The organism is Aeribacillus sp. SP014 (genome assembly GCF_054055575.1).
Window position 1 is genome coordinate 1,969,456 of sequence record NZ_JBSRXI010000001.1, and the last position, 115,343, is coordinate 2,084,798.

99 protein-coding genes and 6 pseudogenes (1 of these 105 running past the window's edge) are annotated in these 115,343 nt (G+C 38.1%); 78 read left to right on the forward strand and 27 right to left on the reverse strand.

Going from position 1 to position 115,343, the window contains the following annotated elements:
• The first annotated feature begins 43 nt into the window (after positions 1-43).
• Genes cstA through ACVIJU_RS09635 form a run of 3 tightly spaced genes read left to right on the forward strand, consistent with a single transcriptional unit; the run spans position 44 to position 2,609 of the window.
• Positions 44-1,837 (forward strand): carbon starvation protein CstA, encoded by a 1,794-nt coding sequence (gene cstA, locus ACVIJU_RS09625; RefSeq protein WP_063389551.1) that lies wholly within the window; start codon positions 44-46, stop codon positions 1,835-1,837.
• 11 nt (positions 1,838-1,848) lie between these two features.
• A complete protein-coding gene (locus tag ACVIJU_RS09630; RefSeq protein ID WP_162877018.1) occupies positions 1,849-1,998 on the forward strand; it encodes a hypothetical protein in 150 nt (49 codons plus the stop codon).
• 35 nt (positions 1,999-2,033) lie between these two features.
• A complete protein-coding gene (locus tag ACVIJU_RS09635; RefSeq protein ID WP_063389550.1) occupies positions 2,034-2,609 on the forward strand; it encodes a TetR/AcrR family transcriptional regulator in 576 nt (191 codons plus the stop codon).
• A 129-nt stretch (positions 2,610-2,738) separates the two neighbouring features.
• On the opposite strand, the gene ACVIJU_RS09640 is transcribed toward ACVIJU_RS09635, so the two are convergent.
• The gene (locus ACVIJU_RS09640) at positions 2,739-3,953 is read right to left on the reverse strand and encodes a Gfo/Idh/MocA family protein (protein WP_066246674.1); all 1,215 of its coding nucleotides are present in this window, start codon (positions 3,951-3,953) and stop codon (positions 2,739-2,741) included.
• Positions 3,954-4,526: 573 nt separating this feature from the next.
• On the opposite strand from ACVIJU_RS09640, the gene ACVIJU_RS09645 reads away from it, so the two are divergent.
• From ACVIJU_RS09645 to ACVIJU_RS09655, 3 genes are read left to right on the forward strand one after another with little or no spacing between them, the layout of a single operon-like run.
• Entirely contained in the window at positions 4,527-5,282 is a 756-nt protein-coding gene (locus ACVIJU_RS09645; RefSeq protein ID WP_063389548.1) for a prolipoprotein diacylglyceryl transferase, read from the forward strand.
• Positions 5,272-6,684 (forward strand): radical SAM protein, encoded by a 1,413-nt coding sequence (locus ACVIJU_RS09650; protein WP_063389547.1) that lies wholly within the window; start codon positions 5,272-5,274, stop codon positions 6,682-6,684. Before ACVIJU_RS09645 ends, ACVIJU_RS09650 begins: the two co-directional genes overlap by 11 nt.
• A complete protein-coding gene (locus ACVIJU_RS09655) occupies positions 6,677-6,925 on the forward strand; it encodes a hypothetical protein (protein ID WP_063389546.1) in 249 nt (82 codons plus the stop codon). The genes ACVIJU_RS09650 and ACVIJU_RS09655 overlap by 8 nt, the downstream gene beginning before the upstream one ends.
• Before the next feature lie 126 nt (positions 6,926-7,051).
• Here the strand turns inward: ACVIJU_RS09655 and ACVIJU_RS09660 are convergent, their stop codons facing one another.
• The gene (locus ACVIJU_RS09660) at positions 7,052-7,603 is read right to left on the reverse strand and encodes a hypothetical protein (protein WP_063389545.1); all 552 of its coding nucleotides are present in this window, start codon (positions 7,601-7,603) and stop codon (positions 7,052-7,054) included.
• A gap of 84 nt (positions 7,604-7,687) precedes the next feature.
• On the opposite strand from ACVIJU_RS09660, the gene ACVIJU_RS09665 reads away from it, so the two are divergent.
• Positions 7,688-8,290, forward strand: a complete 603-nt coding sequence (locus ACVIJU_RS09665; RefSeq protein ID WP_340806422.1) for a TetR/AcrR family transcriptional regulator — start codon at positions 7,688-7,690, stop codon at positions 8,288-8,290.
• A 105-nt stretch (positions 8,291-8,395) separates the two neighbouring features.
• A complete protein-coding gene (locus tag ACVIJU_RS09670) occupies positions 8,396-9,718 on the forward strand; it encodes a hypothetical protein (protein ID WP_456687511.1) in 1,323 nt (440 codons plus the stop codon).
• Positions 9,719-10,280: 562 nt separating this feature from the next.
• Here ACVIJU_RS09670 and ACVIJU_RS09675 read toward each other — a convergent pair.
• Positions 10,281-10,988 (reverse strand): DsbA family oxidoreductase, encoded by a 708-nt coding sequence (locus tag ACVIJU_RS09675; RefSeq protein ID WP_130156572.1) that lies wholly within the window; start codon positions 10,986-10,988, stop codon positions 10,281-10,283.
• Positions 10,989-11,375: 387 nt separating this feature from the next.
• On the opposite strand from ACVIJU_RS09675, the gene ACVIJU_RS09680 reads away from it, so the two are divergent.
• The 5 genes from ACVIJU_RS09680 to ACVIJU_RS09700 all read left to right on the forward strand — a co-directional run bounded on the left by ACVIJU_RS09680 (position 11,376) and on the right by ACVIJU_RS09700 (position 16,456).
• On the forward strand, positions 11,376-11,753 hold the full coding sequence (locus tag ACVIJU_RS09680; RefSeq protein ID WP_063389541.1) for a hypothetical protein: 378 nt from the start codon (positions 11,376-11,378) through the stop codon (positions 11,751-11,753).
• Positions 11,737-12,273 carry an RNA polymerase sigma factor gene (locus tag ACVIJU_RS09685; protein WP_082830412.1) on the forward strand — a complete coding sequence of 179 codons (537 nt, stop codon included), beginning with the start codon at positions 11,737-11,739 and terminating at the stop codon, positions 12,271-12,273. The genes ACVIJU_RS09680 and ACVIJU_RS09685 overlap by 17 nt, the downstream gene beginning before the upstream one ends.
• The gene (locus ACVIJU_RS09690; protein WP_063389540.1) at positions 12,257-12,478 is read left to right on the forward strand and encodes a hypothetical protein; all 222 of its coding nucleotides are present in this window, start codon (positions 12,257-12,259) and stop codon (positions 12,476-12,478) included. The genes ACVIJU_RS09685 and ACVIJU_RS09690 overlap by 17 nt, the downstream gene beginning before the upstream one ends.
• Before the next feature lie 403 nt (positions 12,479-12,881).
• The gene (locus tag ACVIJU_RS09695) at positions 12,882-13,334 is read left to right on the forward strand and encodes a MarR family winged helix-turn-helix transcriptional regulator (RefSeq protein WP_144597992.1); all 453 of its coding nucleotides are present in this window, start codon (positions 12,882-12,884) and stop codon (positions 13,332-13,334) included.
• Positions 13,331-16,456, forward strand: coding sequence for an MMPL family transporter (locus ACVIJU_RS09700; protein ID WP_456687512.1), 3,126 nt, complete (start codon positions 13,331-13,333; stop codon positions 16,454-16,456). Before ACVIJU_RS09695 ends, ACVIJU_RS09700 begins: the two co-directional genes overlap by 4 nt.
• Positions 16,457-16,526: 70 nt before the next feature.
• Here the strand turns inward: ACVIJU_RS09700 and ACVIJU_RS09705 are convergent, their stop codons facing one another.
• Positions 16,527-17,948 carry a LysM peptidoglycan-binding domain-containing protein gene (locus ACVIJU_RS09705; protein WP_311067269.1) on the reverse strand — a complete coding sequence of 474 codons (1,422 nt, stop codon included), beginning with the start codon at positions 17,946-17,948 and terminating at the stop codon, positions 16,527-16,529.
• A 497-nt stretch (positions 17,949-18,445) separates the two neighbouring features.
• Between ACVIJU_RS09705 and ACVIJU_RS09710 the strand changes: the two genes are divergently transcribed.
• Both ACVIJU_RS09710 and cspD read left to right on the forward strand, forming a co-directional pair.
• Positions 18,446-18,886, forward strand: a complete 441-nt coding sequence (locus tag ACVIJU_RS09710) for a DMT family transporter (protein WP_063389536.1) — start codon at positions 18,446-18,448, stop codon at positions 18,884-18,886.
• 268 nt (positions 18,887-19,154) lie between these two features.
• Positions 19,155-19,355, forward strand: a complete 201-nt coding sequence (gene cspD, locus ACVIJU_RS09715; protein WP_063389535.1) for a cold-shock protein CspD — start codon at positions 19,155-19,157, stop codon at positions 19,353-19,355.
• A 459-nt stretch (positions 19,356-19,814) separates the two neighbouring features.
• Here the strand turns inward: cspD and ACVIJU_RS09720 are convergent, their stop codons facing one another.
• Positions 19,815-21,908 carry a DNA topoisomerase III gene (locus ACVIJU_RS09720; RefSeq protein WP_456687513.1) on the reverse strand — a complete coding sequence of 698 codons (2,094 nt, stop codon included), beginning with the start codon at positions 21,906-21,908 and terminating at the stop codon, positions 19,815-19,817.
• Positions 21,909-22,562: 654 nt separating this feature from the next.
• Between ACVIJU_RS09720 and ACVIJU_RS09725 the strand changes: the two genes are divergently transcribed.
• The 4 genes from ACVIJU_RS09725 to ACVIJU_RS09740 all read left to right on the forward strand — a co-directional run bounded on the left by ACVIJU_RS09725 (position 22,563) and on the right by ACVIJU_RS09740 (position 25,710).
• The gene (locus ACVIJU_RS09725) at positions 22,563-23,603 is read left to right on the forward strand and encodes a zinc-dependent alcohol dehydrogenase family protein (RefSeq protein ID WP_130156581.1); all 1,041 of its coding nucleotides are present in this window, start codon (positions 22,563-22,565) and stop codon (positions 23,601-23,603) included.
• 677 nt (positions 23,604-24,280) lie between these two features.
• Complete coding sequence (locus ACVIJU_RS09730; RefSeq protein WP_456687514.1) at positions 24,281-25,132, forward strand: ketopantoate reductase family protein; 852 nt, start codon at positions 24,281-24,283, stop codon at positions 25,130-25,132.
• On the forward strand, positions 25,104-25,190 hold the full coding sequence (locus tag ACVIJU_RS09735) for a hypothetical protein (protein WP_456687934.1): 87 nt from the start codon (positions 25,104-25,106) through the stop codon (positions 25,188-25,190). The genes ACVIJU_RS09730 and ACVIJU_RS09735 overlap by 29 nt, the downstream gene beginning before the upstream one ends.
• Positions 25,191-25,299: 109 nt before the next feature.
• Entirely contained in the window at positions 25,300-25,710 is a 411-nt protein-coding gene (locus tag ACVIJU_RS09740) for an acyl-CoA thioesterase (protein ID WP_311067274.1), read from the forward strand.
• A 109-nt stretch (positions 25,711-25,819) separates the two neighbouring features.
• Here the strand turns inward: ACVIJU_RS09740 and ACVIJU_RS09745 are convergent, their stop codons facing one another.
• Positions 25,820-26,707: a hypothetical protein gene (locus ACVIJU_RS09745; protein ID WP_456687515.1), complete on the reverse strand. Its 888-nt coding sequence runs from the start codon at positions 26,705-26,707 to the stop codon at positions 25,820-25,822.
• Positions 26,708-26,868: 161 nt separating this feature from the next.
• Here ACVIJU_RS09745 and ACVIJU_RS09750 point away from each other — a divergent pair, with 161 nt between their 5' ends.
• Together ACVIJU_RS09750 and ACVIJU_RS09755 are read left to right on the forward strand one after the other, a co-directional pair.
• Positions 26,869-27,474 (forward strand): nitroreductase family protein, encoded by a 606-nt coding sequence (locus tag ACVIJU_RS09750; RefSeq protein WP_456687516.1) that lies wholly within the window; start codon positions 26,869-26,871, stop codon positions 27,472-27,474.
• Positions 27,475-27,896: 422 nt separating this feature from the next.
• Positions 27,897-29,342 carry a DHA2 family efflux MFS transporter permease subunit gene (locus ACVIJU_RS09755; RefSeq protein WP_456687517.1) on the forward strand — a complete coding sequence of 482 codons (1,446 nt, stop codon included), beginning with the start codon at positions 27,897-27,899 and terminating at the stop codon, positions 29,340-29,342.
• Positions 29,343-29,406: 64 nt separating this feature from the next.
• Here ACVIJU_RS09755 and ACVIJU_RS09760 read toward each other — a convergent pair whose 3' ends face one another.
• Together ACVIJU_RS09760 and ACVIJU_RS09765 are read right to left on the reverse strand one after the other, a co-directional pair.
• Positions 29,407-29,973 (reverse strand): spore coat protein, encoded by a 567-nt coding sequence (locus ACVIJU_RS09760; protein ID WP_063389527.1) that lies wholly within the window; start codon positions 29,971-29,973, stop codon positions 29,407-29,409.
• A 103-nt stretch (positions 29,974-30,076) separates the two neighbouring features.
• Positions 30,077-30,370 carry a hypothetical protein gene (locus ACVIJU_RS09765; protein WP_066246704.1) on the reverse strand — a complete coding sequence of 98 codons (294 nt, stop codon included), beginning with the start codon at positions 30,368-30,370 and terminating at the stop codon, positions 30,077-30,079.
• Positions 30,371-30,805: 435 nt separating this feature from the next.
• Here ACVIJU_RS09765 and ACVIJU_RS09770 point away from each other — a divergent pair, with 435 nt between their 5' ends.
• The 5 genes from ACVIJU_RS09770 to ACVIJU_RS09790 all read left to right on the forward strand — a co-directional run bounded on the left by ACVIJU_RS09770 (position 30,806) and on the right by ACVIJU_RS09790 (position 36,718).
• A complete protein-coding gene (locus ACVIJU_RS09770) occupies positions 30,806-31,612 on the forward strand; it encodes a Cof-type HAD-IIB family hydrolase (protein WP_063389525.1) in 807 nt (268 codons plus the stop codon).
• Positions 31,613-32,036: 424 nt separating this feature from the next.
• A complete protein-coding gene (locus tag ACVIJU_RS09775; protein WP_063389524.1) occupies positions 32,037-33,203 on the forward strand; it encodes a KamA family radical SAM protein in 1,167 nt (388 codons plus the stop codon).
• A 653-nt stretch (positions 33,204-33,856) separates the two neighbouring features.
• A complete protein-coding gene (gene desA, locus ACVIJU_RS09780) occupies positions 33,857-34,888 on the forward strand; it encodes a Delta(5) desaturase DesA (RefSeq protein ID WP_456687518.1) in 1,032 nt (343 codons plus the stop codon).
• Positions 34,889-34,979: 91 nt separating this feature from the next.
• On the forward strand, positions 34,980-36,122 hold the full coding sequence (locus ACVIJU_RS09785; protein WP_063389522.1) for a sensor histidine kinase: 1,143 nt from the start codon (positions 34,980-34,982) through the stop codon (positions 36,120-36,122).
• Positions 36,119-36,718: a response regulator gene (locus tag ACVIJU_RS09790; protein ID WP_456687519.1), complete on the forward strand. Its 600-nt coding sequence runs from the start codon at positions 36,119-36,121 to the stop codon at positions 36,716-36,718. The genes ACVIJU_RS09785 and ACVIJU_RS09790 overlap by 4 nt, the downstream gene beginning before the upstream one ends.
• Before the next feature lie 407 nt (positions 36,719-37,125).
• Here the strand turns inward: ACVIJU_RS09790 and ACVIJU_RS09795 are convergent, their stop codons facing one another.
• A complete protein-coding gene (locus tag ACVIJU_RS09795; RefSeq protein WP_456687520.1) occupies positions 37,126-37,368 on the reverse strand; it encodes a hypothetical protein in 243 nt (80 codons plus the stop codon).
• An 86-nt stretch (positions 37,369-37,454) separates the two neighbouring features.
• Entirely contained in the window at positions 37,455-37,736 is a 282-nt protein-coding gene (locus ACVIJU_RS09800; protein ID WP_456687521.1) for a hypothetical protein, read from the reverse strand.
• A gap of 343 nt (positions 37,737-38,079) precedes the next feature.
• Between ACVIJU_RS09800 and ACVIJU_RS09805 the strand changes: the two genes are divergently transcribed.
• The 10 genes from ACVIJU_RS09805 (at position 38,080) to ACVIJU_RS09850 (ending at position 46,254) form a co-directional block, all read left to right on the forward strand.
• The gene (locus ACVIJU_RS09805) at positions 38,080-39,210 is read left to right on the forward strand and encodes an MBL fold metallo-hydrolase (RefSeq protein WP_327873935.1); all 1,131 of its coding nucleotides are present in this window, start codon (positions 38,080-38,082) and stop codon (positions 39,208-39,210) included.
• Positions 39,211-39,433: 223 nt separating this feature from the next.
• Positions 39,434-39,829: a rhodanese-like domain-containing protein gene (locus tag ACVIJU_RS09810; RefSeq protein WP_240326745.1), complete on the forward strand. Its 396-nt coding sequence runs from the start codon at positions 39,434-39,436 to the stop codon at positions 39,827-39,829.
• Positions 39,796-40,056: a metal-sensitive transcriptional regulator gene (locus tag ACVIJU_RS09815; RefSeq protein ID WP_063389517.1), complete on the forward strand. Its 261-nt coding sequence runs from the start codon at positions 39,796-39,798 to the stop codon at positions 40,054-40,056. Before ACVIJU_RS09810 ends, ACVIJU_RS09815 begins: the two co-directional genes overlap by 34 nt.
• A 96-nt stretch (positions 40,057-40,152) precedes the next feature.
• Positions 40,153-40,380: a sulfurtransferase TusA family protein gene (locus ACVIJU_RS09820; RefSeq protein ID WP_066246718.1), complete on the forward strand. Its 228-nt coding sequence runs from the start codon at positions 40,153-40,155 to the stop codon at positions 40,378-40,380.
• A 53-nt stretch (positions 40,381-40,433) separates the two neighbouring features.
• Positions 40,434-40,916: a DsrE/DsrF/DrsH-like family protein gene (locus ACVIJU_RS09825; RefSeq protein ID WP_456687522.1), complete on the forward strand. Its 483-nt coding sequence runs from the start codon at positions 40,434-40,436 to the stop codon at positions 40,914-40,916.
• Positions 40,917-40,926: 10 nt separating this feature from the next.
• Entirely contained in the window at positions 40,927-41,292 is a 366-nt protein-coding gene (locus tag ACVIJU_RS09830; protein ID WP_456687523.1) for a rhodanese-like domain-containing protein, read from the forward strand.
• A gap of 305 nt (positions 41,293-41,597) precedes the next feature.
• Positions 41,598-42,158: a sulfurtransferase TusA family protein gene (locus ACVIJU_RS09835; protein ID WP_130156591.1), complete on the forward strand. Its 561-nt coding sequence runs from the start codon at positions 41,598-41,600 to the stop codon at positions 42,156-42,158.
• A gap of 339 nt (positions 42,159-42,497) precedes the next feature.
• Positions 42,498-43,280: a sulfite exporter TauE/SafE family protein gene (locus tag ACVIJU_RS09840; protein WP_066246726.1), complete on the forward strand. Its 783-nt coding sequence runs from the start codon at positions 42,498-42,500 to the stop codon at positions 43,278-43,280.
• A gap of 793 nt (positions 43,281-44,073) precedes the next feature.
• The gene (locus ACVIJU_RS09845; RefSeq protein WP_063389511.1) at positions 44,074-44,376 is read left to right on the forward strand and encodes an ArsR/SmtB family transcription factor; all 303 of its coding nucleotides are present in this window, start codon (positions 44,074-44,076) and stop codon (positions 44,374-44,376) included.
• Positions 44,377-44,856: 480 nt separating this feature from the next.
• Positions 44,857-46,254 (forward strand): acetaldehyde dehydrogenase (acetylating), encoded by a 1,398-nt coding sequence (locus tag ACVIJU_RS09850; protein WP_456687524.1) that lies wholly within the window; start codon positions 44,857-44,859, stop codon positions 46,252-46,254.
• A gap of 313 nt (positions 46,255-46,567) precedes the next feature.
• On the opposite strand, the gene ACVIJU_RS09855 is transcribed toward ACVIJU_RS09850, so the two are convergent.
• From ACVIJU_RS09855 to ACVIJU_RS09885, 7 genes are all read right to left on the reverse strand, one after another.
• Entirely contained in the window at positions 46,568-47,377 is an 810-nt protein-coding gene (locus tag ACVIJU_RS09855) for a hypothetical protein (RefSeq protein ID WP_063389509.1), read from the reverse strand.
• Positions 47,378-47,755: 378 nt separating this feature from the next.
• A complete protein-coding gene (locus ACVIJU_RS09860) occupies positions 47,756-48,112 on the reverse strand; it encodes a coiled-coil domain-containing protein (RefSeq protein WP_063389508.1) in 357 nt (118 codons plus the stop codon).
• A 591-nt stretch (positions 48,113-48,703) separates the two neighbouring features.
• Positions 48,704-48,847: an AmiS/UreI family transporter gene (locus tag ACVIJU_RS09865; protein ID WP_268753493.1), complete on the reverse strand. Its 144-nt coding sequence runs from the start codon at positions 48,845-48,847 to the stop codon at positions 48,704-48,706.
• Between the two features lie 46 nt (positions 48,848-48,893).
• A complete protein-coding gene (locus ACVIJU_RS09870) occupies positions 48,894-49,205 on the reverse strand; it encodes an AmiS/UreI family transporter (protein WP_456687525.1) in 312 nt (103 codons plus the stop codon).
• A 28-nt stretch (positions 49,206-49,233) separates the two neighbouring features.
• A complete protein-coding gene (locus ACVIJU_RS09875; RefSeq protein WP_456687935.1) occupies positions 49,234-49,575 on the reverse strand; it encodes a hypothetical protein in 342 nt (113 codons plus the stop codon).
• Positions 49,550-50,353: an ATP-dependent Clp protease ATP-binding subunit gene (locus ACVIJU_RS09880; protein ID WP_456687526.1), complete on the reverse strand. Its 804-nt coding sequence runs from the start codon at positions 50,351-50,353 to the stop codon at positions 49,550-49,552. The genes ACVIJU_RS09875 and ACVIJU_RS09880 overlap by 26 nt, the downstream gene beginning before the upstream one ends.
• 67 nt (positions 50,354-50,420) lie before the next feature.
• Complete coding sequence (locus ACVIJU_RS09885; protein WP_063389505.1) at positions 50,421-51,467, reverse strand: aliphatic amidase; 1,047 nt, start codon at positions 51,465-51,467, stop codon at positions 50,421-50,423.
• A gap of 272 nt (positions 51,468-51,739) precedes the next feature.
• Between ACVIJU_RS09885 and ACVIJU_RS09890 the strand changes: the two genes are divergently transcribed.
• The 4 genes from ACVIJU_RS09890 to ACVIJU_RS09905 all read left to right on the forward strand — a co-directional run bounded on the left by ACVIJU_RS09890 (position 51,740) and on the right by ACVIJU_RS09905 (position 58,942).
• On the forward strand, positions 51,740-54,073 hold the full coding sequence (locus tag ACVIJU_RS09890) for a transporter substrate-binding protein (RefSeq protein ID WP_456687527.1): 2,334 nt from the start codon (positions 51,740-51,742) through the stop codon (positions 54,071-54,073).
• A gap of 678 nt (positions 54,074-54,751) precedes the next feature.
• The gene (locus ACVIJU_RS09895) at positions 54,752-56,200 is read left to right on the forward strand and encodes a sensor histidine kinase (RefSeq protein WP_456687528.1); all 1,449 of its coding nucleotides are present in this window, start codon (positions 54,752-54,754) and stop codon (positions 56,198-56,200) included.
• A 1-nt stretch (position 56,201) separates the two neighbouring features.
• Positions 56,202-57,614: a response regulator transcription factor gene (locus tag ACVIJU_RS09900; RefSeq protein WP_456687529.1), complete on the forward strand. Its 1,413-nt coding sequence runs from the start codon at positions 56,202-56,204 to the stop codon at positions 57,612-57,614.
• Between the two features lie 35 nt (positions 57,615-57,649).
• Positions 57,650-58,942: an MFS transporter gene (locus ACVIJU_RS09905; protein ID WP_456687530.1), complete on the forward strand. Its 1,293-nt coding sequence runs from the start codon at positions 57,650-57,652 to the stop codon at positions 58,940-58,942.
• 225 nt (positions 58,943-59,167) lie between these two features.
• Here the strand turns inward: ACVIJU_RS09905 and ACVIJU_RS09910 are convergent, their stop codons facing one another.
• Together ACVIJU_RS09910 and ACVIJU_RS09915 are read right to left on the reverse strand one after the other, a co-directional pair.
• The gene (locus ACVIJU_RS09910) at positions 59,168-60,055 is read right to left on the reverse strand and encodes a carbon-nitrogen hydrolase family protein (RefSeq protein WP_130156611.1); all 888 of its coding nucleotides are present in this window, start codon (positions 60,053-60,055) and stop codon (positions 59,168-59,170) included.
• A 109-nt stretch (positions 60,056-60,164) separates the two neighbouring features.
• Entirely contained in the window at positions 60,165-61,028 is an 864-nt protein-coding gene (locus ACVIJU_RS09915; RefSeq protein WP_130156613.1) for a polysaccharide deacetylase family protein, read from the reverse strand.
• An 856-nt stretch (positions 61,029-61,884) separates the two neighbouring features.
• Between ACVIJU_RS09915 and ACVIJU_RS09920 the strand changes: the two genes are divergently transcribed.
• Entirely contained in the window at positions 61,885-62,346 is a 462-nt protein-coding gene (locus ACVIJU_RS09920) for a DUF523 domain-containing protein (protein ID WP_094245804.1), read from the forward strand.
• Positions 62,347-62,372: 26 nt separating this feature from the next.
• Here the strand turns inward: ACVIJU_RS09920 and ACVIJU_RS09925 are convergent, their stop codons facing one another.
• Entirely contained in the window at positions 62,373-62,537 is a 165-nt protein-coding gene (locus ACVIJU_RS09925; RefSeq protein ID WP_158640189.1) for a hypothetical protein, read from the reverse strand.
• Between the two features lie 638 nt (positions 62,538-63,175).
• Between ACVIJU_RS09925 and bioW the strand changes: the two genes are divergently transcribed.
• Complete coding sequence (gene bioW / locus ACVIJU_RS09930) at positions 63,176-63,916, forward strand: 6-carboxyhexanoate--CoA ligase (protein WP_456687531.1); 741 nt, start codon at positions 63,176-63,178, stop codon at positions 63,914-63,916.
• 130 nt (positions 63,917-64,046) lie between these two features.
• Here the strand turns inward: bioW and istB are convergent, their stop codons facing one another.
• Together istB and istA are read right to left on the reverse strand one after the other, a co-directional pair.
• Positions 64,047-64,805 (reverse strand): IS21-like element helper ATPase IstB, encoded by a 759-nt coding sequence (gene istB, locus ACVIJU_RS09935; protein ID WP_066251710.1) that lies wholly within the window; start codon positions 64,803-64,805, stop codon positions 64,047-64,049.
• Positions 64,802-66,331 (reverse strand): IS21 family transposase, encoded by a 1,530-nt coding sequence (gene istA / locus ACVIJU_RS09940; RefSeq protein WP_066251714.1) that lies wholly within the window; start codon positions 66,329-66,331, stop codon positions 64,802-64,804. Before istA ends, istB begins: the two co-directional genes overlap by 4 nt.
• 239 nt (positions 66,332-66,570) lie before the next feature.
• Between istA and bioA the strand changes: the two are divergent.
• From bioA to bioD, 3 genes and pseudogenes are all read left to right on the forward strand, one after another.
• A pseudogene (gene bioA / locus ACVIJU_RS09945) lies at positions 66,571-67,832 on the forward strand (adenosylmethionine--8-amino-7-oxononanoate transaminase).
• 22 nt (positions 67,833-67,854) lie between these two features.
• A complete protein-coding gene (gene bioF, locus ACVIJU_RS09950) occupies positions 67,855-69,027 on the forward strand; it encodes an 8-amino-7-oxononanoate synthase (protein ID WP_339192805.1) in 1,173 nt (390 codons plus the stop codon).
• Positions 69,024-69,191, forward strand: a pseudogene (gene bioD / locus ACVIJU_RS09955) (ATP-dependent dethiobiotin synthetase BioD); the annotation flags it as partial. The gene bioF and the pseudogene bioD, both read left to right, overlap by 4 nt.
• A gap of 172 nt (positions 69,192-69,363) precedes the next feature.
• Here bioD and ACVIJU_RS09960 read toward each other — a convergent pair.
• Entirely contained in the window at positions 69,364-71,070 is a 1,707-nt protein-coding gene (locus ACVIJU_RS09960) for a sigma 54-interacting transcriptional regulator (RefSeq protein ID WP_456687936.1), read from the reverse strand.
• 443 nt (positions 71,071-71,513) lie between these two features.
• Between ACVIJU_RS09960 and ahlS the strand changes: the two genes are divergently transcribed.
• The 4 genes and pseudogenes from ahlS to ACVIJU_RS09980 all read left to right on the forward strand — a co-directional run bounded on the left by ahlS (position 71,514) and on the right by ACVIJU_RS09980 (position 75,941).
• A complete protein-coding gene (gene ahlS / locus ACVIJU_RS09965) occupies positions 71,514-72,362 on the forward strand; it encodes an AhlS family quorum-quenching N-acyl homoserine lactonase (protein ID WP_063389500.1) in 849 nt (282 codons plus the stop codon).
• A 111-nt stretch (positions 72,363-72,473) separates the two neighbouring features.
• A complete protein-coding gene (locus ACVIJU_RS09970) occupies positions 72,474-73,655 on the forward strand; it encodes an iron-containing alcohol dehydrogenase (RefSeq protein ID WP_063389499.1) in 1,182 nt (393 codons plus the stop codon).
• A 496-nt stretch (positions 73,656-74,151) separates the two neighbouring features.
• Positions 74,152-74,531: pseudogene (locus ACVIJU_RS09975) on the forward strand (transposase); the annotation flags it as partial.
• 576 nt (positions 74,532-75,107) lie between these two features.
• Entirely contained in the window at positions 75,108-75,941 is an 834-nt protein-coding gene (locus ACVIJU_RS09980) for a hypothetical protein (RefSeq protein WP_117017599.1), read from the forward strand.
• Between the two features lie 826 nt (positions 75,942-76,767).
• On the opposite strand, the gene ACVIJU_RS09985 is transcribed toward ACVIJU_RS09980, so the two are convergent.
• A protein-coding gene (locus ACVIJU_RS09985; RefSeq protein ID WP_429652557.1) for an IS3 family transposase occupies positions 76,768-77,914 on the reverse strand; the annotation gives its coding sequence in 2 pieces (ribosomal slippage) (positions 76,768-77,644 and positions 77,643-77,914; 1,149 coding nt in all).
• A gap of 928 nt (positions 77,915-78,842) precedes the next feature.
• Here ACVIJU_RS09985 and ACVIJU_RS09990 point away from each other — a divergent pair.
• The 23 genes and pseudogenes from ACVIJU_RS09990 to ACVIJU_RS10100 all read left to right on the forward strand — a co-directional run bounded on the left by ACVIJU_RS09990 (position 78,843) and on the right by ACVIJU_RS10100 (position 108,008).
• Entirely contained in the window at positions 78,843-79,487 is a 645-nt protein-coding gene (locus ACVIJU_RS09990; protein ID WP_063389494.1) for an ABC transporter ATP-binding protein, read from the forward strand.
• 5 nt (positions 79,488-79,492) lie between these two features.
• A complete protein-coding gene (locus ACVIJU_RS09995; protein WP_063389493.1) occupies positions 79,493-80,188 on the forward strand; it encodes a hypothetical protein in 696 nt (231 codons plus the stop codon).
• Between the two features lie 1,120 nt (positions 80,189-81,308).
• Positions 81,309-83,354, forward strand: a complete 2,046-nt coding sequence (locus ACVIJU_RS10000; protein ID WP_456687532.1) for a methyl-accepting chemotaxis protein — start codon at positions 81,309-81,311, stop codon at positions 83,352-83,354.
• Between the two features lie 324 nt (positions 83,355-83,678).
• A complete protein-coding gene (locus ACVIJU_RS10005; protein WP_144598020.1) occupies positions 83,679-83,954 on the forward strand; it encodes an autorepressor SdpR family transcription factor in 276 nt (91 codons plus the stop codon).
• On the forward strand, positions 83,951-84,601 hold the full coding sequence (locus ACVIJU_RS10010; protein WP_456687533.1) for an SdpI family protein: 651 nt from the start codon (positions 83,951-83,953) through the stop codon (positions 84,599-84,601). The genes ACVIJU_RS10005 and ACVIJU_RS10010 overlap by 4 nt, the downstream gene beginning before the upstream one ends.
• A 454-nt stretch (positions 84,602-85,055) precedes the next feature.
• Positions 85,056-85,799 (forward strand): amidohydrolase family protein, encoded by a 744-nt coding sequence (locus ACVIJU_RS10015; protein ID WP_063389489.1) that lies wholly within the window; start codon positions 85,056-85,058, stop codon positions 85,797-85,799.
• A gap of 317 nt (positions 85,800-86,116) precedes the next feature.
• A complete protein-coding gene (locus tag ACVIJU_RS10020; RefSeq protein ID WP_456687534.1) occupies positions 86,117-86,992 on the forward strand; it encodes an ABC transporter ATP-binding protein in 876 nt (291 codons plus the stop codon).
• A 13-nt stretch (positions 86,993-87,005) separates the two neighbouring features.
• Complete coding sequence (locus tag ACVIJU_RS10025) at positions 87,006-87,803, forward strand: ABC transporter permease subunit (RefSeq protein WP_117017483.1); 798 nt, start codon at positions 87,006-87,008, stop codon at positions 87,801-87,803.
• Positions 87,804-87,823: 20 nt separating this feature from the next.
• Positions 87,824-88,477: a TetR/AcrR family transcriptional regulator gene (locus ACVIJU_RS10030; RefSeq protein ID WP_063389486.1), complete on the forward strand. Its 654-nt coding sequence runs from the start codon at positions 87,824-87,826 to the stop codon at positions 88,475-88,477.
• A gap of 726 nt (positions 88,478-89,203) precedes the next feature.
• A complete protein-coding gene (locus ACVIJU_RS10035; RefSeq protein WP_066250680.1) occupies positions 89,204-90,163 on the forward strand; it encodes a bile acid:sodium symporter family protein in 960 nt (319 codons plus the stop codon).
• Between the two features lie 1,702 nt (positions 90,164-91,865).
• Complete coding sequence (locus ACVIJU_RS10040; RefSeq protein ID WP_456687535.1) at positions 91,866-92,657, forward strand: NERD domain-containing protein; 792 nt, start codon at positions 91,866-91,868, stop codon at positions 92,655-92,657.
• Positions 92,658-93,395: 738 nt separating this feature from the next.
• Positions 93,396-94,970 (forward strand): Vga family ABC-F type ribosomal protection protein, encoded by a 1,575-nt coding sequence (locus tag ACVIJU_RS10045; RefSeq protein WP_339192813.1) that lies wholly within the window; start codon positions 93,396-93,398, stop codon positions 94,968-94,970.
• Between the two features lie 905 nt (positions 94,971-95,875).
• A complete protein-coding gene (locus ACVIJU_RS10050) occupies positions 95,876-96,796 on the forward strand; it encodes a putative RNA methyltransferase (RefSeq protein WP_094245818.1) in 921 nt (306 codons plus the stop codon).
• A pseudogene (locus tag ACVIJU_RS10055) lies at positions 96,777-98,241 on the forward strand (Msr family ABC-F type ribosomal protection protein). Before ACVIJU_RS10050 ends, ACVIJU_RS10055 begins: the two are co-directional and overlap by 20 nt.
• Positions 98,242-98,639: 398 nt before the next feature.
• On the forward strand, positions 98,640-98,813 hold the full coding sequence (locus ACVIJU_RS10060; protein WP_327848327.1) for a DUF4083 family protein: 174 nt from the start codon (positions 98,640-98,642) through the stop codon (positions 98,811-98,813).
• A gap of 656 nt (positions 98,814-99,469) precedes the next feature.
• Positions 99,470-100,117, forward strand: a complete 648-nt coding sequence (locus ACVIJU_RS10065) for a TetR/AcrR family transcriptional regulator (protein ID WP_063389479.1) — start codon at positions 99,470-99,472, stop codon at positions 100,115-100,117.
• Positions 100,118-100,213: 96 nt separating this feature from the next.
• The gene (locus ACVIJU_RS10070; RefSeq protein WP_063389478.1) at positions 100,214-101,356 is read left to right on the forward strand and encodes an acyl-CoA dehydrogenase; all 1,143 of its coding nucleotides are present in this window, start codon (positions 100,214-100,216) and stop codon (positions 101,354-101,356) included.
• A gap of 64 nt (positions 101,357-101,420) precedes the next feature.
• Complete coding sequence (locus ACVIJU_RS10075; RefSeq protein ID WP_117017491.1) at positions 101,421-103,064, forward strand: AMP-binding protein; 1,644 nt, start codon at positions 101,421-101,423, stop codon at positions 103,062-103,064.
• A 10-nt stretch (positions 103,065-103,074) separates the two neighbouring features.
• Positions 103,075-104,431 (forward strand): annotated as a pseudogene (locus ACVIJU_RS10080) (acetyl-CoA carboxylase biotin carboxylase subunit).
• Positions 104,432-104,515: 84 nt separating this feature from the next.
• Complete coding sequence (locus tag ACVIJU_RS10085; RefSeq protein WP_130157294.1) at positions 104,516-104,728, forward strand: acetyl-CoA carboxylase biotin carboxyl carrier protein subunit; 213 nt, start codon at positions 104,516-104,518, stop codon at positions 104,726-104,728.
• 12 nt (positions 104,729-104,740) lie between these two features.
• Complete coding sequence (locus ACVIJU_RS10090; RefSeq protein WP_063389475.1) at positions 104,741-105,649, forward strand: hydroxymethylglutaryl-CoA lyase; 909 nt, start codon at positions 104,741-104,743, stop codon at positions 105,647-105,649.
• Between the two features lie 17 nt (positions 105,650-105,666).
• Positions 105,667-106,446 carry an enoyl-CoA hydratase gene (locus tag ACVIJU_RS10095; RefSeq protein ID WP_327857043.1) on the forward strand — a complete coding sequence of 260 codons (780 nt, stop codon included), beginning with the start codon at positions 105,667-105,669 and terminating at the stop codon, positions 106,444-106,446.
• 14 nt (positions 106,447-106,460) lie between these two features.
• Positions 106,461-108,008 (forward strand): acyl-CoA carboxylase subunit beta, encoded by a 1,548-nt coding sequence (locus ACVIJU_RS10100; protein ID WP_456687536.1) that lies wholly within the window; start codon positions 106,461-106,463, stop codon positions 108,006-108,008.
• Positions 108,009-108,867: 859 nt separating this feature from the next.
• On the opposite strand, the gene ACVIJU_RS10105 is transcribed toward ACVIJU_RS10100, so the two are convergent.
• Both ACVIJU_RS10105 and modB read right to left on the reverse strand, forming a co-directional pair.
• Complete coding sequence (locus ACVIJU_RS10105) at positions 108,868-109,518, reverse strand: ATP-binding cassette domain-containing protein (protein WP_456687537.1); 651 nt, start codon at positions 109,516-109,518, stop codon at positions 108,868-108,870.
• A gap of 39 nt (positions 109,519-109,557) precedes the next feature.
• Positions 109,558-110,232, reverse strand: a complete 675-nt coding sequence (modB, locus tag ACVIJU_RS10110; protein ID WP_063389471.1) for a molybdate ABC transporter permease subunit — start codon at positions 110,230-110,232, stop codon at positions 109,558-109,560.
• A 303-nt stretch (positions 110,233-110,535) separates the two neighbouring features.
• On the opposite strand from modB, the gene ACVIJU_RS10115 reads away from it, so the two are divergent.
• The 6 genes and pseudogenes from ACVIJU_RS10115 to ACVIJU_RS10140 form a co-directional block, all read left to right on the forward strand.
• Entirely contained in the window at positions 110,536-111,483 is a 948-nt protein-coding gene (locus ACVIJU_RS10115) for a helix-turn-helix transcriptional regulator (protein WP_063389470.1), read from the forward strand.
• Between the two features lie 208 nt (positions 111,484-111,691).
• Positions 111,692-112,171 (forward strand): tRNA (N6-threonylcarbamoyladenosine(37)-N6)-methyltransferase TrmO, encoded by a 480-nt coding sequence (tsaA, locus tag ACVIJU_RS10120; protein ID WP_456687538.1) that lies wholly within the window; start codon positions 111,692-111,694, stop codon positions 112,169-112,171.
• 210 nt (positions 112,172-112,381) lie between these two features.
• The gene (gene modA, locus ACVIJU_RS10125) at positions 112,382-113,194 is read left to right on the forward strand and encodes a molybdate ABC transporter substrate-binding protein (RefSeq protein WP_429653293.1); all 813 of its coding nucleotides are present in this window, start codon (positions 112,382-112,384) and stop codon (positions 113,192-113,194) included.
• Between the two features lie 140 nt (positions 113,195-113,334).
• A complete protein-coding gene (locus tag ACVIJU_RS10130) occupies positions 113,335-113,517 on the forward strand; it encodes a MerR family transcriptional regulator (RefSeq protein WP_277874812.1) in 183 nt (60 codons plus the stop codon).
• 365 nt (positions 113,518-113,882) lie between these two features.
• Positions 113,883-114,122, forward strand: coding sequence for a hypothetical protein (locus tag ACVIJU_RS10135; RefSeq protein ID WP_339230674.1), 240 nt, complete (start codon positions 113,883-113,885; stop codon positions 114,120-114,122).
• 269 nt (positions 114,123-114,391) lie between these two features.
• A pseudogene (locus ACVIJU_RS10140) lies at positions 114,392-114,541 on the forward strand (alcohol dehydrogenase); the annotation flags it as partial.
• A 201-nt stretch (positions 114,542-114,742) separates the two neighbouring features.
• Here the strand turns inward: ACVIJU_RS10140 and ACVIJU_RS10145 are convergent.
• Positions 114,743-115,343, reverse strand: partial view of an AraC family transcriptional regulator gene (locus ACVIJU_RS10145; protein ID WP_144598429.1) — the 3' portion only. It continues 317 nt past the right edge of the window; 601 of the gene's 918 nt are visible here — the last part of the coding sequence; its start codon lies off the right edge, out of view; the stop codon is at positions 114,743-114,745.

The window sequence follows — 115,343 nt, forward strand, 5'->3', positions numbered from 1 at the left end:
CAATGAATGTAAAAAGCAAGAACAAAGGGGAGGTTACAAAAAAATGAATGCGATTACAATCGTGATTGCCTCAATGTGTATTTTAATGATCGCCTACCGTCTTTACGGAACATTTATGGCTGTAAAAGTGTTGAAGCTGGATGATTCAAAACCGACACCAGCTCACGAATTAAATGATGGAAAGGATTATGTTCCAACGAATAAATGGGTAAGCTTCGGGCATCACTTTGCCGCTATTGCTGCAGCAGGACCGCTCGTCGGACCGATCCTGGCCGCACAATTTGGATATTTGCCCAGTCTACTGTGGCTTTTGATTGGTGCCGTAATTGGGGGAGCCGTCCATGATGCAGTCGTTTTATTTGCTTCCATGCGGCAAAAAGGGAAATCATTATCGGAAGTAGCAAAAGAAGAATTAGGTCCGGTAGCCGGCTTTTGCACAGGACTTGCCATGCTGTTTATTATTACCATAACAATGGCTGGTCTTTCCATGGTTGTTCTTCATGCATTGGAAAAAAACCCTTGGGGCACGTTTGCAGTCGGAATCACCATTCCTATTGCAATGGGAGTCGGAATTTTCTATAAGAAAACAGGCAATTTAAAATTAGCTTCAACAGTTGGCTTTATTTTATTAATGATAGGTGTTTTCGCAGGACCTTCCATACAAGAAACAGCTCTTGGGGATTGGTTGACATTCGATACTAAAACTTTGGCGCTTATTTTACCAATCTATGCATTTTTTGCTGCGGCTTTGCCGGTTTGGCTGCTGCTTGCTCCTCGTGATTATTTGAGCAGCTTTATGAAAATCGGTGTGTTCATTGCGCTGATCATTGGTGTTTTTATCATTAATCCTTCTATTGAAATGCCGGCCTTTACAGAATTTATCCACGGCGGAGGGCCGATTTTAGCTGGACCTGTTTGGCCGTTTATATCGATTACAATTGCATGCGGTGCGATTTCAGGATTTCACGCTTTTGTCGGATCGGGTACAACGCCGAAAATGCTTAATAAGTGGAGCGATATAAAAGTTGTCGGCTTTGGAGCCATGTTGGTGGAATGTTTGGTCGGCATCATGGCGCTGATCGCTGCAACAGCTCTTCATCCGGCAGATTATTTTGCGATCAATTCCGCACCGGAAGTATTCCGGACACTTGGAATGGATGTTATTAATTTACCAGCTTTAAGCCAGGAAATAGGTTTAAATTTGGAAGGAAGAACAGGTGGAGCGGTTACACTTGCAGTTGGAATGACTTATATTTTTACTGCGATTCCATGGTTTGAGAATTTGGCTTCGTATTTTTTCCAATTTGTTATAATGTTTGAGGCTGTTTTCATTTTAACTGCGATTGATGCAGGAACACGTGTAGCACGTTATTTAATTCAAGATTTCTTCGGTGAAGTGTATAAACCATTGAAAAAGGTAGACTCCGTTCCGGCTTCCGTATTTGCAAGCGCTTTAGCCTGTTTTATGTGGGGGTACCTGCTTTACTCAGGAGATATTGGATCGGTTTGGGCATTGTTTGGCGTATCGAACCAGCTGATGGCGTCCATCGGACTGATTGTCGGTGCGACAGTCATTTTAAAAATTGCCGATAAACGAAGATATATGCTTACTTGCCTCATTCCGTTAGCTTATTTATTTGCTACAGTAAACTATGCAGGCTACTGGATGACCGTAAATGTTTATTTGAATCCGGAAGCTGCAGGCTACAACGTATTAAACGGAATTTTATCCATCATTATGCTCGTTCTTGGTATTGTCATCTTGGCAACGGCATTGAAAAAATGGATTGAAATATGGAATGATCCGGGCTTTCAAATGGAGGCTAAATCAGCCTGACACAAGGGTAATTGGGCGGCTCATTTGTTGATGCCGCTCTTTATTTGTTTAAGCATCACAACAGCGGTGGCGACAGAGGAGGAGAAATGATCAAACGATGGCAAAAAAACTTAATGGAAGTAATGGATCGTAAAAGCAATATCATGTACAATAACAACTAACTAATTAGTTAGTTGTATAAAAAAGGGTGATTTTTATGGCGAGAAATAAAGGAGAAGAGAGCAAAAAGAAAATATTTCAAGCTGCTGCGGAGCTGTTCGCTCATAAAGGTTTTCATGCTACAAAGATCAGCGATATTGTGGCAAAAGCAGGGCTCACGCAGGCAGCTTTTTATCTTTATTTCAACAGCAAGGAAGAAATTTTCGAACAAATGCTTGAAGATTTTGAAAAGCAGTTAATTCATTTTAGTGATGCAGGAAAAAAAGTGGCTGATATACAACCGGAGCATGTGAAAGACCATGTCCGTGAGACAATCGCTGACATTCTGAAGTTTCTCGGAAAAAATCCTCACTTAACGAAAGTTGCACTCAGGGAGAACAAAGATGATCGTTTACGAAGCATCATTGTTGAAAAAATAGCAGCAAATATGAGCAACAATCAAAGACTTGGAATTGTTAAAACGGAAATTGACACTCAATTTGCCGGTGAAGCATTTCTCTCAGTGATCGAGCACATTATTGAACGATATGTAATGACAGGAGAAAAAACAGAAAATGAACTTGCGGACCAAGTGTCCCTTTTGTTCTTAGAGGGGATTTTGAATAAAAATTAAAAGGGGAACATGAAAGGTGCTGGAATGACGTTAACATCATTTCGCATTAGTGTATATGTGAAATAAAAAAACGAGATTAGATCAGTCGTTTTCCATTGGATAAAATGCTATTTAAAGCCGCTAACCAATTTATTCGGTTAGCGGCTGCTCCGTTTTATTAAACGTTACACGATTTGCCAGTTCTAAGTCTTTCACGGCGTCTTCAGCTGTAACAAATCCTTCCCATCCTTCTTCTTCAATGATTCGGCAAAAATCAAGGAAACGGTCTTGGACCATTGCCTCATACCACAATTGCCGCTGCTCCAATTTGATTGTCCGTTCGTATGAAATGCTGGATAGTGCTTCAAGCGGGAACGATTTATTTTTGAAACAATGAAAGGCTGAAGAGCGTACTTTTTCAACAGCGTTTTCTACCGGTTTTTTCGGTATGCTGTCTAGTATTTGATCGATCAGCTCGCCCTGTTCTTTTGAGATTTTGCCCTCTAAAAATAATTTTTGGGGAATCCATCCTTCAAGTACAATCCGTCCATGAGTGCAATGAATTTCCCATTTTGTCGATTCCGGTGCGTCAGGATCCATCGTAAAGCCGTGGTAATATTGAACAGGAACTAAAGAATATATGTTGTTTTCCGAACTTTTTTCGTCTTGTTGATAAACTGGTTTATGAAGAACGCTTGCCCAAACACGCTGTTTTTCACCGTTTTCCTCCGTCAGAGCAAAACCGTTCGCATCGACCGCTTCTCCGAGTATGTGGCGACCGACCTCAAAAAAATGAACTCCATGTTCAATAAAAATGCCTCCGCTTAGTTGATCATTCCAAAACCAATGGCCATTGGCGACGTGATGAGCCGAGTTGGTGAGACTTGCATGATGCACGAATCCAAGCAGCCGATGGCGGACGATCCATTCAACAGCTTCTACTAGCGGATTGTAACGCAATACAAGGTTCACGGCGAATGCACGCTTTTGTTTTTTTGCATAGTTCGCATTTTCCAAAAGTTCCTTGGCATAAAGGGCACCAGGTTTTTCTAACAAGACATGCTTTCCGTGTGTTAAAGCCAGTCGGCTAAGTGAGGAGTGAAGATGGGGCGGTGTTGCTAAAATGACAATATCGATTTCAGGATCGGCTATAAGGTCGGCTGCCTCATAATATTCTTTTGGCGTTATCGCATTATGTCTCTGTTTTTGAAAAGCAGCCATCACGCTCTCCCGTTTTGTATCCGTCCTTCCTGCGACAGCTGTCAATTGAAATTCAGGCAGCCGTGCAAGCGCACCGGACAAAAAAGTGGCAAAAGCGCCCGCACCTGCGATCCCCACTCGGTAAGTCTTCATCTTGCCAGACATGGTGTTTTCCCCCTTTACGTTATGGAATTTGACAACTTCATTATAAACGAAAATATAGTCTCGTAAATTTTGAATTGCACAATTAGTAGGATGTATATTTTTCAAAACCGATTCTGTCAAGTGTAAAAAAAGTTTGAAAGATTTGCGTGAATGAGAGCAAGGAAATGACAGGATGATCGTTGAATCAAATCTAGGAAACCTGCTCAAACAACGATTCCTAACAAATAACTTTTAATTATTTATTTGTATGCAAAAGCGATTGCCATCATGATTCAAAGGAAATTCGGGAGTTGCTTCCGGAAAAATCCAATCTTCCTTGATTATAAACATTAGAAAATATAGCTTTCTGCAAATGGACTGATGCAAACAGTTTGGAATCACTTATTGATGCTAAGCTTATTGAACAAAAATCAGCTTTCGAAAATATTTGCCGGCGCTTCCATTAGTTTAGTTGAGACGGGGAAAAAATATAACTGCTGCAACGAAATTTTTTTGTAATGTTTAAAATATTAAAACAATAAATTCATATTTTTTGATATGATGAAAGTAAGGTTTTGCAAAAAGAGGTGTAAAATGGATTTTCCTGTTTATATACATTTGGGTCCTGTTTCGATTCATCCGCATTTATTTTTTGAGACTTTGGCTTATTTTGTCGGTTTCAGAGTTTACTTGCATACGAGAAATAAAGAAAGAATTCCGCTTGATAAGGCGATGTGGGTCGTGATCGGTGCGATAGCCGGGGCTGCGTTAGGATCAAAGCTCCTGTATTGGCTTGAAAATCCTGTTGAAACGCTGAAAAATGTGACGAATCTCAACTATTTAATGGCCGGGAAAACGATCGTCGGTGGATTGCTGGGAGGATTGATCGGAGTTGAAACCGCAAAAAAGCTAATCGGCTGGAAGCGCTCGACAGGCGATGATTTTGTCTTACCGCTTATTATTGGCATGAGCATTGGCAGGATAGGCTGTTTTTTCACCGGCCTCTCAGACCATACGCACGGCACCCCAACGACTTGGGTGACGGGTGTTGATTTTGGAGACGGCGTACCGAGACATCCAACTCAAATATATGAAATTGTCTATTTATGGCTGATCGGTTTTTTCGTTCTATACATAAGAAAAAAGAAAACATCTCCGTGGGAAGGGTTTCTGTTCCAGTTTTTTATGGTTTCCTATTTGCTGTTTCGCTTTTTTATTGATTTTATCAAGCCGACACCTCACCCGTATTTTGGGTTAAACAACATTCAGTTAGCAGCTTTCGTCGGATTGATGTACTATTTGTTCCTTATAAGGAAAAAGAGAAGGGAGAAATTTCAGTATGCCAAATAGACCATACATTTTCTATGAATTAACGAACAGCATTTGTTCGAAATGTTTGCGGAAAACGGAAGCAAAAGTCATATTTGAGAATGATCAAGTTTTTTTAGTAAAACATTGCCGTCATCATGGAAGAGAAAAAGTATTGATCTCAACCGATATCGAATATTACAAAAAATGCCGTGAATTTTTGAAGCGTGCAGAAATGCCGTATCGCTGGAATACCTCCATTCAATACGGGTGCCCGTATGATTGCGGCTTATGTCCGGATCACGAGCAGCACAGCTGCTTGGCATTGGTGGAAGTTACGGATCAGTGCAATTTGCAATGCCCGATCTGTTATGCGGAGTCTTCCCCGAAAAAACAGAAATGGCGCCCACTAGAGGAAATTGAGAAGATGTTTGATGCGATTGTGAAAAATGAGCGGGAACCAGATATCGTTCAAATCAGCGGCGGTGAACCAACGATCCATCCACAGTTTTTCGAGATATTAGAAATGGCGAAATCGAAGCCAATTAAGCATATAATGGTGAATACAAACGGAATTAAAATTGCCCAGGACAAAAAATTTGCTGAAAAGCTGGCTCGCTACATGCCCGGATTTGAAATTTATTTGCAGTTTGACAGTTTTGAAAAAGAGGCGTTAATCGATCTGCGCGGAGTGGATTTGCGAGCAGTCCGAGAGAAGGCAATAGAACATTTAAATGAATACAACATTTCCACAACATTAGTTGTCACGTTAAAAAAGGGTGTAAACGATCAGGAGGTCGGAAAAATCATTAAATACGGTCTTTCGCAGCAGGCAGTCAGGGGAGTCACCTTTCAGCCGGTGCAAATTGCCGGAAGAACAAAAAATTTTAACCCTGCAACTGACCGATTAACGTTGAGCGAAGTTCGCAGCATGATTATCGAGCAATCGGAGGTTTTTCAAGCAGACGATATTATTCCCGTCCCTTGCCATCCTGACTGTTTGGCAATGGGGTATGCGCTGAAGTTAAACGGGGAAGTAAAGCCTCTGACGGGTATGATCGATCCGCATATTCTCCTTGAAGGAGATCAAAATACGATCGTATTTGAACAGGATGAACAATTGAAACATAAAGTTTTTGAGCTATTCAGTTTAAATCATTCTCCCGGCTCTTCCGCGATGTCACTAAAAGATTTATTATGCTGTCTGCCGAAAGTAGCGATACCGGAAAATATCAGCTATAACAATGTGTTTCGTGTAATTATTATGCAATTTTTAGATGCTTATAACTTTGATGTTCGTTCAGTTAAAAAATCCTGTGTTCATATTGTACATCACGACGGCCGCATCATTCCGTTTGACACGTATAACTTGTTTTATAGGGACAGCCTTGAAAACCGGCTGAAAGAAATTCAAACAGAAATGGCGATGACTGCGCATGAATGAGCATACAAAAGACATTTGGAAAGGCATCGGTATTGTGCTTCTTTTACATGGGCTATTGTTGATTTTTCCGATTACGATCTTTTTTATCGGTTTTGTTCAGGTGATTTATATCATTCCAGCAGTGGTGATCGCCTTAATGAAAAGAAAAACAGCGATTGCTCAAGGAATACTGATCGCAGCTGGGATTACGTTTTTAGTGAATACTGCATGTTTCGGAGTGTTTATGATGGGATGGTACTAACGTAAAGAGTTTACAAACATGGCATAAAAAGCTGTAAATAAAACTTGTAGAGAAAAATATTGTCCTTCTCTACAAGCTCTGTAGCGCTAATCTAGGGGAAAATGGTCAAATTATAGGATTGCATTTTTAACTTTCATAATGCCCTTTCGCCTCTTTTTTCGGCCATATTGTATAGCTGAAGCTCCATAAAAAATCGATAAACAGGATGAACGTCCATTTTGCCGAAAATGATAAAAGTGCTTCTGTTTTCTGGAAATCGTTGACGAAAAGAACCATGAACAGGAGAAGTGCATTCCCAATAATCCATGCTAGAAGGTGGCGGTACCAGCCTTTCCGTTCATAAGCAGCATGCTGTTTTCCGAATTGAGGCCGTTTATTTGGCCGCTTTCCTCCAGCAAATCGGTAAGCAAACTGTTCATCCGCCCACTGAATCATCCGTTTGCCAAATGCAACCGAAACCCCAATATATACAGCAGACAATCCGTGTACAAAATGAGCTGTTGCGCCGTCTTTCAAATCGAAAACCGTTGCGATGATTAAAACAAGATCGATAATAGGCGTACACAATAGAAGGAGCGACCCGATTTTTTTCCAGCCTAGAATATATCTGGCGAATAATCCGGCGCCGACAAATATCCAAAACAAAATTTCGCATATGACAATGAGCCAACCGATCATGATTCCACTCCTTTTTAAAACACACGTATTAAATAAAAATTTAACACAAGTGTATTAAAAAAACAACCATGATATAATAAAAATATGCCGAAAAAAGTGGATCACGTAAAACAAAGAGAAAAAATTGCTGTAGCGACATGGAATGTCATTGCGAAAGGCGGGATGGAAAAAGCAACCGTTCGCAATATTGCGAGAGAAGCAGGAGTTTCCGTTGGTTCATTAAGACATTATTTTTCAACTCAAGCAGAACTGCTGTCATTTGCAATGAAATTGGTGTCGGAAAGGGTGAGTCAACGAATTAACGAAATTGATTATTCTATGCCGCCGCTTGATGCAATGAAAAGGATGATCCGGGAGGTTTTGCCGCTTGAAGATGATACAAAGAAAGAAATGGAGGTATGGTTTGCTTTTACCCAGAAAGCTCTTTCGGAGCCGGAACTTCAGCCTTTAAGCAAAGAAGTATATCTTAAAATGCGTTATGGATTTGAACAGGTCATCAAGACTTTAGTCAAACTTGATCTTGCGCGGCCGAATATCAATGTAGAGCTGGAGGTGGACCGTCTGTATGCGCTGATCGATGGCTTGGCCATTCATGGATTAATGCATCCGGAATATTTATCTAATGAGATGATCGAATCCATTTTGGACAGTCACTTAAAATCTTTGTGCAAACAAGAGGTTTTATAATGGTTTCCGTCGAAACTAAGAATATAAATCAAACAAACTCGCATCCGCAAAAAAATGAAAGTTTAGGAATCCTTTCTAGCTTCTGATATAAAAGGAGGTGGAAAAATGGTTCAGCTTTATTACACAGATCAATTCAGTTTTGCACCTATTGTGGCTCTGCAGCAATCATTGAAAGAACATGAGAAAAAACAGTCTATTGTCGAAAAAATATATGAATCCAATCTTGGGGCCCAATCAGAAAAGGACAACATAAAAGATTTGAGGAAGGAAGCGCTGGCACACGGATCTGTTCTGAAAACAATCACGTTAAAAAGGGGGAAGTCAAACGCTCTAATCGTTCCTTGGAAATCAACTAAGTTCTACGCGAAAGCAAGGGGGCGGGCAGGATTTGGGCGTTTTGACCGCCTAGGTGAAAAAATTGATGATCTAGCTTCAGAATATGTTTATTTAAAAAACTGGATTGAAGAAAATTTTTTTGGTGAACAACGAAAAGAGCGGCTCGACAAACTCGATCATTTTTTTCAACAAAGCATCCAACAGTTAGCTGATTCTTTTTCAAAATCAGTTGGCGGCTTTTTTGTGAAGCATGGTCTCCCAGACGTGAAAGAGGAGATGTATAACGATATTTTAAAAGCTTATGAACAGCGCATCGAACAATATACATCTTTTTTACGCAAGCATGAGGATTATGCCCCAATCGACAGAACGGATGGTGAACAGCTGTTAAGGGGAAACCATACTTTTAAGTTGGAGGCGCTCCGCCAACAATTTTTACAGAAGGAAAGCGCTTTAGAAACCGGCGATCATTATACAATATATGATTTTGAAGCGGCTGGGTCCTTTTATCAAGAAGCGGTCCGAACAGAACATGGCTATACGGCTGCAAAAAGCGAAGAACAAATCGGGATTGAACTCGGATTATTAGGGATGAAGCTGGAAGCATTGCTTCATACACCATTGTCTGAAAAAATGCGTGGCAACCTTGAGCATGTATACCATTCATATATCCAAAAAACGATTGAATCATACAACCGCTTCCAGGAGGAAAAGAGGGAAGAAGCATATGGACGGAGCAAAAGGGCTTATTCCATACTTGATTCGAAAATCATCGATGACATTATTTCAAGTATGAGAAGGCACGCAAAAGAAAAAAATATAGATCATGTCTTTTTGCATATTATACCGTCTGCTTACGTTTCATATGAACAAAAAACAAATGATGCGAATTGGAATGATCTTGTCCGTTATCATTCCTCAAAAAACGACTGGGACATGTTTTTTCAAAATGATTGGTCGGCGCATCATGCGTATTATCCATTTACTTACAATAATCTTATCAACAATTGGAACTCTTTTATAAATAAAACAGAGGGTCTAATGGATATGAAATTTGATCAAGAGGCGGTCATTTTTGAAGCGAGAATTTAATTTATGAAGAAATGGATAATCAAACATTAAATGGAAAAAAGTCCGTTCTTTGAAATCATTTACAATGTTGCGATGGATGAAAAATTCATAAATTTGAAGGGAAAATGGAGATCCACGTCAAAATCCCAGTATTTTACCTCTGGGACTTTGACGTGGATTTTTTTATTTCGGGTGCAAGTGTAATAAAATGGAAAGGTCTTTGCATCATTCAAGAAAAAAGGAATAGCAGATCAACAAGAAAAATAGTTAAACGATTCATCACCGTTATGAAGATATAATGAGCGGCCGCACCGCCTAAATTTCATAGTTTGAGGAGTAAAGTAAGAATTGTTCCTCTTAAGAAAACTTGGGAAGGTTAGTCAATGTAACAAAGGATGTAAACATGGATAACCTGACGATTCGGTTCTTTTATATGTGTTAACAAACGAAATTAAGTAAATAAATTAAACAAACTTTGCGATGTGAGCAATTGACAGATGTCATGAACTGAAAGAAATGCAAAAGGAGGACACGTCGTTATTGATGACCGTTGTTCCTCCTGCCCATTTGCGGTCAAAACGAATTACATTTCACAGCTCTGATCGTTGCATAGTCCTCCGCCATCAGCTGCCAGTGGTTTGAGCGGCGAAGAAGAGTTTTCTTCATCCCATATTTTTTGAAAGCTTTTCAAAAATACTTCTGTTGGCTGCGCCCCAGAAATGGCATATTTGCGGTTGATGACGAAAAACGGCACACCTCTGACACCGAGACGTGAGGCTTCCTGTTCATCCTTTCTAACTTCCTCTTCCAATTGACTGCTTGAAAGCACTTGCTTGACTTCGTCGCCATCCAAGCCGATTTCTTCTGCGAGTTCAACTAAAACTTGATGGTCACTGATTAATTTCGATTCAGTGAAATAAGCATAAAAGAGCCGTTCGTGCATTTCTCTTCCTTTCCCTTTTTTATCTGCATATTTCGCTAATCGATGGGCATCGAACGTATTTGTTGGCTTCATTTCCTCGAAGCGAAATGTCAATCCGACGGACTCTGCCTGTTTGGCAACATCGTTATTTGCCCGCTTCGCTTCCTCAACGGAAATGCCGTATTTTTGAGCAATGATTTCATGGATGGAAAGATCGTATTCCTTTTTGGCAGTTGGATCAAGCTCAAAGCTGCGGAACACGATTTCCGCTTGCTCTTTGTGCGGAAACAGCTCAAGCGCTTTTTCCATCCGCCGCTTTCCGATATAGCAAAATGGGCAAACATAATCAGACCATATTTCAATTTTCATGTTTTCACCTTCTTTTATGAATCAATCGCACATCCATTGTATCGAATGAAAAGAAACAACTTCAACTTTTTCGACTTGACAGAAAGAAACAGGAAAACTTCATTTTTCATAAAACATTTAAATGATTGAATCTGTTTCGGACCTATGACGTTTGCGAAAAAAGCGTGAGATTTATCTGCAAGAAGATGTAAAATGTTGATCAACGGAATGGAATCGGAGCGTTTCATGTAAAACGGCCAGCGAAACATTAAAACTAACAGCGATTTTGTTAATATTACAGATGAAATCAACCTGAAGCCTTTTTATTAAAAAATTACGGAAAAAAATGAACTTTTTCCTTTCACGATTTGTATAAACAGATGAATGATGGGAAAGGAGATGACAATTATGCCTGTAACCGGCTGGGTAATCAGTTCAATTGTAGGCGGAATCATCGGAACGATTTTCGGTGTTTCGATCGCTTCTTTAAATAAAAAGGTCGTTCGGGATCGATGGGGAAACATTGATTTTAAAAAAACCGATCTTTATTTCTATTGGACCCGTTGGGATACGATTACGGTTATATCCGCAATTTATTCATTTTGCTGCCTCACAGGACTCTTTATCTTTCTAATAAGGGGAGATAACATTAACAGTCCTGTCATTCAATTTTTCCTTCATCAATCGTTTATGTTTACTTTAATGACGTTTCTTTGGTTCATCGGAAGAATCCTGTATGTGTTCAAAGGAATTAAAGAGCGGTGGTCAGATGAATTTAACAGATGAAAAGCTCATGGAAAAATTTCAAAACGGTGATACGGAAGCTTTGAACGAGCTTTATGAACGATATCGAGCACCGCTTTTCCGCTTTATTTACCGTTGTACACGGGACGACCAGCTTAGCATGGATGTCGTTCAAGATGCATTTTTGAAGCTGCAGCAAAAAAAGCATTACTTTTCCCCTGAAAAAGGGAGGCTGAAGACATATCTTTTTCAAATTGCTTATCATACGATGATCAGCAAAATAAAAATGAGAGCAAGGTGGCACCGTCTTCTTCCGTTTTTATATAAAGAGCCTGTCAACATATCCCGTTCCGATGAAAAAATGGAGGTCGAGCGGATGCTTCAATCGCTTTCAAACGAACAGCGGGCTGTTATCGTATTGTTTTATTATCATGATCTGTCACAAAAGGATATTGCGCGCATCTTAAACATACCTTTGGGCACGGTGAAATCAAGGCTGCATCAAGCGGTTCAAAAAATGAGGAAAGAATGGGGGATCGAATCTGATGGAAAAGGATCGTGAAATTGATAAATTATTAAAAAAATATACAGTGGAAGTACCGGATTTTCCAATGAAAAAGTCAAAAATGGAGAAGCTTGCTAATTGGCTTTGTGAAAAGGCTTCATTTCCGATTCCTGAAGAACGAATCACCTTTAAAGGAATGGTATGTATTCAGGTTATTCCAATTGTTGCTTCGCTAGCTGTTTCGGTTTGGATGATTTTGTGAACCGATGGATGGGATCATCTTTGCAGGTTGATCCCTTTTTCCATGAATTGCTCGCCGTTTAACTGACACTTGAAACAGGAGCTTCTCAGTTCTATAACGAAAGCATTGAGAGTGCAACGGACAGTCCTGCCTGCTAACTCGGCGAATCTGCTCTTATGTGACGCGGATCTTTTACAGTATGAAAGCTTGGCTCACACAACATTTTTTCTATGCTAAGAACATATTTTAGAGAATGGAAACTAGCGTTCAGCACGTTAGAGAAGCCTTCAAATTATTGGAATGCACCTTTCACGCGCTTGAAGAAGAGGAAGTTTGCCAATTTTCATACAAAATTGATTGACAGGTTGATAGTTAAATAGTTTAATAGTTAAATAGTTGAACTATTTAAAATAGGGGGCAGACAATGGATCGAAAAAAAATAGATGAATTGATCGAACGGTATATTAAGGTTTCGTTCACTGTAACGAAAAGAGCAGAAGAACTTGTGAAATGTGAAATTGATCCAGATATCACAAACGAACAACACTATCTTTTGCGCTATATCCATCAAAAGGAAAGGTGCACTTCAACAGAACTAGCTAATGTTTTTCGAGTGAACAAAAGCGCGATCACAGCGATGATTAATCGGCTTGTTGAGAAAGGATTTGTTCGGCGAATTCGCGATGAAAAAGACAGGAGGGTCATTTATTTGGCTTTGACTGAAAAAGGGAGCAATTTGTTTGCAAGCACAGAAGAGAGAGTTCATAAAGTTGTAGGATCGTTCATAACAAAATTTTCGGAGGACGAGATCGAATCGTTTATTCAAACCTATGAAAAATTGGCAAACGTATTGCTTGAACTGGAGGTTGAGTCATGAGGGCAATCCTGAAAGGAAAATGGTTTGTACTCATTTTATGGCTTGTTGCTGTTATTGGTTTGCTCTTTACATCGCCAAACATGGAGGAGCTTGTGCGCGAAAAAGGGCAAATTACGGTTCCGGAAGGTTATTCCTCTTCGATTGCGAATGACATTTTAAAAGAAATTCAGAGCAAAGAGCATTCAGGAGATCTAATATCAGTCGCCCTTGTGCTGCATAATGAGGACGGGCTGACAAAGGAAGATTGGAAAGAAGCGGAACAAGCTGTAAAACAGCTTGAACAAAACAGCAAGAATTTACGGATTACAGAAATTGTTTCGCCTTTTCATCAAGAGGAGTTAAAGGATCAGCTTGTTTCAAAAGATAAAACCACCATCTTGACGTCAATACAAATGGAAAGAGACGGAAGAACGGCAAAAGAAATGACATCCGCTCTTTATAAAGTGATCGATAATATTTCATTGGAGCATTATTATACCGGCAGCTGGATCATCGATGAAGACGTTATTGTCAGCTCGCAGGAAGGAGTGAAAAAAACAGAAGGCATAACAGTCGTGTTTATTTTGATCGTCTTGCTGATCGTTTTCCGCTCGCTTATAGCGCCATTTGTGCCGCTCTTGACAGTCGGCATTACATATTTGGCATCACAGTCAATTGTCGCCTTTTTAGTTGAAATGGTGAATTTTCCATTGTCCACTTTTACGCAAACATTTTTGGTTGCCATTTTGTTCGGGATCGGTACAGACTATTGCATTTTACTGCTAAGCCGCTTTAAAGAGGAGCTTGGCAAACAAGAAAGCCGAACTGAAGCGATTATAACAACCTATCGCACGGCTGGAAAAACTGTGTTTTTCAGCGGTTTAGCCGTTATGATCGGCTTTGCGGCGATCGGATTGTCATCATTTAAGCTTTATCAATCGGCTGCGGCAGTCGCTGTCGGAGTCGCCATCCTGCTGGTAGCACTTATGACGCTTGTTCCGTTTTTCATGGCTGTGCTTGGCCCGGTGTTGTTTTGGCCAGTTAAAGGAAATCTGGAACATAAACAGAGCAAGCTATGGGACTTTGCAGGACGTTTTTCGTTCACCAGACCGCTTGTTTCTTTAATCATCGTAGGAATTATTACCCTCCCAGTGCTGCTTTCCTATGACGGCAAGCTGTCGTTTAATTCCCTTCAAGAAATCGGGGATGATTACGACTCTGTCAAGGCTTTTAATATTATTTCGAAAAGCTTCAACCCAGGCGAAGCGATGCCGACAAAAATTGTGATCAAAAATGATGACAACATGAATAGGACGGAATATTTTGCTTTAATTGAAAAAATAAGCAGAAGCATCGAAAAAGTTGAAGGTGTCGAGACGGTCTGCTCAGTAACGAGACCGACAGGCGAACAGATCGACCAATTATTTGTGACAGAACAGGCGAAAACGCTGAAAGACGGAATTGGTCAGGGAAATGAAGGGCTTGAACAAATCAGCTCCGGTTTGAATGAAGCGAGCAAAGAGCTTTCTGCATCATCTCCGAAATTAAAACAAGCTACAGACGGTATTGAAGCGCTCGTTTCCGGAACAAATGAATTAAAAGCAGGCGTCGGTGAACTTGAAAAAGGGCTTTCGCAAGTTAAACAGGGGATCGAGAGCGGATCAATGGGGGCCGGTGACATAAAGAAAGGGCTTGAGACCGTTCAAAACAATGCGAAAAAGCTGCAATCCGGCGCAGAACAGCTTTTGAAAGGATACGAAACAGCCGGAAGCAGTCTATATTCATTGCTGAAACAATATCAACAGATGGAATCACATCTCGGTCAATTGTCAACACATTTATCCGGCATGAGTGAATCTTTAAACCGCATCGAACAACGACATCAGCAGCTTCAGCAGGATGCTGAGTATCAACAGGTAAAAATGGCAGCTTCCCAGCTTAGTGAACAAGCAAAACAAATGAGAAGCGGATTTCAGCAAATTAACGGAGCGCTTCAGCGAGTGACAAATGGAATAGAGCAGGCGAACCGTTCATATTCTGAATTACTTTCAGGTCAAAAAGCGCTCGTTAATGGAATGGGAGAGCTCATCAACGGGCTTGATCAGCTGCAAAAAGGGTTGAATAAAGCAGCGGTTGGACAGCAAACCATCATTTCAAAATTGCCGGAGCTGTCTAACGGCTTAAGCCAAGTCAACAATGGACAGGAGGAATTGCTGCAAGGTTTTTCTCAGCTGGATGGACAAATGAATCAGCTGATTTCAGGCCTTGACAAAAGCGTGGATGGTCTAAATCAAGTAGCCGATGGTCTCGGTTCTGCCGAAAATTACTTATCTGGTCTTTCTTCTTCAAATCAGGAAATGGCAGGCTGGTACATGCCGAAGGAAGTGCTTGAAAGCAAAGAATTTGCGGATGCGAAAGAAGCTTACTTATCGAATGACGGCAAAGTGACAACCATTGATGTTGTTTTCGAGAAAAATCCATATTCAACTTCAGCGATGGATCAGCTTACTGAGGTCAAACAAGCGGTGGAGTTTACCGTAAAAGACACGAAGCTTGAAAATGCGAAAATTGCCTATGACGGGGTTACTAGCATTTACTCCGACTTGAACGAGATTTCAGCAAACGACTACTCCCGCACAGTTGTATTGATGCTGATAGGGATTGCTCTTATATTAATTGCATTGCTGCGCTCGTTTGTCATGCCCATTTATTTAATTTTATCGCTTATTCTAACGTATTACACATCAATGGCGGTGTCAGAAGTCATTTTCGTTCGCCTTCTTGGATACGACGGTTTGAACTGGGCAGTTCCATTTTTCTCATTTGTCATTTTAATTGCGCTTGGCATAGATTACAGCATCTTCCTTATGAACCGCTTCAACGAATACAGAGATTTGCCTGTCACAGAAGCGATGCTTTCAGCTATGCGTCATATGGGAACGGTCATTATTTCCGCCGCGGTCATTTTAGGCGGAACATTTGCGGCGATGCTTCCGTCCGGTGTGCTGTCGCTGCTCGAAATTGCCACAATTGTTTTAACAGGATTATTTTTATATGCTCTTGTTGTACTGCCGCTATTTGTACCGGTGATGGTCAAAATGTTTGGTAAAGCGAACTGGTGGCCGTTTATGAAAGAGGAATAAGCGAGAAGGGAACATACGCTTTGTGCGTAGGTTCCCTTATTTTCATTTGTGCTATGAGAGACTTCTGCTATCAATGAATTGAACGGAATTTCCGCACTTGAAAATTGTCTTCAAGTAATACCCAATTTTGCGGGAACGGATAGCCAAGTACCCAATAACTAATTCCCTGTAAACCGTAATCCTTTACCGCATCAAATTTTGCCCGGGTGCTGCGCGCGTCTTCAAACCAGACCTCATGCGTACGGCCTTGTTCATCCACATACCGATAAAACGGAGATTGAGATGTTCGATCATACTGTATCACAGCACCATGTTGAACTGCTCGACGAATCGCTTCTTGCATATCGAATGTTTCTGCTTCCTGACCTTGAACATGGGGAAGGAGCCAGTCACGAGCATATACTTGGAAGCCCATAAAGATTTTATTTCTTGGAATGACGGTTACAGCATAATCTAGCACTTGTTTGATTTGATTAAGCGGAGAGATCGCCTGAGGAGGTCCAAGCCTATAACCCCATTCGTATGTCATTAAAATAACGAAATCTGCAATCCTGCCGTGTGCGGCATAGTCGTGTGCCTCATATAATATTCCTTTTTGTTCTGGGCTCGTTTTAGGGGCGAGCGCGGTCGAAACAAAATATCCTTCTTTGTGCAATCGGTCAACGGCGCGCTGTAAAAATTGATTATATAACTCACGATCGTCAGGAAATACATTTTCAAAATCAATATTTAATCCACGATAACCTTTTTCTTTCATAGTGTTTATAATGGTGGTCAATAATCGATCTTGCAGTTCCGTATTTGAAAGGATGGCATGAGCCAGCCGTGACCCGGGGTCCCTGAACGTAAAATTTGTTATGCTCATCATTGGTATCACTTGTTCTGTTAAAGCAGCTTGAAGAATCGCTGTGTCGTTTATTGCATCGAGTCCGCCGTCTTCCCGGATGATGTAGGCAAATGGAGAAACGTATGTTAAAAAGCTGCCAGCTTCTCGAACTTCTTTGCCTCCTTCTTCACCTGCATGGATCGTATATGCATTTACGTCAATGACTGGTTTTACAAAAGGAATCGTTAATCTTGTCCCCGGATAAAGAAGGTCGGGATTTTGAATTCGATTGGCTTTGGCAATTTCCTGTACGGATATACGGTAAATTTGAGAAATTTGCGATAAATTCTCTCCAGGCTTCACAGTATGGATGCGAGGCGGAATGTTTAAAATTATTCCCGGATTAATTTTTGAAGGATCACTAATATGGTTAGCCTGAACAATAGACCCGACGGCAACTCCATATTTTTGGGCAATTTGCCATAATGTTTCCCCTGCTCGGACGATATGTTGACGAAAAGCAATGGGAATCACAAGTGATTGGCCAATCAGTAATCGATTAGGATCGGGCAGACTGTTTGCAGCAATAATTTCAGAAAGACTGATACCGTAGCGTTCAGCTATGTTCCATAAAGTCTCTCCTCTTTGTATAATATGAATGATCATAAGTGCCTCCTTTTTTTGTTTATATATATGTTGAAAATGGTTGATCTAGAAAATGACATGAGAGAAAATAGTTTGCTGAATATAATTTTTTTAAGGTCTTTACATATAACAAGTGTAGTAAATTGTCGTTAATGGATAATTGAACTAATCATCAGGCCGAATATACTTGTAAACGTTGTGCTCTTCATCAAACAAATAGATCGGTCTTCATCTCCTCCTTTACAGCATCATTTTCTGTGGGGGTGCTAGAAAATTATTTAACGGGTTTGATTCTCATCTGAACGGCAGGTTTGCACTTTCAGACAACAAAAATTTATTGATAAATTCTGTTGTCTTTCATCATTTTAAGAGCTTTTACAAAAGCGCCGTTTTTTTAAGTCTCTTCTTTTTTTACAAAATGAAAATTTTAGAAAATCAACTTTTTTACTTAAGAACGTTTTTACGTAAAGGAGTTCAAGCGGGTAGAAGAGAAATTATATTTCTGGGGAGGGTTCAGGATGAAATGGATTTACATTTTTTTAGCGATACTGGGTGGGATGATGATAGGAATACAGTCGCCGATTAACGGAAGTCTAGGCAAAAAAATCGGTGCTGTTGAAGGAGCATTTGTCTCTTTTTTTGTTGGAACAATGGTTTTAGCGTTCCTTGTTTTATTTTTTGGAAAGGGCCACATTACCGATTTGTTTCAAGTTCCAAAATGGAATTTGCTTGGGGGATTTTTAGGCGCGATGTTCGTCACGTTTACCATTATTTCTGTTCCGAAGGTTGGGGTGGCCGTAACGCTCCTTGCAGGAATCATCGGTCAAATGGCCATCAGCGTCATCATTGATCATTTTGGATTATTTGGAATGCCGAAAAATCGAATAGACATAAACCGCCTGATTGGGATCGGGCTAATGCTGACAGCTCTGTTCTTTCTTTACCGCGGCAGTGAATGAGATTTGTTTTTAGGGGAAAGCAGCGTATAACATAAAGTATCACCCTTAAAGAGTCAAGAACATTCTTACATTTTCTTGACTCTTTATGTTTGATTGGTTATAATGAATTAGCCATTTAGTTCGTTTTATCATGGATCCATTATAAGTCGTACCTCATATTGAAATGCAGGCGATCTTATATGGTCTGCATTTCTCATGAGTGTGCGGCTTTTTTTTCTTATGAAAAACAAACAATGAATGGTAAAATCTTTTTTTTGGAGGAAAAAGCATGAACACAGGTAAGGTAAAATGGTTTAACAGTGAAAAAGGGTTTGGATTTATTGAAGTCGATGGTGGAGATGATGTGTTTGTTCATTTTTCGGCGATTCAAGGCGATGGTTTTAAAACGTTAGAAGAAGGGCAAACTGTTAAATTTGAAATTGTCGAAGGCCAACGCGGACCTCAAGCGGCAAACGTACAAAAAAACTAATCCTTTCAAAGTGGCGCCTTATTTAGGTGCCGCTTTTTTTAGAAATTTATAAACATCTCGACTTGAGGATTACTGTTCGATAAAGACCCTGCAGCATGTGTAAATATTTTGGAGAGGTCGAAAGAGGGGAGACCATTTTCGAATGTATGTGGTTGACTGTTTTGAGCTTTTTAGAAATGCAGGGGGAACAAATAGTACATAACGTTTTAATTCGCGTGTAGTTAATGAATGGTAAGGAGCTGTCCAGAAAGTGGAGTCCATTATAATCATAAGCATCGATATGAACGTTTCTAAATATTAAAGGGGTTTGTCTATAAGCCGAAAAAATGACTTATTTGACAAATCCCTTTTAAAAATTTGAAACAAACTGCATACCATTCCAGCTTCGTCGTGACACCGTTTTTAAATAGAAACAAGCTAACTTTTTGTCGTAAACGCAGCATCCGGAAGCTTTTTTATTTATTGCTGTTCTTCCAACACCTGTTTTAACAAATCACCTAAACTTGTGCCAAAAGAATCGCTTTTCGGGCTGTATTTTTGAATTAAAGCCCGATCTTTGCGGTTATTGACTGCCGTTTTCTTTTCTTCCGCTTTTTCAACCACATTGCAGCGGCGGCATTGGAAGTAAACGCCGGCTTTGCCGTTATGGATTTCCATTCGTTTTTTGCATTGTGGACAGCGCCGGTTGGACAGCTTCGGATCTTTTCGTTTGCTATAGCGGCATTCCATGTTCGAACATGCTAATAAACGTCCTTCTTTTGTAGAACGTATTTTTAAAAAGGAGCCGCATTCCGGGCACATGGAGCCGGTTAAATTGTGTGCTTTGTAGCTTCTATCGCTATTTTTTATTTCATTAACGAGCCGTTTCGTTTGCTTGCGAATGTTGTTTAGGAAAAATTCAGGATTTCCTTTTCCCCGTGCGATCGCTTCAAGCTCTTTTTCCCAGCGCGCTGTCAGTTCAGGTGATTTTAGTTCATCATTGACAAGTTCAATCAGTTGTTTACCTTTTTTCGTTGGGTAGAACCTTCCGTTTTTTCGCTCAACCGCTTCTGTTTCGATAAGTCTTTCAATAATATCCGCCCTAGTTGCAGGAGTGCCGAGTCCGAACTTTTCCATCTGCGTAAGAATGTCCGCCTCTGAATAGCGAAGAGGAGGTTCTTCCAATTTTTCTTCTATTTCTACTTGATGAACAGCAAAAGATTGTCCTTTAACTAAAGCAGGGATGTTTCTGTTTTCCGGCTCATCCTGCTGCTTCCCTAAAACGGCTTTAAATCCATTATTCAATACAATTGTCTCTTTTGCAGTGAGTGTTTCTCCGTTCACATCAAAAACCGCATGGACGGTTTCATATTCGTAAGCAGGATAAAACAGCGCCAAAAACCGGCGGGCAATCAAATCATACAGCTTCCTTTCATCAGTGGAAAGCTGGCTCATATTTAGCGGTTCCTCCGTCGGGATAATGGCATGATGATCGGTCACTTTTTCATTATTGAACACCCGTTTTAATAAAATTTTTCCTTTGTTGGAAAGGAGAGGACGGATTTCGTCTTTATAGCCGGAAGCCATTGCCTGAAGCCTGTCAAACATTGTCGATTCCATATCCGCAGTTAAATAACGGGAGTCTGTCCGCGGGTATGTGACAAGCTTATAATGCTCATAAAGCTTTTGCAGTATCGTTAACGTTTTCTTTGCGGAAAATCCGAAACGCTTGTTGGCATCCCGCTGCAGCTCGGTTAGGTCGTATGGCAGCGGCTGATGTTCTTTCTTTTGCTTGCGCTCCACTTTGATGACTGTACCTTTTTTACCATTCAGGTTTGCCAATAGATGTTCAGCCGTTTCTTTGGAAAAAATTCTTTTTTCGCCGTTTCGCTCCCAGATGGTATGAATGGAACCGATTTTTGCATGAATCGTCCAATACGGCTTCGGTACAAATTTTTGAATTTCTGTTTCCCTTTTCATGATCATGGCAAGGGTTGGGGTCTGCACGCGCCCTGCCGAAAGCGGGTCATTATATTTCGTCGTCAAAGCTCTTGTCACATTTAAGCCGATGAGCCAATCTGCCTCAGCACGGCAAACAGCAGACTGATATAATGCTTCAAATTGTTTCCCAGGTTTTAAATGCTTGAAACCGTCACGAATGGCTTTATCGGTCTGAGATGAAATCCATAGGCGCAAAATCGGCTTTTTCCAGTTCAGCTTTTTTAAAATCCATCTTGCAACGAGTTCGCCTTCACGTCCGGCGTCTGTTGCGATAATGCAATCTTTAATGTCCGTTCGTTTCGCCAACAGTTCTATGCCTTTATAATGCCGGCTCGTTTGTCTAATTACTTTTAACCCCATTTTTTCTGGGATAATTGGCAAATCTTCCAGCCGCCATGTTTTATATTTTGGATCGTAATGTTCCGGCATCTTCAATTCAATTAAATGACCGAGCGCCCACGTTACGATATACTTGCTTCCTTCAAAGTGAAATTTATGCTCTTTTTTGCAGCCAAGCACACGGGCTATCTCACGTGCAACGCTCGGCTTTTCAGCTAAAACGAGAGATTTCATATAATGCTCCTTTCTTTCAATCAACAACGTTTTAAGTATAACGGAAAGGAGGGAGGCTTGCATTAGTTGAATGAAAAAGCATAATATGTTTCAGTTTTATATCTCTTAAGGCAATGAATTCTTGTAAAGGTTGTACTATGGGATGATTGACTGTTCTCATATAGAGGATGCATGTTCAAATTTAGTTCTTTCGTATTACCTCAAGAAATCAATCACACTCAATTTAGGAACATGTTCGTTTCTTAAAATCAGCAGAGACAAGGAGAAAGCTGGCAATTTTGAAAATTAACAAAAATAAAAAACGAAATATTTTAAAATCTGTTACAATATAGGTAAAAAGGGGTGGATTTGTGGAAGCTTGGCAATTTGATAAAAAAAGGTATATATGGTTTCAGCGGCTCACTAACACTTTTTCCTGACCCTGTTGCCCACGCAATCTGTGATAGGGAACTTCCGGCAAGATACTTTATGTTAACTTGAGAGGGGGGATATATATCATACATACCTATTGAGCAGAATAATTTCTTGATCGCAAGGGGAAAAATACCTTTGGGATAACAAACCGCTAGTAACATCTAATTTAGTTAGACCCGCCATGGCCTTTATTTGAAACCGAAGACAGCTTACGAACAAATATATTTAGGAGGTATGATGATGAAAGCACTAATATTCCGTGGACCAGGCAAGCTTGAGTGGGGAGAGAAGGACAAGCCTACGATTCAGGAACCAACAGATGCCATCGTAAGAATCACCAAAACGACAATCTGTGGAACAGATTTACATATTTTGGGCGGAGATGTACCGGCTGTAACTGACGGACGGACATTGGGACACGAAGGTGTTGGTATAGTAGAAGAAGTCGGCTCAAGTGTCAACAATTTCAAACCTGGAGACAGAGTGCTGATTTCTTGTGTGACTTCCTGTGGAAGCTGCGATTATTGTAAAAAAGCGATGTACGCACACTGTGAAAAAGGCGGTTGGATTTTAGGGCATTTGATCGACGGTACCCAAGCAGAGTACGTTCGGATTCCATATGCGGATACAAGCATGTATCATATCCCTGAGGGAGTCGATGAAGAAGCGCTTGTTATGTTGAGTGACATTTTTCCGACAAGTCTCGAAATCGGGGTAATCAACGGCGAAGTTCAACCAGGGGATGTAATCGCAATTGTCGGGGCCGGACCGGTCGGAATGGCAGCACTGTTGACAGCACAGCTTTATTCACCAGCGGAAATCATCATGATCGACCTTGACGATAATCGTCTGGAGCTGTCCAAAAAGTTCGGTGCCACTAAGACAGTGAACAGCTCAAAGACAAATGCGGTTGAGCAAGTGCTTGAACTAACGGACGGAAAAGGTGTTGACGTAGCGATTGAAGCGGTCGGATTCCCGGTGACCTTCGACATCTGCCAGCAAATCCTAAAGCCGGGCGGACGGTTGGCCAACGTTGGTGTTCATGGTAAGCCTGTCGAATTGCACTTAGAACAATTGTGGATTCGCAATGTCAAAATCACAACTGGACTAGTTAGCACGAGTACGACACCGATGCTGCTAAAGACGGTGCAGTCAGGAAAAATTAAACCGGAACAGTTAGTCACTCATCGTTTTTCGCTGGACCAGATTTTGCAGGCATACGAAGTATTTCGCAATGCGGCTAAAGAAAAAGCGATGAAAGTCATTTTATCCAATGATTAACCTTTAAAAAACTTGATGTAAGTGAAGCATTGTTCTTAAAAAGTAAACCATTTTATTGTAACCCCGTCCTAAACTTAGAACGGGGTTATGTGTGTTGGATGGATGCTTAAATTTATTAGAAAAAAGAAAAAGCTTCATTATTTGATTGCGAGAAACATCATTATGGAGCGGAAAAAGATTAACCTATCTGTTCGTTTTTCATATAAAACTGTAAAATGTAAGAAAGCAAAAACGTGCTAGCAGCTGTATGTTTACAAGACTTATAAATTCAGCGTATTTTATTCGAAAGCTAAGTCAACGATTCGGCGGGGGAGAGATGCTATTTCACGGAGTTCGTTCATTTTGGACAGGCTTTTTTCAACTTCTGCTTCTTTTTTTATAGCATTGCCGTCATTTTAAGTTATGAGTGTTAGTGATCTGCGCGCTTTGCGAATCCTCATGGAACATAGAATAAATCATAATAGTCTAGAGTCTGATATTGGTTTCAAGATTATCATCTGTTTGGGAGGCTCGTTTTTACTATTGGTTTTAAACACTCAAGACTTTTCAGTCCCGAATGCTTTCACTTGATTAATGAAAAGATTAGGTTAATAATTGAGGTGCAAAACTTGCATTTCATTATTTTCTGTTTATTCTGTCATTCATAAGCTTTTTGATTCAATTGAAGGGGGAATGTTATGAAAATCGCTGTTGCTGGAGCTGGCGCGGTCGGCGGCTATTTTGGAGCTTTATTAAAGAAAGCCGGACATGATGTTGTTTTCCTTGCAAGGGGCAAGCATTTAGAGGCAATGAAAAAATCAGGTTTAGTGGTTAAAACGAATGATCAACTCCTCACAATAGACGGTGTTTTTACAGATAAAATAGAGGGTTTTGCTGATTGTGAGCTGATACTGTTTTGTGTGAAATCAACCGACACGGAAAGTACAGCAGAACAGATTGCCTCTTTGCGGAATGATCGCGCAGTTGTTTTGACGCTGCAAAATGGAGTCGACAATGAAGAAAAGCTCGCTCAAATTTTAGGTGGAAAAAGGCTCTTGTCAGCTGCAACCTATCTGTCGTCACATGTGGAAGAGCCTGGGGTCATAAAGCATAGCGGAAGAGCAAAACTAGTGATCGGTGCTCTGGATGAATCACTCATTTCGTTCCGCGATAAAGTGGCAGATCTTTTTCGTCAAGCTGAAATTTTTGTAAAAACAACAGATGATATCATGCTGGATAAGTGGAAAAAGCTGTTGTGGAATGCAACCTTCAATCCGCTTGCTGCTTTATCCAAAGCGACTGTCGGTGAAATTATGGAGCATAAAGAATTGAGGAAAACAGCTGAAAATGCTTGCCGAGAAGTGATGCGAGTAGCCAATAAAATCGGGATTCCATTAGATGAAGAAATGTTTCATCGCACTTTTGCCAATTCAGGAGCAGCTCTGAAGCATAAGCCGTCCATGCTGCAAGATCGATTGAAACGGAAAAAGGATGGAAATCGAATCATTGTGCGGGTTTATCGTGAAAAAGGGGCGGCAGATTGGTGTTGAAACGCCTGTTCTTCAAACGTTGTACAGCAATTTGCTTTTTCTTGAAACACATCGATGATCCGATGGACAATTCCTATACACATGAAGGATTCAATTCCATTCATACATAAATATCGATCGATTGATAAAAACAGAAAAATAAGACATAAAAGAAAGGACGATTTAGCATGAAAACCATTCCGGATATAGAAATTTATGTAAGATATTGCGAAACGGATGCGTCAGGCCATGTTAACAATACAAGCTATTATTTGTATATGGAGGAAGCTCGGACTAAATTTTTACAACACATGTCAAAACAAGTAGGGAACCAAGACTGGAAATTTATTTTAGCATCCACAAAATGCGATTACCTTGCTCAAGCGTATGCCCATGATACATTAACGGTAACTTCAAAAATTACGCGGATTGGAACGAAAAGCTTTTCGATGGAGCATGAAATAAAAAATGCAGAAACGGGGAAATTGATCGCAAAAGGGGAAGGAGTTATCGTTCATTACAATTTTAAGTTGCAGCGTTCTGAGCCTTTAACTCCTGAAATGCGTTCGATCCTTGAACAATACTTAGTAGCTGTTTAATGAGCAAGGCAATTTTGTAAGCCTTATCAGTTGATTAATATCATTCTGATTAAATAACTAAAGAAAAAGGATTTTCCGAATGTATCCACCGGAAAATCCTTAAAATTTGTTATTCAAACGCATCACGCACAACTTTTTTGACCGGGTCGACTGCATACCAGCCCCATGTAGAAGTATGTCCCTCTTTTGTCTCCGGATCACTGATCACGATTTCATAAACGTGAATAATATATTCGCCTTTTTCATTATCATGATCATATTCAACGTAAACGTTAGAAGTATTTTCAATTTTTAAATACTCCCGGACTAACTGTTCAGCTTCAGTATGGCTTATAGGACGGCTTTTCTTTGATTCCTCAGCCTTTTTTTGCTCTTCCTTTCTCTTTTTTGCTTCTGCTTCAGCTTTTTGCCGCTCTTCTTGAAGTTTTTTCTCCTGCTCCTGCAAGTATTGATTTTTCGCCGCAGCCGCTTGATTCATGAATTGTTCTGCATTTTTGGTAACGCTGACGATCTTCTCGTTATTTGATGTTGTTTCCGCAATTTTCTTAAATATGGCGAATGCTTCGTCAAACTTGTTTTCTTCCAACAATGCTTTCCCTGACTCAAGTTCAGATTCCATTTCTTTTAAAGCAGCGCTCGTTTTTTCCGCCTCTTCGATTATTTTTTCAGCTTTCGGTTTGAGAATATCAAGAACCTTGGAGGTTTCATTTGAATTTTTGATTTTTTCTGCCAATGATATGGCGGTTTCAAATTCTCCTTTTTCAAGGGCAGCAACGCTGTCTTTAATTTGTTTTGACAAATCCAGCGCCAATTGAGCTTCTTCAGTGTTTTTTTCATGAAGAGCTTTGTTAAAAAACGAGATGGCGTCGCTGTATTGTTCTTTTTTTAGCGCTTCAATACCAGATTCCATGTTGGATTTATATTCTTTTGATGTACATCCGAACAGAAACATCATGGCAAAAATCAAAATGTAGAAAAATAAGTTCCGCTGTTTCAAGTTTTTACCGCCTTTTCTAATATTATTGATTTCATGTAAATTATATCCCTCAAAATACGGCTCTTACAAGAAAAAATTTTATTCAAAACGTTACTAAGAAGTGTAATAGGCAAAGCGTTTAAAAGGAATGATATAAAAAGATTGAAATTCAGAAAGGAGAGATGAACGTGTCAAATGACTTTTATTCAGCAGTCAAACATCGACGCACTTATTACGGAATCAGTAAAGAATCAACTGTTTCTGATGAGCGTATTCAAGAAGTGATCAGCCACGCAGTTCTATATACACCATCCGCTTTTAATTCCCAAAGCGCCCGAGTCGTTCTTTTGCTTGGCGAGCATCATAACAAATTGTGGGATATAACGAAAGAAACGTTGCGAAAAATTGTTCCAGCGGATCAATTTGCTTCAACAGATGAAAAAATAAATTCATTCCGAAATGGATACGGTACTGTATTGTTCTTTGAAGATGACCGCGTTGTTCAAGGGTTGCAGGAACAATTCCCATTATATGCGGACAATTTCCCGATTTGGTCACAACAGTCTTCTGGAATGCTGCAATTTGTGATTTGGACTTCGTTGGAAATTGAAGGATTGGGCGCCTCGCTGCAGCACTATAATCCGCTCATCGATGATGAAGTGAAGCAAGAATGGAATATACCAAATGAATGGAAACTAATTGCTCAAATGCCGTTCGGAAAACCGACAGCTGAGCCCGGTGATAAAGAAATAAAACCAATAGAAGAGCGATTGAAAATATTTAAATAAGATGCTTTTGTTTTCAAATTGTTGTCACCCCTTTTCAAAAAGTAAAGCTGAAAAGGGGTTTTGCATTTGAAACAATTCAAACCGAAAGAGAAATTTTTATATTGGAAGGAGTGATATTTTTTTTTGACACTTATGATGTAAAAATTTTTTCAAACGTTTCCTACTTACTTATTATCAAAAAAGAAAATAAAGGTGAGCGAAACAATTGCTTTTTTCTTCATCTTCCTTCACTATGGTAATGTACGCTAATATAAATATAAAGACAACAATTGCTTCATTTATGGAAAACGCTCTTCAAGTTTCATCCCCATCAAGTGTATATTCTTCCTATTTACAAAGAAAAAATATTACAATAACATGTATTAAGCAGTCTATTTGTATCGCTAAATAATATAGAAAAATTGTTAGAAAGAAGGATTTATATGGGAGAAGAACGAGACCTGGCACAGGAAACCTTTAATAAAGTGCCGCTCATGATTGTGTTAATGTCCGGTGCTTTCGTTGCCATTTTAAACCAAACGTTGCTTGGAACTGCTTTGCCGCATTTAATGATGGATTTCAAAGTTGATGCCAATACAGTTCAATGGCTGCAATCGATTTTTATGCTTGTTAATGGGATTATGATACCGATCACCGCGTTTTTGATTGGTCGTTTTACGACAAGAGGACTGTTTCTTACAGCCATCGGAATTTTTGCTGTTGGAACTGCAATTTGTGCAATTGCTCCCAATTTTTCTGTTTTAATGGCAGGGAGAGTGGCGCAGGCTGCTGGTGCCGGAATTATCATGCCGCTGATGCAGACAATCTTGTTTTTAATTTTTCCCGTTGAAAAAAGAGGAACGGCAATGGGGATGTTTGGACTCGTTATTGCATTTGCGCCGGCAATTGGTCCGACTTTATCCGGTTACCTTGTAGAGCATTTTGCATGGAGAAGCTTGTTTTATGTGCTCTTACCTATTGTAATCATTGATCTTATCTTAGCTTTTTTCATCCTAAAAAACGTTACGCGGCAAACTTACCCAAAAATCGATATTTTATCCATCATCCTTTCAACGTTAGGCTTCGGCGGTTTATTGTATGGATTCAGCGCAGCTGGAAGCAGCGGCTGGGGGAGCGGTCAAGTTATTTTATCGCTCTTCATCGGTTTGACCACTCTTACTTGGTTTATAATTAGACAGCTGCAATTGGATGAGCCGATCCTGGAATTCAAAGTATTTAAAAGCAAGACATTTTCGATCACAACTGTTTTAGGCATGATTGTGTTTATGTCTATGATTGGCGGAGCAGTTATTTTGCCGATGTTTATGCAAAATATGCTGGGATTTTCAGCATTTGAGTCCGGACTGGTGCTCTTGCCAGGCGCACTTGTCCAAGGGGTGGCCAACCCGATAACAGGCAGATTATTTGATAAATTCGGTGCCAAATGGCTTGTGATTATTGGATTTTTTACCTTAACGATCACGACGTTTATGCTGTCACATCTCACCTTACATACAACATTTACATATTTAGCGGCAGTAAATGCTTTCAGGATGGTCGGTGTTGCGATGGTCATGATGCCGGTGACAACCGCTGGTTTAAATCAACTGCCTACATATTTAATTTCACACGGAACTGCGATGAACAACACAATGCGGCAAGTAGCTGGTGCAGTTGGAACAGCTTTGCTTGTGACAGTCATGACAAATACAGCGTTGCCTGAAAAAGGTATTGAAGGAATGATACATGGAGTAAATATATCTTTTGTAGTGGCAGGTATATTCTCTGCGATCGCTCTCATCTTATCGTTTTTTATGAAAAATTCGCAAGCAGCAAAAGACGAAAGTCTAAGGGAAAAAGAAAACAAGCAAATTATGAGCGAAAGCTAATTTTTTTCTTGGCAATAGCTAAAAAATAAAGCAGAAGCAGGGTAAGCCCTGCTGCTTTATCGTTTTATGTCTGCTGATTGTTCATTTGATTGCCAGCCGGTTGATAATGATTGATGATCGCTTGAGCAGTATTTTGCTGAAAGACCGGCACTTGATAATAACCTTTTTGGTTCATATATTGCCAAACTTCATAAGCTTGCTCTGCGCAATTTTTCGCCCCTTGAAGCACGACATTTCTTAATTCCGGATCTGAGCATTCCAATGCAGCATGCATTCTTAATGCTGCTGACGCTTTTAAACATCCTAACATTCCTGACGCAACATCATGGTCGTTCATCTCGTTTATTGAGCTGTTGGGAGCTTCCGGTGTTCCGCCTGAGGTGCCAAAGGAAGGGCTTGCATTTTTCAATGGGCGGTAAGTGCTGAAATTTTGCTGACTGCTCTTGTTTCTTACTATTTGAACGATTGAATTGTATTCATTTGTCATAAAAATGATTTGATTTTGCAAAATGTTTTGCAGCTCTGGATCTTTGCAATGGGGCTGATAAAGTTGAAATTGGTTAATTCCATCAATTGTGTTTGTTAAAACTTCATGTACTTCCATTAATTCATGAGCACCTAATTGATTCATACCTTCAATCCCTCCTAAGTAATTTTTTAACAGTTAGTATTATGTTTGAAATTTTTCATTTTATACAAAAAACCCCTCAGTCTGCGATACTGAGGGAAAACTTTTAAGAAATTATTTTTACACGCTCTTTTCCAGAAAAGCTTTTACATACTAGCATCTGACTAAATCTATTAGAATAATTTGTACGTGCTTGTATCGTTCCTTGTTCATCCATTGTGAGGATCCATCCTGCAGGCAATTCTCCTTCAAAATATTCAATGAAAGATTGAAGCTTTTCAGTCGATTCAGGGATCGTTACATACCCTTCCGTTAGTTGATACCATAAATCTCTGACAGAACGAAGGGCTTCTTTTAGTTTATATTCTTTTTCCAGTTGTTTGACACTTCGATAGATCATTTGATATTCACTCCCTAATAAAAACTTATAACATTGAAGAGTGAATCACTATGAAAAAATTTTTCCAGTTGAAGGTAAAAAAACCAGACAATTTGCATCTATAGCCTAGTTGTGCGTGTATCTATTTGCCATCTTCTTGTCATTTGTTGTATGCCCAGCCGATGCTTCGAATCCAGCTATTTTTGCATAGATGTCACTGTCCATTTTGTACTGAAGCTTTCTTTTTATTTTTCTAAACCTCTTTCATCTTTTGGGCAGCCATCAACCGAGCGGAAATTGACTTTCTGGCAAAGCAGGCTTTTTGGCCATTATGCAGTGATTTTCTTGTAAACAGGAAATCTTTACAGCGATCAGGACGATTTTGATAAAATAGGTAAGAGAAAAATAAGAAGTTTCTTTATTATTTTAAAAAAAGAAAGGAATTGGGATGAGGATATGAAATGTTTTTCAATTGATTTAGATGGTACACTATTAAATTCGCAGCATGAAATTTCACATGAAAATTTATCAGTTTTACATGAATTGAAAAAGCAAGGACATGAAGTCATTTTAAATACGGGGCGTGCATTTCCGGACGTCATCAAGATTAAAGCGGTTGAAGAGCTCCAAGTGCCGATTTTTTGTGTTAATGGGGCTGTATTATATTCCGATAAAAGAGAGCTGATGTATGAAGCAACAATAGATGAAAAAACGTTTAAAGAAATTTTTGCAGCAGTAAAAGCTCTGGATGTCGGAATTCTCGTTTACACCAATCAGGGTGGCTTTCCATCCACTTTACCGCCTTTGCATAAGCTGAGCTGGAATGAGATCGAAGAGATGTTTCGCCAATTTGATTATGACTCTATTTTCAAGCTGGAAAATGTAAAAATCTATAAGCTGATTGGATTAGTGAATCATGATGAAACGGAAAAAATCGATCGAGTGAAGGAAGCATTAAGCGAAAGAAGCGACCTATCCATTGCCTCATCATTTCCTAATAATATTGAAATTACCTCCAGCGAAGCACATAAAGGAAAAGCGATTTTACGCTATCAAAAAATGAAGCAGCTGACATTTGAAGAAATTTATGCGTTTGGCGACGGAGGCAACGACATTGCCCAATTCGAGATCGCGACCACATCGGTTGCAATGGGAAATGCTCCAAAGGAAGTGAAAGAAAAGGCCGATTTTGTCACGAAAACGAACGATGAGAACGGCTTTGCCTATGCGGTAAAAGAACTGTTGAAGGCTGTATCAGTTTAAGCAATGCTTCATGCTGCTCGAAAGAATTTATGTAAAGCAGGAAGCCGCTTATTTTACTTATTTATATAAAATATAGAAAACGATTTTTTTCATTTTTGGCTTAAGTCAATATATATTGTTGCAGCGGGGATGGAGACTCACAAAAAAGGATTCTAAATTTAGTGAAAGCTTATCAAGATATGTTAGATATTTATTCCTTGTTTTAGCAAATGTAGTGGAATCTGCCTTCTATTTGGACTTGGATTAGAGAAAAGTCCGCATTGGAAAACTAGCTTAATAGTTTTCCTTGCTGGAAGGCAAATTTTTTTGAAAAAATATTATCGAATTTTGCAAAAAAATAATGAACGTTTTGGACATATTGCTAAATAATTTGTTACTATATGTTATCATAGAACTGTTAACTAATGATGGGGGAGTGATACATGTGGCGATGCCAAAATATATAACAAACATCGACAAAATTGAACAAATCCCAAAAGAGGAACGGGAAAAGCTGAAGCCGATCACAGAAAAATATGTGTTTCGGGTCAATGATTATTATTTAAGCTTGATCGACTGGAATGATCCAAACGACCCTATCAGAAAATTAGTTATTCCAAATGAAGGAGAAATGCGAGAGTATGGGAGGTGGGACGCATCAGATGAAGATACAAACTATGTCGTTCCTGGCTGCCAGCATAAGTACAAAACAACAGCATTGCTGCTAGTTTCTGAGGTTTGCGGAGCATATTGCCGCTATTGCTTTCGAAAAAGATTATTTAGAAGTGATGTAAAAGAAGCGATGGCAGACGTACAGCCTGGTATTGACTATATTCGCAAAACTCCTGAAATCAACAATGTTCTTCTAACTGGAGGGGATCCTTTAATCCTTGCTACGAAAAAATTGCGCATGATCATTGAAAGCTTACGAGAAATCGAGCATGTAAAAATTATCCGCATCGGCTCCAAAATGCCTGTCTTTAACCCTATGAGAATTTATGAAGATGAATCTTTACTCCAACTCATTAGAGAGTTTTCCTCTCCTGAAAAACGAATCTACATTATGGCTCACGTCAACCATCCGAGAGAAATTACAAAAGAAGCAAAAAAAGCTTTTGAAGCGCTCCATGACGCCGGAGCAATAGTGGTCAACCAAACTCCAGTATTAAAAGGAATTAATGACGATCCTGTTGTTTTAGGCGAATTATTAGATAAGTTATCATGGGCGGGAGTAACACCTTATTATTTCTTTGTGAATCGACCTGTTGCTGGCAACAGTGACTTTGTATTAACATTGAAAGAAGTTTACGATATCGTTGAACAAGCAAAAGCAAGAACATCAGGACTAGGCAAGCGCGTCCGCCTGTCAATGAGCCATACCTCTGGGAAAATCGAGATTTTAGCTATCGAAAACGGAAAAGCGTATTTGAAATATCACCAATCTAGAGATGGCAATTATGGACAATTTATGGTGCTTGATTGCCCTGATGATGCAACATGGTTTGATGATCTGCCTGGCAACGAAAAGTATTGGAAAAAACCGAAAAAGAAAACAGACCAAGTTGTTTCAGTCAATGAATTGCCAGATCATCCTCAAAAAATAGCAAAATAAAAAAATGGACAAGGCTGTCGTTTGTGACAGCCTTTAAAAAAAATCGTTATAAACGAAGCAAAGTTATACAGGGGTTAAATAGACGAAAAGAAACAGGGAAGCAGATGAGAATTTTGTTCGAGGTTGATTGTGCCGTTTGCGTATGGAGAAGTCTAACAAAGAGGCCAAGCTCAAGTTTCAGCTTTTTGCGATTTGAAAAAGTTCTCTTTCTTAATAAAAGGGAAAAAGACACTAAAACTGCAAAGAAATGAATGGATGAGTTTGGTGGTTAGAGCTACGAAAAAATCGCCAGTAAGCTAACAGAGTAATATCGAAAAAATACAAGAAAACTCCACACCTTTATCCAAATTCAATACTAAATGAAAAAATCTCCCCAGAAAATATTTTTTGATGATCCACAAAATTCCGCAAATGCCGTTATCTTTTTCTTTTCATCTTTTGCACGTTGTCTCCCTCACTGCATTAAGCTTTGAGAAAATATGCATTTTGTTAAGAAATATTCATTCCCAAGTGTGCATGTCCGTCAGCAAAAGCGAATATGATAGAAAACGATATATGACATTTATCATATTTTGAATATGACATATATGACTACACAGATCGATTTCCCTCATTTATGATTAGAAATATCAAATAAAGAAGGGAATCGAAACATGATGAAACAAATGCAAAAAAAATTAAGAAAGCAAATGGCTCCTTATGAAAAACCTAACACGATGAATAGTGTTTGGCAGTTGGTCAATACGACTGTGCCGTTTTTTCTGTTATGGTTTTTAGCTTATCAAAGCTTATCCATTTCTTATGTTCTTACTTTCGCTATTTGCATGATCGCAGCTGGATTTTTAGTTCGACTTTTTATCATTTTCCATGATTGCTGTCACTATTCCTTTTTTAAAAACCGCCTTGCCAATAAAATTTTTGGAACAATAGCTGGTATTTTAACGTTGTTTCCGTACAGCAAATGGCAGCACAACCATTCAGTCCACCACGCAACCAGCTCAAATTTAGATAAGCGCGGAACAGGGGATATATGGGTTTTGACAGTTGATGAATATTTGTCAGCACCGCCTTTAACTAAATTCGCCTACAGGATATATCGAAATCCGTTCGTGATGTTTGGGCTAGGACCGATTTACGTTTTCCTTATTAAAAATCGGTTTAACAGAAAAAATGCGAGGTTAAAGGAACGCATCAACACATATATAACAAACATATCAATCGTTGCCTTAGTTGGGCTGCTTGGTTGGACGATCGGATGGGAGCCGTTTCTTATCATTCAAGGCACAATCTTTTTCATTTCAGGCTCTTTAGGCATTTGGCTTTTTTACGTACAGCACACATTTGAAGATTCTTATTTTGAAGAAGATGAAAACTGGGAGTATGTGAAAGCAGCTGTTGAAGGGAGTTCATACTATAAGCTTCCAAAACCTCTGCAATGGCTTACTGGAAATATCGGTTTTCACCACGTCCATCATTTGAGCCCAAGGATACCTAATTATAAGCTGGAAGAGGCACACAATCAAACGTATCTTTTACAGAATGTACCAACCATCACTCTAGCGACAAGCTTAAAATCTCTCCAATTCCGCTTATGGGATGAGCAAGCGAAAAAGTTTGTCGGGTTTAAAGACTTATCGAAAAAGAAGGAAAAAAAGTCGAAAGTCCATATTGAATCTGAATTGTAAAATTTTTAGAAAATTGGGCAAAGTTTTCAAGACGCAGTGTACCTTTTTATGATAAGATAACATGTAAAACAAATTTTTAGAGGATTTGACCATGCAAAAAAAGTATATGATCTTAGAGAAATTCTCGGGAATTACTCCTTATATATGGAGCGTTTTTAGCATATTGCCGTTTTATTTTATTTTTCAATCTTCCTCCACTAAGGAAATCATTGCAGGGATCGTGCTGACACTTATATTTTTCTTTGTATATCGTTTAGCTTTTATTTCAAAGAAGTGGCCTGTCTACTTGTGGACATCAATTTTAATTGGGATTTCTATCACGATGACGATCCTTTTCCAATTTATCTATTTTGCTTTTTATATTGCTTACTATAACGGTCATATCAAAAACCGCATTGCTTTTTTAATATTGTACATCATTCACTTAGCTGCAACGACCATCTCGATCAACTATAACGTGGTTCTACAGGAAAAGTTATTCTTAAAGCAATTGCCATTTGTCATCATCATTTGGATTAGCGTCATCCTTCTTCCATTCAACATTTATAATCGAAAAAAGCAAGGGCAGCTCGAAGAACAGCTCCAAGATGCCAACAAAAGAATTTCCGAGCTCGTGAAACAGGAGGAGCGTCAGCGAATTGCCCGCGATCTTCATGATGCGTTAGGCCAGAAGCTGTCCCTTATCGGTCTAAAAAGCGATTTGGCTAGAAAATTAATTTACAAAGACCCTGAACAAGCCCGCAGCGAATTAAAAGACGTTCAGCAAACGGCCAGAACTGCATTGAATGAAGTAAGGAAAATAGTTTCACAAATGCGCGGGGTTCGATTGAAAGAGGAAATCATACATATAAAACAACTACTCCAAGCTGCTGAAATCAAGTTGGTAAGTAATGAAGAAGAATTCACACTATCAAACGTATCCCCGTTTATTGAGAACATTTTAAGTATGTGTTTGAAGGAAGCAGTAACAAATGTCGTAAAACATAGTAAGGCGTTTACTTGCCGGATTGCCATTCAGCAATCTTGGAACGAAATATGTATTACGGTGCAAGACGACGGAATCGGCATGGAGGAGGAACGGGATCTTGCGAAAGGAAACGGACTGATCGGAATTAAAGAACGTCTGGAGTTTGTGAACGGCAGTCTGGAAATTTGCTCGGAAAAAGGGACTACATTAATCATGAAAATACCTAATGTAGTAAAACAGACCGTTAAGGAGGGACTCAAATCATGATTCGAATCGTCATAGCTGAAGACCAGCGTATGATGCTGGGCGCTTTAGGGACTTTGCTTAATTTGGAAGAGGATATGGAAGTGGTGGGGAAGGCGAGCAACGGAGAAGAAGCTGTTTCACTTGTGAAGCAATATCAGCCTGATGTTTGCATCATGGATATCGAAATGCCCAAAAAAAGTGGCCTCGAGGCAGCTGAAGAGCTGAAAGACCTGGAATGTAAAGTGATCATTTTAACAACGTTTGCCCGTACTGGTTATTTCCAACGGGCTTTAAAAGCTCGTGTCAGCGGCTATTTATTGAAAGACAGCCCCAGCGAGGAGCTGGCAAGCTCGATCCGCAGCATCATGGGAGGCCGGCGAATCTATGCACCCGAGCTGATGGATGATGTTTACAGTGAAGAAAATCCTCTCACGGAAAGGGAGAAGGAAATATTAGAACTCGTTGCCGATGGAAAAAACACAAAAAAAATCGCGGACGAACTGAAACTAAAAACCGGAACGGTCCGAAACTATATTTCAACGATTTTGGATAAGCTTGAGGTAACGAACCGGATCGAAGCGATTAAACAATCTAAAGAAAGGGGATGGTTTAAATAGACATAAGAAAAATTGTTTTTTCGCAACTAAATCAAAACATGATAAGAGACGTAACCGAAATCTTGCAGGCGAACAAAATGAACAGTTATTAATACCTTTCCCAAAAACACGATAAGTTCCTCAATATATTTCGTGGAACGATGAGATTCAGGTTCCGCCTGCCAATAAATTCACGTATCATATTTATTCTGGTTAAGCCGATAGCGGCACCCTGTTTGTTTGAATTTATATTTTTCTAGAGAAAATGATAATTATATGATTCTCGTTATACCATTTATGAGTTTTCAAGCATCGCGAGCCAAACAATCGCTTTGTGAGAGCCTGAGTGCGTCATGCTTCTCGGTATACGAATTATAGAAAGAATTGTTTTTTATAGATAAGTTTATTTCTTAAGTTCTGATATGCGCTTACTTTTTTTTACTGAACATAATCAAACATTGTACTAGTAAAGCCGCCAAAACTAGACAACTGGCAGCAAACGGAAGGGAGGAAGGCGCCAATCCTGCAAGCAATACAATCCCTCCAAGAGAAGAACCTACTGCACTTCCTAAATAATTAGCGGAACTGTTTAAAGCTACAACAGCAGCGTCATGCTCAGGCTGGTAACGAAGCCGTTCATGTTGTTGCGGGGCTTGCGAAGCCCAGCCCATCGCCCCCCATAGAACAAAAGGTAAAAAGGATCGCATCGGGAAAGAGAGTGCAAATGGTATGCAGATCATAGCTAAAGCCATTATGGCTATAATTCCGGCCATAAGCATTTTCGGTCGTGCCGTCCGGTCAATGAAATATCCAACAGAAAAGCTCCCGATAACGCCCCCAATGCCCCATGCCCACCAATAAGATGCAAGCGTGAGGGTGCTTTTAAGTTATCCAAAATGGTTGAAATATAAGTATAGAGTCCTAAGCTGGAAATTCTTGTTAAAAAAGTTGCGTTGATGATTGCAGCAACTCGTCCGTTCGCCATTATGGCAAAACGATGCTGCATCAATGGCGGTGGAAACGAGATAATCCCTATCATAGCGACAAAACCTAATTCTCCTATTTATAAAAAGGGATAAGCTTGAATTCTATTACGAATATGTAAAATCGGTGTCTTCTTCATTGATCGTTTCAATTTTCCGACCTTCCTAATCTCGTTCGAATCATACGTTTATTTTAAGCAAACATCTTCAATCCCTCCATTATCGTTTATAGAACAATACGGCTAACTGACTGAAGGAAGTAATTGCATCTAAAAATAAAAAGCGTTGACTTTTAGAGCAATGTTTTGTAATATTAAGTCCATAAATACCCATACATGTATGTGTAAAATGATTAGTTTAAACCAAATTTACAACATTCGATAGGAGGAAGAAGGGAATATGAGGGTAAAAACTATAACGGTAAAAGAAATTGCAAACAAAATCATCCGCGGGGAAGACTTGTTTATAGTCGATGTACGCAATCAAGAGGAGTATGCTGATTGGAGAATAGAAGGAAAGAACGTACAAGTTGTAAATATTCCTTATTTTGAAGTTCTTGACGGTGTGGATCCATTTCTTGAGCAATTGCCTAAAGAGAAAGAAAACGAAATTTATGTGGTCTGTGCAAAAGGAGGATCATCGCTATTTGTTGCCGAACAGCTTGAACAAGCAGGTTTTTCACATGTCTATTCCATTGAAGGCGGTATGAAAGCGTGGAGCGAGCATTTACAACCGGTCAAAATCGCTGAGCTGAAAAACGGCGGTGCGATTTATCAATTTGTCCGTCTCGGGAAAGGCTGCCTGTCCTATTTGATCGAATCAAACGGAGAAGGTGCGCTTATTGATACAAATCGCATGACAGATGTATACGTTGAGTTTGCGAAGGAACGCGAGATTTCTATTAAATATGTCATTGATACCCATTTGCACGCAGACCATATTTCCGGCGGCCGCAAGTTGGCTGAACAATTGGGAGCGACGTACTATTTGCCTCCAAAAGATGCGACAGAAGTGACCTTTTCCTATGCACCGATTCAAGATGAGGATCGCATTCAGGTCGGTCATGCAGTGATCGAAGCTGTTTACTCACCGGGACATACAATTGGCAGCACTTCGTTTATTATAGATGACCAATATTTACTAACGGGAGATGTTTTATTTATCGATTCGATCGGTCGTCCAGATTTGGCTGGAAAAGCGCAGGATTGGGTGGGGGATTTGCGCAAGACATTATATGAGCGCTATAAACAATTAGCAGATGACCTGTTGGTTTTGCCTGCACATTTTATGGTACCGGGTGAAATGAATGACGATGGTAGTGTTGGCACTACATTAGGTATGTTGTACGCAAAAAATCATGGTCTCAATATCGCGAGCGAAGAAGAGTTTCGAAAAACGGTGACGGAAAACTTGCCTCCGCAACCGAATGCTTATCAGGAAATTCGGCAAACAAATATGGGAAAGCTTCATCCAGATGAAGAGCAACAACGCGAGATGGAAATCGGTCCAAACCGTTGCGCAGTCCGATAATGATTAAAAAGGGAGACTTGAGTCATTCATGCCGAGTCTCCTTTTTCTCCCTCCTCAAATATTTTTTAAATTAAGTAAACGGAAAGCTATATTGATAACTAACAAGTAAAGACAATGCCTCTGTTCCAAAAATTTGTTTAGAAAAATAAATCGGTTGATTATATACTTATACATGTATATAATTGTTCATAAATAAAAACAATGAATGAGGTGGAAAGAAGAATTGGAAGGAATACTGCTTTTGGCTTTATTTATTTTGTTATCAATATCTGTCTATCGGCGGTATTATCCAGTAAGAGGAGTTCCGTGTGTTGACTACCGCGATGAAAGTATAAATTCTTTAACGATTCTAGATCTTCGTGATTACAACGAAAAAACAAATCATTATCCCATTGCGAATTCCTTTCACATACCGTTTGCTTATTTAAAACGGCATGTTTATGAAATTCCTGATAAACCAATCCATGTGATTGCAAGTGATGAAGTAGGAAAAAATTTAGGCATTCGCTTTTTGCGCAGCCGCGGTTTTAAAGTGAAGAGCTATTCAATGGCCGATTGTCCTTGCAAAGAAAGGAGAAATGCCAAATGGAATACAGCAAAGAAATCAAAAACCGCCTAAAACGAATTGAAGGACAAGTAAAAGGGATTATTGGTATGATGGAACAAGAAAAGGACTGCAAAAGCGTGATTTCTCAACTTTCTGCTGCACGAAACGCTATTGATCGCACTATTGCCGTTATTGTAAGTTCCAATTTAGAGCAATGTATCCGTGAAAGCTTAGAAAATGGGGAAAAAACGGAACACCTAGTAAAAGAAGCTGTAGAGCTGTTGGTAAAAAGTCGTTAAAAATTTGTCAACTTTTCTTTGAAAAGTTGACAGATTTTTTTATCCCTATTAATATACATATAGGGGTAATGGTAATATTAAAGGAGGTCATTGACAATGAATGCAGATAAAGTATTAGATGCAAAGGGTTTTGCATGCCCAATGCCAGTCGTAAGAGCAAAAAAAGCAATTGATGAGTTAGAAGCTGGTCAAGTTTTAGAGGTGCATACAACGGATAAAGGTTCCAAAAACGATTTGACCGCTTGGGCAAAGGCAAGTGGACATACGGTTGTTAATATGAAAGAAGAAAATGGCGTTTTTACGTTTTGGATCAAAAAGGGATAATTTTTGCTATCTTTATACCCCTATGAGTATTTTGGGAAGAAGGTGGAAACAAAGTGTCGGAGCAAAAGAAAAAAACAACGATCATCTTGTTTAGCGGTGACTATGATAAGGCGATGGCAGCGTATATTATCGCGAACGGCGCTGCTGCCTATGACCATGAGGTTACAATTTTTCATACGTTCTGGGGGCTTAACGCATTGCGTAAAGATTCAACAGTTCAGGTGAAAAAAGGATTATTAGAAAAAATGTTTGCGAAAATGATGCCGCGTGGTGCTGACCGCATGGGACTGTCGCGGATGAACTTTGGCGGAATAGGAGCGAGGTTAATTAAGCGGGTGATAAAAAAACATAATGCTGTGCCGCTGCCGCAATTAATCGATATGGCAAAGGAACAAGGAATAAAGCTGGTTGCTTGCCAAATGACAGTCGATCTTTTAGGACTCCAACAGGATGAATTAATAGACGGCATCGAATTTGCAGGGGTTGCTGCATATTTAGCAGATGCTTCTGAAGGAAATGTCAATTTGTTTATTTAAGGTGGGGCCTATGGTTCAAACCATTATTAATATTGGTCTAGTTCTATTGGTGATATGGTTCGTTGTCAATCGGCTTCTGCCCATAAAAGGAGTGCGAATCATATCTGTAGTGCAATTAAAGAAGGAATTAAGAAAAAAAGATGTTCATTACATTGACGTACGCACACCTATTGAGTTTCATACGAATCATATTCCTGGTTTTAAAAATATTCCGCTTCACGAGCTTCCAAAACGAGTTCATGAACTATCAAAAGATAAAGAAGTCATTGTGATTTGTCAAAGTGGAATGAGAAGCGCCAAAGCAAGCAAATTATTAAAGAAATTAGGATTTCAGCGTGTAACCAATGTAAAAGGCGGCATGAACTCTTGGTCATAAAGGTTGCTATGAAACAACTATTCTGCTAAAGAAATTTGAGGCGTTGTTCCATAAAAGGAAAACATTCAATGTTATTGATGTTCATGAACTAGAAGAAGTCGATTTAGGAAAATTTCTAGTTCCATAAATATTACGCCCTGACTGTTTAAGTTTCTAAGAATGAACTAGATACAGAAAAAGAAAATACTCTCGCCTGCTGTTTGAAGGAAAAAGCAGACGAGCCGAAAACTATCGGAAAGTTGCGGAAATTGATGCATAAATAAGAAGATCCTGTAGAATAGTTCCCATTTAAGGAGGAGAAAGTCATGATTCAAGTAGATATGACAATAGACGCTAAAGGATTGTCTTGTCCGATGCCGATTGTCAAAGCGAAAAAAGCGATTCATAAGTTGCAGCCTGGACAAGTACTGGAGGTACAAGCAACAGACAAAGGATCGAAAGCGGATATGAAAGCATGGGCAGAAAGCACTGGACATCACTATCTCGGTACAATTGAAGAAGAGGGGATATTAAAGCACTATATTCGTAGAGCAAGTGAGAGCGAGGCAAAGAATGAAGCGAAATTCCCCCATGTTATTCGCAATGAAGAATTAGCAGACAAAATAAATGATCCGTCAATTATCATTTTAGATGTCCGTGAACCGGCAGAGTTTGCATTTGGGCATATTCCTGGTGCCTTGTCAATTCCTCTTGGAGAATTGGAGGAACGGATCAAGGAACTCCCGCAAGATAAGACCATTTATGTCGTCTGCCGCACGGGAACGCGCAGTAGTTTGGCAGCCCAGAAATTAGCAGAAAAAGGGTTTTCAAACGTATGGAATATTGTCCCCGGTATGTCAGAATGGAATGGATCGCTTGAACAATGATTGAACAGTTGGTTATCAATATACAAATATATGATAAAGGTACAAAAAATCTTTAAACAACAAAAAAACATTTTTATAGTATACATGCGAACTATTTTGCAATTGGAAAATGAAAGGCGAAATTTCTCAATATTGAATTGTTCCTTATTGTGAATTAATCGATGGTTCATTGCATTGGGACGAAAATTCATTTATCGCCTTGGGCATCAAGCAATAGGCATACGATGATGAAAAAGAAGAACATGATCGGTCATTTTCGAATTAAAAAGGATAATTCACTTACTAGCGGGGTGCATATACGCACCCCGATTTTAACAACATCAAAGGAGTAGTATATCAATGGAAATAACGTTCAATTTTATTATCGTAATGTTTCTTATTGGCTTTATCGGTTCCTTCCTTTCCGGTATGGTTGGGATTGGCGGTTCCATTATTAAATATCCGATGCTTCTTTACCTGCCCCCGCTTTTTGGGCTTGCCGAGTTCAGCGCCCATGAAGTATCGGGAATTAGTGCCGTCCAAGTATTTTTTACGACGATTGGCGGTGTTTTAGTCTATCGGAAAGGTGGATACTTAAATAAGTCGTTAATTTTTTATATGGGGAGCAGTATTTTAATTGGAAGTTTCATTGGCGGATACGTTTCTAGGATGATGAGTGAAGGAAGCATTAATCTTGTATACGGCATTTTAGCAGCATTTGCTGTTTTGATGATGTTCGTGCCAAATAAAGGGATTGATGATATTCCATTGGGCATGGTGAGCTTCAATAAATGGCTGGCAGCTTCGCTTTCATTTTTGATCGGAATTGGATCAGGAATCGTCGGAGCGGCAGGAGCTTTTCTATTAGTGCCGATTATGCTTTCTGTTCTAAAAATTCCAACGAAAATGACGATTGCCTCCTCATTAGCGATCACGTTTATTTCCTCAATCGGATCGACATTTGCAAAAATCACAACGGGCCAAGTTGAATTCATTCCTGCAATAATTATGGTCATTGCAAGTTTGATTGCATCTCCTTTAGGTGCAAAAGCAGGACAAAAAATGAGCACAAAAGTACTCCGCGTAATTTTAGCTGTCTTAATTTTAGCGACGGCAGCGAAAATTTGGATCGATATTTTTTAAGCCGTCAGTGAAAAAACTTTCATGTGTGATTCGAAAAAACGAATCAAGATGTATAATAATTATGGCGTATCATTTATTGGTTTTAAAGTTAGGAAAAACAAGAGAATATTTGGAGCTCTTACTTGGATGATAAGGATGCTATAGTGATCAAGTGTATGATGAAAACAAACATGAACTATATGCAATGATTCGCCTGATTATGCAATGGTGTTCAGCGCGCTTTCACCACAATCTAAAAACAATTTCGCTCTGCAAGTGTGTCTGAAAAGGATTTTGTCCGCATTCAATATAGCTGTCTTTCGCTTATAGAAGGAACAATGAATTTGTTTTTACGATCATCCGGATCAAAGATTCAACAGTTCATCTTTGATTGGCTGCTCTGAAAACATGTTTATAAGGTTGTGTTTGAACATGAAGCGCTGAGGAGGCTGATTGACTGTTCAAGAATCAAGTTGATTATAATTGCATGTAATTTTATTATCAGGGCTTTACAGAAAATAAAGCAGTTTATTGCTAAAAGACTTGGATTTTGCTTTTATGGCTGGGCTTCGTGTATTATTGAATTAATAAAAAAATTATTACGTTTTAGGGGCTAATGATCACTGCCACGCTGTCAACAATCAGAGCTAGTCGTCAAGGTATTGTAGATTTGTTGGTTATATGCTAATCTATCCATGCAAGAGTGATCAACCTCCGTTTTAGGATTGTCGTTGTTTGTGTTTTTATTGTCTGTTAATGCAAATTTTATTCCGCTGTTGTTTTGAAATATAAGTATTGTCAATTGGAGGTAGCAATGGAACTTTTAGAAGTGTTTAAAGCCTTGTCAAATGAAACGAGGCTGCAAATCGTACAATGGCTCAAGAATCCGGAAGCTCACTTTCCCAAACCGCAGCACGGTGATATACATGAAGATGGAGTATGTGTGAGTGATATCCATAAAAAAGTTGGACTGTCACAATCTACTGTATCCCATTATTTATCGATGCTGCAAAATGCCGGATTGATAAAGGCAAAACGTGTTGGGCAATGGACATATTATAAAAGGGATGAAGAGAACATCAAAAAATTGAATGAATTATTATCAAGGGATTTATAGGCCTATTTTTTTAATTGTTGCTTTTGGCTTGAATCCCTTTTTATTTTGTTTTATTATATTTATAGATTCAGATATCGAGAATTATCGATTTATAATTACTTATATTGATTATTCTAGATATTTAAATAAATAAAAAATAAACTTCAACTAATTTTCAGGTTTTATGAAACCGCTTTTTTGTAATCGTTATCAATTTTTGAGCGGTTGAAATGCTTCTTCTTTGTCAAAAAGCGAAAGTATTGGAAGAAGGAGTTTTGCATATTGGTGACGACATCAGATTAGATCGTCGTTCGATAAAGTGGTATGAGAATTTCATGACAAGGATCAGTGATGTCAAACTGCTAGCATTTGAGGAGGTGAGGGCAGAAACACAAAAAATGATGCTTGTTCAAGCGAACAAAATTGAAATAGTGTCATTTGAGATCATGACAATATGAATCTGCTAGTTAAATGAAAACTATGAAAGGGAGCGAAGCAAAGATGTTGCGAGATATTGATTTACAATCTATCCAAGAAGTAAGAAATTACCTTGAGGAAGCGAAAACAGCTCAAAAAATAATGGCAAAGATGACTCAGAGCGAGATTGATCATATTGTTGAAAGCATGGTTAAAGCGGCAAGGGAAGAAGCTGAGCGATTGGCTGCTATGGCAGTAGAAGAGACTGGCTTCGGGAATGTTCCTGATAAAACAGTAAAAAATCTGTTCGCTGCGAATGATGTTTACAATTCTATCAAGGATGTGAAAACAGTCGGGATTATTCGTCGCGATGAAGAAAACCGCGTATGGGAAGTTGCTCAACCTGTAGGGATCGTTGCAGGAATTGTTCCATCTACAAATCCTACCTCAACAGTCATTTTTAAATCATTGATCGCAGTTAAAGCAGGAAATGCGATTATTTTCAGCCCTCACCCAGCTGCTGCAAAATGTACAACGGAAGCGGCAAGAATTATGCAAGAAGCAGCAGAGCGTGCCGGAGCACCAAAAGGTTTGATTTTTTGCATTACCAAACCAACATTGGCAGCAACAAACGAGCTGATGAAACATAAATTAACTGATGTCATCCTTGCCACAGGCGGTCCTGGATTGGTAAGAGCTGCTTACAGCTCCGGAAAACCAGCATACGGAGTAGGTCCTGGAAACGTACCTGTATACATTCATGAAAGTGCCAATATCGAAAAAGCTGTTGAACTTATTATTGAAAGCAAAACTTTTGACTATGGAACAATTTGTGCTTCTGAACAAGCTCTTTTAGTGGATGAGTCGATTAAAGAGAAAGTTGTTGCAGAGATGACAAAACAAGGCGCTTATTTCTTGAATGAAGAAGAAAAACGAAAAGTAGAATCCATCATTCTCGTAAACGGTGGACTGAATGCAAAAATTGTAGGAAAGTCACCTCAAGTGATTGCTGAAATGGCAGGTATTGAAGTTCCGTCCGAGGCGAAAGTGATCGTTGCAGAAGAAACAGGAGTTGGGAAAGAATATCCATTCTCAATTGAAAAACTATCTCCAACTCTAGCATTTTATACAGTGAAAGATATGCAAGCAGCAAGCGAGCTTGCCCAAAAACTTCTTGATGCAGGCGGTCTTGGTCACACAGTCGGAATTCACGCTGAGGATGAAAAAGTAATCGAAACTTACACAATCGATAAACCAGCAGGACGTATCATTGTAAATGCCGGTACAACATTTGGCGCTATTGGCGCTACAGTGAACGTAAAACCGTCCTTGACTCTTGGCTGCGGTGCTATTGGCAACAACGTTACATCTGACAATGTTACAGTCAATCACTTGTTTAACATTAAACGTGTTGCATTTGGAGTCCGCCAAATGCCAAAAAAAGAGGAAAGTGCACAAAATGAACCTGCATTAACGAAATAACTTGACTGTCCATAAAAACTCTTTTGATAGATTAAAAGACTGTATCAAACATCTGACATGTTCTTTGATACAGCTAAAAAAATAAATTCGACACTCCGGAAGTGATAATGCGTTTACCCCCCTAAAAAAATTTCGTTGTAAGGACGATATTCAGTACAAAAATCCATGCAGGAGCATCTTTTCCTGCATGGATTTATTATTACACACATCAACTAGTAAGCTCGTGCAGTTCACTGGATCTATTTTAAAAAGTTTTTTTGTTAATTTGGAAATCGTAAAGTGGTAGCGGGAAAACTTCCAAAACAACACTAGACTATTGGTTGCGCTGCAAAAATAAAAAGCCAATCATTGCAATTAAAAGCATTTTATGATGTTTCGACAAGTTGTCAGAGAGCTCAACGATATCATTGTACACATCACGAAAAATATTCGTATATTCATGAGGGAAATATCCATTGTAGAAACGGGCCCACTGCCGACCTTCGGAATCTGTTAATGTAAAATCACCAGAAAAGGCCTTAACCTTAACAGGGAGAATCAGCTTATCATCAGCATCTCTCAGCTCACCTTTTATGTTGACTAGACTTTTCCAATCCTCTTGTACATATTCTCCCAGTTTTCGGCCATGTACATTCTTTACAGTTACAATCGACTTTTTCATTCCTTTTCTCTTAAAGGTAAACAGCACATTTCCTTTATTCGAAAAAATACCATAAGTAATCGGAAGCGCCATGATCAGTGAATCACGAAGCAGCAGGCTCATTGGGTAAAAAATAAAAGGAATACGGATTGGCTTAATCGTTCCAACAAAATGGCCGCTTTTTTCAAACAGTAGGAGACGAGGAAAAAAACCAAGATCTTTTTTTAAAACTAGATGATCCAACTCAAGGAGGGAAGCTTTTGACTCATGAATTTGAATATCTTTCACCTTGTTATATTTAATCTGGTTTGAAACTCCGGTAAAAAACAAAAAAAGACCTACAATACCTATTGAAGAAAGATTTAACCAATTTTGTAAAGAATCTGGTCGATCGATGAAAAAAACAGAAATACCAATGAGCATAACTATAGAAGATAGAGCAAATGCTGCTTTCATTCTCCGTTTATACATAGTAGCAATCATCAAATCAACTCCAGTGAAACATAGGGAAGTCTTTCTACCTCATCAACTATCAGTTTAGATTAGTAGTTTATTGTATTCAATATTTTTTACATCCTTTTAGTAAAAAAAATGGAGAAGACATCAAGATGAGGCGGCTTTGAATTGCTCGTGCTCATCAGCCTTAGCAATCCTAAGTTATTCATTAGCACAATATGCCAAATAGAGAACTGTATGATTGGGCATGTTTTTTTATTTATTTTCAAAGGTCAGAATAAAAGTTTAAATACAGGTTCTTTGAATAAAATGGGAAAAAATTTTTGCATTGTGTATGGTATTTCCAGGAAATAGCACAGGGTTAAAAAAAGAAGTGAGGTTATCACTTTTTGAGGTGGTTGTAGGTTACATAATTTTTTTTCGTAACGTACGGATGGAAACGTCATGTTCGCCAATAATTTCGTAAACAGATTTGAAGCTTTCTTGGAGGTTTTTCATTTCTTCGTTTGTTTCCATTACAGCTTGTTTAATTGATTTTTGTTCCTGTTCAATCCGATTCAATCGCTCTTCAACATAATTTAAGCGTGTTTCTACTTGATCTAATCGCTCTCCTACTCGATCCAACCGATTTTCGACCCGATTTAATCGATCATCTACCTGGTCCAATCGCGTCCCGATATAATCCAGTCGATCATGCACATTTTTAAGATCATTGTCAATAGACATCACTTTTTCTAAAATTAAGTCGAGTTTTTGTTCCATTTTTTTACTCCTTTTAAAAATCTCCTTTTCTCAATTTTATTCGAATGAAATGGTTCTGACAAGTACGGATTGGGTGCCTTGAATTGATTAAATGCAGTAAATGCCCGAGCATTAATAAAACATTTACATCTGAAAGACTATGTGACGATAAAGGGATTCATGCTCAAACAAGTTGATGGAATATGTTGAAGATTATGCTTTCGCTTTATCATTCATTGTATGTTCAAAATATTAAAGAATAAGATAATTGAGAATTAAGGTATTTTTATGTAGAAAGGCATAAAATTGCTTTTCAAAATCAGGAATCTAAATTTTTCATTATCATCGAAATAAACCCTTTGTGTGGGTTGATTTTTATTGTTCAAATTGTTCAAGCCAATTAAATATTCGTCTTCATGCTGTTTTACAAGTCTTATTTTAATACAAAAGAAAATAATCAAATGCTAAAGTATAGAAAAAATCAATAGGTGATCCGAGCTCTATAATTAAGATTTTGTTGAAATGCTGTCTATTTTGACAGAAGTAGGTTTTGTGAATATAGATAGCGATAAAAGCTAGAATTGTTAAAATAGTTACTACGAAAGCAGTTTTTTATCCTACGAACTCCCATTGGTTATTGAGAAGAAGAAAGGGGGGAATAGTTGCTGTAATCCATGCTTGAATAAACGCGCCCCACCCAGTAAAGATAGCAATGTTCTTTTTTTGTGCAAGCAGCAAGTAAAATAATGTCCACACAGAAGCCAAATAATACCGAATTTTATATCTTGCAGTTTAATAAAGTTTATATGCTGTATCCTAAAGCAAGAATTGCTACCGATAGAGAGTACCAACCTAAACCTGAAGAGTTAAAGTTTTTTAAATTCGAAATTCCTACATATAAATAAGTTAAACCAAAAAGAAAAATGCCGGATGCGTTTAAGATCATCCATGAATCTCCTGTAGATGTAAAAATGAGATCAAATGGTGTCATAACTTTTATCGATCCAATAAATAAGTTAAACACTATCGCACTTTTTTGATCGACTTTTCCCAATAGCATTAAACCATTGATAAATAATGCTGCACCAACAAACATTAGACCGACTTTATCCATGCTCTTACCCTAAACAGTGAAATAATTATCACTTTTCTTGTGCTGTTTCAAAGAGGATGAGATTGCCGTCCTTAATTTTTGCAATAAATTTGGTTGGGTGATCTTGATGTAATCTCTTGCTGATTTTTGCAGCTAAAGGAACTTCTATATATTTTCGAATAGCGCGTTTTAAAAATCTCGCGCCATATCGCTGATCAAATCCTTTTTTAATCAAAAATTTACGAGCAGATCCTTCGAGCTGAAGTGTGCAGTTGTATTTTTTTATTCTTCGGTTAATAACTTGAATGTTGAGATCAAGAATATGTTCCAGCGCATCTTGTTTTAGCCACTGAAAGACAAAAATATCATCGAATCTGTTTGATAAACTCAGGACTAAATCGTTTTTCTAATTGGGAAAAAACTATAGAGCGGAGAAAATCTTGTTCTGTTTTTCCAAAATTGGAAGGGCTTAAAAACCAAAGCAGTTTACGTAATCTATATTTTAAACTTTTATTTGCATAACTAATAATTTCTTTTGCCCCAATATTGCTTGTCATAAAGATCATGGCATTACGAAAATGAATAACCTTCTCTCCAGATGTCATGACTAGTATGCCGTTATCCATTACATTAAGCAGGGAATAAATCACTTGGTCATTTGCTTTCTCCAGTTCGTCAAAAAGAACAATTCCAGGTTTACTGTAGGATCCTTCAATTTTTTCCTTTTGAAATAAGGAGTTCCCCTCTTTGCTTCCTACATATCCTGGAGGTGCACCAGTTAGTGCCGCAGCATAGTGTTCCTGGGTTAGTGTATTCATGTCAATACGGCAAAAAGCCTCCGCATTTCCGTAAATAGCTTCACTAAGTACGCGAACGATTTCTGTTTTTCCAACCCCTGTAGGCCCAAGAAATAAGGCTACATACAAAGGGCGGTTTTCTTCTGTAATATCCGTCCAAATTATATTTAACATTTCTTCTATACCTTCTAACACTTCATCTTGTCCCCAAATTTTTGAACGTATGTGTTGAATTACTTCGTTGACTTCAAAACGAAATCGGGTCACTAAGGGAGAAGAAGAATTAAAAGTTTCTGAATGGTTATCAGATGATATAGAATTTTGCTGGCGATTCTCATTTAAATCCTTTAATTTAGATGTTATAAATGTCATAGCATCATCTCCTGATTAGCGATCAGGAGGTCAAGTCCTAGAACCTGACCTCTTCTTCTTATCAAGATCATTTTCCAGTTGTTTTCTCAATTTCTTCATGAGGGATTCCTTCTATCGGACATTCCACAGTTCCCACTGTAGAGCGTGTAATCTTTTCTACATTTTCACGAGCCTTCTCTGCATCAAGCACCCAGGTGCGGTAAAAATCAAATGGACACTCTGCTAAACCGCGGCTGTCATCTCCCGATTGAATTAAACCGGTATACCCACGGTGAAGCAGTTTAAATAAGTGGTTTTGTGATTGCGAATTTTTGCGGAAATCACGGATTTGCGAAATCGACAGTTCCGCGTATTGGATTCCGTTTTCTTCTGTTCCGCATTCCCCTAATGTACGGCCATCAAAACCAACAATAGCTGAATGGCCAAAGTAAGAATAGACGCCGTCGAATCCAGATGCATTCGCAACAGCTACATACGTATTATTTGCCCATGCCATAGCCTTTGCCATAATGATTTGCTGTTCTTTTGAAGGATACATATAGCCTTGGCATCTCACAATAAGTTCAGCGCCTTTCATGGCGCAATCACGCCAAATTTCCGGATAGTTCCCATCGTCGCAGACAATTAAGCTTATTTTTATTCCTTTTGGTCCTTCTACTACATATGTTGTGTCTCCTGGATACCACGCTTCAATTGGACACCAAGGAATAATTTTTCGATATTTTTGTACAATTTCTCCTTTATTGTTCATTAAAATCAAGGTGTTATAAGGAGCTTTATTGGGATGATCTTCATGTCTTTCACCTGTTAAAGAAAATACCCCCCAAGTGTTAGCAGCACGACATGCTTGGGCAAATATTGCAGTCTCTTCTCCAGGAATGGAAGAGGCAGTATCGTACATTTCTTGTTCATCATACATAATTCCATGAGTGCTGTACTCTGGAAAAACGATTAAGTCCATACCAGGAAGTCCCTTTTTGATTCCTACAATCATGTCTGCTATTTTGCGACAGTTATCTAATACCTCGTTCTTTGTGTGAAGACGAGGCATTTTGTAATTGACCACTGCTATACCAACTGTGTCATGGCTGCTTGAGATATCCCCATGTCTCATTTTTCATTACTCCTTTCTATAATTGAATGTAAAGCTGGAAACGTAGCCTATTGTTTTGTTTCCAGCTTTCTCGCTTATATTTACTGCAAGAAATATGCCAAATTTATAAATGCTTTATTTTTAGTATAGGAGGGAAAGGGAGGGTTTCACTTTTGCGACATTATTGTTGATGAAATATTTGAAATGTTATGAATTTTATAATAAGATTAAAGTGAAATAGGCATGTTTAATTTTTATACATTGTCGCAAATTGATACAAAAGAGGGATTTATATGAATATTTGCATAGGTTTTTTATTTTCATTAACGGGCATCACTTCCTTGACAGAAATTGGCCAATATCGAGCAGCTGTGTATGCTCTTGAAAAATTCCAAAAAGACAACAGTAAATCAAATATTACCTTTACCTTTGAAGCAAGAGACATTCGTTCCGATCCAATTGAAAGCTATAGACAAGCATTAGATATGGCGCGTTCAGGGATAAAAGTTTTTGTAGGATGCTATACGTCCGCATGCAGGAAAGCTATTTTACCTGTTCTTGAACAATACGATTGCCTTTTAATATATCCGGCGCTTTATGAAGGACAGGAGATTCATCCAAATGTTTTCTATGTTGGAGAAATTCCCAATCAACAAATCACCTCACTGCTTAAATTTACGATTGAACAATTTGGCAAAAAAGTTTACCTAATTGGAAACGATTATGTTTATCCTAGATATACGAATCAACAAATTAGAGAGATGTTATATGAATTGGACGGGAAAGTGATTGGGGAAAAATATGTTCCATTAGGGCATAAAGAGTTCTCGACTTATTTGGAAGAGATTAAACATTATTCTTCCAATGCAATATTGTCTACGCTTGTCGGGGAAAGTATATTACCTTTTTATAAAATGTATTATGAATTAGGATTCAATCCTGAGGAAATGCCTATTATCAGCCCAATTACAACAGAGCTGGAGATACAAGCAATGGAGCCAAAATATGCAGCTGGTCATTACAGTTGTTTTAGTTATTTCCAGTCATTAGATATTCCTGAAAACGATTTACTTGTAAAAGGCATGAAAGAAAAATATGGGTTGGATACTGTTATTTCCTCGGTTATGTGCAGTACTTATATAGGGGTTCAAATAGTATTAGACGCGATATGTCATTTACAATCTACAGAAAGAAAAAAAATCACAAAATATTTATATGAGAAAGAGTTTTCATCACCGAGTGGAAAAATTAAAATAGAATCTAATCATCATGTGTCAAGAGAAATGAGGATTGGAAAAGCAAAGGAAAATGGACAGTTTGAGATTGTTTGGAGCTCGGAAAAACAAATTTTTGCTAGACCGCTTTTAACAAATACGCTTTTTGATTCTGTAGATGAAGAAGATATATGGAAAGGTTTAGTCGAAGAAATAGGGAAAGAGGTATCTGATGGAATTATCGCCGTTGACCAAAATGATAAGATACTATACGTGAATCCCCATGCTTTTGAAATAACGAAAGCTAAATCCGGTGATCTTTTCGATGAAGCGAACCTATTGGATATTGGTTATGAAGTAATGAAAAGGAAAATGAGAATGCCGTACAACGCTTTTTTGATTTTTATAAAGAAAAGATCAGGACAAGCTATTCAGCAGTCAAATGAAAAATACCAATTTGGAAAAATAGCAACTTACAATCCGGCCTTTCAAAAAGAGCTCCGCATTGCTTCGATCTCTTCACAATTTGACGCCAATGTATTGATATTTGGGGAAACAGGAACTGGTAAAGAAGTTTTGGCAAGAACGATTCATGAGCAAAGCCCTCGCCGAAATGGACCGTTTATTGCTTTGAATGCCGGTGCTATTCCAAGAGAACTGATTGCCAGTGAGTTATTTGGATATGTGGAAGGAGCATTTACTGGTTCAAAAAAGGGGGGAAGCGTCGGGAAGTTTGAAGCTGCCAACGGGGGCACATTGTTTCTTGATGAAATCGGAGAGATGCCATTAGAATTGCAAGTAAGCCTTCTTAGAGTATTGGAGGAGCGAAAAGTCGTTCGCATAGGTGACTATAAAGAACGCCCAGTTAATGTAAGGGTCATTGCTGCAACAAACCGCAATCTAAAAGAGGAGATTGCTTACCAAGGTTCTTTCCGTTCGGACCTGTATTATCGATTAAATGTATTTACTATTCAGATTCCTCCGCTTAGACACCGATTAGAAGATATCCCTTATTTATCTGCACAATTTTTGCGCCAGTTTCATCAGTATTATGGAAAAGGACCACTAGAGTTATGCGATTCCGCACTGCAAATGCTTCAGTCCTATTATTGGCCAGGAAACATTCGTGAACTGAAAAACGTGATGGAAAGGGCATTTCTTTTAGCAATTCATGAGACGAAAATCTGTCCTATGCACTTGCCTGAAGACTTCCAAAGCTCCAGTACAATAAAACAATCTCATGTAGTTGGCAATCTAAAGTCTTTGGAAAAACAAATGATCGAGCAAGTTCTCCAAGAAACAAAAAATATGACGGAAGCTGCGAAAATACTTGGTGTAACTCGTAGCACATTATACCGAAAAATGAATAAATGGAACATCCGCAAAAAACATTTTAAAAACAGTAGTAATTGATTTTGTGTCAGATGTTGTCAGAAAATAGAGAGCCTGTAATATATTACACGGCTCTCTTTCAATTTCAATGTAAAAACTCTATTTTAGTTTTTACATTCTCCTTCCATTCCTCTTTAACAACAAGCGATCTCTACATTTTTCATCAAAAATATTACCAAAAGGACGATCAAAAGCCTCAATTTGAAAATGGACTTAATGGTTTAAGTATTATGATAATAAATTGTATACATATGAGTGGGGTGCTATCATTTATTAGTAAATAAGCAGTCTGCAACGCAGCTTGTTTGTTGTAATCTTATAAAGGTACGAATATGACAACCGATAAATTAAAACCGAAAATTCATTGAATTTTGATATATCAATTGTAAAATTAAACGAAAATATATTTTTTTCTAATGGTGGTTCTTATCTTTTTTTAATGAAAGTTTAATAGCTTTTTTACTGTATATCTTATTGAATCTATCTTATATGATGGATGTAGCAACATTTCTTATATTCCCTGTTGATTGCTCATGGACCAAATGTTTAAAGTTAAAAGTAACACTGGTATACGAAGCAACGGGCTGGGAAAAAGATATCTTAAGATTCAAAATCTATATCGATTCACTTCCCATGAATACGGAAATGAAAAACATTCATAAAAAGAGAAATTTGAAATTCTTTAAAGGGGGGCGCTCCGTGTACTTCAGTATCAAATATAAATATATCGTACTTTATTTCATTCTCACCATTTTTCCCCTCGTTATATGTGATCTATTAATATATCAAATTTGGACAACAAAATTTTACAACAATACTGTTGAGTCTCAGACGAAAATAATTAAGCAGCTGAATCGATCTTTAGCACTTTTCAAAAAAAATGTTGAATCCACTAGTCATGGGTTTTCTATTATCGAATCAGGATTGTTGCAGGAATTCCTTCAAGGTGTTGACTTCAATGTGCCTGCCGATCTGATAATCACGGACCACGGGAAAATTGTCTATTCTGCAAACTCGTGGAAAAATGATAATAGTTTGCTTGAAACAGTGAAAAACAAAGAATCTGTCAACGGCAAAGTTAGTGGGAATTTTACGTTCAAAGAAAGTGGCCGAAATATGCTCGTGATTTATAACCATGATCCGGAGACGTATCTCTCTGTAATTAGCGTGACTGAAGTATCTAAAATATTAGAAAAAAATGAAAATAACAAAAAATTAATGGTTTATATCATTATCAGCAGCATTGTGGTCAGCATATTTTCAATTATACTCATTTCATTACATGTGACTTCCCCCATTCGTTCTCTCAGAAAAGAAATCAAGGCGATAGAAAATGGGGATTTTAATCACTCGTTTGATCGAGATGTAATGATCAGAGATGAAATATGGGATATTGAAATAAGCTTTCATAAAATCATGTTAAAATTAAAGGAACAAGCGAGGATTCAGTATCAATTAATCTCATTAACGAATCAAGCAAAATTCAAGGCATTGCAGTCACAAATCAATCCGCATTTTCTTCATAATGCATTGGAAACAATTAATTCGTTGGCCATTATTCATAATGTTCCGCTAATTGCCCAAATTTCTAGGTCGTTATCGAAAATGTTCCGGTACAATATGATGCAGGATACTGAAGAAGTATTAATCAAAGACGAGTTGGATCACATGGACAATTATCTAAATGTTCAATTAATACGATTTGACGGTTTTATAGAATGTGAACGACAAATCGATCCACAAATTCTAGAATACAAAATCATCAAATTTGTTCTCCAACCGATCGTTGAAAACTGTTTCATCCATGGGTTCAAAAATTTAACTGATAAAGGAATGATTCGAATTGAAGGCAAAATCAATGAAAACAAGCACATTGTCATCAGCATTTCCGATAATGGACCAGGTATTCCGGAAGAAAAGTTGCAAAAGCTAAACGAGGAACTGAAAACGTTTACTTTGGATAATAAACACCCTCCAACCAATAAAGAAAGTAACCGAATCGGAATTTTCAATGTAAACAATCGTTTGAAAATTGCTTATGGGGAAGAATACGGCCTTCAGTATCACAATATTTCACCGCATGGACTATGCGCGGTGATCACGATACCTATTCGTAATCGTAAACAGCAGGAAGAGGAGAGTGGTTGATATGCTGCGCATGTTGACTGTGGAAGATGAGCCTTGGATTAGCAAAGGAATAGAGAAGATGCTGCCATGGCAGCAATACAATATTCAAATAGTTGGAAACGCAAGAAATGGGAAAATCGCTTTGGATCTCATCAAACTATATAAACCTGATATCATTATCACGGACATCAGAATGCCTGTCATGGATGGTTTGTCCATGCTGGAACAATTGAACAAGGAAATGACATCGTATCCCAAAATTATTATTATTTCCGGTTATAACGATTTCGATTATGCCAAAAGAGCGATCAAATACGGCGTTTCCAATTATATATTAAAGCCGATCGATCCGGAAGAGCTGAAAACAACCATTGAAAACATCAAGAATCAGATTGAAAGAGAAAGGCAGGAGCGAGAAAACATTAGTATAATCCAGTTGAAAAATTATATTTATGAGCGAATCTCTAATAGAGAAAAACATATGGATGCTGATGTAGTGTTTCCTTGCAAATATTATTTGTTTATTTTCTCCTTAGTCCCTATTTCGCATGAGGAACTGAAAAACATTGGCAGGAATTTTCTTTTACGTATGGGTTCCCAACATATCTACGTAGTCTATGAAGATTCCTCAGAGGCGTTAATAAACATTATAAAAACAAACATAAAACAATTGCAGAAGCGTTATCCTTGTGGCGTGAGTCAAATACATGAAGGCGAGGATCTTTCCGTTGAACATGCATATAAAGAAGCTATTCAGAATCTAAAATATTATCGAGAAGACGAAAAGAATGTGTCAAATCATGTTTTTTTAAACATTGAGGATGAAAGTAAATTGCTCTTGGCATTGAAACAGGGAGAGAAAAGAGTGTTTACTCAGCATTTGAACGAAATTTTGGACAACAATCAAACTTTGGAAGCACATTGGTTTATCCTGTTTCAGCTTTATATAGAGATATCCAAATATTTCAACATTGATAATAGGCTCGATCAGAATAAAGCATGGTTACAGGAATTCAAGTCGATTTCTCAATGGGATGACTTGTATAGGTGGAAAGCAATATTTTTTGATCCATTGATCGACTATATTCTATACAAGTGGGACAAATATTCCAAAGATTATTCCCTTCAAGTAAAAATATTTATTGAGCAAAACTATCACAATTCTTCACTGTCCCTAGATATGGTAGCAGAGTATTTGGAACTTTCGCCATCGTATCTCAGTTGGTTGTTTAAAAAAGAGACCGGAATCAATTTCACCTCCTACATTGCCAAAAAAAGAATTGAGGAGGCAAAGAAGCTTTTAATTCAAACTAAACTGAACTTATATGAGATCAGTAAGGCAGTCGGCTTTAACGATGTAAAATACTTTATCAAAGTATTTAAAAAAGAGGTGTCTTTAACACCGATTCAATTCAGAGAATTGAACACGAATTGAACACATAAGACGAAAATAGTACGGAGGTATTATAAGTGAAGAATGATATTCAAGGTTATAGCATGTTTGTAACATTAATAGCATTTATCGGATGGACAATTTCCGCGATGGATACCTCCATATTTTTCTTCGTGGCTCCACATTTAATGGAGGAGTTTGACTTTTCTTTAACTGAATTTGGCATTATTGTTGCGGCAGGATTCATTGTCGCTATTGTGTTCAATATTGTGGTAGGTCCTTTGATGGATTACTTCGGAAGAAAAGTAGTTTTTCAATGGATTTTATTTTTGGTGTCGATTGGCACCTTTTTGACTGGTTTATCTTGGAATTTTGAATCACTGACTATTTTCAGAATTCTTGCAACCGGAAGTGCTTTTGCAGAATATGCGGTGGGCGCCACTATTTTAATTGAATCAGTTTCTGCCAAGCATCGGGGGTGGATCGTCGGGATTATGGCAGCGGGTTGGCCTGCCGGGACAGCAATTTCTACCCTTTTGTCAATATACGTTGTACCAGAATGGGGGTGGAGAAGTGCTTTTTATCTCGCATCTATTCCTGCATTTCTAGTTATAGTCGTCCGTTTGTATATCAAAGAACCTGTTAGATTCAAGGAATTGGTTAAATTTAGACAAAGTATTAAATCATATACTGCCGAAACAAAGGAAATTGTGAGCCAAAACAGATTTAAAATAAATAAAGAAGAGGTTCTAAAATTTACGTATTTGCAGCTAATGAAAGGGGAGCTACTTAAAAATACCCTATTAATCTGGTTATATATGAATCTTGTTGTGATTGCATATGGTTTGTTAATCTGGTTTGCTCCCTATTGGATGAATTATGCGTTTGAATTAAATTGGAATGAAGCAATATGGACTGTAGGGGCGGGAAGCTTAGTTAGCATGTTAGGTTTTGTTTGTTGTGGATGGCTCAGCGGGATTATTGGCATCAGGTATGCCAATCTGTTATTTATTGTCATTTCCATACCACTGACCATTTGGATGACATTTTTTGCTCAAACATTCAATGCTTTTTTGCCTGCCTATTTGTTATGGAACTTTTTTGGCGCGGGCATATGGGGAACCATTCCAAGAATTTTTACAGAAGCTTTCCCTACAAGAGCCAGGGGCACTGGTTCATCGATCGGTTCCGCTTCTTGCTGGCTTGGCTGGGCTGTCATCAGTTATTTGGCACCTCATATTATTGAAGCAAACGACTATTACACAGCCATTTCGTTTTCTGGTATCATTTTATTACCGTTAGCACTTATTCCTCTATGGATTATTCGAGAAATTCCTTCTTCAAGTGAACTGGAAGATTATATATCTTGAATGGGGTAACTTCGTCCTGATACAAAATTAAAGGAAATATATCGTAACAAAGATTGTGTATCAAGTGCAAGCAACAATTTTTTACACTCGGTTGTTTCAATACATCTATCAAGTAACAACGTATTTAACCGTTCGAAAGGACATTGAGAATTTTAAAAAATATTAATATACTGCATTCGTTCTATAACGAAAAAATGCATACCCCGAAAGGTACGCATTTTTTCGTTATTTTTTTCGGTTATATGATCTGTAAGGTTCATATTTAGTGTAAATATTTTCTCTTCGGGTACGGTCAACGAACGTAGTAGCAGCACCGGTTTTTCTATTTACATACAATTCATCTATATCTACAGTTCCTGTCACGACCATATTTTTGTTGGTTTCTCCTTCAGAAACGATACCGTTTGGAGACCAAGCCGAATCGCAAGGGCTCAAGATCGACGCTCTTCCAAATCCATTCGGTAAAGGTGTACCCGGCTCACCAACAGTTGGACAGTGCACGAAATACACTTGATTCTCGATGCATCGAGCTTGTGCACAATGACGAACACGCCAAAAACCATGCTCCGTAAATGTATAGGAAGGACAGAAGATAATTTCTGCACCATTAATGCTGTAGATTCTTGAAATTTCCGGAATTTCAGCCTCATAACAAACAGCAAGTGCAATTTTGGCAGGGCCAATCTCGAAAACTGCTAATTCATCGCCTTCTGAGGTTTTCCAGTCGCTTTCCGAAGGAAAAATATGAGTTTTTTTGTGTTCAATATAGGTACCGTCTGGCTTAAAAATATAGGCAATGTTGTAATATTTGTCGTCTCTTCGCTCCAAGTGTGATCCACCAATGATTACCTGCTTTTTTTCTACCGCCAACTCGATAAAGAGTTGTTTATAATCATCAGTGTATTTGTCAATCAAAATAAGATCTCTTGCTGTTAATTTTTCGCTGTCTGGAAAGCTGGTCAGCAAACCGACGGTAAATAGTTCGGGAAAGATCACATAGTCGGATTGCTGTGGAACTTGCTCGATCAATTCAACAACTTGATTTTTAAAATCATCAAAACTTTTTGTTCGTTCTACACGAAACTGGCAAGCGGATATGGTTACTTTTCTCATTTTTTTCCTCCAAGAATTAATTTTGTAAATGATCCTCCGTAAGCTAAATTGATTTATTTTACGGAGGATGTAAGTGTGTACGGAATGTATCTTTTATGAGCGAAGTATATTATTCTTCGTAGAAGTTGTCATAGATTTCACCGAGAGTCGCAAACCATGCACCGCGGGATTCCATATATTGAATCAATTTTTCTAACATTTGGATCATATGTGCTCGTCCGATTGTTTGCGGGTGTGTCGTCAACACGAAACAAGCCCCTTCTTCTTGATCACATGCATAATCGAAAATGGATGCCCAACGCTCAAAAATATCTTGGGCAGGTCTTTGCCCTTCTTGTATACCTGTTATATATTCTACTTGTGGAAAATCATCGAGGTACCAAGAAACAGGGATTTCCAATATGGTGCTTTCTTTCAAGAAAACGTTCGCTTTATCAGCGTTTACTTCTACCGGTCTCGGCCAGTAAGGATGAAGATCATTTCCCATCAAACTGCTATCGTATTTAAACCCATATTTTTCTAAAATACTCAATGTATTTGGACTAAAATCCCAATAAGGAGATCTGTAGCCACGCGGTTTCACGCCGATTTTGGCGAGGGATTCCAACCCCATTTGCATGATTTTGTCTTCTTCTTCATAGCTCATTGTGGTAGGATTTTCATGAACATACCCGTGATGGCCAATTTCATGGCCACGAGCCGCTACCTCTTTGCAAATGTCAGTGAATGTATCCACAGTATGACCTGGAATAAACCAAGTTGTTTTGATGCCGTATTTGTCAAACAGTTTTAACAATCTTGGGGCACCAACTTCAGCGCCGAACTCACCACGTGACATGTAGGCAGGAGAAGTGAGGTTAAAAGAACCGATCCAGATGGATTGTGCATCAAAGTCACACCCAATGTTTACTGCTACTCTTTTTCCTTTCGGAAGCTTTACTTTTCCGTTTCGTTGTTTTCCGATTTTTTGCATTATATTTCCTCCCTTATTTGTTAAATTTGATTGCGCTTTCATTATAGTTTTAAGATTAAGGGTTTGAAAATTCCGATTATTTTAGCATGGTGTAAAATTATTTGATTTTTCATTTAACAACATTTTTTTCCGGATTATTCCAAAACAAAGAAGCTGCTTCAAACGTCAATGCTAACAGCAGAAGAAGGCACCGTTTGATTATGTTGTTTATGTTTCGGATATTTTAGGAAATTTCGATCAGCGCTTTGAAAAATTCAAGAATGCGTCAAACTGACAAGTTTTGTTCAAAATAATTAAATCGATACCTGACTCATTACGAATTATGTTCTAGATTGTTAAACAAGAGAGCCCTTAATATTGAACTCTATTTCAAATTTTTGATCAGAAAATTATTAATCTAAACATTGCGGAGGAAGAAACGGGAGATTATTAAAAGAGGTCAGAATGACTAATAAAGCCTTAGCTTTGTGCAAAAAGGAAGCAGTTTTATTTGCCTGAGATCTAGGTTCGTTTAGCAGGGTGTAAAAATTTACACATAAATTTTAACTGGGCTGTATGTCTCGACATTTGAAACTATGTGCAAACTATCGGAAAAAAGAGAAAAGCGGTAAAAATTTACGAAAGTTTTCTATAGTTAGTATGTTAGTAATTAGTAATAGCAATTCCAAAATTAGATACGTATATTGAAGTTACATATCGAAACAACGTCATTTGGTATATAATAGAACTGAAGAAGATATCATAATTGGGTCATTTTCATTAGTGAAGCCGTTAGCCAAAAAATTTGTTCCGATATAGCAATTTATAATTGTAATAGGTATAACATAAGAAAATTAATTGCAAAAGAGGTGATTTGATGATATTAGTAAGCTCCTGTTTAGCGGGGTTAGAAGTGAGGTATAATGGGACGCATTGTTTACATAATAAAATATGGAAATTAGTTCAGGAGAAGAAAGCCGAAATGGTTTGTCCTGAAATATTAGGCGGATTTTCGACTCCTAGAGAACCTGCAGAGATCATCGGTGGAAACGGGGAGGATGTACTGGATGGAAAGGCGAAAGTAGTGGATCGGTCAGGCAACGATGTGACAGAGCTTTACATAAAGGGCGCTTATGCGGCTTTAAAAAAAGCAAAAGAAATAAAAGCAACATTAGTAGTTCTCAAAGAGAATAGTCCGTCCTGCGGCAGTTCAATGATTTATAACGGCGAATTTACTGGAAAGAAAATGGTTGGAAGTGGGGTAACAGCTGCTTTACTAAAGAGAAACGGGTTTCAGGTCATTTCAGAAGAACAATTTGCTGAACTAGATTCTTTTTAACTACGAGTTGAATTGGAATCGATTTTTTAAAAGTCCGCTTTTTCCTGTTCATATAATTTAGATTGATAGAATAACGAACGAATCCTTGAATTGTTCAATTGAATGCCAACAATACCCGTTGTTTGTGCAACAGTTGGTTTGTCATTTTTTAGAGAAAGACCGGATGCTATATCATTGAGTTGTTTGTCCATCTGGGTAATCTTTTTTTCGACTTGGTCCAACCGCTCATTTATTTCGGTCAATTGCTGCTTTGTTAGTTCAAACTGTTGATCAACTTGTTTGATTTAAAACGTTAATCGATTTGTTCAAAGCGCTGCCTTGTTTCCCGTATGATTTTTTAGTTGCTCCGCTAATTCCTTCAACGCTTGTAAAATCATCTTAGCTATAAGATGGGCTCAAATTTCTTCATTTTTATTCTTTCGCATTATAACATGCTCCAGCCATTTCAACGAAGACCACATTATTTTTTTCAAATCGGCATTGAACTGATAATGAATGGGAAAAGCGAGGAATAATCATATCCTTTTAGACGGCATTTTTTAAGATAAAAACATTTTGCAAAGCATTCCTACTCAGCTTAACCGCTTATCTTCAATAAAAGCTCCTTTCACCCGAGACTGGCTGCCATTTTGAGTGCGTATTTTAGTTAACCAATTGACATTAATAGATAACAATTTTATCATTTAATTGTTAACCATTTTATTTTAAAAGTTAACATAAAACAAAAGATTGTAGGTTGAAAAATTAGAAATAGCTTTTTAATTAGTTTAATGAATTTTGAAGGAATTTCTTTGACATAAAATAAATGACGGAGGCTGGAGGCCAACGAATGGAAGAGGAAAGGTATTATAGTGTCAGAATGAGAGCTGCCAAGAATGGACCTCATGAACATGGCGGAAAACATATATCTGGTGGAGAACTGCTTTCAACCTATAGTGATTTAAAAAATTCAGTAAATGCTTTATTAGAAAAGGGACTTCATCACTCAAGAGGTACTCCGGATTTTATGCAAATTCAATTTGAATCTATTCACGAACCGATTAAACGAATTCAACCATTACATATTGACACAAATGAGGCAGATACAGTAGAGAAAGGGCGAAAGTTGTCCAGGCTGCTTTTGGAGAAAGTCGGTATCGAAAGACAGGTTATTGAAAAAGCATTTACAGAATGGACGAAATATTCAGGAATGAGAGGCGCTATATTAATTGATGTTCATTCAGGAAAACGTATTGATGATAGGCAGGAAAAGGGAGTGCGTGTTTCAAGAATCGATTGGATGAAGACGAATTTTGAACATTGGGCAGACTATTTTCATGTGCCCAAGAGTACAAGAATCAGGGAAGCACTTGTGATTGCCACAAAGGTGTGCGCGCATCCGGCTACCATCGCTGAACTATGTTGGTCAGACGATCCTGAATATACTACTGGCTATGTTGCAAGTAAAAAGCTGGGGTATCAACGGATTACAAACCTAAAAGAATATGGAGATGAACGTGGCTGCCGCATCTTTTTTGTTGATTGCAGGAAAGATCTGAATGCCTATATTCACTATTGTTTTTGTCAATAATAAATTGAGCCAGAGCGATCACTTCAAAAGTGAGCCACTTTTAGAATCAGAGTTCCCATAAATGGGAGAAGGTGGGTGTTTGGATGAGTTGCCCCTAGGGGCAACTCATCCAAACGCTTCGCGCACCTGGCTACCACTCCCCATTTTCCCTCTGTTTCATACTTTGACGGAATCGATAAGATTCTCCGTTTAGAAGAAGAATGTGCGAACGGTGAGTGAGCCGATCAAGCAACGCTGCTGTCATCTTTTCATCCCCAAAAATGTTCGTCCATTCTACAAATTCAAGATTTGTTGTAATGATGACACTTGCACGTTCATAGCGATTGGAAAAGAACTGAAATAATAGCTCTGCTCCTGTTTTGGAAAAGGGGATATATCCCAGTTCATCTACGATGATCACATCATATTTGAGCCACTTCTTCTCAAACGCACCAAGTTTGTGCTCTTCTTTAGCAATAAGCAACTCTTCCACTAACTCGGAAGCAGTAATGAATTTGGTTTTGTAGCCATTTTGGATCATGGCGATTCCAAGCCCAATGGCCAAATGGGTTTTCCCTGTGCCACTATTCCCTAGAAAAATAATATTCTCTTTTCTCTCTACAAACTCACCTTTTGCGAGTGTGAGAAATCGATTTCGATTTAAGCTCGGCATGAAAGTAAAATCATAGGTGTCTAAAGTTTTGTGGATGGGAAAGGCAGCTTGTTTGAGCCTTCGCTGTCTTTGATTTTCCTCTCTTGCCTGCACTTCTGCTTCTAATAGTGCCAATAAGTATTCTTCATACCGTAGATTTCTTTCTTCTGCCTCTCTTGCGAGAGAGCGATATTGTTTCGCAATTGTAGGCATTCTCAATTGCTTCGTGATATGGTCTAAAAGGATTTCTGTTGTCATTTCATCTGACCTCCCGTTAATTGTCCGTATTGAGCTACGTTTGCCTTTTGAATTTTATAGTCTAGTAGATTTACAGGCGTTTTCTCCTTAGATAGATCTTGGACCTGCAAGTAGTTATTCGTCAGTCTTTGAATGATTTCATGGACGACTTCATACCGATAGACCTGCGCTTGTTCAGCTTCTCGTAATGCTTGTGTCAATTTTTCCATCCCGATCTCTCGATGAAGGAGAAGGAGTCGGATAAATTTACGGTCGCCCGCGGCTCCTTCTTGTTCCCTCATTTTTCGGTGAAAACGCCTAAATACATCCGGAAGGTCAGATGATTGAAATGCATGGGCATCCCGAATCGCTCGCGGTTTTTTTAATAATGCCTCCAGATAATGATCTAGATTGGTGATCATCTGGTTCCGTTCGTAAGAACGAGGATGTTCAGCGATCACTTGATTTTGAGCCACAACGATCACATGATCGACAAATATTTTTGCCCATACAGCTTGACCTACATAACTACAAGGGACAGAATACTGATTGGTCTCCACTGTAATTAAAGAGGTCTTATTCACCTGACAAGAGACTAATCGGCAAGCTTCAAACTTCTTTTCAGGGAGTGGGTGTAGATACTCCTTTTCTTTCGCCCACATTTGCGCAACCGTTTCTTTAGTGAACGGAACGGTTTTTTCTTCCGCCTCTCTCAAACACCAGTCCAATAGATAAGCGTTTAATTCCTCCAGCGATTGTACGTCCGGAAGCGGAACGAAGACGTTTCTTCTTACGTATCCGACCGTCCCTTCCACTCGTCCTTTTTCATTCCCGGAACGAATATTACAAAACTCTGCCTTAAACAAATAGTGGGATTGTAAGGCTAGAAAAGCATCCTGTTCGAGACGATCTCTCCCTTGGAGTATTTTTACTACGGCTGTTTTTAAATTATCAAATACCCCTTCGGTAGGTACTCCTCCAAAGAATTCAAACGCATGGACAAAGCCATCTAAGAAAGCCTCCTGTTTCTCATGCAGGTATGCTCGTACAAATCGCATTCGACTTGCCGAAAGTTGCATACAAAAGAGGTAAATTCGTTGTGTTCGACCCTGTAGAATAATATCCGCCTCTCCCCAGTCGAATTGGAATTGGTGGCCGAGTTGAAAGTCAAGGGGAATAAAGACTTCCTGTAGCTTCTTCTTACGTTTGGCTACAACCTTACGGATGTTGGACTCAGATCCTTTGAAATCGTACTCATCGACCAATCTTCGATAAATTCTGGCAGCGGTATGACGTTGTTTTCCCCAACGTTTTAGATCGTCTTCGAGCCATTGATCAATAATGGGCAAGACTCGCTTCGTTTCATCGGAATACTCCTTTCCATGATAGTTTTTCTGCCGATGAATGGTGGTTGGAGCCTCATTCTGTTTTAGATATTTGCTTACGGTATTTCTTGAAATCCCTAATTTTTGAGCAATTTGTCGTTGGGATAGCCCTTCTACCTCATGCAAGAATTTGATATGATGAAATTGAGCCATCTTGATCATCCTTTTTCTCTCCCTCTGATGAAAAGTTTAGGCACTTTCAATCATAAGGGAGGTAATGAAAATTGGAAATCAGGTGGCTCATTTTTTATGTGATCGAACCCTTCAAAAGTGGCTCAATTTTAAATTATCAAATACAACTATTTAGAAAAACAGCCAGTCTTTATTCATTGGGAGGTAGAGAAATGAAACAACAATTAATCGAAAAAAGTAAAAAATATCTATGACTGCCTTTTACACAGATGATGATCATCCTTTAATAATTGAAAGCGGCCAAGGAATGAAAGTTAAAGATATTGAAGGAAAAGAATATATGACGGCTTTTCTTCCGTTTGACTAACGTACATGGTCAATCGTAAAAAAGAACTGGACGAAGCAATTAAAAAAAAGCTCGAAAAAATGGCCACTCCACATTGTTAGGCATGACAAATGTTCCAGCAACAGAGCTTGCGGAGAAGCTCATTCAAATAAGTCCTGAAAAGCTGACGCGTGTTTTTTATTCAGATAGCGGAGCTGAAGCGATGGAAATTGCACTTAAGATGGCGTTTCAATATTGGAAAAATATCAATAAGACAGAGAAACAAAAGTTTATTACAATGCAAAACGGCTATCATGAGGATACGGTCGGCGCCATAAGTGTCGGTTCCATCCAGCTTTATCATCAAGTATATGGGTCATTAATGTTTGAAAATTTTAAGGCACCTATTCCTTACGTTTATCGGTCAAAAAGCGGCGATCCGAAACATTGTCGTGATGAATGCTTAAACATACTTGAACAACTGCTTAAGGAAAAGCATCAGGAAATTGCCGCACTAACAATTGAATCAATGGTCCAAGGAGCGGGTGGGATGATTGTGATGCCTGATGGATTTTTAGCAGGTGTCAGAGAATTATGTACAAAATATGATGTCTTAATGATTGTTGATGAAGTGGCAACGGGTTTTGGCCGTACTGGGAAAATGTTTGCCTGCGAATATGAACATGTCCAGCCTGACTTAATGGCAGTTGGGAAAAGAATTACAGGCGGTTATTTACCAATCGCTGCCACATTGACGACAGAGGAGATCTATAGGGCTTTTTATGATGATTATAACAAGTTCAAAACGTTGTTCCACAGCCATTCCTATACAGGCAACCAGTTAGGATGCGCTGTTGCCATTGAAAATTTACGTTTGTTTGAATCGGAAAAAGTGGTAGAGCAAGTTAGTGAAAAAGCAGCGTATCTTCAACAGCTCCTTCGTGAGTTCAAATCACTTTCTCATGTGGGAGATATCAGACAGCTTGGAATTGAACTTGTTTATTCGAAGGAAACAAAGGAGCCTTTCCCTTCAGAAAAAAGAATAGGCTACCACGTTACGTTAAAAATGAGGGAGCTTGGCATGCTGACGAGACCATTGGGTGACGTCATTGTATTTATCCTCCGCTTGCCAGTACAAAAGAAGAACTTAAAGATATGAAAGATGCAATTGTCACGGGTAACAGAAAAAGAGGTTTTGCTTTTTAAAGACATAATGAGGTGACAAGCGTTGAACTTTAATGGGTGGTTAAACGACCGTTTAGCGAAGACAAAGGAATCCGGCTTGTATCGGACGCTTAGAACAATGAATACTGCACCTAGTCCCGAAATGTACGTAGATGGCCAAAAGTACATAGTATTTTCCTCAAACAACTATCTGGGCTTGGCCAATGATTCACGCTTGATTCTTGCAGCAGAAAAGGCATTGCACGAGTTTGGGGTTGGGAGCAGCGGCTCGAGGCTAACGACAGGCAATACGCAGTGGCATCAAAAGCTTGAAAAAAGATTTGCAGATTTCAAACAGACTGAAAGTGCCTTGCTGTTTTCAAGCGGTTATTTGGCGAATATCGGCGTGCTTACTTCATTGCCTGAAAAAGGTGATGTTATTTTTAGCGATCAATTAAACCATGCGAGTATTATCGATGGATGCCGTCTCTCACAAGCAGATACCGTCATTTATAACCATGTAGATATGGAAGATTTGGAAAAAAAATTAAAAGAAACAAATTCATCACGGCGACGCTTTATTGTCACAGATGGTGTCTTTAGTATGGATGGTACCATTGCGCCTTTAGATAAAATCATGTCACTTGCTCAACGTTATCATACATTTGTCATTGTGGATGACGCACACGCAACAGGAGTTTTAGGAGAAAACGGCAGGGGAACAAGTGAATTTTTTCACGTCTTTCCGGATGTAGTGATTAGCACTTTAAGTAAAGCGGTTGGAACGGAAGGCGGGGTCGTTTCTGGATCGAAGGTTTTCATTGACTTTTTGCGAAATCATGCCAGAACCTTTATCTTTCAAACCGCACTATCACCATCTATTTGTGCAGCTTCATATACAGCATTGGAAATCATCGAACATAGTAAAGAAAAACGACAGCAATTGCTTATAAAAGCAAAACGAATAAAAACTAGTTTACAAGAAATGGGGTACACCGTGAAGGGAGATCATACACCAATTATTCCTGTATTGATCGGAGATGCTCATAAGGCTGTCCTATTTGCAAAAAGATTACAAGAAAAAGGAATATATGCCCCGGCGATTCGACCGCCGACTGTACCTATTGGAGAAAGCAGAATTCGGTTAACGGTGACCGCGGACCATAGCTTAAAGGAGATAGATTATTTGTTGCATGCATTTAAATTAATCGGAAAAGAGTTGAATATGATCAAATGAAAGGTCTTTTTGTAACAGGAACTGATACTGGTGTTGGAAAAACGATAATAGCTTGCGGACTAGCAGCTGTATTAAAAGAGAAGGGAATGGATGTCGGCGTCTTTAAACCGTTTTTAAGCGGTATTTCGCGTGATGATCCAACAAACGATACAAGTCTTTTAAAAGGGAACCTCAAAGTCGAAAATTGACTTATGAGACACCCCATGTAAAAATTCTACTCCTTTAATATAGAGCGTCTGAAAAAAATGAGGACGCTTCTTTTGATTAGGCAACTGCAAATTATTTTTCTCCGGCACAACAGAATAAAATCTTTAGATGAGCAGAAATCGAGATTGTTTATATGTTTGCTTTTTTTGGATCTAAACCCCATCTCTTTAACTTTTTGACTAATGTGGAATGGTCGATGCCGAGTTCTTTTGCCGCAATCCGTAGTGATGGATATTTTTTGATCACATCTTTTACAATTCGCTGTTCAAATTTTTCCACGCGCTGTTTCAGCGTCAAAGCTTCTTCACCGTCTTTTTGATCATGAATGTGCAAAGGAAGATGGTGCGGTTCGATCAATTGAGAGGGAACCGATACGATCATGCTTTCTATTAAATTTTTCAATTCTCGGACGTTTCCAGGCCAATGGTAGCTCGTTAAAGCCTTCTTAGTTTCTTTTGACAATGTTTTATCGACATGGTAAAGCTTGCAAAAGTATGAAAAGAAATGATCAATAAGCGGTGATATATCTTCTTGGCGTTCAGATAAGGGCGGAACAGTTATTTCAACAACATGCAGACGGTAATAAAGATCCTCACGAAATTTTCCTTCTGAAACAAGTTGCTTTAAATCTTTGTTCGTTGCAGAAATAAATCGAATATCAAGCTTAATTGGCTCCCTGCCTCCTATTCGCTGAATTTGCTTTTCTTGCAATACTCGTAATAACTTTACCTGCAAAGAGAGAGGCATTTCTCCTACTTCGTCAAGCATAACGGTTCCGCCGTCCGCCAATTCAAGCAGACCAATTTTCCCCTCTTTATTCGCACCAGTAAATGCACCTTTTTCATAGCCGAATAGTTCAGATTCAAGCAGATGTTCAGGAATGGCCCCGCAATTCACTTTAATAAACGGCTTTTGTTTCCGTTGGCTGTGATGATGGATAAAATTGGCGATCACCTCTTTTCCTGTTCCGGAAGGGCCAGTTAAAAGGACGCTTGTTGGAAAAGGCGCCACTTGTTTTACTTTCTCATAAATGTTTTTCATTTTTTTGCTGTTGCATATAAACATTTGTTCTGATCCGTTCACATGAGCCGAAAAACGGTTTTGGTTTATTTCGGAAATACTTTTTGCTTTTTCTAACTCTTTTCTAAGTTTATTTAATTGTGTGATATCCCTTACGCTCGTCACTACGAGCTCAACGTCTCCTTGATCATTAAATACCGGATTTCCGGTGACAATGACATCTTTTTTGCCTCCTATTTTTTGCATAATGGAAATTTGTCTCTTTTTTTCCAAAACTAAGAGAGATACTGACTGGTCAATATAACCATTCGTCATCAGATCCCGCATATGCCTTCCGACCAGTTCTGTGCGTTCAAAACCTGTAATCTCTTCATATGCGGAATTAACATAGATCGTAATCCCTTCTTGGTCAACAACATAAAGGCCGTCAGTTGAAAACTCGATAATCGCCTCAAGCTGTGTTAGTAGGCTGCGATATTGCTCGATTTCAGTAATATCTTGAATAACACTGATCGCACCGATGCGCTTGCCGTTTTGATACAGAGGAGTCCGGTTTACCATACATTGTCTGTCCGCTAGTATCATTTTTTGACCGATTGAACGATCGCCGCTTTCCACAACCTCCAAAATTTTTGTGTGAGGGACGAGTTCTTGAATATGCTTTCCTTCCCAGTTTCCATTTTCCGCTTGCAATAACTTTTTTGCAGCAGCATTCATCACAACAATGTTTCCTTTTCGATCGACGACAACTACTCCGTTATGCATGCATGAAAAAATATTTTCCCAAGTTAAGGAATTAATAGAGTTTGCTTTGATTATAATCACAACCTTTCATCTGATTGGTGAATTTTTTCAACCGTTGGTGAATAATTTCACCATATATTTTCGATAATTTCGATTATTAATCCTTTTTTATGGTGAAATTTTTCAACAGTTTTTAGTAAAGAAGCTTAAAAATCCCTTTGTTTGTAAGAAGCTTTTTTTGGCATGCATTTTGCATTTAAATTGATGAGCAAAAAATAAGGAGGGGGAAAGTAGAACGAATGATGAATGAATAGAAAAAAAGAATATACTGCCTCTATTCTTTCAGCAGTATTTCTTGTACTGTATAAAGAAAGCGCTTACGGAATTTGGAATATGTTGTGGTAGAAATGGCTGAATGTTGAAACAAAAACAAGAACACATTTTTACATGTCGTCATTTAAGAATTATCTCATGTCTTGATTGACATTTTCTATTTCATTATAGGAGGGTTTTTTATGGCAAACATTATTAAAAAACACCCGAAACTGTATGTAATGGACAACGGCCGAATGAAAATGGACAAAAACTGGATGATTGCGATGCACAATCCAGCAACCATTGACAATCCGAACGCGCAGACTGAGTTTGTCGAATTCCCGATTTATACCGTTTTAATTGACCATCCTGAAGGAAAAATTCTTTTTGACACGGCATGTAATCCAAATTCCATGGGTCCAGCAGGCCGCTGGTCTGAAACGACGCAAAAAACGTTCCCATGGACAGCGAGCGAAGAATGTTACTTGCATAACCGACTTGAGCAATTAAAGGTCAGACCAGAGGATATTAAATTTGTTGTGGCATCTCATCTTCATCTCGATCATGCGGGCTGCTTAGAAATGTTTACAAACGCAACCGTTGTCGTACATGAAGACGAATTTAACGGCACATTACAATCTTATGCCCGCAACCAAAAAGAAGGGGCATACATTTGGGCAGATATTGATGCATGGATAAAAAATAATCTTCAATGGAGGACAATCAATCGGGATGAAGATCATGTTGAACTTGCGGAAGGGGTGAAAGTTTTAAACTTTGGCAGCGGTCATGCTTGGGGAATGCTTGGTCTTCATGTACACCTTCCTGAAACTGGCGGCATCATTCTTGCATCTGATGCGATCTATACGGCAGAAAGCTACGGGCCGCCAATCAAGCCACCTGGAATTATTTATGATTCTCTCGGATATGCGAAAACGGTCGAACGAATTCGCCGGATTGCCAAAGAAACAAATTCCCAAGTATGGTTCGGGCATGATGCAGAACAATTTAAAGGATTCAGAAAATCGACGGAAGGATATTATGAATAAAATTTCCCGGAGTTTATATAGAAGAAATGGGTGGAAACGTCCATTTAGATTTTAAAGAACACAAATGTCGATGCTTTAAGAGAACATTCCAGGGTGTGAAGGAGGAGAGTCATGACACATTCAAAGCTAGTTTTTACACCTTTATGTTATACTGGATGGGGTTCGTTAAGCCAGCTTGTTCCGGAAGTTGAAAAATATCAACCTAAGAAAATTCTTGTTGTGACAGATCCGGTGTTGAATGACATAGGGCTCGTTGACCGCGTCACATCTCCATTACAAGAAAAAGGATACAGCATTGATGTATATACTGACATCGAACCAGAGCCTCCGCTTCAAATCGGAGAAAAGCTTGTCGCCTATACGAGAGAAAACAAATTCGATCTCGTCATAGGTTTAGGCGGAGGAAGCGCAATGGATTTGGCAAAGCTTGCAGCAGTCTTGTCTGTTCATAAAGGAACAGTGGAAAGTTATTTAAATTTAACAGGTACAAATCAAGTAGATAAAAAAGGTCTCCCCAAAATTTTGATACCCACAACTTCCGGAACGGGCTCTGAAGTCACTAATATTTCTGTCTTATCTTTAGAAAGTACGAAAGATGTTGTAACACATGATTATTTGCTCGCTGATGTAGCAATTATTGATCCGGAACTAACTGTCACTGTCCCGCCGAAAGTGACCGCTGCAACGGGGATCGATGCATTGACACATGCAGTGGAAGCATATGTCTCAATCAATGCCAATCCGGTAACAGACGGTCTTGCCCTGCAAGCGATGAGACTGATCAGCCGTTCCATCCGTAAAGCTGTGTTAAACGGAAATGATAAACAGGCGCGGATTGATATGAGTTACGGCAGCTATATTGCCGGATTAGCTTTTTTTAATGCCGGCGTGGCAGGCGTACATGCTTTAGCCTATCCGCTTGGAGGACAATTTCATATTGCCCATGGCGATTCCAATGCAGTTTTATTGCCATATGTGATGGGCTACATCCGAAAAAGCTGCCAAAAAAGAATGGTGGACATATTGAATGCTCTAGGCGAGAATTCAAGCTATTTGTCTGAAAAAGAAGCTTCCTATCAATGTGTCGAGGAACTAAAAAGATTAGTGGCAGATGTCGGAATTCCGACAACTTTGGGAGAATTCGGCATTCCGGAAAGTGCGATCGAAAAATTGACGGAAGACGGGGTGAAACAAAAAAGATTGCTCGCAAGAAGTCCAATGAAGCTTAATAAAGAAGATATCCGAACCATATATCAGTCAGCCTTTCAAGGGATAGTAACGGAACCGTCATAATTGTCGATAACTTGAGTTTTATAATTCACAGTTGAAAGGAAGATAAGGGCCAGATTTTTGATATTATCCCCTTATAGTTAGACAGAAAAAAGAAAGGGATGTCACTGTCTACTAGAAGGGGGTATTTTTATAGGTAAAAATTAAAAAAACATACAGTAAAGAATATAAATTAGATGTTGTGAAGAAATATTTTGATGAGGGAAGGGCAAACCGTGAAATCATGGATCACTTTCACAACTCTGTTTTTGCAAAATAAAAGTGCAGAGAATTACAAAATCCTTACGCAGTGATATACAAGGTGCTTTACATGGAGGGGGAGACATGAAAACCTTTTTTGGTTTTGCCAAAACTGTTGAAGCTGGTGCTTGGCTAAAGAATCATGGCTACAGAGGATCCATGCCAAGCTCTTGATGGATAGATCGCATATATGTATATTTATACAAAATTTGGATATAGATATACTGCAAAACTCTGTATTTTTTTCTTTCAGAAAACAACATGTCAATTAGGAACAAAGCAATGCCGTTCGAAGAAACGTTATCGAGTGGCCATCTTTCGTGACATCCATGGACATGAGATTCGCATTGTAGCCAATGTTTTGACTATCGGCGGAAAAGATCGCCGATATGTATCCAAAACGTTGGACGGTCGAGATCTTTTCGGTGGATCAAGCAGTATCCTATTTGGGACAATAGAAAACGCAGTCTACAATTAGTCGTTTGCATCGTCATTGACTGCGTGCTGTTAAGATGGCTATAGAAGAAGGTGCAAAAGGGGCTTACTTTCATTTCTTTTGAACGTCAACTTCTTTTTGGGCAGCTTCCTCTCAATTGGCAAAATGAACTTCAGACGGCAAGTAGCCCACGTTTTGTCTAATTTCTTTTGGTCGTGTTGTAAAATATTAAAAAAATAAGATATTGACTTCCAAAATATTGATATAGTATTTTTTTAATAAAGTAATAATTTTTTCCTATTATAAGAATTTTTACCATTAAAGTCTATTATTATATTTTAAAGAAAAAATACTAGTGTTAGTTACAGTATTTGGATTATCAACTTGTCAATGATATCCTAGCCGTATGTTTTTATTAACTTTCATCGATTCGGTTTGGTTATTATAAATAGACTTCTAATTACAAGTAATGCTAAAAAGAATATGTCATGCATTGCATGATATATTCTTTTAATATTTATTAAATTTAAATGTATATATTCAATCAATTGAAGAAAAAGTAATTTCAAAAAATCCATCAAATGAAGGATGATAAAAGTCTAATTTTGTTTGTGAAAACTTGATAAGGACTACTTACAAATAGATTCCCTTATCCTTTTTTCTTATATACCGTGCGAATAAAAACTCAGAATGTTTTTTATTAGATAATATGCCGACATGATAAAACACTGACCTTTTTAAGCTGTACCATGCAAGTAGTAAAATATTGAGGTGATGGCATGATTCAATTAATTAAGCTTGAACTTAGTAAGTGTATGAAAAGAATAGAGTTCAAGATAGCATTTATAGCTGTTTTTTGTGCAATATTTTTAGACTACATTATTTTGTGTAAAGAATATTATGGATCGGAATTATCAAAGGTAATGTCTGCTTCAACTGGTACTATTCTTACAAACGTTGTCGCAACACCTTTGTCACCAATAGTAGGGATCTTGCTGCCACTAACCGTAAGTATCATTTATTCTGTGTCATTCCTAGAAGAAAAAAATTGGGGATTAAGTAACTTTATTCATACAAGGGTACACAAAGAAAAATATATTTTAGCTAAAGCTATGTCGATTACTCTAGTAAGCTTTTTTGTAATATTAATACCATTATTAGTAAATGAAATTTTAGCGATTATTGCTTTTCCAATCCAAGGATATAATACATTCGGTTTACCAGATTATAAAAAGTTATCGTATATAGATTCAGGAATTATGTTACATAACTTACAGGTGTATTATCCATATTGCAATATTTTAATATTCATCATAATAAGATCATTATTTGCATCTAGTTTTGCTCTCATGGCATTCGGAGTATCATTTTTTAAAAAAGTTAATAAATATGTAGTCATATTATCCCCTTTTATTATTAATACTTTATTTATGATTTTTACTGATGCGTTATCAAGAATTATATCTGATGAAACTATAGCCAGAGCAGTCGGAACAAATATTTTAGGGACAAATAGCTACGGAAGTTTTATATGGTTACTATTCGTACTATGTGGTTACTTTTTGTTTAGTGTTATTTTAATTAGAAGAGGTATGAAGAATGAAATTTTATAGATTGCGAGGTTATAAACGTTTTGATGAGGATAACTGTAGGGGAGAAGCTTTTTTATTTTACAGTATTCATATTGGCGTTTTTTAACAAAATTTTAGGTTCTATTCATAATGTAGAGGATATGTATATGGCCATAGTTAATAATAAAATTTTTACAATTGTCTATTTTCCGATCTTTTTATATATATTTCTAGACAAGTTTTCAAAAAGATTAAAACCCGAAGTAATTGTCAGGTATCAAAGCATAAAAAATTGGAGTATTTCAAATCTTAAAATCATTGCCGCATTAAGTGTAAGACTTTCTATTACATTTAACGTGATCACATCAATCTTTATGGTAATATGTGACACAAATATTTTGTACAATCAAGATTTTTATATTTTCAATTATATCTCAATAGTTGTACAAAGTGTCGGATGGTGTCTAATTGGTATGCTTTTTATGAATCTCATCTCTATTACAAATAGTATTAAATTAGCGTATGTAATAGAAATAGCATTTTTCTTAGCTATTAGACTCATTATGTCTCCATTATCTTTTATATCGTTAAGAGATTACATAGTTCCCATATGGGATACAATGTTCTTTTATGAATTTAATCGAGAATATATTGTAATGCACCCCTTTGTCAAGACACAAATTGATAATATTTAAGTTATCCATTCTCTCCTTTCGCTATGAATGTGGTGCGTGTGCGATAAAGGCTTGACATGGAGCCTCTACGGGCACGATTTTTTGCGCTGGAGCGATGGACAGATAACATCGCATGGCTAAAACAGCCTATCATGCCCGTCTCTCCATATAAAGCCTCTCATCACGTTCGATGGTTAGGATGCTTGAGCCATCTTAGGTTGCTTGTACACTGTTGCTGGCGTCAAATAGTCCAAGGATTGGTGAGGTCGGTCTGTATTATAGAACGTAACATAGCGTCGAATGCCTTTTCGCAACTCTTTAGGATTCTCGAATTCATTGAGATAGATACATTCATACTTTAAAGCTCTAAAGAATCGTTCCGTACGACTATTGTCTGTTGCTCGTCCTTTGCCATCCATTGATACCTGGATGCCATACTCTTTCAACAGCCCGAGATAGTCAGCGTTTGTAAAATGGCTGCCCTGGTCACTATTGATGATGGCCGGCTTACCATGACGCAATGCCCGCTTCAGACAGTCGATGACAAATCCTTTCTCCAGCGTACTAGATAACTCGTAATCGATCACTTTGCGGCTGAACCAGTCGATGATGGTAAACAGGTACATAAAGCCCCGTCCCATACGAAGGTAGGTGATATCCACTCCCCATACATGGTTCGGACGGGTGATCTCCAATCCACGGAGCAGGTAAGGCCGGCAGTACTTGGCATGTAGCCTCTTACTAAGGTTGGGTTTTGGGTAAATAGCTTGTATACCCATAAGGCGCATGAGACGGCGTACGCGTTTATGATTCACATCAAATCCTTTCTCACGAAGTTTCGCAGTCATGCGCCTGTAGCCAAAGTAGGGATGAGCTGTATAAAGCATATCCATTTCGTGCATGAGCATGATGTTTTCTGAGCTTTCTGTTTGCCCCTTTGATTGGCGATACACGCTAGTACGATGAATACCTAATAACTGTGCCTGACGCTTGATGCTGATCGATGGGTGATTGAATTCGACCATAGCCTTTCGTTCGTCAACAGACTTATTTGAGCCCAGATTTTTTTTTCAGCCAGTCAACTTCAACCGTTAACTGACCTACCAATTTCTCTAAATTTTCTTGTTTGGCCTCATATTCTTTACGGATTTTATCCACTTCGCTTGAGCCTTTTTCAAAGACCATCGAGGATCGTTCTAGAAATTCTGCTTTCCAACGACTGACCATGACTGGGCTTAATTCATATTTGGCGGCTATTTCATTGACGGTTTGCTCTTCACGCAACACCTCAAGAACCACCTTAGCTTTAAATTCTGCGGTATATCGGTTTCTTTTTTTCATGGTATCATTATAACTTATTTATCACGCTCATGTGTCTCACCTTATGGGAGCATTATATATGATCATGATTAAGTATTTATGTATGAATATCATTATTATCATAATATTGTTTGTAATATATAGTCATTTGGTCAAAAAAAGAGATCTTAAAATTGAAAGGTAAAGAGTAGATATTTATGAAGGAATTAATAAAAGGTAATAAAGTTTCTTTAATAATTGTTTTACTGTTTTCTATAATTTTCAATTTCCTAGGTTTATTTTTTCATCATATAAACACAACAAATGATTTAATTAGCTTTACTTACGGATACGTTGATTTATGGCATGTCAATAATGTTTTCAGTATAATTCGTTGGTTGCTTCCGCAATTAATTTTACTTGTATACTTAGGCAATTACATTGAAGTTAGACTTCTTAAAAATGCAACATTAATTTTTACTAGGACAAATAAGAAGATGAAAATTTTATTACAGTTTATTTTACAATTACTGTTCATCATATGTTGCTTTTATTTATTACAATTTATGATTGTAATTATAATTGGTGCTATATTAGGATTGGAGCTAGTTTTAAATATAGAAACAATGTTTATCATAATGAGATTAATTTTATATAGCTTTTTAATTATATTAACTGTGAATAGTAGTTCCATCTTATTCAAATCGATTTACGGGGTATATCTAGTATTAATCATCCAATTAGCAATGCTGTACATATCAAATCTTATATTAAATTGGAATAGTTATTTTTTAGTATATATACCTACAACAAATGCATTAGTATCACTAAATGATAACGGTTTAGGAATAAATAATGACAGCTCAATAGTATATTTGTTGATACTAATATTTATAGTAATTATTATATCTATCAATATATTCAATAAAAAAGAAGTTTTATATTAAATCAATTATATTTGGAGGTCATGATGAGAAATATAAAAGTGAACAATGTTTCAAAAGTAATCAATGGAACAACAATTTTAAAAGATATAAATATTATCTTTGAAGAAGGAAAAATTTATGGCATATATGGACATAATGGTTCAGGTAAAACTATGCTATTTAGAACTTTGAGTGGGTTAATTAAACCAACGTCAGGAACAATTACTATTTTTAATGAAGAATTACATAAGGACATAGACTTTCCAAGAAGTATAGGGGTATTAATTGAAAATCCAAATTTTTGGCCTAACTATACCGGAAAAGAAGTGCTAAAAACTCTTGCAAGTATTAAACGAATTATAGATGATGAAGAGATTATAAGATCTTTGGAGAGAGTTGGGCTTAATCCTAATGATTCACGAACTGTAAAAAAATATTCTTTAGGAATGAGACAAAGATTAGGAATAGCACAAGCAATAATGGAGAAACCAGATATTATTATTTTAGATGAACCGACAAGTGCATTGGACGAAGATGGCATTAATTTAGTATACAAGATTCTTTTGGAAGAAAAAGAGCGAGGAGCTATCGTGATTATATCTAGCCACAATAAATCAGATATTGAGACATTATGTGATTGTAAGATAAAGATACAGGCAGGTAAAATCACTGATATGATAGGAGGATAAAATCTGTGACCATAAAAAAAGTATCATTTATTTTTATCCCCATAATAATGACTATTTTCATGGTAGTAATTGGAATACTAACAAGAAATAGCTATATAAATGATGTAGATGTCAATAAATATTTTAATGATAAAGAATTAAATTATACTATATCTAAATACGAGGAAGATATTACAAAGGTATTTACCAAATTTGAAAGTTTGAAGAATTTGGATGAATTGGAGAAAGAATCACCTATAATTGTTAAAGCAAAAGTAGATTCAAAATCACCTAGAATTAGGTACTATTTAACTACATTGACAACAGTAAAAGTCCTAAATGTATATAAAGGAAAAATTAGCAATGATTTCATCTCCGTTTTTGAACCTATAGATATTATAGATGCGGTGGATTCCGCTGGAACAGTAAATTCTGTTGATGGATATAATTGGATGGATAAAGAAAAAGAATATATATTGTTTCTTAGACCACTTAAAGATTCGCATTATAGTGATGACAGTGTAGTTTATTTGCCAACCACTACAGTGTTAAGCAAATATCAAATAGATGAAAGTAAAGTTTCCCTATTAGATGAAGATAAAATGCTAAATGGCAGCTTAAAATATGCAGATATAAAAAATCAAGAAGTTGTTCTTTATGAAGATCAGTATGTTGACAAATTTAATAACTTTAAGCGTGATGTTTTGAACAAATATAATTAAGGATGGTTCTTCGTTGTTTAAAGTGTATATGTTATATATTGGATAAAGGAGAAACGGTACTGTCAAGAATTTTGTGTAATGTAAGATAGGTAGGGTATCTCTGAAATGGATTTAGAATAGAGAGGGATATTACCTCCACACAGGAGACTGAATATTCAGTCTCCTGTGTGGAAAGGGAGAATTCCCTTATTTTGTTTATTTGCAATATTTGGTTAACAATAACGTTCTTCAAACATTCGTTGAAGGGCTTCATGAGCTTCGGCAAATCCTCGTTACTTTCGCCCTGCCCATTTCTCATTAAAATCTTGAACAGTCAAATACACGACTTTTTCCGCGGCTTCTAAACTGCTCAAACTGTTCATCGGCTTTAGGTGCTTCGTTTGTTTGGAAACGCGATCTATTGGTTCAAAGTGCTCCTTCGTTTCTTTCGTATGTTTTTTTATTGCTTACAAAATCATTTCCACTCATTTTGGACATAGATGTGCCTTTTCTTTTATATTCATCGTAACATACTCCAGAAATTTTAACGTAGATCACATTAAACTTTTTAAAATCAACATTTGAATGGTCTTAAATGGAAGTTTAAAAAATTGTTTGGAATAATATGTTATTTTAATTCCAAAAAAAACTTCTTTTCTCCAATCCTATGTTTATTTGTCAGAGAAAAGAGCTGCTCATACTTCAAAAAATATTTGTATCTTTTTCTGTTTTTTTGTCGGAATTTTCTATTTATCATCTTGATTTCTCCTCCTCATTTCGCTTTAATAAAAATGTATCCATCATTTTCCTGAAACATTTTTTGAAACATATGTAAAATAATACCTTAATTTGAAAATTATTTAAAAAATCTAAATAAATGTCCGTTTATTAAAAACGAAAGCGAGGGGAGATTGTGCAGTTGAACGATAGGCAATCGGTCAGGTTGTAACCGCTTTACCGATGTAAAGTGTGAAAATTCTAAATTATCGAAAAGGAATTAGATACGGCAAGATGATCCGTTTGATTTATTTTCCACTGATGACAATAAATAAAAAACTAGATATGAGATTTAAATTTTCCTAAAAAACAAACCTACAGCCGTTTTTTCACATTTGTCGATTTAAAAGGGGGATATGACGGAATGACTATGAAAGCTAAGCTTTTTGCTTTAATGGCAGGTTTTGTTTTTTTGTTATTGTCCAGCACGTTTCTAGTATTATGGTTGGAAAGAAACACTTTAGAGAAAAAAGGGAATGAAATAACTGATGAAGTATGGAAGGAAGCGGAAACAAAATTAGAGGTGGAAGTGGAGGCGTTTGCGAATCAAATTTCCAGAAATTTAGTTGAACTCGAGCAGTCGATGGAGAAAAATATGCTGAATGCAGCCTATTTATTGCAGGAGCAGGATCGGGTGAGAACGTTACATAACGAAGATTTGAAGCGTTTGGCAGAGCAAACAGGGATGACAGATTTTTATCTGACAAATCGAGATGGAATTTTTGTCGCATCTACAGAGAAAGCGGCACTAGGGAATAATTTATTTGATATTTGGGACGGATATCGCAAATTGCTGACGGGTGAAGAGCAGATGCTGCCTTCAACCTTGACGATCAAAGCAGAGACCGGAGAGATTTTCAAGTTTATGGCCATTCCCCGCGCTGATGGAAAGGGAATTGTCGAATCGGCGTTAGATGTAAGCAATTTTGAATCGTCGCTCGCCCGTCACATCCAAGAGAAGGAAGAAGTGAAAGCAATTTATTTGTTTGATCCCAAACAAGTCGTATTGATGGAAACATTAAAGAAAGAACAGCCATCCCTGTGGGAAAAAGGAAAAGCTGCAAAAAACGAAAATGTTCAGTCGGTCTTTTCTTCCGGAAAAACTCGGATTTTCCTGAAGGACAATCATGTGGAGGCTTATGTTCCGGTAAAAGCGGATGGAAATGTGCGTTATGTATTATATACCTTGTTAGATGCTGCCCCGTATTTCCAGCATGCCGAATCCACTAACAAAGTATTGCAGGAGTTTCAGCAGTTGATTAATGGGGTTGGATATAAAATCATGCTGGCGATTTTTATCTTTTCACTGTTGTTCCTCTTTGTCCTTTTTGGTGTGATCCGCTCGGTGTTAAAACCGTTAAAATTTTTCTCTAGAGTCCTGCGGGAAGCAGGGGACGGGCAGGAAGTAAAATGGGAGCAAGTAAAAGCGAAAGAGTTAAAAGAGATTCAAGAAGCAATTACAGAAGTGGTACAAAAGTACCAGGAAATGCTGTCGGCTATCCAAGGCAATTTAGTTGCTGTCACAAAGACCCAGAAGGAATATCGTTCAGAGATGGATACAACGCTGGAGACATTGGAACAGGTTACCAAGGCTGTGACAGATAATGCACACAACAATCAACAGCAAGCTGAGCAGCTGAATGAAGCCGGGGAAATCGTGGAAAATATGTCCCGTACCTTGACGAATGTTTCCAGCATGACATCCGAGCTCGAAGACTTCTCAAACAATGCCAAGGGTCTAGCGGAAAGCAGTATTCGGGGGTTGGAGAATATTACGAATGTAATAGAAAATATCTACAAAGGAGTAGAAGAAAGCGGCAGCCGAATCGAAAAGCTAGCCAAAAGTTCAGAGGAAATTGGAGGAATTATTTCACTAATTAAAGGTATTGCGGAACAGACAAACTTGCTGGCGTTGAACGCAGCCATTGAAGCCGCTCGAGCTGGAGAACAGGGGAAAGGATTCGCTGTCGTGGCCGAAGAAGTCCGAAAACTGGCGGAGGAAAGCAGAAGGGCAACTGATAAGATTGCTCAAATCTTATTGGATATTCAGCGAGAAATTGCCAGTACGAAAGAAGGAAATGACAATCAATTGTCAGTTATTATAAGCAGCAGACAGGGAATTCAGCATGCGAACGATTCTATTCAGCATTTGATTGATGCTACGAAAGAGTCGTCAAGAAAGATTGCCCAGCTGGGAGATTCGGTTGAAACTATGTTTCAAAACGGCCAATGCGTGATTGATGTATTTGAGAATATGCACGGCAACATTCAATCCAATGCCGCAAACAGCGAGCAGCTGCTGGCCATGGTGGAAGAGGTGACGGGAGCGTTGAAGAGATTGAGGGATTTGTTGAATAACATGACAAATTCCACCAAAAAATTAGAGGAAGTAGCGGCTGCAACCCGCTAAAAATATGAATTGCTTATATAGAAAAGCCGCCGCAGCGGCTTTTTTTTTCCCAGAAGAAGAAAAAACAAATTGAACTGGAGAAATGAAAATATGAATGGTGTGGTTTATTATGGTATAGAGTGTAGGAAAAAATCAGACGGTTCGATTTTTCAACGGCTTCGTTACTTAACCTGTTTTACGAACTCATTGACAATTATCTGCAAATAGAATATTCTATAATTAGAAAAATATCTAAATATCTAATTTTTTTTGTTTCGTAATTAGATGATTTTCTAAATATCTAAATAGAATATTACTTATTTTTTTTAAAAGGTGGTGCGTTCTTTGTTATTTAACGAAGCGTTTAAAGCCATTGCTGATCCCACTAGAAGAAAGATTCTTTCCTTGCTGAAAAGTGGGGATTTAACCGCTGGTGAAATTGCTTCCCATTTTGATATGCAGAAACCGAGCGTGTCGCATCATTTAAAAATTTTAAAGCAAGCGGATTTGATTCAAGATCAACGCGTCGGACAGCATATTTATTATTCGTTAAACACAACCGTCTTTCAAGATTTAATGAGTTGGTTTTATGATTTTTTACAAAAGGAAGGGGATAAATGATGAGAACAAATCGCTTCGTGGTCATGTTGACGGTTTTTAGTTATTTGTTAAGTTTGATTGCGATCCCATATCTACCTGATGAAGTGGCCACTCATTGGAATACGGCTGGTGAAGCGGATGGGTACAGTAGCAAATGGTTTGGGGCGTTTAGTCTCCCTTTCATTATGACTTCAATCGTATTGTTAATGACACTTTTACCAAAAATGGATCCGAAAAAAGCAAACTATGAAAAATTTAAAGGGAGCTATAACATAATAATCAACGTATTAGTGATCTTTTTTATCGCTCTTCATATCGTGACATTAGCCTATAACCTAGGGTTTCCTGTAGATGTGGATTTATTTATGCCAATCGGAATCGGAGTTTTATTCATTGTATTAGGAAACTACATGCCTAAACTCAAACATAACTACTTCGTTGGGATTCGTACACCTTGGACGATAGCGAATGAAACAGTTTGGAACAAGACGCATCGTATAGGTGGAAAAGTGTTTGTGTTCATGGGATTAGCATTAATGTTGACGGTATTTATTGAAGGAATATGGGGTTTTATCTTGTTTTTAGCCGTTACATTGATCGGGGTTGTATATTTGTTTGTTAAATCCTACCTATATTTCCAGGAAGAACAACGGAATGGTTTGCGGTAAGTGAGCAAAATGAAAGAATAGTATGTTCGATTCAGGAACAACAGTCTTCTATTTTTTAAGCATGAATTTTGTATAATATTTACAAAAAAGATCCCGTCTTTTTCTTTCTGTTTATCATGAATAGGAATAACGATACGATATTGATTTTTTATGTACTTTTAAAAAATCATAATAAAGAGAAAGTTTTAAAGTCAGTTTATACTGACGTTTTTTTGCAGATTTGATATAAAGTTTGGTAGAAACTCTATTATAGAAGATGATAAAGAGCCATATTTATGCATCTTTTTTTAACCAAATATAATAGAAGCAAGAATATTCCGATATTAATTGAAAAAATACAGTAATAATTATAGGCATGATTATAATATTGAAATTTGTAATTAAGATTAAATGTTGGTTGGTTCAGCCAAGATGAATCTTAAAATATATACATTCAATTGAATGGGGTAATCTGATGAAAATATTTGATGCACATTTACATATTATTGATCCAAAGTTTCCATTATACGAAAATCAAGGCTTCTTGCCCGAGCCATTTACAACAGAGGATTATTTACAACATGTAAATACAGTTGATTTAGTAGGTGGAGCAATTGTTTCAGGCTCTTTTCAAAAGTTTGACCAAACATATTTGTTGGATGCATTACAAAAACTAGGAAAGAATTTTGTTGGTATAACACAGCTTCCATACGATACGTCCGACGAAGAAATTATTGAGCTAAATAAACACGGTGTCCGAGGACTGCGTTTTAATGTGAATCGCGGGGGCTCTGAGGACATTCGTCGATTAGATTATTTTGCTAAAAGAGTTTATGAGCTAGCTAATTGGCATACAGAATTGTATATTAATTCAAAAGAGCTGCCGGCTATCAAGCCAATTATCGCCCAACTTCCAGCAGTATCCATTGACCATTTAGGCTTGTCGAAGGAAGGATTTCCACATTTGCTTGCATTAGTTGAAATGGGTGTACGTGTAAAAGCAACAGGATTTGGACGAATTGATTTTGACCCGGTTGAAGCGATGAAAGATATCTATAAGGTGAATCCAGATGCCCTCATGTTTGGAACGGACCTGCCTTCTACAAGGGCAAAAAGACCATTCCGGTTTTCAGATATCGAATTAATCCAAGAGCATTTTGATGATAAAGCAGTTAAAAAAATCCTTTATCAAAATGCAATGGAATGGTATTGTAAATAAAGTAAAGTGGAATTAAGTACGAAAAAGGGAAATATAAAGCGAAAGTTTTCAAAAAAATTAAGCAAAGGAAACATTTAACGCCTTTTTATTGCATATTTATATTTTATTCAAACAAAGCATATACGACAAAATGGGATGTCTATTTAGATGGCATCCTCTTTTTTTGTTTTGGAGAAAATAGATTATGTCATGTTCTTCGTATGAAACTGTTTTCAACCTGCAGTTTAAAAAAACACATTGACTATCCAGTCAATTTTAATATAATGGAGTTGACTGCTCAGTCAATCCATACAAAGCCACCCAAAGGAGGCGTAAGGATGAAAATTATCGATGTTAAAAATTTGACTAAAACGTATAAGAAGAACAGGGGAATTGTGAACTTAACGTTTTCAGTTGAAGAAGGGGAAATTTTTGGATTTATCGGTCCGAATGGAGCAGGCAAGAGCACAACCATTCGAACGCTTTTAAATTTCCTCTATCCGACCAGCGGGAGCGCTACGATTTTCGGGAAAGATATCGTCAAACAGTCAAAGGAAATTAGACAAAACGTGGGCTACTTGCCGTCTGAAATTCATTTTTACGATGATATGAAAGTGATTGACTTATTAAAATACTCGGCAGGCTTTTACAAAAAATTTAACCAAAAAAGAATGAAAGAGCTGGCAGAAAGACTTGATCTCGATCTCCATAAAAAAATTGAGGATCTCTCATTTGGCAATCGGAAAAAGGTTGGGATTGTCCAAGCGCTTTTGCATGAGCCAAAACTTCTAATCTTGGATGAACCGACAGGCGGACTCGACCCGCTTATGCAAAACACTTTTTTTGAAATTCTTACAGAGGAAAGAGAGAAGGGAACAACGATTATTTTTTCCTCTCATATTCTTTCTGAAGTGCAAAAGATGTGCGATCGGGTTGCCATTATTAAGGAAGGGGAGCTTGTTAAAGTAGAAACGATTGAAAATCTCACGAAAAACAATTTGAAAAATATTACCATTACGTTTGAACAAACGAATGCAATTGACTTCGATCTGGAAGGAATAGTGAAAAAAGAAATAAACGGCAGCGAAATGATGCTGCTTTACAGCGGGGATATAAAGACGCTTCTAAATCAATTGAATACTATGCCGGTTCAAGATCTATTAATTGAAGAGCCGTCTCTCGAAGAAGTATTTATCCATTACTATGAGAAGTAAGGGAGGGATCTATATGATTTTTAAAAGAGAGTTGAAACGGAACTTAAAATCTTTGATTATTTGGAGCGTCGTACTCAGCGGTCTCATTTTATTGACGTTAAGTATTTATCCGCAGTTTGCTGAGCAGCAAAATGAAATGAACAAACTGCTTGAATCTTATCCGGAACCGATAAAAAAAGTGTTTGGAATGAATGAATTAAATCTTGGAGAGCTAATGGGTTTTTACGGAGTAGAAATATATATGATGACTACACTTTTAGGAAGCATCTACTCGGCCATTCTTGCATCCAATATACTGGCGAAGGAGGAAAATGAAAAGACGATTGAATTTTTGCTGTCAAAACCGGTCGGAAGAAGCCGAATCGTAACAGAAAAACTTTTGGCCGTTTTCGTAAATATATTGATCTTGAACGGAGTTTCAACGATAACAAGTATCATTGGATTTCAATTTGCAGATGACCCGGATGTACCGACAGACACATTTACCTTACTAGCCGTCGCAACCATTTTGCTTCATTTGACATTCGGTGCCATTGCGTTTATGTTGTCATCAATGTTGAAAAAAACAAGAAGCATCATGTCTGTCTCACTTGGGATTGTCTTAGCTGCCTATTTTATGAATGTGATGGCAGGGATTTCGGAAGACTTAGAAGTTCTAAAATATTTCAGCCCGTTTAAATATGTGGACGCCGCCCAAATTATTAATGATAATAAATTAGAGCCTCTTTATATGTTTATTATGGCTGCTGTCATTTTCATTAGTGTTATCACTTCATATATGGTATATAGAAAGAAGGATATTGCAGTTTAATGAAAATTGAGGTGTAAAAATTGTATTCAGCATTTGAAAAGCAGCCGCAGGAAAAGAAAGATTTGATTATCAAGGTGGCCATTGAGGAATTTGTAAAAAACGGTTATGAAAAAGCTTCTACAGATGTCATTACGAAGCGGGCGGGAATTTCTAAAGGAATCCTTTTTCATTATTTTAAGAGCAAGAAAAACTTATACCTTTATTTAGTTAATTATGTGAAAGATCTTCTAACGAAAGAAGTTATGGAAGCCATAAAACAAGTTAAAGCTGATGATTTCTTTGAAAGAATTAAAGAAATTGTCCTGATAAAACATAAAGTGACAGCGAAGTATCTGCTAGAAGTTCATTTTATTGCGGATGCTTTCGCCAATCCCCCTGTAGCAGTTAAGGAAATGGAAGAAATTATTAAGGAACACTACGAAACGTACCAGGACGATTTTATGCTGGAGCATGTTTATATTAAAGACTTAATCCAAACGGAAAAACTGAGAGATGATATTTCCGTTGATACCGTGATCAATATGACGATGTTTATCGGTGAACAGCTGTCTAATAAGTACCTGACTCTATACAAAAATAAGCAAATTGATATTGCTCATATTTTGGATTCTTCGATAAAGGAACTGAATGATTATCTTAAAATTGTGAAATATGGGATTTATAAGCCGGAATAAATGTTGCTTCATTTTCCCGCGGCGAGTAGCTGCGGGATTTTTGCATATTAGCAGCAGTTGAAATAGTTACTCCAAAACAAAGAAGATTTAATTAAACTTTTTAACAAAAATTGATCTAAAAAAGCAAACTAAGAAAAATTTAAGGGCAGTTATATACAGAAAAGATCTGTCTGCCAGCGGATGGAATCACGTAGGCTAACCACTCCAATTGTAAAGCATAAAGCGCTATGCTCGTAAAATGTCATGAATATATAGCTAATCAGTGATAGATACGGTCCATAAAATCAGCCGTTATCAAGTAAACTTTATCGAATTCATCGTTGCTAATAAGAGTCATCATCCTTTTTCATTAATTATTGGGAGAGGAAAACGATGCAAACAAACGTTGACCAGTGTACCCCATATACGACGATCTATCCAATATTAATTGCTATCAGTATCGGTCAATCGACATGAAGCTATGCAGTCGGTTGTTCCTGAGTGTTTTCGATGTTGAAAACATCAATGCATTTATCGTATTCGCAAATTGGCTGGATCGCCTTTAATGAAATATAGTATTTTCATTTTACACGCTGATCGTCGGTTTACTTGCAGATTGCTTTCCTTGACTGTGAAAAATAAAAAACGGGAGAGACGATAATAACCTATTATTTTTATAGTTGAAACTTTTCGAATATTAAAAGTATAATAGCTGTTGTATTCATAAAATTGGAAGGGGAAGAAATAATGGGAATTCTTGTAAAACTAAGCAATTTTGTCAGCAATACTTTTGCAATTTGGGTATTACTATTCGCAGCATTAGCTTTTTTTGAGCCAAAAGCATTTACATGGGTAGCCCCATATATTGTGCCGCTGCTAGGTATCGTCATGTTTGGAATGGGATTGACCTTGTCAGCCAATGATTTTAAGGAAGTCTTCGCACGTCCGATAGATGTGCTGATTGGGGTAATCGCCCAATTTTTTATTATGCCGCTTTTGGCCTTTTTGCTCGCTACCTTATTGCCTGTTTCACCTGAAGTAGCGATCGGCATCATTCTTGTTGGCTGCTGTCCTGGCGGAACGGCTTCCAATGTCATGACGTATTTGGCAAAAGGTGATACGGCGCTTTCAGTCGCTGTTACGTCCGTGTCAACCTTGCTCGCTCCCATTTTAACACCGTCCTTAATTTTGCTGCTTGCAGGGAAATGGCTGTCCGTTTCAGCCGGTGCTCTGTTTTGGTCAATCGTGAAAGTTGTACTTATTCCTATTATTCTCGGACTGATTGTACAAATGTTGTTTAAAAAACAAGTAAAAGCAACCGTTCAAATTCTTCCGCTCGTTTCCGTTATCGCTATTGTGGCTATCGTGGCTGCTGTCGTCGCTCAAAACCAGCAGGCTATCGCAAAAAGCGGGCTTCTTATTTTCCTTATCGTCGTTGCTCATAATGGGCTTGGATTGCTGCTCGGCTACTGGTTTGCGAAGCTGCTTAAAATGTCAGAGCCGAAACAAAAAGCGATTTCGATTGAGGTCGGCATGCAAAATTCCGGACTTGGAGCTGCGCTGGCGACTGCTCATTTTTCGCCTCTTGCCGCTGTTCCAAGCGCAATTTTTAGCGTTTGGCATAACATCTCTGGACCGATTGTGGCGACCTATTTCCGTAAAAAAAGTGAAAAGAAGGAAAGCAATCAATCAACGATTACAACATGATCTATAAAGATTAGCAGTACAGACCAATGACCTAGGTCTGTGCTGTTATTTTTTGTAGTAAAAAGTGGTACTTGAGTTACTTTAAGGTCTAAATCTGTTGCTGTTGTTCCGTTAGGCAGCTCGCCAACAAGTCTTACTCTGATGACCGTGACAGAGCCATAACTATGAGAGTTCGTACTAAAAACTGGCCAACTTCACTGTCCTTATCAGAATCTGTTTTAAAATATTGGATCCATGAGATCGTGTATAAGAAAAGAGAATCGATAAGGTTATGTGAAGATTTCTACAAATCATTGAAGAGGAATGAATAATTGGCAAAGTGTAATGGCATTCGTAGTTAGAATGGAAAAAATTTTTTGTCAATTCAGCTGTGAAATTTTCCATAATCACACACAGTTTGAAATATGGGCGCAGCTTATGACATTTTTATAAGGTGGCGTTTTCAATTTGCCGAATCATTCCACATGATTGTTCCCCAACGGCGTTGGCGAATTACGGCAGTGTGTAAAAGTCAATCCATTAAGACAGAAGCAGGTAAGTTTCTGCTTTTTTTAGTTTTATGACAATATTCGACAGCATTTTTTGTGTCTATTATGTATATTTTGGACTAGAAAGAGTCAATAGAATAAGGGAGAAAAGTCCTACTTGATTTTAAGCTTTGAAATTCAAAATGCATTACTACAAATTTGAACGCATGAGAAAAGCTGGGAAAGCTAATGAAGAAACGTTTATAAACATTTAATCAGTAAATTTCTGGAGGGTGCAATTTAAAAATGTGCAGCTACAAAATTTTTTTCGAGCAGATCATTCAAAACTGTATTAGTAAATTGACTTATTATCTATTACATTAACGATCATCATGGAAACAGTGTTCGTTTTCAAAAAAAAGGAGTGGGAAGTATTAAAAAAGATCTTTCATCGCTTAAGAAGGTTAACTTAAAATGATGAGAAAGCTTTTTGTTGCGATCACCGACGAATTACTAGTTGGCAAATTATAAGAATTAATGCTTCGGCTAAATGAATAAAGCTTGATTAGAGTTATATTTTTAACATTTGTCTTTTTGAGCTAAAACTAACATTATCATGAGTGTATTCGGCATTATCAGGACTTTTAGAAATAATTTTAGGTTTATATGAGTAAAAAAAGCGTTAATAGGTAAGACGATACCCTTTATAAATGTTTTTTGGCATTGGGAATCGCTTCAAGGTAACTGATTAAATATTCATTCGTATTTAGTGATTAATTGTGACAAAGATTAAAAATATAAATTTCAATAGCTTGGGAGGTTAATATGGGAGATGTTCAATCAAAAACAGTCAATGCTTTTTGTCTTTTCCTTGTAACGATTCACTTGCTTATTCTCTATTCGTTCGTTTTTATGACAGACAAATTAGATACTAGGCTTGGGCAAATGGGTTCTCTGATTACATTAGTTTTAGGAATAGTCTTTTGTTATCAGTCCTTTAAAATTAAATCCCCGTTTAGATATATTTTGCTAATAACAACGGCTTTTGTATCAATTTTAGCAGTACTAGTATTGCTGATATTCTTAATTGCTTGTTTTTAAAAGAAGGATTATGCACTCCTTTATATTGTTTCAACAATTTATGCTGAAAAAAAAACAATACGATAAGAATTGAAAGAAATCAATAAAGCAGTCTGCAACAGCATACAGTAGATGCAGCAAGGAAGGGGAATACAATGAATACGAATCTTTTCTATACATTCCTTCTTTTATTCTTGTTTGCCTTGTTAGCAAGATGGTTCAAATCGAAAGAAGCGGAATGGCTTGGATCGCTTGGAGAATATAAAGTCCGAAAAGAAATAAATAAGATAGAAGAATCGTCTGAAAAATACAAATCTTTTCATGACTTGTATATTCCGAAACAAGATGGCTCCACTTCGCAAATAGATCATATTATTCTTTCTGATCATGGGTTGTATGTGATTGAAACCAAAAATTACAGCGGTTGGATTTTTGGTGATGAAACGTCAAAATATTGGACACAAGTCATTTACAAACGAAAAGAAAAATTTCTTAATCCAATTTTTCAAAATAAAGGTCATATCAAGGCGTTAAGAAACTGGCTTGGGGAGGAGTTTGCACATATACCAATTCACTCGGTCGTCGTGCTTCTGCCGCGGGCAAAGTTCAAATCAGAAATTCATTTTTCCAATGCATACGTTATTTATCCAAAACAGCTGAAACAAGTGCTTGAGCAGCATAGAACAAGCGAGATCGACGGAGAAACAAAACAACAGTTGATTCGAAAATTAGAAACTGTCATTGCCAAGAACAAGCAGCAACAAAAAGAAATAAAAAAGCGGCATGTACAAACGATTCAAACAAATAGAAAGCAGGAGGATCGATATATTCAGCAAAACCGCTGTCCGAAATGCTGCAGCGCTCTAGTAATCAAAAATGGAAAATATGGAAAATTTAAATGCTGCAGCACCTATCCCAAATGCAGGTTTACACAAAAGATTCGCTAATTTTCTCTGTTGTAGAATAATTGTGGGAGCAATTGTACTCCCATGAAATATGAGTTAAATTCCAACTTCTGTGTGTGAACTCGTTTTATGGTTGGCTAACGAAACAATTTTTTGCAAGGAGCAAAAAAGTTACATGTTATTAACATAAGAACTACCATTTAATCATTTACTCTCGTAAAGCTGCCCTTGCTGCATCCATATATTCAATCCTCTGCAGGCGCGATCATAAATCTTTTGTTGTTCATCAAATGCAGTTGGGACGTTTTCTAATCCCAAAAATACCTTGATACGTTTTATTATTGTTTCGTAATATTTAATTTTGTCAGGCTGTCGATGTGTAAACGTGACGAAACTCCTCGAATGCTATTTATGTATGAGTGGAATGTAAAAAATTTGTTCCATTAACAAAAATGTTTTTTATTTACAAATAACATTTGACAATTCTTAGTAAATCGTTTATAGTAAATTTAAACTTAAGATCGGAAGGGTGAACTGACCTAATGAAGTACTAATCCTATTTATGAAAGGTTACAATTGAAGGCTATGTTTAGCAGACAATCTCTGCTGTGTTTGCAATGACTTCAATTGTCTTTTTTTCAGAATAGGATTGGTCTTCTATAGGTGGATCTAAAAGAATAGTTTCTTTTTGGTGTGCCCCTAAATATTTATGCCTCCTATTCTGAATGTATATAGGAGGCATTTTTTTGTCTCCTAAGTTAGTACAAAGGAGATGTTCATATGCTCTTATTAGAAGCTCATCATATAAAGCACTATGTACAGGATCGTTTATTACTAGATGTGGATCGATTGGAAATCCATCAAAAAGATCGAATTGGATTAGTTGGTCGAAATGGAAGTGGGAAAACGACGTTACTTCATATTTTAGCTAAAAAAATTTCTTCAGAGGAAGGGAGCGTTATTCAACATACTCAATTTGAACTTTTGCCGCAGTTTAAACGAACAGATACAACAAAAAGCGGTGGTGAAGTGACGCAAGAATATATTCAAAAAGCTTTTGTGAAAGATCCAGAGCTTTTACTTGCAGACGAACCAACGACAAATCTCGATACAGACCATATTGAATGGTTAGAAAAGAAACTGAAAGAGTGGCAGGGGGCATTTATCATTGTTTCACATGATCGCGAATTTTTGGATACTCTTTGTACGACCATATGGGAAATCAATGAAGGAAAGATTAAGGAATATACAGGCAATTACAGCGATTATGTAAAACAAAAAGAAGTAGAGAGACGTCAAGAACAGTTAGCGTATGAAAAATACGAGAAAAAGAGAAAGCAGTTAGAAGAAGCATTAAAATTAAAAGAGAAAAAAGCGGAAAGAGCAACAAAGACTCCTAAAAAGGTAAGTAAATCAGAGGCGAAAATTACTGGAGCGAAGCCGTACTTTGCCAAAAAGCAAAAGAAGCTGCAAAAAACAGCGAAAGCCATTGAAACGAGATTAGAAAAACTTGAAAAGGTAGAAAAAGTGAAAGAACTCCCGCCGCTTAAGATGAACTTGCCGAATGCAGAAGCGTTTAAAAATCGAATTATCTTACGTGTAGAGGATGTAACAGGCAGGATTAGCGAACGTGTACTTTGGAGCAATGCAAGCTTCTATGTACGCGGTGGTGATAAATTAGCGATTATCGGTCCAAATGGAAGTGGAAAAACGACGCTTGTAAAAAAGATCATCAACGAAGAGCCTGGCATTACACTTTCCCCGGCTGTGAAAATGGGGTACTTTAGCCAAAATTTAAATATATTAGATGTGGAAAAATCTATTATTGAGAATGTCCAGTCTTCTTCTAAACAGAATGAAACACTTATTCGGACGGTTCTTGCGAGAATGCATTTCTTCAGAGATGATGTATATAAGCCAGTAGAGGTTTTGAGCGGCGGTGAGCGGGTAAAAGTTGCGCTGGCAAAACTATTTTTAAGTGATATCAATACGTTAATTTTAGATGAACCGACGAATTTTCTTGATACGGAATCTGTTGAAGCATTAGAGTCTCTTCTAAAAGAGTATGAAGGAAGCGTGATCTTCGTCTCCCACGATCGCCGATTCATTGAAAATATCGCTACACGAATTTTGGCAATACGTAATCAAAAGATTGCACTTTTTGAAGGAACCTATCAGCAATATAAACATGCTCAACTGCAAAAAACTCGAGACACTGCAAAAGAAAAACGTCTCTTACTCGAAACAAAAATATCAGAAGTACTAAGTCGCTTAAGTATCGAACCATCTAAAGAATTAGAAATGGAATTTCAAAAACTTTTACGAGAAAAAAGGGAATTGGACAAGTTTGAATAATTGCGAAGAATTCTTTTTTGAACCAAAGGTAATTTCGATGTATAGCTTTTATTTAAAGAGCAATACCAATATCGTCTTGGACAGTTGAGCAAAAAATACAGAAAAGATTTTACAGGAAGTGATGAAACTGCTTGGATCACGATCATTTAAAGCTTATAAAATGATCACGTGTATGTGTTAAGCACAAAATGCTGTCACAAACTTCAGGTATTATTGTTTTCTAAAGGGATCAGATGGTGGAGAATCAGGGAGATTAATGGACAGCTTCTTCAAGAAAATGTTGTATAAAAGCGGAATAATTGCTAGTTTTCTTTGACTTTTTCAGATAAGATCTCTATAATAATCGGTGTACTGAAAATTTAAAGGAGGATTATTAAAAAGTGTATTCTGTCAGATTGCGTTTCCCAGCTTTGAACTAAGTAATTAAATACGTTCAAAGGCTCTGCTTGTGAATGCAGAGTAATGGGAGCAGTCTGTCCTTTTTTAATAATCTTCATTTCATATAGAAAATATGTAATATGAAGACAGACGGGTCTCGTCTGTCTTTTTTATATATGTATAATTATCCTTCTTTTATTTAGCAAAAGGAAGGTTTATCCCGCTTTAACGGGCAATAAGTCCCCGCTTCAAGACTAAAGCTGAAATAATAAGTCTAAGTGGGGAATAACTGCCCGTAAAAGCCCGATTGGTTTAGCTAACCATCAGTGGGGATGAAGGCCGATTAAAAACGCAGCGTCATCATTTCTTCATCGGCACTAGCACATGTCGCCCACTGATGGAAGTTTCACTTTATTTGGTGACGGCTTCAAATAGCCCCGTAATTTAAATAAGGATGGGTCTTCTTCCCTTTACTCTGAATCACAGGCAGATCGCCTGTGTTTTTTATTTGGAAAGGGAGAGATCACATGACCAAAAAAATCAAAAGTGCAGAACTTGTTAGTGAATTTGTAGCGGCATTCAGATGTCCACTCTGTAAAAGTTCGATGAGGGTTGTTGATTTGAAAAGCCTAATATGCTCTAAAAATCATACTTTTGATTTCACTAAACAAGGATATGTAAACTTGATGACTCGTTCCTCTACTAGTCATTACAAGAAGGAATTGTTTGAAGCAAGACGCAAAATCATTATGGAAAGCGACTTATACACATTCGTGCATGAAGCGATTGCAAGGTCGATAAAGGAGTATATGGACGTTTCTTTTAAACCTTTAATGGTTGCAGATGTAGGGTGCGGAGAGGGCTCCCATTTACAAAGGATTTTGGACGAATGTAAGGTTTCGGCAATGACTGGGGTTGGTCTTGATATTTCAAAGGAAGGCATTGCCATGGCTGCGAAGAGATACGAAAACCAAATTTGGATGGTAGGCGACTTGGCAACATCACCGCTTGCGGATCAATCGTTTCATGTAATTCTAAATATCTTATCTCCTGCCAATTACAAAGAATTCAAGAGGATATTAGTCGAAGATGGACTTGTCATTAAAGTTATTCCTCGTCCTCATTATTTGAAAGAGCTGAGAGATGAACTATTTGATCATAACGAAAAAAAGTTCTATAAAAATGATCAAACAGTGTCGCTTTTCAAAAAACATCTCCATCTACTGGATGTGCAGCATTTATGTTACACAAAGAACCTTAATAAAGCTGATCTTAAACACTTGGTGCAAATGACCCCGCTAGCATGGTCTGCGGATAAAGGGCGTATTGATGCGTTTATAAATCGGGATTCGGCTGAGATCATGGTGGATTTGGAAATTTTAGTAGGCGTAAAGAAAACATTTGCAACAAGAATGGGGGCTGCGAATCATGGAAAAAGTATTGATTGAGTTAAATAATATTGAAGTTTCATTTTCCGGCCAACTTGTATTAAATATTCCTCGACTGGCCGTACACCAATTTGATCGTATCGGGATTGTCGGAAAAAACGGGGCCGGGAAAGAGTACGTTGTTGAAGCTTTTGGCAGGCCAAATTACGCCTGATAAAGGTCAAGTACATCGCTTTGCCGATTTTGCTTATTTTGATCAGCTGTCAAGACCGATTAAACGTGAAATCGATTATAAATTGCTAGGAAGGTTGTCAATCCCGCAAACAGAAGTGAAAAATTTAAGCGGCGGAGAACAAACTCGTTTGAAATTAGCGGAAATTTTCTCCACCTATCATGAAGGTTTATTAATAGACGAGCCGACAACACACTTAGATGAGGACGGTGTGCAGTTTTTAATTGATGAACTAAGTTATTACTATGGCGCGCTTGTTCTTGTAAGCCATGATCGACATGTGCTGGATGAACTCGTTACAAAAATTTGGGAGGTAGAAGACGGGCGTGTAACAGAATATACGGGGAATTATTCAGACTACGCAGAACAAAAAAAGCTCGCTCGGAATAGACAGCTTAAAGAGTACGAAAAATACGTGAAAGAAAAAACGCGTCTTTTAAAAGCAGCTGAGGAGAAAATGAAAAAGGCTGAAAAAATTACTCAGCCAAATAAACGTATGTCAAAAAAGGAAACAAAAGCAAAGGCAAATAAAATGTTTATGACGAAATCAAAGGATACAAGCCAAAAGGCGATTCAACGTGCAGCAAAAGCGATTGAGCAGCGTGCGGAGCAACTCGAAGCAGTAGAGGCGCCAAAAAAGGAACAAACCCTTTATTTTCCTCAGCCAGCTGCTCTCAAACTGCACAATAAGTTTCCCATTATGGCGGATCGATTGACGCTTAAGGCAGGAAATAAAATTCTGCTTAAAGAAGCCAGTTTCCAATTCCCATTAGGGAGCACGGTCGCTATCACGGGAAAAAATGGTTCAGGGAAAACAACACTCCTTCGTCATATCATCCAGCAAGGGGAAGGAATTATTCTTTCTCCGAAAGCTGTCATCGGATCATATAAACAAATGGGCTATCAATTTGAAAAGAACGAAACAGTAGTTTCATTTATGAAAGAACGAAGCGACTATCATGAAAGTAAGATTCGTGCAGTTCTGCACGCAATGAATTTTACAGGAAATGATTTAGAAAAGAACGTCCGCAATTTAAGCGGTGGCGAAGCTATCCGTCTAGTTTTGTGTCAACTATTTTTAGGAAGATACAATATACTGATTTTAGATGAACCGACCAATTTTTTGGATGTTTTTTGTATTGAAGCGTTAGAGCGTTTTTTAAAAGGATATGAAGGAACTGTTATCCTCGTATCGCATGATCGCATGTTTATTGATCGTGTCGCAGATCATATATATGTCATGGAAAACCAACAATTGAAGCTAAGAAACTGAAGCAGGGAAGACGTTCCTGCTTCTTTTTTATAAGAATCCTTTTTAGGCGGGTGATTTTTTAATAAGAAATTGTATAGTGTGAACGCTTATTTTTTAAAAATAGAACTATGTGCTAAATGAACATTGAAATAAAATAATGAAAATAATTAAACAAGAAGGTAAAGGAAAAATGGAAGTTTAAGGAGAAGAAAAAGGATTAAAAACAGAAAACTCTTTGAGGACATCAAACAGAAGCATAATGGACGCTTTTCACTCTAGAGCAAACAATCAAAATAAATTTGCTATTTACTTATTGTTAAAGTTTTTAATAAAAATGTTATGTTAACTGTATGGTGAGTCGGGATACAACCAAAGATTCCAGCCCTTTGTTTCTTTGTGATACAGTTAGAAAAAAGAGGATGGGTGATTGGGAATCATTCATTTTTCCATTGGTCATGTTTGCTTTTCTTATTGCTTTTGCACGTGCAGTGTTCTTTGTAGTCAAATCATTAGTCATGAGCAAAAGTTCAGCACAAATTGATAAGAAGCTGGATAGAATCATTGAACTGTTAGAGAAACAAAGCAAAGGATAACCTATTCTTTTAGACGGTTTAAGGAGGCCGTTTTACAACATAGAATTAGACAAAAACTAACCTAAAAACATTGTGTCTGAGGGGGAACGATTGCCTTCAGGGAGATTTCAAGAAGTACCTATTTATCCAACTGCACCCAAATGTATTCCGATCCTGCGGCACGAACATTGTATCTGTACCAATGGATGAATTTGGAATGAGAATTTATCAAACATGCAAACTTAGATTAATACATACTATTCCGGAATTTTTTTAAGTCAGGAAAGAAGAAAAAAAACAACTATTAACTCTTGTGCGAAGATATCAAACGATAGTTTTATAAGAGAGAACAAATCAAAGCAATATCTATGTCTTCTTGATCAGTCTCTTATCTACAACACTCATCTGGCAGCCCGATGTATCATGCCTTGATAGCGATGGTTAGATTTAAAAAATCCTAAACGGTACTGCACAGGCAAACTAAGGAGTTCAGTAAACGCTTTCGAATAAAAAATTCTTCTGTACAAAAAAAGAAAATACCCACAAAATTTTGACTCAATCTTATTAAACGAGGATTGACATTTGGGGCATTTATTACGTATTTTATAGATAACAGCTATAAAATATTTAACTTTTCTGAAAATTGTGTTAATATAAGCTGATGAAGGAGATTTTCTATGGCAAATAAAACTTTAAAAGAAAGAATTATCGATACGGCTCTGCATCTTTTTGAACAATACGGCTATCATGGGGTTACTGTCGATCGGATTGTCACAGAAATCAACGCATCAAAAGGCGGCTTTTATCATAATTTTAAATCAAAAGATGAACTTCTTTATCACATTCACGACGTGTTTATCACCTATGTGCTCAACAAGGCACAGGCGGCCTATGAAAACTACAAAACCCCAACAGAGCGTTTATGTGCTATTATTCAATCATTTGTAAAAGTATTTCATTTATATAAGCCGCATATAACGGTGTTTTATCAAGAAAGCAATTATTTAAAGCCGGAGTATGCACAAAAAATTAATGAAAAACGTGATGAGTTTAAGCAGGTGATTTTTCGGGTCATTCGCGAAGGAATTGACGCAGGCGAGTTTCGCCCAGAGCTTTCAGTGGAAATTACAGGAATGACGATTATTGGCATGGTGAACTGGACGTATAAATGGTATAAGCCGGAAGGGCCGATGACAATCGAGCAAATTGCCGACTATTTTATTGATTTTATTTTGCATTCTGTCCTTACAGAAAAGGCTAAGCAAAAGGCGGAAAATATCATTTATTTCATCAAAAGCAAGCAGGCTTCGCTTCAATCATTTTAAAATTTAAAAAATGATTTTTAGTTAACGTAAATTTTTCATGAAAAACAAACCGACTAGTCGGTTTTAGAATAATATGTTAGAAATGGGGGAGAGAGCATGAATTTTGAACTTACAAAAGAGCAACAGATGATTAAAGAAATGGTAAGGGAGTTTGCTGAGAAGGAAATTGCACCAAACGCAGCGAAATGGGATGAAGAAGCCTATTTTTCCATCGAAATATTCAAAAAGATGGGGGAGCTAGGGCTATTGGGAATCCCGTTCCCAGAAGAATATGGCGGAGCTGGTGGCGATACGATTTCATATGCTGTTGCTGTAGAGGAAATTGGTCGCGCCTGTGGCGGAACAGGTCTTAGCTATGCTGCTGCTGTCTCATTAGGTGCAAGCCCTATTTACTATTTTGGTACAGAAGAGCAAAAGCAAAAGTGGCTTGTTCCGATGGCCAAAGGAGAGGCGTTGGGAGCGTTTGGGTTAACTGAACCGAATGCCGGTTCAGATGCTGGCGGAACCCGAACGAGAGCGGTGCTTGACGGAGATGAATATGTGATTAATGGAGAAAAATGCTGGATTACGAATGCAGGGCATGCAAGACAAGTGATTGTCACCGCAGTGACCGGAAAGGATGACAAGGATAAAAACATCATCTCTGCTTTCATTGTTCCAACAAACGCTCCGGGATTTACGATTCAATGCAATTACGACAAAATGGGTGTCCGTGCCTCGAATACGTGCGAGCTTGTGCTTGAAAATGTACGCGTGCCGAAAGAGAACATATTAGGGGATCCGGCAAAGGGATTTAAGCAATTTTTATATACTCTAGATGGCGGTCGCATTTCGATTGCTGCTCTTGCCGTTGGCATCGCTCAAGCCGCGTTTGAGAAAGCGCTTCAATATGCGAAGGAACGGAAACAATTTGGTCAATCCATTTCTAAATTCCAAGCGATTCAATTTAAGCTTGCCGATATGGCGATGGAAATCGAATTAGCCCGCAGCATGGTGTATAAAGCGGCCTGGCTAAAAGATCAAGGGAAACCGTTTACAAAAGAAGCCTCTTTCGCTAAACTGTTTGCTTCTGAAGCTGGCTTCCGCATATGTAATCAGGCAATTCAAATTCATGGAGGATACGGGTATATGAAAGAATATGGGGTCGAGCGCCATTTGCGCGATATTAAGCTCATGGAAATTGGTGAAGGCACATCAGAAATTCAGCGGCTCGTTATTGCCCGTCAGCTTGGATGTTAAAGGACAGAAAAAATGGAGAGGATGAAAATTTATTTAAACAAAGGAGGCGCATGTTATGACGGAGATGTTAGAGGTTACGGTTGGCAAACTATTAGAAGAAAAAGCGAATGCTTATCCAGAGCATGAGGCTGTTGTGTATGCAGATCGCGGACTTAGAATGACATACAGGCAGTTTGATGAATATTGTCGTCTTGTTGCTCGAAGCTTAATGAAACTGGGCATTCAGTCAGGAGAGCATATTGCAATTTGGGCAACCAACACTCCTGAATGGCTGGCATGCCAGTTTGCTACAGGCAAAATGGGGGCTGTACTTGTGACGGTCAACACGAACTACCGTACAGCTGAATTAGAATACTTATTGAAGCAATCAGATTCCACGACCCTTCTTTTAATCGAACAATATCGCGATACCTCTTACATTGACACGATCTATGAGATTGCCCCGGAGCTGTACGAATGTCAGCCAGGACAGCTGAAGGCGAAGCGTCTTCCACGTCTAAAAAATGTCATCGTTCTTGGTGATAAGCGTTACCCTGGCACATATACATGGAATGATCTTTTGGCGATGGCTCAAGATACCGCTGAAGATGAACTCGATCAACGAATGAACTCCCTTGACCCGCATGATGTCATCAACATGCAATACACTTCAGGAACGACAGGATTTCCAAAAGGAGTTATGCTCAGCCACTACAACATTATCAACAACGCCTACAATATTGCTCAATGCATGAAACTCACGAAAGATGATCGTTTATGTATTCCTGTGCCATTTTTTCACTGCTTTGGCTGCGTGCTTGGCGTCTTAGCATGCGTCTCTGTAGGCGCTACGATCGTACCAATACAAGAATTCAATGCTACCCAAGTGCTTCAAACGGTTCAAGACGAAAAATGCACCGCTTTACATGGTGTGCCGACCATGTTTATTGCTGAGTTGAACGATCCTGATTTCGAAAAATACGATCTGTCTTCATTGCGGACAGGAATTATGGCGGGATCAAATTGTCCAATTGAAGTAATGAAGGCGGTTATCGAAAAAATGGGAGCCAAAGAAATTACGATTGCTTATGGACAAACTGAATCTTCGCCTGTCATTACTCAGACGAGAACGGATGATCCTATTCATTTGCGCGTCGAGACAGTCGGGCGTGCTCTTCCAAACGTTGAAGTCAAAATAGTCGAACCAGGCACAAACAAGGAAGTACCGTACGGTGTGCAAGGAGAGCTATGTACGCGAGGGTATCATGTCATGAAAGGATATTATAACAATCCGGAAGCGACGAAAGAAGCGATTGATGAGGAAGGATGGCTCCGTACAGGCGACTTAGCAATAATGGATGAAAATGGATATTGCCGCATTACTGGAAGACTAAAGGATATGATCATCCGCGGTGGAGAAAACATTTATCCACGGGAAATTGAAGAATTTTTATATCAGCATCCGAAAATTCTAGATGTTCAAGTGGTCGGTGTACCTGATGAAAAATACGGAGAAGAAGTAATGGCGTGGATTATATTAAAACCAGGGCAAACTGCGACGGCTGAAGAAGTTCAAGAATTTTGCCGCGGAAAAATATCGCGTCATAAAATCCCCCGTTATATTGAATTTACCGATTCGTATCCGATGACAGCATCCGGAAAAATTCAAAAATTTAAATTGCGCGAGCAGGCTAAACAAATTCTTAGTACAAAGACAACACATGAATAGGAGGAGTTGCATGTTTAAAAAAGTGTTAGTGGCCAATCGGGGAGAAATTGCAGCTCGAGTCATTCGAACGTGCCGGCGGTTAGGAATTCAGACAGTAGCCATATACTCAGAAGCAGATGCTGATTCGCTCCATGTAAAATGGGCAAACGAAGCTTATTTAATTGGAAAGCCGCATGTCAGTGAAAGTTATTTGAATATTGACAAAATCATTGACGTTGCAAAAGCGACGAAAGCGGAAGCGATTCATCCAGGATATGGTCTCTTGTCGGAAAACCCGACATTTGCGCACCGTTGTGAAGAGGAAGGAATTGTATTTATCGGACCGAATGCTGATGTTATTGCGAAAATGGGAAGTAAGATTGAGTCGCGGAAAACAATGTCAGAAGCAGGCGTGCCGATCGTCCCCGGCATCTCCTTTCCGCTTCAAAATGTCGAGGAAGCAGCAAGCACAGCAGCGACGATCGGTTATCCTATTATGTTAAAGGCGTCTTGCGGCGGATGGCGGTATCGGAATGCAAATCGTCCATAATGAAGAGGAATTGCACAAAGTGTTTGAAGGCAACCAAAAGCGGGCGACTTCCTTCTTCGGCGATGGGGCGATGTATTTGGAAAAGTATATTCAGAATCCGCGCCATATTGAAGTTCAGCTTCTTGCTGACCACTACGGGAATTATGTGTATTTATGGGAACGTGAATGTTCGATTCAGCGGCGTCACCAAAAGGTGATTGAAGAAGCTCCTTCTCTGTTTTTAGATGAGCAAACAAGAAAAAGAATGGGGGAGACAGCCATTCAAGCCGCCCAATATATCGGTTATACAAATGCAGGAACGATTGAATTTCTTGTTGATGAACAGAAAAACTTCTACTTTCTTGAAATGAATACGCGTCTTCAGGTAGAGCATCCAGTAACTGAGGAGATCACCGGTCTGGATCTTGTTGAAGAGCAGCTGCGCATCGCTGCCGGGGAAAAGCTCGGCTATAGCCAAGATCACATCCAGCGTCAAGGGCATGCCATCGAGGTGCGGATTTACGCAGAGGATCCAAAAACATTTTTTCCATCCCCCGGAACCATTACTGCGCTTCAATTACCGGAGGGAGAGCATATTCGCAATGAAACAGCAGTTCAAAGCGGAATGGTCGTAACGCCGTTTTATGATCCAATGATTGCTAAATTAATTGTAAAAGGCGAAAACCGAAAGGAAGCGATTAATCGCATGCTGCAAGCGCTTGGCAGCTATCAAATTGAAGGAATTAAAACAAACATTCCAATGCTAAAAGAAGTGTTGGCACACCCAGAATTTCAAGCGGGACATACAACAACCGATTTTGTAAATCGGCATTTAAGCAGCGTTTCTATCAAAAAATAAGATGTTGATCAAGTCTTCCACTTTTCTTGATTAGAGAGTGGAAGACCTTCAATCTGCAAGTTCAGGAAATGGAGGAGTAAAAAGATGAATCAGATTGTTGCAATAATGGCAGGGAATGTATGGAAAATTGTTGTTTCTGTCGGAGAAAACATTGAGAAAGGGCAAGATGTCGTGATTTTAGAATCAATGAAAATGGAAATTCCTATTGCTGCAGAAGCAAGCGGAATCGTTAAAGAAATTCATGTGAAGGAAGGCGATTTTGTCAATGAAGGCGATATTTTGCTTGAATTTGAATAAGAGGTGAGGCGCGTGGGCAACTGGCCTAAACACGTTACGATTAAAGAGGTAGGGCCTCGTGATGGGCTGCAAAATGAAAAGACAGCCATTGCGACTGAAGATAAAATTGCTTGGATCAATCAGCTTTCCAAAACAGGGTTGACGTACATTGAAATAACATCATTTGTTCATCCAAAATGGATTCCGCAGCTAGCCGATGCGCTAGATGTTGCAGCAGGAATTGAACGAGCTCCTGGTGTTACTTATGCAGCGCTTGTTCCGAATCAAAAAGGGCTTGAAAATGCTTTGACGACTCAAGTTGATGAAATCTCTGTATTTATGTCTGCAAGCGAGACGCATAATCAAAAAAATATTAATAAATCAATCTCAGATACCTATCCTGTCTTAACAGCTGTTGTTCAGGAGGCAAAGCGTGCTAAGAAAACTGTTCGCGGCTATCTTTCAACGGTTTTTGGTTGCCCTTATGAGGGGGAAGTTTCCATTGAGCAGGTAGCTGCTATATCAGAGCGGTTGTTTGAAATGGGAGTGGATGAGCTTTCTTTAGGTGATACGATCGGTGTTGCTACCCCTCGCCAAGTGGAAGCTGTGCTCAACTCGCTTCTAAAGAGATTCCCGAAAGAAAAGCTATCCATGCATTTTCACGATACAAGGGGAACAGCCTTAGCCAATGTGCTGCTTTCATTAGAAATGGGGATTACGACTTTTGACAGCTCGCTTGGTGGACTGGGCGGCTGTCCGTATGCACCGGGAGCTTCCGGAAACGTAGCGACTGATGATTTATTATATATGCTTCATGGCATGGATATTGCTACAGGCATTGATGCTGGGCGGTTAACGGAGGCAGCGCTATTTATTCAAAATAAAATCGGTCGAGCGCTCAATAGCCATTATTTGCAAACCGTTGATCCTTGTTTGTCCTAATAAAGGAGAGTGATTAAATGGAATCTTCTATTCTCTATGAGGCGGCGAATGGAGTGGCAGTGCTAACTTTGCATCGCCCGCAAGCAGTCAACGCTTTGTCTACAGCGCTGTTAATGGAGCTGAAGCAAAAGCTTGGGCAATTAAGGTTTGATCGCTCGATCCGTTGTGTGATCGTAACAGGAAGTGGAAAAAAAGCATTTTGTGCTGGTGCTGACTTAAAAGAACGTGCCAGTATGACTGAAACAGAAGTGAGAAAAACCGTTGCGCTGATTCGCGAGACGATCAATGAATTTGAACAGCTTCCAGCACCAACTATTTGCGCGATTAATGGCGTTGCATTTGGCGGAGGCCTCGAATTGGCGTTAGCTTGCGATATCCGTATTGCCTCTGATAATGCTCAGCTTGGATTAACCGAAACGGCGCTTGGGATTATTCCAGGTGCTGGCGGAACTCAGCGTCTCCCGCGTTTAATCGGAAAAGGCAAAGCAAAGGAGCTCATTTTTACGGCTAAACGGCTAACGGCAGCGGAAGCAGCCAGCATCGGAATAGTAGAATATGTTGTGCCGTATGAGCAGTTAATGGAAAAGGCAAACGAACTTGCCGGACAAATAATTCAAAATGCGCCGATTGCTGTTGCCCAAGCTAAAATAGCCATTAATCGAGGTCTGGAAGTCGATTTATATACAGGTTTGAAGCTGGAGCAGATGGCTTATGAGATGACAATTCCAACGAAGGATCGTTTAGAAGGGCTGCAAGCCTTTAAAGAAAGGCGGAAGCCTGTTTATAAAGGAGAGTAAAGGAGGAAGTGCAAGTGATCAACGAGCAAGCAAAAACATTGACCGAGAAATTGGCGGAACAAGTCGAAAAAATTGAACAAGGCGGCGCATTAAAGTACCATCAAAAAAATGCGGAGAAAGGCAAGCTATTCGTACGAGATCGTCTAAAGCTGTTATTTGATGAGGGAATGCAATTTGAGGATGCTTTATTTGCCAATTGTCTTGCTGACGGTCTGCCAGCTGATGGCGTGGTAACAGGGATCGGAAAAATCAACGGGCAAACCGTATGTGTAATGGCCAATGATTCAACGGTAAAGGCGGGATCGTGGGGATCACGAACCGTAGAAAAAATCATTCGTATCCAAGAAACCGCAGAAAAGCTTCGGTGCCCGATGCTTTATTTAGTAGACTCGGCTGGGGCGCGGATTACGGATCAAGTCGAAATGTTTCCTGGTCGCCGCGGGGCAGGGCGCATTTTTTACAATCAAGTAAAGCTTTCTGGAAAAGTGCCGCAAATATGCTTATTATTTGGACCATCGGCGGCCGGCGGTGCTTATATTCCAGCTTTTTGCGATATCGTCATTATGGTCGAAGGAAACGCTTCGATGTATTTAGGATCGCCGCGAATGGCGGAGATGGTGATTGGCGAAAAAGTGACGCTTGAAGAGATGGGTGGAGCGCGAATGCATTGCAGCGTCTCTGGATGTGGAGATGTACTTGTGAAAACAGAAGAAGAAGCCATTCAGTTTGCCCGCAAGTACTTATCTTATTTTCCAGCCAATTTCGCTGAAAAACCGCCGATTGTCGAAGCAAAGCCAGCGAAGAGCTTTGAAAAAACGATTGAGGACATTTTACCCCTGAATCAAAATGCGCCGTTTAATATGTATGACTTGATCGAGCGTTTTATTGATGAAGGCTCTTTTTGCGAAATCAAAAAGCTGTTTGCACCTGAATTGATTACAGGACTTGCTCGCTTGAATGGACAGCCAATCGGTATACTCGCTAACCAGCCGCGCATCAAAGGCGGTGTCCTATTCCATGATTCGGCTGATAAAGCAGCCAAATTTATTACTTTATGTGATGCCTTCCATATTCCGCTTTTATTTTTAGCCGATATTCCAGGATTTATGATCGGCACAAAAGTGGAAAGGGCAGGAATTATCCGCCATGGAGCGAAAATGATTTCAGCGATGTCAGAAGCAACGGTTCCGAAAATTTCTATTATCGTGCGAAAAGCGTATGGGGCAGGTCTTTATGCGATGGCTGGCCCGGCCTTTGAACCGGATTGCTACTTAGCGTTTCCTAATGCACAAATTGCTGTGATGGGACCAGAAGCAGCGGTTAATGCAGTCTATGCCAATAAAATTGCTGAGCTTCCTAAAGAAGAACAGGCAGCCTTTATTGAACAAAAACGGGAGGAGTATCGCCGCGATATTGATATTTATCGTTTAGCCTCAGAGATGGTGATAGATGGAATTATCGCTCCAAACCAGCTTCGCGAAGAATTGATTTGTCGCTTTGATGCCTATATGTCGAAATATATCGTCTTTTCGGAAAGAAAGCATGGAGTATATCCGGTGTAATAAAAAAGGTTCTTTGTCAAATATTGGGGTTCAGGCTGCCGCGCTTCGCTTGGTGGCCTTTTCTTCTGGAAAGGGGGTACCTCCCTTTCTAAAAGAAAAGGTAGTGCTAGCCTATATGTCCCTCAATTCTTTTAAACTTGTGGATTCATAGTATTTTTGAACGAAAACGGGTAAAATTCTTATATCCATAGGCATTTCGCTTTCATACCTCCGTTAAATTGTTGATCACTTGCTTTGTCTTGTCGCATTTGATGAGGGAAGATACGCCTACGGACAACCATGTCGCAGGCATGTTGTGATTTTTGATTCAATCCAGCTTAAATAGCTTTGGATCCATTGCTTCTCGAAGAGGGCGTAACCGGGCCGCGCTGCTGAATTTAGAAAACGAACTAACGCCAGTGACGATATCCAATGGGTCGAGGGCGCTGCAGAATAATTTTTCCCCTGTGCCAAGCTCTCAACCTGAAAGCCAGTCTTTTCCGGAAACGTCTGAGCTTAATTCTAATGCATCATAAGCCGAGTCCAATGCAACCACTGCCGGCGACAAATGAATGAGACGAGCGCTGTAATCTGTCCCCAGAATTCTTTGTTCAACTGTCCGTCATTGATCCTTTTGCATTAAAAATTAATAGATTTTATCAAAAAGCATCATAAGGGAAAATTTTATAAATTTCACGACAAAAGAATTATGCTGTTTCAAGCGAGAGACGTATCCAGTAAAAATAGAACTATGTGCTAAATGAACAATATAAAAAAATAAATTTAATTTACTGTTTTTAAGGAAGTAAACACAAAATCTGAAAAAGGGGAATGCTATAAACCCCCTTTTTCCTCATAATTTGCTATAATTGATGTTAGCTTAAAGAGTAAGGCTGTCAATTAACTCTGAATAACTGTCACAAATTTTTCCTTCGTGTAAATATAAAATTCGATTCCCCAATTTTTTTGCTTCCTCAAGATGATGGGTGACTAATATAATGGGAATGCGCCAAAGCTTATGGATACGTAATAGCTCTTCATGACCTTTTACACGTGTTTGATTATCTAATGCAGAAAAAGGTTCATCTAAAAGCAAGGCATCCGGCTCGGTTGCAATGGCTCGTGCAATGGCGACCCGTTGTTTTTCGCCGCCTGAAATTTCAGACGGATATTTATCTCTAAGGTGTTCAATTCGCAGCTCTTTCATTAAATTTTTGACAAAGCTTTCATTTTGCATGCCATAAGCAATGTTTTTCCAAACAGTCATATGGGGAAAAAGCGCATAATCTTGAAATACATAGCCGATGTTTCTTTTTTGAATAGGAACAAATACTTTCTTATTTTCAAATAAAATGGTGTCGTTTAATCGGATGATGCCAGCAGCAGGTTTGCTTATCCCAGCAATACAATTTAAGATTGTCGTTTTTCCGGAGCCGGAGGGGCCAAAAAGGACAACAATCTCATTGGCCACTGAAAATTTTACATCTAATTCAAAATGGGATAGTCTTTTTTGGATTTCAACGATAAGCATAAGAAAAAACTCCTTTAAGTAAGCGACAATTTGAACTTACTATTTTTGTACATGTCTCATCATATTCCTTTTGCTCCACCAATTTAGCCATAAAATAGCGCTAAAGCCGAGGGCAACGATAATGATCACCCAAAATTTTGCCGCTTCCAAATTACCTGACTCCACCGCAAAATAAATGGCTAGAGGAATAGTGTCGGTGACATTCGGAATATAGCCGGCGAGCATGAGAGTGGCACCAAACTCTCCTAACGCTCGTGCAAAGGATAAAACTAAGCCAGCTAACAGTCCTGGCCATGCCAGTGGAAAAGATATCGTCCAAAACACTCTCCATTTCGATGCCCCCATTGTATATGCAGCATTTTCAATATTTGGATCATACTGCCGAAACGCTGCAGATGCACTTTGATACATTAAAGGAAAAGACACGACGACTGCTGCGATCACAACAGCATACCAAGTGAAAACAATTTGGAAATCAAACCAATCGAGCAGTAATCGACCAATAAATCCGTTTTTACCAAATATATATAATAAACCAAAGCCTACAACTGTAGGCGGAAGCACGAGTGGCAGCAAAATAATCGCTTCTATAATACTTTTCCCTCGAAAGGAGTTACGACTAATCAATCGTGCCAACACAACCCCAGTAACAAATACGATAAACGTAGCGATTGTTGCCGTTTTTAAAGAGAGTATAAGCGGCGAGTAATTCATATTTGTCGTTCACCTTTTCATAAAGTTTCATCATTTTTCGTTATAAATGGTTATAATTATTTTGAACTTTGGAGTAAAGGAAATGGTAAAACAAGAAGTTGAGTCATTTCCATTGAAAAAGAGCGAAACAAAACATGATATAATCAAGATTAGATATAAACTACATAGCCATCTTCTTGTTAAGAAAATAATTAATTTTATTTATATTTAAATATAAATCATTGATACAGAAGTTATCAATACAATATATCAAATTACATTTAATTACTTATAACGAATTTTTTTATGAAGGAGCAAGTAGGTATGGAAAAAAATCTTTCTTATACAACCGAGGAAGTGGCAAACATATTAAAGGTTTCAAAATTAACCGTATATGATTTAGTGAAAAAAGGGTTATTACCTGCTTATCGTGTCGGACGACAAATGCGAATTGATCCTTCCGATCTAGAAGAGTATATAAAAAAGTCAAAAGAAGAACTGCAGCCAAGCTCCGTACAGTCATCAAAAAAAGAAACATCGATTGAAACTCAAGGGTATTTGCAACCTAGACAATTAATTATAAGCGGCCAGGATATGAGCTTAGATATTTTGGCGAACTACTTAGAAAAATCCTCGAAAAGGTTTCGGCCACTTCGTTCTTATGTTGGAAGCTTAGAAAGCCTAATTTCAATGTATCAAGGATATTCAGACATTGTCAGTACACACTTAATCGAAGGAATTTCAGGTGAATATAATGTTCCGTATATCAATAAGATACTAGTGAATTTTCAGTATATCGTGATTCATTTACTAACAAGGAAGGCAGGCTTTTACGTCAAAAAGGGAAACCCGTTGAATATTAAGCATTGGGAAGATTTAAGAAGAAAAAATATAAAAATTGTGAACCGGGAAAAAGGTGCGGGTGCTCGTGTTTTACTAGATGAATGTTTGAGAAAGTATCGCATACCTGTTTCTGAAATTAACGGCTATGACAATGAGGTAACCAATCACGTAAGTGTCGCAAGTGCTGTCGCTAAAGGGGATGCAGATGTCGGGGTAGGAATTGAAAGAGGGGCTAACCTAGTTAAAGATGTCGATTTCATTCCGTTAGTTAATGAAAAGTACGATTTGGTTATTTTAAAGAACGATGAAAATAGAGAGTTAATTAGTCAAGTCCTGCAAATTTTAAGATCGGTTCACTTTCAAAACGATTTAAAAGCACTAGGAGGCTATGATTTGTCACAAACCGGACAAGTCGTTTATGAAAGCTGAAATGGATCCAGCTAAAAGCCAGGGGTTCTCTTAAAAACCTCTGGCTTTGTTTTATCACTTTTTGGCACTGGAATATCTGGTTTTCTTGATTCGTGAGCACTGGAAATGAAAAACCAAAAAGAGAAACATAAGTATATCTTTTTCTATTATATTTATTTATAATTAAATATAATTAATTATAAATAAAAGAAAATAGGATGTTGTAAAGATGAACATTCATTTTAAAGCGATAGGAAAAATTCTAACCCCTTTTAACACCTTGGAAGGAATGCCGATTCAATCGGCGGCGGCGAAAAATGTAGAAGGAACAATAGAGCTTAACCCATTGTATGTAGAAGGGATGAAAGATCTGGACGGCTTTTCACATCTTATTCTTATTTATTATTTTCATAAGGTTCATGAATATTCATTGCAGGTAGTTTCTTTCTTAGATGATCAACCCCATGGTATTTTTGCAACAAGATTCCCGAAAAGACCGAACCCAATCGGCTTTTCAGTCGTTCGATTGAAAAGTATTGAGGGGAATCATATCCATGTCCTAGATGTCGATGTATTGAACGAAACACCTCTACTCGATATAAAGCCTTACGTTCCGATGTTTGATGCAATAGAAACATCTAAGATTGGATGGTTTGAAAAAAGAATCGAAAACGTAGATAAAGTAAAAGCTGATAAAAGCATTTATTGAAAAGGCGTTATTGGCAAGGCCGATTAAAAAAGCACCTTATGGTTTTTTTCATTGCACTGAACAAATGTGTTTTTTCTATCCGTGAACGGAGACACTTTACTATTCTATATAATTATATTTTATATAAATTAATTATATACTATACAAAATAGTTATAAGAAATTATAATAAGTTTTATATTAGATTAAAAGTAGAAGGGGGAGAGAAAGCATGAAGCATTCTATTCGCATGATCATGATCATGTTTTTGTGTGCTTCAATCTTTTTTATTTTTGGTTGTACAAACGAGGGAGAAAAACAGGAATCAAAGAAGACAGAGGATAAACAGACAGTACAATTAACCATCTCAGCAGCCGCAAGCTTACAAGATGCCTTAACGGAAATTCAGAAAAAGTATGAAAAAGAACATGAAAATATAAAAATTACATTTAACTTTGGAAGTTCTGGTGCATTGCAACAGCAAATCGAACAAGGAGCGCCGGTAGACCTATTTTTCTCGGCTGCTGAAAATAAGTTTCGTCCACTCGTAGACAAAGGATTGATTAACAAAGAAGAGAGCAAAAACTTGCTAGGAAATGAAATCGTTTTAATCGTTCCGAAAGATAAAGCAGACACAGTAAAAGGATTTCAGTCTTTGGCAGACAGCGGTATTAAGCAATTTGCATTAGGAAATCCTGAAACTACTCCAGCAGGTCAATACGGGCAGCAAACTCTGACCAAGCTAAATCTTTGGCCAAAAGTAAAAGAGAAAGTCGTATACACAAAGGATGTGCGCCAAGTATTATCATATGTAGAAGCAAATACAGTGGACGCAGGAATTGTATTCAAAACTGATGCCCAAATATCTGATAAGGTAAAAATTGTCGACATTGCAGACGCAAATATGCATGATCCTATTATTTATCCAGTTGGCATCATTAAGGACACAAAGCATAAAAAAGAGGCTCACGATTTCTATCAGTACCTACAGACAGAAGATTCGTTTCAAATTTTTGAAAAATTCGGATTTAAGATTTTGAAATAAGCGGGCTTCATTACTGTTCGATCAACTTAAATTATAAGACTTGCCTTGAGGACAAGTCTTTTTTATTTTGTTCTTGACCTTAAAGTTACTTTAAGGTGTAACTTTGATTATAAAGGACGTGATTGAGATGAGTTCAAACGATACAAACTTTTTCCAAAAGGACCGGTATTTTAAAAAGTGCTTTAAGATATTATGAGTCAGAGAATTTACTGCATCCAATAAGAAGCGAAAATGGTTACCGTCTTTATTCGGAAGAACAGATAGCAACCGTAAAATTGATTTCAAGTTTACGTTTAGCCGATGTACCAATAAAAAAACAGTAGAAGAATGTAACCATAAAAATGTTAATAATCAGTAAACAATGTCTTTTAATCAAGGGAATTTCTACCAAATTTGTGTGGGAGGCGATAGATATAATGAATACAAGGAAGCGAAGTACGACAATTATCATGGATAACGATAGCGCACCTCTCGCGATGTTGACAAGAATGTTTTTTGGACCTATTATTGCGATCATATTCGCAGTATTAATTTACCAAATACGTGGTATATAAACCTACTTCATTTTGAAGAAAGGTGAGATCGATGAAAAAGTTACCAATAGTCCATAACTTAAGAGGAGCAATTAATGAGGTGATTAAAAATAACAAAGAAGAAGAGATATCCACCTAACAGATTCATTAAAGCTGTGAATGTAAAAGATGAAGAACTGTTGCGTGTGTGTTCTAAAATGGTTACCAGTCCTGATTCATTAAGTGCTTTTTATGATGCAATTAGTAAACATCCTAATTTGATTACAATAGAAGATTTTATTGTTGTTTATGGTGAAAAATGGGGATTTAGTTCAGAAATCATTGAAGAATGCAAAAGAAGGGTTCAATTATTTGATGAGATCGCTAGAAAGAAGAGATTTGGTGTATATGCTTAATGATATTAAACCTAATTATTAACCTTTATTTTTTAGGAAAAAGGGAATGACAATAATTAACAGAATTGCTTGTTTCGCTTCTTTTGGCGTACGGGATCGATTCGGGATAGTCTTGATTAAGCTATGAAACTACTCCATTCAAGGTATTACCTCTTGTCTTTACGAGTTTTGTGATTACAACTTTATGGGCTTTTAAAGGATTCCAATTCGATTTGTCTTATGAATGAATGGTCATACTTTTATTGTCTTCTTCAACGCACCTGTTAGTTGAAGTACAATTGATGCTCGATTTTGCCGCTCAACACGGCATTGCCCCTAAAATTGAGGTGATCGGTGCTGACCAAGTAGACGAAGCGTATGAGCGCGTCCTCCGCAGTGATGTACGTTATCGATTCGTTATTGACATGTCTACCTTATAATTATGTAAAACTTTGAAATACCGACTTGGATGTATCACGAAAATAGTTGGTCCTAATGAATGGTGAGAGGAGGCTGGACTCAAAAAGTCGCTTTACGACCTTTTGGGGCAGCCTCATTAACTCTCGACTTATTCTGTTTCCCTTGAGAAACTAGAAAATGACCATATGAATACGCAGTTTAATCCCCCGTTGAGCAAGGAGTCATGCGTTGGCCCTTTGGTCATATTCCTCCCTCAGGCGCTTGATATCTTCTTTAGGTGGAAAACCGAACATGCGGGAATATTCACGGCTGAATTGCGATGGACTTTCATAGCCGACTCGGAATGCGACATCAGCGGCATCTGTTGACTCGGTTAATAGCAGGCGTCGCGCTTCCTGCAGCCTTAGTTGTTTTTGGAACTGAATCGGGCTCATAGCCGTTACCTCTTTAAAGTGCCGATGAAGTGAAGAAACACTCATATTTGCGATTTCCGCAAGCTCCTCAACTTTAAAAGACTGATTATAGTGATTTTTGATATATTCGATCACGTCTCTGATTCGATAGGTATAGCTCCCTTCTATGGCCATTTGTTTCAGTATTCCCCCATGTTGTCCTTGCAGAACCCTATAGAGTATTTCCTTCGTGTAAATAGGAGCAAGCACAGGGATATCTTTCGGGTTGTCTAGCAAACAAACCAGTCTGATTACCGCATCCAACATACATAACTCCATAGGGCTGACAAACATAGCTCGCTTCGTATTTTCTTTCAGGCCAACTTGAATTTCAGAATCACTTAAAAGCTCTAAAATTTGACCCGGTCTA

What these genes read in the sequence shown, in the direction of transcription:
- ACVIJU_RS10040 (WP_456687535.1), top strand. Translation starts at nt 91,866, where the DNA reads ATGAATACGAATCTTTTCTATACATTCCTTCTTTTATTCTTGTTTGCC.
- ACVIJU_RS09890 (WP_456687527.1), top strand. Translation starts at nt 51,740, where the DNA reads ATGAATATTTGCATAGGTTTTTTATTTTCATTAACGGGCATCACTTCC.
- ACVIJU_RS09640 (WP_066246674.1), bottom strand. Translation starts at nt 3,953, where the DNA reads ATGTCTGGCAAGATGAAGACTTACCGAGTGGGGATCGCAGGTGCGGGC.
- ACVIJU_RS09815 (WP_063389517.1), top strand. Translation starts at nt 39,796, where the DNA reads ATGGAATACAGCAAAGAAATCAAAAACCGCCTAAAACGAATTGAAGGA.
- ACVIJU_RS09700 (WP_456687512.1), top strand. Translation starts at nt 13,331, where the DNA reads ATGAGGGCAATCCTGAAAGGAAAATGGTTTGTACTCATTTTATGGCTT.
- desA (WP_456687518.1), top strand. Translation starts at nt 33,857, where the DNA reads ATGATGAAACAAATGCAAAAAAAATTAAGAAAGCAAATGGCTCCTTAT.
- ACVIJU_RS09980 (WP_117017599.1), top strand. Translation starts at nt 75,108, where the DNA reads ATGATTCAATTAATTAAGCTTGAACTTAGTAAGTGTATGAAAAGAATA.
- ACVIJU_RS10025 (WP_117017483.1), top strand. Translation starts at nt 87,006, where the DNA reads ATGATTTTTAAAAGAGAGTTGAAACGGAACTTAAAATCTTTGATTATT.
- ACVIJU_RS09720 (WP_456687513.1), bottom strand. Translation starts at nt 21,908, where the DNA reads ATGAAATCTCTCGTTTTAGCTGAAAAGCCGAGCGTTGCACGTGAGATA.
- ACVIJU_RS10050 (WP_094245818.1), top strand. Translation starts at nt 95,876, where the DNA reads ATGACCAAAAAAATCAAAAGTGCAGAACTTGTTAGTGAATTTGTAGCG.
- ACVIJU_RS09770 (WP_063389525.1), top strand. Translation starts at nt 30,806, where the DNA reads ATGAAATGTTTTTCAATTGATTTAGATGGTACACTATTAAATTCGCAG.
- ACVIJU_RS09725 (WP_130156581.1), top strand. Translation starts at nt 22,563, where the DNA reads ATGAAAGCACTAATATTCCGTGGACCAGGCAAGCTTGAGTGGGGAGAG.
- ACVIJU_RS09665 (WP_340806422.1), top strand. Translation starts at nt 7,688, where the DNA reads ATGCCGAAAAAAGTGGATCACGTAAAACAAAGAGAAAAAATTGCTGTA.
- ACVIJU_RS09830 (WP_456687523.1), top strand. Translation starts at nt 40,927, where the DNA reads ATGGTTCAAACCATTATTAATATTGGTCTAGTTCTATTGGTGATATGG.
- ACVIJU_RS09660 (WP_063389545.1), bottom strand. Translation starts at nt 7,603, where the DNA reads ATGATCGGTTGGCTCATTGTCATATGCGAAATTTTGTTTTGGATATTT.
- ACVIJU_RS09695 (WP_144597992.1), top strand. Translation starts at nt 12,882, where the DNA reads ATGGATCGAAAAAAAATAGATGAATTGATCGAACGGTATATTAAGGTT.
- ACVIJU_RS09840 (WP_066246726.1), top strand. Translation starts at nt 42,498, where the DNA reads ATGGAAATAACGTTCAATTTTATTATCGTAATGTTTCTTATTGGCTTT.
- ACVIJU_RS09925 (WP_158640189.1), bottom strand. Translation starts at nt 62,537, where the DNA reads ATGGACAAACAACTCAATGATATAGCATCCGGTCTTTCTCTAAAAAAT.
- ACVIJU_RS09900 (WP_456687529.1), top strand. Translation starts at nt 56,202, where the DNA reads ATGCTGCGCATGTTGACTGTGGAAGATGAGCCTTGGATTAGCAAAGGA.
- ACVIJU_RS09845 (WP_063389511.1), top strand. Translation starts at nt 44,074, where the DNA reads ATGGAACTTTTAGAAGTGTTTAAAGCCTTGTCAAATGAAACGAGGCTG.
- ACVIJU_RS09915 (WP_130156613.1), bottom strand. Translation starts at nt 61,028, where the DNA reads ATGCAAAAAATCGGAAAACAACGAAACGGAAAAGTAAAGCTTCCGAAA.
- ACVIJU_RS09970 (WP_063389499.1), top strand. Translation starts at nt 72,474, where the DNA reads ATGACACATTCAAAGCTAGTTTTTACACCTTTATGTTATACTGGATGG.
- ACVIJU_RS09740 (WP_311067274.1), top strand. Translation starts at nt 25,300, where the DNA reads ATGAAAACCATTCCGGATATAGAAATTTATGTAAGATATTGCGAAACG.
- ACVIJU_RS10000 (WP_456687532.1), top strand. Translation starts at nt 81,309, where the DNA reads ATGACTATGAAAGCTAAGCTTTTTGCTTTAATGGCAGGTTTTGTTTTT.
- ACVIJU_RS10060 (WP_327848327.1), top strand. Translation starts at nt 98,640, where the DNA reads ATGGGTGATTGGGAATCATTCATTTTTCCATTGGTCATGTTTGCTTTT.
- tsaA (WP_456687538.1), top strand. Translation starts at nt 111,692, where the DNA reads ATGAACATTCATTTTAAAGCGATAGGAAAAATTCTAACCCCTTTTAAC.
- ACVIJU_RS09705 (WP_311067269.1), bottom strand. Translation starts at nt 17,948, where the DNA reads ATGATCATTCATATTATACAAAGAGGAGAGACTTTATGGAACATAGCT.
- ACVIJU_RS09790 (WP_456687519.1), top strand. Translation starts at nt 36,119, where the DNA reads ATGATTCGAATCGTCATAGCTGAAGACCAGCGTATGATGCTGGGCGCT.
- ACVIJU_RS10010 (WP_456687533.1), top strand. Translation starts at nt 83,951, where the DNA reads ATGATGAGAACAAATCGCTTCGTGGTCATGTTGACGGTTTTTAGTTAT.
- ACVIJU_RS10020 (WP_456687534.1), top strand. Translation starts at nt 86,117, where the DNA reads ATGAAAATTATCGATGTTAAAAATTTGACTAAAACGTATAAGAAGAAC.
- ACVIJU_RS09785 (WP_063389522.1), top strand. Translation starts at nt 34,980, where the DNA reads ATGCAAAAAAAGTATATGATCTTAGAGAAATTCTCGGGAATTACTCCT.
- ACVIJU_RS10065 (WP_063389479.1), top strand. Translation starts at nt 99,470, where the DNA reads ATGGCAAATAAAACTTTAAAAGAAAGAATTATCGATACGGCTCTGCAT.
- ACVIJU_RS09850 (WP_456687524.1), top strand. Translation starts at nt 44,857, where the DNA reads ATGTTGCGAGATATTGATTTACAATCTATCCAAGAAGTAAGAAATTAC.
- ACVIJU_RS09990 (WP_063389494.1), top strand. Translation starts at nt 78,843, where the DNA reads ATGAGAAATATAAAAGTGAACAATGTTTCAAAAGTAATCAATGGAACA.
- ACVIJU_RS09835 (WP_130156591.1), top strand. Translation starts at nt 41,598, where the DNA reads ATGATTCAAGTAGATATGACAATAGACGCTAAAGGATTGTCTTGTCCG.
- ACVIJU_RS09880 (WP_456687526.1), bottom strand. Translation starts at nt 50,353, where the DNA reads ATGACATTTATAACATCTAAATTAAAGGATTTAAATGAGAATCGCCAG.
- bioW (WP_456687531.1), top strand. Translation starts at nt 63,176, where the DNA reads ATGGAAGAGGAAAGGTATTATAGTGTCAGAATGAGAGCTGCCAAGAAT.
- ACVIJU_RS09920 (WP_094245804.1), top strand. Translation starts at nt 61,885, where the DNA reads ATGATATTAGTAAGCTCCTGTTTAGCGGGGTTAGAAGTGAGGTATAAT.
- ACVIJU_RS09655 (WP_063389546.1), top strand. Translation starts at nt 6,677, where the DNA reads ATGAATGAGCATACAAAAGACATTTGGAAAGGCATCGGTATTGTGCTT.
- ACVIJU_RS09870 (WP_456687525.1), bottom strand. Translation starts at nt 49,205, where the DNA reads ATGGATAAAGTCGGTCTAATGTTTGTTGGTGCAGCATTATTTATCAAT.
- ACVIJU_RS09765 (WP_066246704.1), bottom strand. Translation starts at nt 30,370, where the DNA reads ATGATCTATCGAAGTGTCAAACAACTGGAAAAAGAATATAAACTAAAA.
- ACVIJU_RS09635 (WP_063389550.1), top strand. Translation starts at nt 2,034, where the DNA reads ATGGCGAGAAATAAAGGAGAAGAGAGCAAAAAGAAAATATTTCAAGCT.
- ACVIJU_RS10115 (WP_063389470.1), top strand. Translation starts at nt 110,536, where the DNA reads ATGGAAAAAAATCTTTCTTATACAACCGAGGAAGTGGCAAACATATTA.
- ACVIJU_RS09795 (WP_456687520.1), bottom strand. Translation starts at nt 37,368, where the DNA reads ATGGGCTGGGCTTCGCAAGCCCCGCAACAACATGAACGGCTTCGTTAC.
- ACVIJU_RS09690 (WP_063389540.1), top strand. Translation starts at nt 12,257, where the DNA reads ATGGAAAAGGATCGTGAAATTGATAAATTATTAAAAAAATATACAGTG.
- ACVIJU_RS09710 (WP_063389536.1), top strand. Translation starts at nt 18,446, where the DNA reads ATGAAATGGATTTACATTTTTTTAGCGATACTGGGTGGGATGATGATA.
- ACVIJU_RS10095 (WP_327857043.1), top strand. Translation starts at nt 105,667, where the DNA reads ATGGAATCTTCTATTCTCTATGAGGCGGCGAATGGAGTGGCAGTGCTA.
- ACVIJU_RS09755 (WP_456687517.1), top strand. Translation starts at nt 27,897, where the DNA reads ATGGGAGAAGAACGAGACCTGGCACAGGAAACCTTTAATAAAGTGCCG.
- ACVIJU_RS10105 (WP_456687537.1), bottom strand. Translation starts at nt 109,518, where the DNA reads ATGCTTATCGTTGAAATCCAAAAAAGACTATCCCATTTTGAATTAGAT.
- ACVIJU_RS09650 (WP_063389547.1), top strand. Translation starts at nt 5,272, where the DNA reads ATGCCAAATAGACCATACATTTTCTATGAATTAACGAACAGCATTTGT.
- ACVIJU_RS10035 (WP_066250680.1), top strand. Translation starts at nt 89,204, where the DNA reads ATGGGAATTCTTGTAAAACTAAGCAATTTTGTCAGCAATACTTTTGCA.
- ACVIJU_RS09805 (WP_327873935.1), top strand. Translation starts at nt 38,080, where the DNA reads ATGAGGGTAAAAACTATAACGGTAAAAGAAATTGCAAACAAAATCATC.
- cspD (WP_063389535.1), top strand. Translation starts at nt 19,155, where the DNA reads ATGAACACAGGTAAGGTAAAATGGTTTAACAGTGAAAAAGGGTTTGGA.
- ahlS (WP_063389500.1), top strand. Translation starts at nt 71,514, where the DNA reads ATGGCAAACATTATTAAAAAACACCCGAAACTGTATGTAATGGACAAC.
- cstA (WP_063389551.1), top strand. Translation starts at nt 44, where the DNA reads ATGAATGCGATTACAATCGTGATTGCCTCAATGTGTATTTTAATGATC.
- istB (WP_066251710.1), bottom strand. Translation starts at nt 64,805, where the DNA reads ATGACAACAGAAATCCTTTTAGACCATATCACGAAGCAATTGAGAATG.
- modB (WP_063389471.1), bottom strand. Translation starts at nt 110,232, where the DNA reads ATGAATTACTCGCCGCTTATACTCTCTTTAAAAACGGCAACAATCGCT.
- ACVIJU_RS10070 (WP_063389478.1), top strand. Translation starts at nt 100,214, where the DNA reads ATGAATTTTGAACTTACAAAAGAGCAACAGATGATTAAAGAAATGGTA.
- ACVIJU_RS10015 (WP_063389489.1), top strand. Translation starts at nt 85,056, where the DNA reads ATGAAAATATTTGATGCACATTTACATATTATTGATCCAAAGTTTCCA.
- ACVIJU_RS09910 (WP_130156611.1), bottom strand. Translation starts at nt 60,055, where the DNA reads ATGAGAAAAGTAACCATATCCGCTTGCCAGTTTCGTGTAGAACGAACA.
- ACVIJU_RS10045 (WP_339192813.1), top strand. Translation starts at nt 93,396, where the DNA reads ATGCTCTTATTAGAAGCTCATCATATAAAGCACTATGTACAGGATCGT.
- ACVIJU_RS09675 (WP_130156572.1), bottom strand. Translation starts at nt 10,988, where the DNA reads ATGAAAATTGAAATATGGTCTGATTATGTTTGCCCATTTTGCTATATC.
- ACVIJU_RS09820 (WP_066246718.1), top strand. Translation starts at nt 40,153, where the DNA reads ATGAATGCAGATAAAGTATTAGATGCAAAGGGTTTTGCATGCCCAATG.
- modA (WP_429653293.1), top strand. Translation starts at nt 112,382, where the DNA reads ATGAAGCATTCTATTCGCATGATCATGATCATGTTTTTGTGTGCTTCA.
- ACVIJU_RS09750 (WP_456687516.1), top strand. Translation starts at nt 26,869, where the DNA reads ATGAACGTGTCAAATGACTTTTATTCAGCAGTCAAACATCGACGCACT.
- ACVIJU_RS10085 (WP_130157294.1), top strand. Translation starts at nt 104,516, where the DNA reads ATGAATCAGATTGTTGCAATAATGGCAGGGAATGTATGGAAAATTGTT.
- ACVIJU_RS09685 (WP_082830412.1), top strand. Translation starts at nt 11,737, where the DNA reads ATGAATTTAACAGATGAAAAGCTCATGGAAAAATTTCAAAACGGTGAT.
- ACVIJU_RS09885 (WP_063389505.1), bottom strand. Translation starts at nt 51,467, where the DNA reads ATGAGACATGGGGATATCTCAAGCAGCCATGACACAGTTGGTATAGCA.
- ACVIJU_RS09800 (WP_456687521.1), bottom strand. Translation starts at nt 37,736, where the DNA reads ATGATAGGGATTATCTCGTTTCCACCGCCATTGATGCAGCATCGTTTT.
- ACVIJU_RS09855 (WP_063389509.1), bottom strand. Translation starts at nt 47,377, where the DNA reads ATGATTGCTACTATGTATAAACGGAGAATGAAAGCAGCATTTGCTCTA.
- istA (WP_066251714.1), bottom strand. Translation starts at nt 66,331, where the DNA reads ATGATCAAGATGGCTCAATTTCATCATATCAAATTCTTGCATGAGGTA.
- ACVIJU_RS09670 (WP_456687511.1), top strand. Translation starts at nt 8,396, where the DNA reads ATGGTTCAGCTTTATTACACAGATCAATTCAGTTTTGCACCTATTGTG.
- ACVIJU_RS10075 (WP_117017491.1), top strand. Translation starts at nt 101,421, where the DNA reads ATGTTAGAGGTTACGGTTGGCAAACTATTAGAAGAAAAAGCGAATGCT.
- ACVIJU_RS09730 (WP_456687514.1), top strand. Translation starts at nt 24,281, where the DNA reads ATGAAAATCGCTGTTGCTGGAGCTGGCGCGGTCGGCGGCTATTTTGGA.
- ACVIJU_RS09860 (WP_063389508.1), bottom strand. Translation starts at nt 48,112, where the DNA reads ATGGAACAAAAACTCGACTTAATTTTAGAAAAAGTGATGTCTATTGAC.
- ACVIJU_RS09680 (WP_063389541.1), top strand. Translation starts at nt 11,376, where the DNA reads ATGCCTGTAACCGGCTGGGTAATCAGTTCAATTGTAGGCGGAATCATC.
- ACVIJU_RS09645 (WP_063389548.1), top strand. Translation starts at nt 4,527, where the DNA reads ATGGATTTTCCTGTTTATATACATTTGGGTCCTGTTTCGATTCATCCG.
- ACVIJU_RS09760 (WP_063389527.1), bottom strand. Translation starts at nt 29,973, where the DNA reads ATGAATCAATTAGGTGCTCATGAATTAATGGAAGTACATGAAGTTTTA.